This is a genomic window from Rhizobium metallidurans (assembly GCF_014196505.1).
Lineage (GTDB): Bacteria > Pseudomonadota > Alphaproteobacteria > Rhizobiales > Rhizobiaceae > Rhizobium > Rhizobium metallidurans.
On record NZ_JACIDW010000002.1, the window covers coordinates 167,288 to 281,357 of the forward strand.

General features: G+C 63.3%; 106 protein-coding genes, 2 other RNA genes and 1 pseudogene (1 of these 109 only partly in view). 42 read left to right on the plus strand and 67 right to left on the minus strand.

The window, feature by feature from the left end; genetic code table 11:
• Positions 1-581, plus strand: partial view of an NAD(P)-dependent alcohol dehydrogenase gene (locus GGQ67_RS04720; protein WP_183899045.1) — the 3' portion only. The gene continues 466 nt to the left of window position 1, outside the view; 581 of the gene's 1,047 nt are visible here — the last part of the coding sequence; the start codon falls outside the window, past its left edge; its stop codon occupies positions 579-581.
• A gap of 112 nt (positions 582-693) precedes the next feature.
• Here the strand turns inward: GGQ67_RS04720 and GGQ67_RS04725 are convergent, their stop codons facing one another.
• Positions 694-1,956 (minus strand): NAD(P)/FAD-dependent oxidoreductase, encoded by a 1,263-nt coding sequence (locus tag GGQ67_RS04725; protein ID WP_183899046.1) that lies wholly within the window; start codon positions 1,954-1,956, stop codon positions 694-696.
• A gap of 287 nt (positions 1,957-2,243) precedes the next feature.
• Here GGQ67_RS04725 and GGQ67_RS04730 point away from each other — a divergent pair, with 287 nt between their 5' ends.
• The 4 genes from GGQ67_RS04730 to GGQ67_RS04745 all read left to right on the plus strand — a co-directional run bounded on the left by GGQ67_RS04730 (position 2,244) and on the right by GGQ67_RS04745 (position 5,912).
• On the plus strand, positions 2,244-2,960 hold the full coding sequence (locus GGQ67_RS04730) for an aspartate/glutamate racemase family protein (protein WP_183899047.1): 717 nt from the start codon (positions 2,244-2,246) through the stop codon (positions 2,958-2,960).
• A gap of 68 nt (positions 2,961-3,028) precedes the next feature.
• Positions 3,029-3,946 carry a bifunctional helix-turn-helix transcriptional regulator/GNAT family N-acetyltransferase gene (locus GGQ67_RS04735; RefSeq protein ID WP_183899048.1) on the plus strand — a complete coding sequence of 306 codons (918 nt, stop codon included), beginning with the start codon at positions 3,029-3,031 and terminating at the stop codon, positions 3,944-3,946.
• Positions 3,947-4,006: 60 nt separating this feature from the next.
• Entirely contained in the window at positions 4,007-4,624 is a 618-nt protein-coding gene (locus GGQ67_RS04740) for a TetR/AcrR family transcriptional regulator (RefSeq protein ID WP_183899049.1), read from the plus strand.
• A 76-nt stretch (positions 4,625-4,700) separates the two neighbouring features.
• On the plus strand, positions 4,701-5,912 hold the full coding sequence (locus GGQ67_RS04745) for an MFS transporter (protein ID WP_183899050.1): 1,212 nt from the start codon (positions 4,701-4,703) through the stop codon (positions 5,910-5,912).
• Between the two features lie 53 nt (positions 5,913-5,965).
• On the opposite strand, the gene GGQ67_RS04750 is transcribed toward GGQ67_RS04745, so the two are convergent.
• Entirely contained in the window at positions 5,966-6,385 is a 420-nt protein-coding gene (locus GGQ67_RS04750; RefSeq protein WP_183899051.1) for a winged helix-turn-helix transcriptional regulator, read from the minus strand.
• Between the two features lie 123 nt (positions 6,386-6,508).
• Here GGQ67_RS04750 and GGQ67_RS04755 point away from each other — a divergent pair, with 123 nt between their 5' ends.
• Complete coding sequence (locus GGQ67_RS04755; RefSeq protein ID WP_183899052.1) at positions 6,509-7,396, plus strand: SDR family oxidoreductase; 888 nt, start codon at positions 6,509-6,511, stop codon at positions 7,394-7,396.
• 69 nt (positions 7,397-7,465) lie between these two features.
• Here the strand turns inward: GGQ67_RS04755 and GGQ67_RS04760 are convergent, their stop codons facing one another.
• The gene (locus tag GGQ67_RS04760; protein ID WP_183899053.1) at positions 7,466-8,218 is read right to left on the minus strand and encodes a pyridoxine 5'-phosphate synthase; all 753 of its coding nucleotides are present in this window, start codon (positions 8,216-8,218) and stop codon (positions 7,466-7,468) included.
• 430 nt (positions 8,219-8,648) lie between these two features.
• Here GGQ67_RS04760 and GGQ67_RS04765 point away from each other — a divergent pair, with 430 nt between their 5' ends.
• Positions 8,649-9,338 (plus strand): MerR family transcriptional regulator, encoded by a 690-nt coding sequence (locus GGQ67_RS04765; RefSeq protein WP_183899054.1) that lies wholly within the window; start codon positions 8,649-8,651, stop codon positions 9,336-9,338.
• 82 nt (positions 9,339-9,420) lie between these two features.
• Here the strand turns inward: GGQ67_RS04765 and GGQ67_RS04770 are convergent, their stop codons facing one another.
• Positions 9,421-10,548, minus strand: coding sequence for an ATP-dependent DNA helicase (locus GGQ67_RS04770; protein ID WP_112941776.1), 1,128 nt, complete (start codon positions 10,546-10,548; stop codon positions 9,421-9,423).
• Positions 10,549-10,721: 173 nt separating this feature from the next.
• On the opposite strand from GGQ67_RS04770, the gene GGQ67_RS04775 reads away from it, so the two are divergent.
• From GGQ67_RS04775 to GGQ67_RS04785, 3 genes are read left to right on the plus strand one after another with little or no spacing between them, the layout of a single operon-like run.
• Positions 10,722-11,102, plus strand: coding sequence for a COG4315 family predicted lipoprotein (locus tag GGQ67_RS04775; protein WP_183899055.1), 381 nt, complete (start codon positions 10,722-10,724; stop codon positions 11,100-11,102).
• Between the two features lie 21 nt (positions 11,103-11,123).
• Complete coding sequence (locus GGQ67_RS04780) at positions 11,124-11,639, plus strand: RNA polymerase sigma factor (protein WP_183899056.1); 516 nt, start codon at positions 11,124-11,126, stop codon at positions 11,637-11,639.
• The gene (locus GGQ67_RS04785) at positions 11,636-12,430 is read left to right on the plus strand and encodes an anti-sigma factor family protein (protein ID WP_183899057.1); all 795 of its coding nucleotides are present in this window, start codon (positions 11,636-11,638) and stop codon (positions 12,428-12,430) included. Before GGQ67_RS04780 ends, GGQ67_RS04785 begins: the two co-directional genes overlap by 4 nt.
• Before the next feature lie 24 nt (positions 12,431-12,454).
• Here GGQ67_RS04785 and GGQ67_RS04790 read toward each other — a convergent pair whose 3' ends face one another.
• From GGQ67_RS04790 to GGQ67_RS04810, 5 genes are all read right to left on the minus strand, one after another.
• Complete coding sequence (locus tag GGQ67_RS04790; protein ID WP_183899058.1) at positions 12,455-12,826, minus strand: nitrile hydratase accessory protein; 372 nt, start codon at positions 12,824-12,826, stop codon at positions 12,455-12,457.
• A gap of 53 nt (positions 12,827-12,879) precedes the next feature.
• Entirely contained in the window at positions 12,880-13,023 is a 144-nt protein-coding gene (locus tag GGQ67_RS04795) for a hypothetical protein (protein WP_183899059.1), read from the minus strand.
• A gap of 136 nt (positions 13,024-13,159) precedes the next feature.
• Complete coding sequence (gene nthB / locus GGQ67_RS04800; RefSeq protein ID WP_183899060.1) at positions 13,160-13,825, minus strand: nitrile hydratase subunit beta; 666 nt, start codon at positions 13,823-13,825, stop codon at positions 13,160-13,162.
• A complete protein-coding gene (gene nthA, locus GGQ67_RS04805) occupies positions 13,822-14,487 on the minus strand; it encodes a nitrile hydratase subunit alpha (RefSeq protein WP_183899061.1) in 666 nt (221 codons plus the stop codon). The genes nthB and nthA overlap by 4 nt, the downstream gene beginning before the upstream one ends.
• A 78-nt stretch (positions 14,488-14,565) precedes the next feature.
• A complete protein-coding gene (locus GGQ67_RS04810; protein ID WP_183899062.1) occupies positions 14,566-15,159 on the minus strand; it encodes a LysE family translocator in 594 nt (197 codons plus the stop codon).
• A gap of 194 nt (positions 15,160-15,353) precedes the next feature.
• Between GGQ67_RS04810 and GGQ67_RS04815 the strand changes: the two genes are divergently transcribed.
• Positions 15,354-16,202, plus strand: coding sequence for an aldo/keto reductase (locus GGQ67_RS04815; protein ID WP_183899063.1), 849 nt, complete (start codon positions 15,354-15,356; stop codon positions 16,200-16,202).
• 40 nt (positions 16,203-16,242) lie between these two features.
• Here GGQ67_RS04815 and ilvN read toward each other — a convergent pair whose 3' ends face one another.
• Genes ilvN through GGQ67_RS04835 form a run of 4 tightly spaced genes read right to left on the minus strand, consistent with a single transcriptional unit; the run spans position 16,243 to position 19,394 of the window.
• Complete coding sequence (gene ilvN, locus GGQ67_RS04820) at positions 16,243-16,815, minus strand: acetolactate synthase small subunit (protein ID WP_018900306.1); 573 nt, start codon at positions 16,813-16,815, stop codon at positions 16,243-16,245.
• A 26-nt stretch (positions 16,816-16,841) separates the two neighbouring features.
• The gene (locus tag GGQ67_RS04825; protein ID WP_183899064.1) at positions 16,842-17,228 is read right to left on the minus strand and encodes a type II toxin-antitoxin system VapC family toxin; all 387 of its coding nucleotides are present in this window, start codon (positions 17,226-17,228) and stop codon (positions 16,842-16,844) included.
• A complete protein-coding gene (locus GGQ67_RS04830; RefSeq protein ID WP_183899065.1) occupies positions 17,206-17,544 on the minus strand; it encodes an AbrB/MazE/SpoVT family DNA-binding domain-containing protein in 339 nt (112 codons plus the stop codon). Before GGQ67_RS04830 ends, GGQ67_RS04825 begins: the two co-directional genes overlap by 23 nt.
• Positions 17,545-17,600: 56 nt before the next feature.
• Positions 17,601-19,394 (minus strand): acetolactate synthase 3 large subunit, encoded by a 1,794-nt coding sequence (locus GGQ67_RS04835; protein ID WP_183899066.1) that lies wholly within the window; start codon positions 19,392-19,394, stop codon positions 17,601-17,603.
• Positions 19,395-19,734: 340 nt separating this feature from the next.
• On the opposite strand from GGQ67_RS04835, the gene GGQ67_RS04840 reads away from it, so the two are divergent.
• Positions 19,735-21,828, plus strand: a complete 2,094-nt coding sequence (locus tag GGQ67_RS04840) for an ATP-binding protein (protein WP_183899067.1) — start codon at positions 19,735-19,737, stop codon at positions 21,826-21,828.
• A 4-nt stretch (positions 21,829-21,832) separates the two neighbouring features.
• Here the strand turns inward: GGQ67_RS04840 and GGQ67_RS04845 are convergent, their stop codons facing one another.
• Together GGQ67_RS04845 and miaA are read right to left on the minus strand one after the other, a co-directional pair.
• Entirely contained in the window at positions 21,833-22,090 is a 258-nt protein-coding gene (locus tag GGQ67_RS04845) for a hypothetical protein (protein ID WP_183899068.1), read from the minus strand.
• Between the two features lie 73 nt (positions 22,091-22,163).
• Positions 22,164-23,060 (minus strand): tRNA (adenosine(37)-N6)-dimethylallyltransferase MiaA, encoded by an 897-nt coding sequence (gene miaA / locus GGQ67_RS04850; RefSeq protein WP_183899395.1) that lies wholly within the window; start codon positions 23,058-23,060, stop codon positions 22,164-22,166.
• Here miaA and serB point away from each other — a divergent pair.
• The 3 genes from serB to GGQ67_RS04865 all read left to right on the plus strand — a co-directional run bounded on the left by serB (position 23,059) and on the right by GGQ67_RS04865 (position 24,694).
• Entirely contained in the window at positions 23,059-23,949 is an 891-nt protein-coding gene (gene serB / locus GGQ67_RS04855) for a phosphoserine phosphatase SerB (RefSeq protein ID WP_183899069.1), read from the plus strand. The two genes, miaA and serB, sit on opposite strands and share 2 nt — an antisense overlap.
• A 186-nt stretch (positions 23,950-24,135) precedes the next feature.
• Complete coding sequence (locus GGQ67_RS04860; protein ID WP_183899070.1) at positions 24,136-24,429, plus strand: BrnT family toxin; 294 nt, start codon at positions 24,136-24,138, stop codon at positions 24,427-24,429.
• The gene (locus GGQ67_RS04865) at positions 24,392-24,694 is read left to right on the plus strand and encodes a BrnA antitoxin family protein (RefSeq protein ID WP_183899071.1); all 303 of its coding nucleotides are present in this window, start codon (positions 24,392-24,394) and stop codon (positions 24,692-24,694) included. Before GGQ67_RS04860 ends, GGQ67_RS04865 begins: the two co-directional genes overlap by 38 nt.
• 7 nt (positions 24,695-24,701) lie before the next feature.
• Here the strand turns inward: GGQ67_RS04865 and GGQ67_RS04870 are convergent, their stop codons facing one another.
• The 5 genes from GGQ67_RS04870 to GGQ67_RS04890 all read right to left on the minus strand — a co-directional run bounded on the left by GGQ67_RS04870 (position 24,702) and on the right by GGQ67_RS04890 (position 30,005).
• Entirely contained in the window at positions 24,702-26,291 is a 1,590-nt protein-coding gene (locus GGQ67_RS04870) for a DegQ family serine endoprotease (protein ID WP_183899072.1), read from the minus strand.
• Between the two features lie 197 nt (positions 26,292-26,488).
• The gene (hflC, locus tag GGQ67_RS04875; RefSeq protein ID WP_183899073.1) at positions 26,489-27,427 is read right to left on the minus strand and encodes a protease modulator HflC; all 939 of its coding nucleotides are present in this window, start codon (positions 27,425-27,427) and stop codon (positions 26,489-26,491) included.
• A 3-nt stretch (positions 27,428-27,430) separates the two neighbouring features.
• On the minus strand, positions 27,431-28,531 hold the full coding sequence (gene hflK / locus GGQ67_RS04880) for an FtsH protease activity modulator HflK (protein WP_183899074.1): 1,101 nt from the start codon (positions 28,529-28,531) through the stop codon (positions 27,431-27,433).
• Positions 28,532-28,685: 154 nt separating this feature from the next.
• Positions 28,686-29,198, minus strand: a complete 513-nt coding sequence (locus GGQ67_RS04885; RefSeq protein ID WP_183899075.1) for a dihydrofolate reductase — start codon at positions 29,196-29,198, stop codon at positions 28,686-28,688.
• Positions 29,199-29,210: 12 nt separating this feature from the next.
• A complete protein-coding gene (locus tag GGQ67_RS04890) occupies positions 29,211-30,005 on the minus strand; it encodes a thymidylate synthase (protein WP_183899076.1) in 795 nt (264 codons plus the stop codon).
• 116 nt (positions 30,006-30,121) lie between these two features.
• On the opposite strand from GGQ67_RS04890, the gene ssrA reads away from it, so the two are divergent.
• From ssrA to GGQ67_RS04910, 4 genes are all read left to right on the plus strand, one after another.
• Positions 30,122-30,491: a transfer-messenger RNA gene (gene ssrA / locus GGQ67_RS04895) on the plus strand.
• A gap of 127 nt (positions 30,492-30,618) precedes the next feature.
• Positions 30,619-31,137, plus strand: a complete 519-nt coding sequence (locus GGQ67_RS04900) for an SspB family protein (protein ID WP_183899077.1) — start codon at positions 30,619-30,621, stop codon at positions 31,135-31,137.
• A gap of 44 nt (positions 31,138-31,181) precedes the next feature.
• Positions 31,182-31,376 (plus strand): DUF4169 family protein, encoded by a 195-nt coding sequence (locus GGQ67_RS04905; RefSeq protein ID WP_183899078.1) that lies wholly within the window; start codon positions 31,182-31,184, stop codon positions 31,374-31,376.
• Between the two features lie 79 nt (positions 31,377-31,455).
• Entirely contained in the window at positions 31,456-31,728 is a 273-nt protein-coding gene (locus GGQ67_RS04910; RefSeq protein WP_183899079.1) for a ribbon-helix-helix domain-containing protein, read from the plus strand.
• Between the two features lie 29 nt (positions 31,729-31,757).
• On the opposite strand, the gene GGQ67_RS04915 is transcribed toward GGQ67_RS04910, so the two are convergent.
• Together GGQ67_RS04915 and GGQ67_RS04920 are read right to left on the minus strand one after the other, a co-directional pair.
• Positions 31,758-35,513: an AsmA family protein gene (locus GGQ67_RS04915; RefSeq protein WP_183899396.1), complete on the minus strand. Its 3,756-nt coding sequence runs from the start codon at positions 35,511-35,513 to the stop codon at positions 31,758-31,760.
• A gap of 247 nt (positions 35,514-35,760) precedes the next feature.
• Entirely contained in the window at positions 35,761-37,173 is a 1,413-nt protein-coding gene (locus GGQ67_RS04920; protein ID WP_183899080.1) for an FAD-binding oxidoreductase, read from the minus strand.
• Between the two features lie 273 nt (positions 37,174-37,446).
• On the opposite strand from GGQ67_RS04920, the gene GGQ67_RS04925 reads away from it, so the two are divergent.
• Positions 37,447-38,562, plus strand: coding sequence for an AbrB family transcriptional regulator (locus tag GGQ67_RS04925; protein ID WP_246400118.1), 1,116 nt, complete (start codon positions 37,447-37,449; stop codon positions 38,560-38,562).
• On the opposite strand, the gene GGQ67_RS04930 is transcribed toward GGQ67_RS04925, so the two are convergent.
• Positions 38,559-39,473, minus strand: coding sequence for an AraC family transcriptional regulator (locus GGQ67_RS04930; protein ID WP_183899082.1), 915 nt, complete (start codon positions 39,471-39,473; stop codon positions 38,559-38,561). The two genes, GGQ67_RS04925 and GGQ67_RS04930, sit on opposite strands and share 4 nt — an antisense overlap.
• Positions 39,474-39,506: 33 nt before the next feature.
• Here GGQ67_RS04930 and GGQ67_RS04935 point away from each other — a divergent pair, with 33 nt between their 5' ends.
• Positions 39,507-39,914: a DUF2000 family protein gene (locus GGQ67_RS04935; protein WP_183899083.1), complete on the plus strand. Its 408-nt coding sequence runs from the start codon at positions 39,507-39,509 to the stop codon at positions 39,912-39,914.
• A 77-nt stretch (positions 39,915-39,991) separates the two neighbouring features.
• On the opposite strand, the gene GGQ67_RS04940 is transcribed toward GGQ67_RS04935, so the two are convergent.
• The 4 genes from GGQ67_RS04940 to GGQ67_RS04955 all read right to left on the minus strand — a co-directional run bounded on the left by GGQ67_RS04940 (position 39,992) and on the right by GGQ67_RS04955 (position 46,480).
• On the minus strand, positions 39,992-40,657 hold the full coding sequence (locus GGQ67_RS04940; RefSeq protein ID WP_183899084.1) for a YiaD family glycine zipper/OmpA-like lipoprotein: 666 nt from the start codon (positions 40,655-40,657) through the stop codon (positions 39,992-39,994).
• A gap of 193 nt (positions 40,658-40,850) precedes the next feature.
• Positions 40,851-41,846: a flagellin N-terminal helical domain-containing protein gene (locus GGQ67_RS04945; RefSeq protein ID WP_183899085.1), complete on the minus strand. Its 996-nt coding sequence runs from the start codon at positions 41,844-41,846 to the stop codon at positions 40,851-40,853.
• A 279-nt stretch (positions 41,847-42,125) separates the two neighbouring features.
• Entirely contained in the window at positions 42,126-45,281 is a 3,156-nt protein-coding gene (locus GGQ67_RS04950) for an efflux RND transporter permease subunit (RefSeq protein ID WP_183899086.1), read from the minus strand.
• Positions 45,281-46,480, minus strand: coding sequence for an efflux RND transporter periplasmic adaptor subunit (locus tag GGQ67_RS04955; RefSeq protein ID WP_183899087.1), 1,200 nt, complete (start codon positions 46,478-46,480; stop codon positions 45,281-45,283). The genes GGQ67_RS04950 and GGQ67_RS04955 overlap by 1 nt, the downstream gene beginning before the upstream one ends.
• 403 nt (positions 46,481-46,883) lie before the next feature.
• Here GGQ67_RS04955 and GGQ67_RS04960 point away from each other — a divergent pair, with 403 nt between their 5' ends.
• Positions 46,884-47,705, plus strand: a complete 822-nt coding sequence (locus GGQ67_RS04960; protein ID WP_183899088.1) for an alpha/beta fold hydrolase — start codon at positions 46,884-46,886, stop codon at positions 47,703-47,705.
• A gap of 250 nt (positions 47,706-47,955) precedes the next feature.
• On the plus strand, positions 47,956-50,436 hold the full coding sequence (locus GGQ67_RS04965; RefSeq protein ID WP_183899089.1) for an ATP-dependent helicase: 2,481 nt from the start codon (positions 47,956-47,958) through the stop codon (positions 50,434-50,436).
• 272 nt (positions 50,437-50,708) lie between these two features.
• Here GGQ67_RS04965 and GGQ67_RS04970 read toward each other — a convergent pair whose 3' ends face one another.
• Positions 50,709-51,056: a hypothetical protein gene (locus GGQ67_RS04970; RefSeq protein WP_183899397.1), complete on the minus strand. Its 348-nt coding sequence runs from the start codon at positions 51,054-51,056 to the stop codon at positions 50,709-50,711.
• 263 nt (positions 51,057-51,319) lie between these two features.
• Here GGQ67_RS04970 and GGQ67_RS04975 point away from each other — a divergent pair, with 263 nt between their 5' ends.
• From GGQ67_RS04975 to pncA, 6 genes are all read left to right on the plus strand, one after another.
• Positions 51,320-51,775, plus strand: coding sequence for a hypothetical protein (locus GGQ67_RS04975; RefSeq protein WP_183899090.1), 456 nt, complete (start codon positions 51,320-51,322; stop codon positions 51,773-51,775).
• Positions 51,776-51,829: 54 nt separating this feature from the next.
• On the plus strand, positions 51,830-52,006 hold the full coding sequence (locus GGQ67_RS04980; RefSeq protein ID WP_183899091.1) for a hypothetical protein: 177 nt from the start codon (positions 51,830-51,832) through the stop codon (positions 52,004-52,006).
• A gap of 355 nt (positions 52,007-52,361) precedes the next feature.
• On the plus strand, positions 52,362-53,117 hold the full coding sequence (cmoA, locus tag GGQ67_RS04985; RefSeq protein WP_183899092.1) for a carboxy-S-adenosyl-L-methionine synthase CmoA: 756 nt from the start codon (positions 52,362-52,364) through the stop codon (positions 53,115-53,117).
• A gap of 11 nt (positions 53,118-53,128) precedes the next feature.
• Positions 53,129-53,878, plus strand: coding sequence for a methyltransferase family protein (locus GGQ67_RS04990; RefSeq protein ID WP_183899093.1), 750 nt, complete (start codon positions 53,129-53,131; stop codon positions 53,876-53,878).
• Positions 53,879-54,844: 966 nt separating this feature from the next.
• Complete coding sequence (locus tag GGQ67_RS04995) at positions 54,845-56,143, plus strand: glucose/galactose MFS transporter (protein WP_183899094.1); 1,299 nt, start codon at positions 54,845-54,847, stop codon at positions 56,141-56,143.
• Positions 56,144-56,246: 103 nt separating this feature from the next.
• A complete protein-coding gene (gene pncA / locus GGQ67_RS05000) occupies positions 56,247-56,873 on the plus strand; it encodes a bifunctional nicotinamidase/pyrazinamidase (protein WP_183899095.1) in 627 nt (208 codons plus the stop codon).
• A 98-nt stretch (positions 56,874-56,971) separates the two neighbouring features.
• Here pncA and GGQ67_RS05005 read toward each other — a convergent pair whose 3' ends face one another.
• Complete coding sequence (locus GGQ67_RS05005) at positions 56,972-57,220, minus strand: DUF2164 domain-containing protein (RefSeq protein WP_183899096.1); 249 nt, start codon at positions 57,218-57,220, stop codon at positions 56,972-56,974.
• 142 nt (positions 57,221-57,362) lie between these two features.
• On the opposite strand from GGQ67_RS05005, the gene GGQ67_RS05010 reads away from it, so the two are divergent.
• Both GGQ67_RS05010 and GGQ67_RS05015 read left to right on the plus strand, forming a co-directional pair.
• Positions 57,363-58,079 carry an AzlC family ABC transporter permease gene (locus GGQ67_RS05010; protein WP_183899097.1) on the plus strand — a complete coding sequence of 239 codons (717 nt, stop codon included), beginning with the start codon at positions 57,363-57,365 and terminating at the stop codon, positions 58,077-58,079.
• Position 58,080: 1 nt separating this feature from the next.
• Complete coding sequence (locus GGQ67_RS05015; RefSeq protein WP_183899098.1) at positions 58,081-58,389, plus strand: AzlD domain-containing protein; 309 nt, start codon at positions 58,081-58,083, stop codon at positions 58,387-58,389.
• A gap of 47 nt (positions 58,390-58,436) precedes the next feature.
• Here the strand turns inward: GGQ67_RS05015 and GGQ67_RS05020 are convergent, their stop codons facing one another.
• On the minus strand, positions 58,437-60,272 hold the full coding sequence (locus tag GGQ67_RS05020) for an aminopeptidase P family protein (protein WP_183899099.1): 1,836 nt from the start codon (positions 60,270-60,272) through the stop codon (positions 58,437-58,439).
• A 285-nt stretch (positions 60,273-60,557) separates the two neighbouring features.
• Here GGQ67_RS05020 and GGQ67_RS05025 point away from each other — a divergent pair, with 285 nt between their 5' ends.
• The gene (locus GGQ67_RS05025; RefSeq protein ID WP_183899100.1) at positions 60,558-60,707 is read left to right on the plus strand and encodes a hypothetical protein; all 150 of its coding nucleotides are present in this window, start codon (positions 60,558-60,560) and stop codon (positions 60,705-60,707) included.
• Between the two features lie 236 nt (positions 60,708-60,943).
• Here the strand turns inward: GGQ67_RS05025 and GGQ67_RS05030 are convergent, their stop codons facing one another.
• Genes GGQ67_RS05030 through GGQ67_RS05040 form a run of 3 tightly spaced genes read right to left on the minus strand, consistent with a single transcriptional unit; the run spans position 60,944 to position 63,569 of the window.
• Entirely contained in the window at positions 60,944-61,822 is an 879-nt protein-coding gene (locus GGQ67_RS05030; RefSeq protein ID WP_183899101.1) for a 50S ribosomal protein L11 methyltransferase, read from the minus strand.
• A gap of 15 nt (positions 61,823-61,837) precedes the next feature.
• Positions 61,838-62,962 (minus strand): FAD-dependent oxidoreductase, encoded by a 1,125-nt coding sequence (locus tag GGQ67_RS05035; protein ID WP_183899102.1) that lies wholly within the window; start codon positions 62,960-62,962, stop codon positions 61,838-61,840.
• Between the two features lie 4 nt (positions 62,963-62,966).
• Positions 62,967-63,569 carry an SCO family protein gene (locus GGQ67_RS05040; RefSeq protein WP_183899103.1) on the minus strand — a complete coding sequence of 201 codons (603 nt, stop codon included), beginning with the start codon at positions 63,567-63,569 and terminating at the stop codon, positions 62,967-62,969.
• A 466-nt stretch (positions 63,570-64,035) separates the two neighbouring features.
• Between GGQ67_RS05040 and GGQ67_RS05045 the strand changes: the two genes are divergently transcribed.
• Positions 64,036-64,506: a chemotaxis protein CheW gene (locus tag GGQ67_RS05045; protein ID WP_183899104.1), complete on the plus strand. Its 471-nt coding sequence runs from the start codon at positions 64,036-64,038 to the stop codon at positions 64,504-64,506.
• 90 nt (positions 64,507-64,596) lie between these two features.
• Here the strand turns inward: GGQ67_RS05045 and GGQ67_RS05050 are convergent, their stop codons facing one another.
• The 13 genes and pseudogenes from GGQ67_RS05050 to GGQ67_RS05110 form a co-directional block, all read right to left on the minus strand.
• A complete protein-coding gene (locus GGQ67_RS05050; RefSeq protein WP_183899105.1) occupies positions 64,597-65,466 on the minus strand; it encodes an aldose 1-epimerase family protein in 870 nt (289 codons plus the stop codon).
• 116 nt (positions 65,467-65,582) lie between these two features.
• The gene (locus tag GGQ67_RS05055) at positions 65,583-66,077 is read right to left on the minus strand and encodes a CreA family protein (RefSeq protein ID WP_183899106.1); all 495 of its coding nucleotides are present in this window, start codon (positions 66,075-66,077) and stop codon (positions 65,583-65,585) included.
• A 160-nt stretch (positions 66,078-66,237) separates the two neighbouring features.
• Positions 66,238-66,828, minus strand: a complete 591-nt coding sequence (locus tag GGQ67_RS05060; protein ID WP_183899107.1) for a 3'-5' exonuclease — start codon at positions 66,826-66,828, stop codon at positions 66,238-66,240.
• 90 nt (positions 66,829-66,918) lie between these two features.
• Positions 66,919-67,299, minus strand: a complete 381-nt coding sequence (locus GGQ67_RS05065) for a helix-turn-helix domain-containing protein (RefSeq protein ID WP_183899108.1) — start codon at positions 67,297-67,299, stop codon at positions 66,919-66,921.
• Positions 67,296-67,595 carry a type II toxin-antitoxin system HigB family toxin gene (locus GGQ67_RS05070; protein WP_183899398.1) on the minus strand — a complete coding sequence of 100 codons (300 nt, stop codon included), beginning with the start codon at positions 67,593-67,595 and terminating at the stop codon, positions 67,296-67,298. The genes GGQ67_RS05065 and GGQ67_RS05070 overlap by 4 nt, the downstream gene beginning before the upstream one ends.
• A 46-nt stretch (positions 67,596-67,641) precedes the next feature.
• Positions 67,642-69,843, minus strand: a pseudogene (gene ligA / locus GGQ67_RS05075) (NAD-dependent DNA ligase LigA); the annotation flags it as partial.
• Between the two features lie 440 nt (positions 69,844-70,283).
• Positions 70,284-71,957, minus strand: coding sequence for a DNA repair protein RecN (gene recN, locus GGQ67_RS05080; RefSeq protein WP_183899110.1), 1,674 nt, complete (start codon positions 71,955-71,957; stop codon positions 70,284-70,286).
• A gap of 5 nt (positions 71,958-71,962) precedes the next feature.
• The gene (locus GGQ67_RS05085; RefSeq protein WP_183899111.1) at positions 71,963-72,829 is read right to left on the minus strand and encodes an outer membrane protein assembly factor BamD; all 867 of its coding nucleotides are present in this window, start codon (positions 72,827-72,829) and stop codon (positions 71,963-71,965) included.
• 273 nt (positions 72,830-73,102) lie between these two features.
• Positions 73,103-74,059, minus strand: a complete 957-nt coding sequence (gene lpxC, locus GGQ67_RS05090) for a UDP-3-O-acyl-N-acetylglucosamine deacetylase (RefSeq protein ID WP_183899112.1) — start codon at positions 74,057-74,059, stop codon at positions 73,103-73,105.
• Positions 74,060-74,347: 288 nt separating this feature from the next.
• Entirely contained in the window at positions 74,348-76,069 is a 1,722-nt protein-coding gene (gene ftsZ / locus GGQ67_RS05095) for a cell division protein FtsZ (protein WP_183899113.1), read from the minus strand.
• Between the two features lie 57 nt (positions 76,070-76,126).
• Positions 76,127-77,458 (minus strand): cell division protein FtsA, encoded by a 1,332-nt coding sequence (gene ftsA / locus GGQ67_RS05100; RefSeq protein WP_183899114.1) that lies wholly within the window; start codon positions 77,456-77,458, stop codon positions 76,127-76,129.
• Entirely contained in the window at positions 77,455-78,387 is a 933-nt protein-coding gene (locus tag GGQ67_RS05105; protein ID WP_281393535.1) for a cell division protein FtsQ/DivIB, read from the minus strand. Before GGQ67_RS05105 ends, ftsA begins: the two co-directional genes overlap by 4 nt.
• Complete coding sequence (locus tag GGQ67_RS05110; protein ID WP_183899399.1) at positions 78,375-79,301, minus strand: D-alanine--D-alanine ligase; 927 nt, start codon at positions 79,299-79,301, stop codon at positions 78,375-78,377. The genes GGQ67_RS05105 and GGQ67_RS05110 overlap by 13 nt, the downstream gene beginning before the upstream one ends.
• A gap of 496 nt (positions 79,302-79,797) precedes the next feature.
• On the opposite strand from GGQ67_RS05110, the gene GGQ67_RS05115 reads away from it, so the two are divergent.
• Complete coding sequence (locus tag GGQ67_RS05115) at positions 79,798-81,102, plus strand: MFS transporter (protein ID WP_183899116.1); 1,305 nt, start codon at positions 79,798-79,800, stop codon at positions 81,100-81,102.
• Positions 81,103-81,220: 118 nt separating this feature from the next.
• A complete protein-coding gene (locus GGQ67_RS05120) occupies positions 81,221-82,318 on the plus strand; it encodes a metallophosphoesterase (RefSeq protein WP_183899117.1) in 1,098 nt (365 codons plus the stop codon).
• A gap of 42 nt (positions 82,319-82,360) precedes the next feature.
• Here the strand turns inward: GGQ67_RS05120 and murB are convergent, their stop codons facing one another.
• The 18 genes from murB to GGQ67_RS05210 form a co-directional block, all read right to left on the minus strand.
• Positions 82,361-83,335 carry a UDP-N-acetylmuramate dehydrogenase gene (gene murB / locus GGQ67_RS05125; RefSeq protein ID WP_183899118.1) on the minus strand — a complete coding sequence of 325 codons (975 nt, stop codon included), beginning with the start codon at positions 83,333-83,335 and terminating at the stop codon, positions 82,361-82,363.
• A complete protein-coding gene (gene murC, locus GGQ67_RS05130) occupies positions 83,332-84,747 on the minus strand; it encodes a UDP-N-acetylmuramate--L-alanine ligase (protein ID WP_183899119.1) in 1,416 nt (471 codons plus the stop codon). Before murC ends, murB begins: the two co-directional genes overlap by 4 nt.
• Positions 84,744-85,874, minus strand: coding sequence for an undecaprenyldiphospho-muramoylpentapeptide beta-N-acetylglucosaminyltransferase (murG, locus tag GGQ67_RS05135; RefSeq protein ID WP_183899120.1), 1,131 nt, complete (start codon positions 85,872-85,874; stop codon positions 84,744-84,746). Before murG ends, murC begins: the two co-directional genes overlap by 4 nt.
• A gap of 6 nt (positions 85,875-85,880) precedes the next feature.
• Positions 85,881-87,035 carry a putative lipid II flippase FtsW gene (ftsW, locus tag GGQ67_RS05140; protein WP_183899121.1) on the minus strand — a complete coding sequence of 385 codons (1,155 nt, stop codon included), beginning with the start codon at positions 87,033-87,035 and terminating at the stop codon, positions 85,881-85,883.
• A 1-nt stretch (position 87,036) separates the two neighbouring features.
• A complete protein-coding gene (gene murD / locus GGQ67_RS05145; RefSeq protein ID WP_183899122.1) occupies positions 87,037-88,449 on the minus strand; it encodes a UDP-N-acetylmuramoyl-L-alanine--D-glutamate ligase in 1,413 nt (470 codons plus the stop codon).
• 7 nt (positions 88,450-88,456) lie between these two features.
• Positions 88,457-89,557, minus strand: a complete 1,101-nt coding sequence (gene mraY / locus GGQ67_RS05150) for a phospho-N-acetylmuramoyl-pentapeptide-transferase (RefSeq protein ID WP_183899123.1) — start codon at positions 89,555-89,557, stop codon at positions 88,457-88,459.
• Between the two features lie 22 nt (positions 89,558-89,579).
• Positions 89,580-91,013: a UDP-N-acetylmuramoylalanyl-D-glutamyl-2,6-diaminopimelate--D-alanyl-D-alanine ligase gene (locus tag GGQ67_RS05155; protein ID WP_183899124.1), complete on the minus strand. Its 1,434-nt coding sequence runs from the start codon at positions 91,011-91,013 to the stop codon at positions 89,580-89,582.
• Positions 91,010-92,470, minus strand: a complete 1,461-nt coding sequence (locus GGQ67_RS05160) for a UDP-N-acetylmuramoyl-L-alanyl-D-glutamate--2,6-diaminopimelate ligase (RefSeq protein ID WP_183899125.1) — start codon at positions 92,468-92,470, stop codon at positions 91,010-91,012. Before GGQ67_RS05160 ends, GGQ67_RS05155 begins: the two co-directional genes overlap by 4 nt.
• Positions 92,471-92,537: 67 nt before the next feature.
• Positions 92,538-94,289 (minus strand): peptidoglycan D,D-transpeptidase FtsI family protein, encoded by a 1,752-nt coding sequence (locus GGQ67_RS05165; protein ID WP_183899126.1) that lies wholly within the window; start codon positions 94,287-94,289, stop codon positions 92,538-92,540.
• 2 nt (positions 94,290-94,291) lie between these two features.
• On the minus strand, positions 94,292-94,696 hold the full coding sequence (gene ftsL / locus GGQ67_RS05170; RefSeq protein ID WP_183899127.1) for a cell division protein FtsL: 405 nt from the start codon (positions 94,694-94,696) through the stop codon (positions 94,292-94,294).
• A gap of 1 nt (position 94,697) precedes the next feature.
• Positions 94,698-95,723 carry a 16S rRNA (cytosine(1402)-N(4))-methyltransferase RsmH gene (gene rsmH / locus GGQ67_RS05175; RefSeq protein ID WP_183899128.1) on the minus strand — a complete coding sequence of 342 codons (1,026 nt, stop codon included), beginning with the start codon at positions 95,721-95,723 and terminating at the stop codon, positions 94,698-94,700.
• 14 nt (positions 95,724-95,737) lie between these two features.
• Positions 95,738-96,178 carry a division/cell wall cluster transcriptional repressor MraZ gene (mraZ, locus tag GGQ67_RS05180; protein ID WP_246400120.1) on the minus strand — a complete coding sequence of 147 codons (441 nt, stop codon included), beginning with the start codon at positions 96,176-96,178 and terminating at the stop codon, positions 95,738-95,740.
• Positions 96,179-97,001: 823 nt separating this feature from the next.
• An RNA gene (gene rnpB / locus GGQ67_RS05185) (RNase P RNA component class A) lies at positions 97,002-97,397 on the minus strand.
• Between the two features lie 55 nt (positions 97,398-97,452).
• Complete coding sequence (locus GGQ67_RS05190) at positions 97,453-98,643, minus strand: NAD(P)/FAD-dependent oxidoreductase (protein WP_183899130.1); 1,191 nt, start codon at positions 98,641-98,643, stop codon at positions 97,453-97,455.
• A 12-nt stretch (positions 98,644-98,655) separates the two neighbouring features.
• Positions 98,656-99,843 carry an NAD(P)/FAD-dependent oxidoreductase gene (locus GGQ67_RS05195; RefSeq protein WP_183899131.1) on the minus strand — a complete coding sequence of 396 codons (1,188 nt, stop codon included), beginning with the start codon at positions 99,841-99,843 and terminating at the stop codon, positions 98,656-98,658.
• A gap of 118 nt (positions 99,844-99,961) precedes the next feature.
• A complete protein-coding gene (locus tag GGQ67_RS05200) occupies positions 99,962-100,618 on the minus strand; it encodes a lytic transglycosylase domain-containing protein (RefSeq protein WP_183899132.1) in 657 nt (218 codons plus the stop codon).
• A 259-nt stretch (positions 100,619-100,877) separates the two neighbouring features.
• Positions 100,878-101,642, minus strand: a complete 765-nt coding sequence (locus GGQ67_RS05205; RefSeq protein WP_183899133.1) for an N-acetylmuramoyl-L-alanine amidase — start codon at positions 101,640-101,642, stop codon at positions 100,878-100,880.
• Entirely contained in the window at positions 101,639-102,346 is a 708-nt protein-coding gene (locus GGQ67_RS05210; RefSeq protein ID WP_183899134.1) for a J domain-containing protein, read from the minus strand. The genes GGQ67_RS05205 and GGQ67_RS05210 overlap by 4 nt, the downstream gene beginning before the upstream one ends.
• Positions 102,347-102,687: 341 nt before the next feature.
• Here GGQ67_RS05210 and GGQ67_RS05215 point away from each other — a divergent pair, with 341 nt between their 5' ends.
• The 3 genes from GGQ67_RS05215 (at position 102,688) to GGQ67_RS05225 (ending at position 105,655) form a co-directional block, all read left to right on the plus strand.
• Positions 102,688-103,899 (plus strand): pyrophosphate--fructose-6-phosphate 1-phosphotransferase, encoded by a 1,212-nt coding sequence (locus GGQ67_RS05215; protein WP_183899135.1) that lies wholly within the window; start codon positions 102,688-102,690, stop codon positions 103,897-103,899.
• A gap of 59 nt (positions 103,900-103,958) precedes the next feature.
• Complete coding sequence (locus GGQ67_RS05220; RefSeq protein WP_183899136.1) at positions 103,959-104,594, plus strand: LysE family translocator; 636 nt, start codon at positions 103,959-103,961, stop codon at positions 104,592-104,594.
• A gap of 146 nt (positions 104,595-104,740) precedes the next feature.
• Entirely contained in the window at positions 104,741-105,655 is a 915-nt protein-coding gene (locus tag GGQ67_RS05225; RefSeq protein ID WP_183899137.1) for a lytic transglycosylase domain-containing protein, read from the plus strand.
• A gap of 11 nt (positions 105,656-105,666) precedes the next feature.
• Here the strand turns inward: GGQ67_RS05225 and GGQ67_RS05230 are convergent, their stop codons facing one another.
• On the minus strand, positions 105,667-107,058 hold the full coding sequence (locus tag GGQ67_RS05230; protein WP_183899138.1) for a serine hydrolase domain-containing protein: 1,392 nt from the start codon (positions 107,056-107,058) through the stop codon (positions 105,667-105,669).
• Between the two features lie 180 nt (positions 107,059-107,238).
• Between GGQ67_RS05230 and GGQ67_RS05235 the strand changes: the two genes are divergently transcribed.
• The 4 genes from GGQ67_RS05235 (at position 107,239) to GGQ67_RS05250 (ending at position 111,423) form a co-directional block, all read left to right on the plus strand.
• Positions 107,239-108,483: a BtaA family protein gene (locus tag GGQ67_RS05235; RefSeq protein WP_183899139.1), complete on the plus strand. Its 1,245-nt coding sequence runs from the start codon at positions 107,239-107,241 to the stop codon at positions 108,481-108,483.
• A gap of 11 nt (positions 108,484-108,494) precedes the next feature.
• Complete coding sequence (locus GGQ67_RS05240; protein WP_183899140.1) at positions 108,495-109,169, plus strand: class I SAM-dependent methyltransferase; 675 nt, start codon at positions 108,495-108,497, stop codon at positions 109,167-109,169.
• Between the two features lie 129 nt (positions 109,170-109,298).
• Entirely contained in the window at positions 109,299-110,093 is a 795-nt protein-coding gene (locus GGQ67_RS05245) for a glycoside hydrolase family 25 protein (RefSeq protein ID WP_183899141.1), read from the plus strand.
• 82 nt (positions 110,094-110,175) lie between these two features.
• On the plus strand, positions 110,176-111,423 hold the full coding sequence (locus GGQ67_RS05250; protein WP_183899142.1) for a lytic murein transglycosylase: 1,248 nt from the start codon (positions 110,176-110,178) through the stop codon (positions 111,421-111,423).
• A 525-nt stretch (positions 111,424-111,948) separates the two neighbouring features.
• On the opposite strand, the gene metF is transcribed toward GGQ67_RS05250, so the two are convergent.
• Together metF and GGQ67_RS05260 are read right to left on the minus strand one after the other, a co-directional pair.
• Positions 111,949-112,848, minus strand: coding sequence for a methylenetetrahydrofolate reductase [NAD(P)H] (gene metF / locus GGQ67_RS05255; RefSeq protein ID WP_183899143.1), 900 nt, complete (start codon positions 112,846-112,848; stop codon positions 111,949-111,951).
• A gap of 1 nt (position 112,849) precedes the next feature.
• On the minus strand, positions 112,850-113,875 hold the full coding sequence (locus GGQ67_RS05260; RefSeq protein ID WP_183899144.1) for an ArsR/SmtB family transcription factor: 1,026 nt from the start codon (positions 113,873-113,875) through the stop codon (positions 112,850-112,852).
• Positions 113,876-114,070 lie beyond the last annotated feature (195 nt).

The following is a 114,070-nucleotide window of genomic DNA, read 5'->3' on the forward strand; positions in this document are numbered from 1 at the left end:
TGCTCTGCGCCGGCATCACCCTCTATTCGCCGCTCGCGCACTGGAAGGCCGGTCCCGGCAAGAAGGTCGCGATCGTCGGCATGGGCGGCCTCGGCCATATGGGCGTGAAGATCGGTGCGGCCATGGGTGCCGACATCACCGTTCTCAGCCAGACGCTCTCGAAGAAGGAAGACGGCCTGAAGCTCGGCGCCAAGGAATACTACGCGACCTCGGACGCATCGACCTTCGAAAAGCTCGCCGGCACCTTCGACCTGATCATCTGCACCGCGGGTGTCGCCATCGACTGGAATGCCTATCTCAACCTGCTGAAGGTCGACGGCTCGATGGTCATCGTCGGCGCGCCGGAGCACGCCATCCCGGTTCACGCCTTCTCGCTGATCCCGGGCCGCAAGAGCCTGTCCGGCTCGATGATCGGCTCGATCAAGGAAACCCAGGAAATGCTGGATTTCTGCGGCAAGCACAACATCGTCTCGGAAATCGAGAAGATCAACATCCAGCAAGTCAACGAAGCCTACGAGCGCGTTCTGAAGAGCGACGTTCGCTACCGCTTCGTCATCGACATCGCCTCGCTGGCGGCCTGATCGAACCGACGACGCCGCTCCATCGGTCGAAAACCGAAGCCCCCGCCGGTTCATCCGGCGGGGGCTTTTTCGTTGCCGGAAACATGAGGCGCAACGAAAGCCTGACGAGACGTTATTTTTCGTCGGCGATGGTCTCGCGCTGCGTTATCAGACGGGCGCTGTGCTGGCCGCTGAGGTAGATCCACAACCAGCTCCAGGCAACAGCGAAGCGCGACCGCGTGCCGATAAGAAAGTAGATGTGGGCTATCCCCCAGATCCACCACGCAAGGCCACCCTTGAGCTTGATCCTGCCGAAATCGGCGATGGCCGCACTCCGGCCGATCGTCGCCAGGCTTCCCTGGTGCCTGTACTTGAAGACGGGCGGCGTGCCGCCCTTCATTCGGGCGTGAATGACCTTGGCGACGAAGGCGCCCTGCTGCTTGGCGGCGGGCGCCACGCCCGGCACCGGCGCGCCGCTCTCCTGCATCACCGAGGCGGTGTCGCCGATGACGAACACATCGGGCAGGCCAGGCGCCGTCAGATCCTTCTCGACGACCGCGCGGCCCGCGCGGTCGGCCGGGATGCCCAGCCATTTCGCCGCCGGCGACGCCTGAACGCCGGCGGCCCAGCTGATCGTCCGGCTCCCGATGAACTCCTCGCCGATCTGAACGCCTTCGGCCGTGCACTCGGTAACCGGCTTTCCAAGCCGCACCTCGACGCCGAGATCGTTGAGCGCCTTCAACGCATAGTCGGACAACTCGGGCACGAAGGTCGGCAGGACGCGCGGCCCGGCTTCCACAAGGATCACCCTGGCCTTGCGCGTATCGATATTGCGGAACTCCTTCGGCAACGTCTTGTGCGCCAGTTCGGCGATGATGCCCGCAAGCTCCACGCCGGTCGGGCCGGCGCCGATGACGATGAAAGTCAGCAACGCATCGCGCTCGGCCGGGTCGCTTGCCGTCTCGGCCCTCTCGAACGCCAGAAGCACGCGGCGGCGGATGGTCGTCGCATCCTCGAGCGTCTTCAGGCCCGGAGCCACCGGCTCCCAGTCGTCGCGACCGAAATATGCATGGGTCGCGCCCGTGGCCAGAACCAGCGTGTCGTAGCGCAATACGTTTCCATCGCGCAGCAACACCGACTTAGCACCGGTATCGACGCCCGAGACATCGCCGAGCAGCGTCGTTACTTCGGGGCGGTCGCTGTAGAGATGCCGGATCGGCCACGCGATCTCGGATGTCGACAGAATCGTTGTGGCGACCTGATAGAGCAGCGGCTGGAAGAGATGGTGGTTACGCCGATCGACGAGCGTGATGCGGATACCGGCACCTTTGAGGTCGTTTACGAGTTGCAGCCCTCCGAAGCCCCCTCCAACGACGACGACGTGATGATCAGCCATAAGCTACCCTTTTGGTGATTTGCATAAGAATTGATCAATGTCATCTTCCGCATCCCCGTTTCAATCGCCGTTTCGGCATAGCTAACCTGCGCCGATGAGGTTGCCACCAATGACCGCGTGGACGGAGAAGACGGGCATGCGTAGCCCGCCGCCATTCTAAACCGCCCTCGTCGCCGATGCAAAAGAGCTGTATCGGCTGGCTATTTCGCCCGTTATTTGCATGATGTCCCCAAGATCAAAACTCGAAGAAAGCGCGTCGCGGGGACGCCGCGACCAGGGAGCATCGAATGCGGACAATCGGCCTGATCGGTGGCATGAGCTTTGAAAGCTCCGCCGTCTACTACCGCCTGATCAACGAAATGGTGCGCGACCGCCTCGGCGGCTTCGCCTCCGCCGAACTGCTGATGCACTCCGTGAATTTCGAGGAGATCGTCGCGATGCAGAAGGCCGGCGACTGGGCGGCGGCCGGCAAGCGGCTCGGCGATGTCGCCGCGCGCCTGCAATCGGCCGGCGCCGACTGTGTCCTGATCTGCACCAATACCATGCATCTGGTCGCAGGACCCGTCGCGGAACGCATCACCGTGCCGCTGATCCACATCATCGACGAGACCGCGGACGCGCTGAAGCAAGCGGGATGCCGTCGCCCGCTCCTGCTCGCCACGCGCTACACGATGGAGCACGGCTTCTACACCGATCGCGCAAGAAGCCTCGGGCTCGACATCATGGTGCCCGATCAGGAGGACCGCACGACGGTTCACGACATCATCTTCAACGAGCTCTGCGCCGGGCAAATCCTCGATCGCTCGCGCGACAAGCTGTTCGAGATCATCGAGCGCGAACGCGCCAGGGGCGCCGACAGCATCATCCTCGGCTGCACCGAGATCTGCCTGATCCTCGATCCCGACCATCTGCCCCTGCCCGGCTTCGACACCACGAAGATCCACGCCAACGCCGCCGTCGACTTCGCCCTTGGCAATCGAACGCAACGGAAGTCGATCGCCTAGGTCTCCACAATTTAGTTGACTCAGTCAAACAATTATCAGACATAGTCTCTCAACAGGAGGCCATGCCCATGCCCGATTCCGCCCTCATCGATGCAGCGCGCGACTTCAACCGCTTCTACACCAACTTTCTCGGCGTCCTGAACAAGGCCTATCTCGACACGCCCTTCACGCTGACCGATGCCCGCGTGCTCTTCGAGATCGGCTCGCGGGAACAGGTCAGCGCCGTGGCGCTCGCTCGCGATCTTCAGCTTGATCCGGCCTATCTCAGCCGCATCCTGAAGCGCTTCAAGACCGAGGGCCTGATCGAGACGACGCCCGACCCCGACGACCGGCGCAGCCAGCTCATCTCCGTCACCGACCAGGGACATCAGCAATTTCAGGAGCTTGGCAAACGCTCCAATGACCAGATCACCCAGCGTTTCAACAAGCTGGCAGCCGGCGAACCGCGGAGCATCGTCGCCGCCATGAAGACGATCCGATCGCTGCTCGATCCGGGCGCGACGCTGCCGCCACTGGTCATTCGCCCTCACCGCGCCGGCGACATGGGCTGGATCGTGGAGAGCCAGGCAAAGTTCTACACCGAGGAGTATGGCTGGGACATGCGCTTCGAGGGCCTCGTCGCCGAAGTCGCGGGGCGCTTCCTCGGCAATTTCGATCCGGCGATGGACTATTGCTGGATCGCCGAGCGCGGCGGCATCAACATCGGCTCCATCCTGATCACCAACGGCGGCGACGGCATCGCCAAGCTGCGGCTCCTCTATATCGACAGGTCGGCGCGCGGGCTTGGCCTCGGAAAGACGTTGGTCGACGAGCGCATCCGCTTCGCCAAAGCCAAGGGATACCGGCAGATCTCGCTTTGGACCAACGACATCCTGCATGCCGCGCGCGCCATCTATCTCAAGGCGGGCTTCCGCCTCGTCGCGGAGGAAAGGCACCGCATGTTCGGCCCGGAACTGAACGGCCAGACCTGGGTGCTCGATCTCTGATCTGCAGCATCGCAAAAGTTTCGCTTGATTTGGAAACGATCATTTCCTAATTAGGCAGTCATGACGACGACAACGCTCGACCCAAAGCCCCCGACACGCGGCCGCCCACGCGCATTCGACCTCGATGCCGCGCTCGACAGGGCGCTCGAGGTCTTTTCCGAGCGCGGCTACCAGGCGGCCTCGATCAGCGATCTGACCGAGGCCATGGGCCTGACGTCGGGCAGCGTCTACAAGGCCTTCAAGGACAAGCGCGGCGTCTTCCTCGCATCCTTCGAGCGCTACCGCACCGTTCGCCGCGTCTTGCTGGACGCGCGGCTCAAGAACGCCGGCACCGGCCGCGACAAGATCAGGGAGCTGCTGGCGTTCTACGCCGACGCTTCGCATGGACTGTCCGGCAAGCGCGGCTGTCTGGTGGTCAGCAGCGCCAACGATCTCGCCCTCTTCGATGAGGAGGCCGCCAACCAGATCAAGACCGCCGCCGCGATCAATGAGGCACGCATCCTCGACCTCCTGCGCCTCGGCCAGACCGACGGCTCGATCTCGCCATCAGTGGATGCCGAAAGCTGCGCCCGCACGCTGTTCTGCCTCACGCAGGGCATGCGGATCGCCGGCAAGACCGGCCGAGGCCAGGAGGAAATGGCAGCCGTCGTCGACAACGCGATGCAGCTCGTCACCTGATATCCTTCAGCAGAAGGGGCATTCGCCCCGCGTAAATACCAGACCATAATCCGAAAAGCCCCCATCGGAGCCTCGCATGAGCATTTCCGCCACCACTCCCGAGACCGTCGCCCAGCCGGCGATCTCACCCTTGATGACATTCCTTTTCGCCGCCGCCTGCGGGCTCGTGGCCGCCAATCTGTACTACGGCCAGCCGCTCGCCGGGCCGATCAGCGCCTCGCTCGGCTTCAGCCCCGCCGCCACCGGCCTGATCGTCACTTTGACCCAGATCGGCTATGGCCTCGGCCTGCTGCTCCTGGTGCCGCTCGGCGACCTCGTGGAAAACCGCAAGCTGGTGCTGACCCTGGTGCTCATGTCGGCCTTGGCTCTCGTCGGCGCCGCGCTGTCCACCACGCCGACACTGTTTCTCACCGCCTCGCTCTCTATCGGCCTGGGCTCGGTCGCCGTTCAGGTCCTCGTGCCCTTCGCCGCCAACATGGCGCCGGATGCCTCGCGCGGCCGCGTCGTCGGCAATGTCATGAGCGGGCTGCTCTGCGGCATCATGCTCGCCCGTCCCGTCGCGAGTTTCCTGGCCGAGGCCACCTCCTGGCACGTCGTCTATTACGCGTCGGCCGTCGTCATGGTCCTGCTTGCCGCGATCCTGCGTGTCCAGCTGCCGGTCCGCACGCCGCACACCCGGCTGAGCTATGGCGCGCTCCTGGCTTCGATGGCGCATCTCGCCTTGCACTCGCGCGTTCTCCAGCGCCGCGCCCTCTATCAGGCCGGCATGTTCGGCGCCTTCAGCCTGTTCTGGACAACGACGCCGCTCCTGCTCGCAAGCCCCGCCTTCGGCCTGACGCAGAACGGCATCGCGCTGTTCGCGCTCGCCGGGGCCGCGGGCGCCATCGCCTCGCCGATCGCTGGCCGCCTCGCTGACCGCGACCTCGGCAAGATCGCCTCGACGATCGCCATGCTCTGCGGCATCACCGCCTTCCTGATCAGCCAATTCGCGACCGACGGCTCGACGCTGGCGCTGACGCTGCTGACGGCGGCGGCGATCATTCTCGATTTCGGGGTAACGACCAATCTCGTGGTCGGCCAGAGGGCGATCTACGCGATCAGCCCGGAACACCGCAGTCGCCTCAACGGCCTGTTCATGGCGACTTTCTTCGCCGGCGGCGCGCTCGGCTCGGCCGTCGGCGGCTGGGCGTTCGCGACCGGCGGCTGGACGCTTGCCGCCTGGATCGGCCTCTGCTTCCCCAGCCTCGCCTTCCTGCTCTTCCTCACCGAAGGACGGCGCAAGCGCTGACTGGCATCAGTGAAGGCGTGACGCGTCACCCCGCGCCGCGAGGCACGCAAGCGTCACGCACCCGATGCGTCGAACTTGACCCGGGCGGAGCGAACGGCCTCGTGGTTGTTCTCCGCCCAGTTCAACAGCAAAGCCAGCGTCTGGTAGAGCGAGTTTCCGAGGGCCGTCATCCGGTATTCGACGCTCGGCGGCTTTGTCGGAAACACCTCGCGCTCGATATAGCCGTCGCGCTGCAGGTCGCGCAGCGTCTGCGTCAGCATGCGCTGCGAGATATCGGGGATCATCCGGCGCAGTTCGCCGAAGCGGTAAGGCCGCTGCGACAGCGCCTCCAGCATCAGGGTCGACCACTTGCCGCCGATCTGCTGCATCATGTCCCGCACCGGGCAATTGTTGAAATCGAGCTTGGAGAGATCGACCTCGTTCCGCACGCGCGGCTCGGCCTTGCTCTTCAGGTTGACGACGGTGCCGGCCATTCCGCTGGTTCCCTTTTGGTAACTTACGGCGCAAAAACTGCCTTCTTTACAGCTGTCGGTCAATCCCTATTCTAGCCCTGGTCTCTTTTCGAGACCAGCAATCGAACCTAGAGGTTTACAGACATGAGCGAAACGATCCTCATCACCGGTGCCGCCGGGCAGCTCGGCCAGCGCGTCATCCATCACCTGCTCGAGACCTACAAGGTTCCCGCGGCCAATCTGATCGCCGCCAGCCGCGACATCTCCAAGCTGTCGGACCTCGCCGCCAGGGGCGTGCAGACCCGCAAGGCCGATTTCGACGACGCCGCCTCGCTGGAAGCAGCCTTCAAGGGCGCCGACCGCGTGCTGATCATCAGCACCGACGCGCTCGCCGTTCCCGGCCAGCGGCTGAAGCAGCACACGACCGCAGTCGCCGCCGCCGTCAAGGCCGGCGTCAAGCACATCGCCTACACCTCGATGCCTTCGCCCGACAAGTCGCTCGTCACCTTCGCGCCGGATCACCTCGGCACCGAAAACGCCGTCAAGGCGAGCGGCCTGCCCTACACGATCATCCGCAACGCCTGGTATCTCGACAATTACATGCATTCCATGCCGCACAACCTCCAGGGCGGCAGCTGGTACACGGCATCGGGCGACGGCAAGGTTCCGAACATCTCGCGTGACGACTGCGCCCTTGCGGCCGCAGCGGCCCTGGCCTCCGGCACCAAGGACAGCGTCACCTACACGCTGACAGGCGCCCAGTCGCTCTCCGCCGATGAAATCGCCGCCGCCGTCTCGCAAGCCGCCGGCAAGCCGCTCGCCGCCGTGAAGGTGACCGACGACCAGCTGCGCCAGGGCCTGCTCGGCGCCGGCCTGCCCGACTTTGTCGCTGACATGCTGGTCTCGGCCGACGCCAATGTCCGCGCCGGCAATTTCGATCACGTGACAGAGGACTTCAACAAGCTCACCGGCAAGCAGCCGCAGTCGCTGAAGGACTACTTCGTGGCCAACAAGGCAGCGCTCGTCGCCTGACAGCGCTTTGCCCGACGCCACAACCCGCTCCGCGCCACCGGAGCGGGTTTTTGTCTGGCCAAACTGGAATTAGATCTTCTGCCCGCAGGCGCGGCGGAAGCGGCGCACGGTCTCGGCCATGCCGAACTCCAGCGCATCCGCCGTCAGCCCGTGGCCGATCGAGACTTCCGCGAGCTTCGGGATGCGCTTGACCAGCGCCGGCAGGTTGGCGACGGTCAGATCGTGCCCTGCATTGACGCCGAGCCCGATCGCCAGCGCCGCATCCGCCGTCTTGCCGAGCGCTTCGAGGATCGGCCCCACCCGCTCCGGCGCGTCGTAGCAGCCGCCATAGGGGCCGGTGTAGAGTTCGATCCGATCGGCTCCGACCGCCTTGGCGATCGCCACCGCCTCCTCGTCCCCGTCGCCATCGGCAAACAGCGATACGCGGGTGCCCATCTTCTTCAGCCGCGCGATCACATCCGTCAGCAATGCCCGGTCCTTGCGGAAGTCCCAACCGTGATCGGACGTCGCCTGTGAGGGATGATCCGGCACCAGCGTCACCTGCTCGGGCGCGGCCTTGGCGCAGAGCTCGAGGAACTCGTCGGTCGGATAACCCTCGATGTTGAATTCCGCATCCGGAAACTCGTCGTCGATCAGGTTGCGGATGACAGGCAGGTCGGAAAAGCGGATGTGCCGCTCGTCTGGGCGCGGATGCACCGTCAGCCCGCTCGCGCCCGATTTGAGCGCGATGCGCCCCAGCGCCTCGACGCTTGGCCAGGGCAGATCGCGGCGATTGCGCAGCATGGCGATGGCGTTGAGATTGACGGAAAGCGTGGTCGGCATGGCGAGTTTCCATTCAATGAAAGAGGCTGCCCCGCTTTTAAGCCAAGGACGCCGTCACGGCCAACGAGATTCGTGCATGATCGCATGCGAATTTCTGATCGATGGCTCAAAGCCGTCGCCTCGCCACCAACAAGGTCGCGAAGACGGCAAAGTGCCCGGCAGAAACGATTAAGCACGACGGATGAAAAGCCCCGCCGCAACTTCATTCACAAGTCGCGCTTCAATCGCGCGTACATTCGACTATTATTTACAAGTGACTATTTTTAAGACTAACAAATCAGTCATTTAACGCATAGTCTGATTGCAATGGATCACCAGATCGACGATCCGTTGCTTTGCATTCCGACCGGGAATGCATCGTCAAAACCGTTCGACCGCGCCCGTATCCGTGTCATGCGCGCAACTGATCATGCGTAGAACAGGAGGGCTCATGTCCGAACGACATAAGCAGGCTGCATCACCAAACGCTCCGCCTCGGGCGCCTCCCGAATACAGGTTTCTGCCACGCATCGCGCGCCCGCTGAGCCTGCCCGGCGGCAAGGTGGCGATTGCCGATATGGCCAACGCCTTCGGCGTCACCCACCGGACCCTGCATTTCTATGAGGAGAAGGGGCTGATCGCTTCGGGCCGGATCGGGCTCATGCGCGTCTATGAGCACGCCGACATCAGGCGCATGGCCGTCATCAACGTCTGCCGTGAAGCGGGCATGCCGGTGGCCGTCATTCAGGATCTGATGGCCGATCTCTGCCGCTCCACCTCGCAGCAGGAGGCCGACGCGGTCTTCGCCGCCGCCCTGGCATCGCGAAAACGCGAACTGACGGCGGACATGTCGACGCTGCATCGCCAGCTTCAGCAGGTCAACGAACTGCTCGAGAACACCGCCCCCGGCGACGAGCCGCCGCTCAACGACAACCAGCACGAACGCGCGCTCACCGAACAGGAATATCGCTGCCTCGTGCTGATGACCGAGGGGCTGTCGACGCAACGCATCGCCCGCACGATCGATATCGCGGAGGACGACGCAAAATCGATCGAAGCCGCGATCATTCAGAAACTCGATGCCAACAACCGCTTCCAGGCCATCGCCAAGGCGGTCCTCCTCGGCATCGTTCATATTTGAGGCATGTCGCGCAAAAAACTGTCCAGCGGTTTAGCGCCAACGACATGCGACGAAACAAACGCGCGACGCGCTTTGGAGAGTCTCAGCGAACGATCGTCAGCGTTTCCGCCGCGCGCGTGATCGCGGTGTAGAGCCAGCGCTCCCTCGTATCGCGAAACGCCCAGCTTTCGTCGAACAGCACGACATTGTTCCACTGCGAACCCTGCGCCTTGTGCACGGTCAGCGCATAACCGAAATCGAACTCGTCGTAGCGCTTGCGGGTATTCCAGGGAATCTCTTCCTCGACATTTTCGAACACCTGCTTCAGGAGCTTGATCTTCGCCGCGCCGCGATCGATGTCGTCATCCTCGGGCCGGATCAAAAGGTTGATCCCCGGCTTCGTCGTCTCCTTCGACGACGTCATCACCTGCCAGAGCGAGCCGTTGAGCAGCCCCTTGGCGGGATCGTTGCGCAGGCAGACCAGCTTGTCGCCCGTCTGCGGATAATCGGCCGTGAAACCCTTCAGCTCGCGCAGCCGCTGATTATAGCGCCGCCGCGTGCGGTTCGTCCCGACGAGCACCTGATCGGCGTCGAGCACCAGCGACTGGTTGACCTCGTTCTTCGAGATCACCTGCGCCGCCCCGTAATCGCCATACATGATCTCCTTGCCCTCGCGCACCTGCATGGCGAGCCCGATGATCGGGTTGTCGCGCGCCTGCCGGTGGATATCGGTCAGGAGATAGTCGGGTTCCTGGTTGGTGAAAAAGCCACCGCCGGAGACGGGCGGCAGCTGGCCGGGATCGCCGAGAACAAGGATCGGCGTGCCGAAGCTCATCAAATCCTTGCCGAGCGCCTCATCCACCATCGAGCATTCGTCGACGATGATCAGCGCCGCCTTGGCGACGGGGCTCTGGCGGTTGATGGTGAACATCGGCGCGATCGAGGTCTTGCCGGTCTCTTCGTCCTCGACGGCCTCTTCCCCACGCGGCCGGTAAATCAGCGAATGCAGCGTACGCGCATTGCTGGCGCCGCGCGTGCGCAACACCTGCGCCGCCTTGCCCGTGAACGCCGCAAACAGCACCTCGCCATCGACATGCTCGGCGAAATGCCGCGCAAGCGTCGTCTTGCCCGTACCGGCATAGCCGAACAGGCGGAAAATCGGGGCCTTGCCCTCCTTCAGCCATTTGGCAACGGCTTTCAGGGCTTCGTCTTGTTGCGGAGCAAATTGCATGATCCATCGACTTGGCAGGATTCGCGCCGGATAGGCAACCGAAAATGGTGAGCGTCGGCCGGCCTTTCGCGCCCGATCGAAAAAAACGACGACGTCAGGGAATAAAATCGCCCCCCGCTTTGTCTCATGTCAGGCAACGCAGACCGCGTCCGCCCAACCCGAGGAGACACCCGATGAAATCCGCGAAATTCCTGATCGCTCTCACCCTCGCATCCGCGGCCGCCACCGCCGCCTTCGCCACGCCGCCCGTCAAGACGGTCGAATCCGCCAAGGGCAACGTCCTTGCCGGCGAAAACGGCATGTCGCTCTACACCTTCAAGAAGGACACGAAGGGCGTTTCCAATTGCTACGACGATTGCGCCAAGAACTGGCCCCCTCTGATGGCCGATAGCAATGCCAAGCCGGAAGGGGCATACTCGATCGTGGACCGCAAGGACGGCATGAAGCAATGGGCCAAGGATGGCATGCCACTCTATTTCTGGGTCAAGGATAAGAAGATGGGCGACATCACCGGTGACGGCGTCAAGGATGTATGGAATGTCGCCAAGCCGTAAGGAAAGAACGGGCTGGATCGCATGAAGCCACCCGCACCCGAAACCTTCGAGGGCCAGATCCTGGCCCTCCTCCCGTCGCTCAGGCGCTACTCCCGCAGCCTGACCCGCTCCGACAGCGATGGCGAGGACCTGCTGCAGGACTGCGTCGAAAAGGTGCTCGCCCGCCGCGCGCAGTGGCGCGGGCTGAACCTGCGCGGCTGGGTGCTGACGATCATGACCAATCTTTACCGAAACCAGCGCCGCACCGTCGCGCGCCGTGACCTGGTCGATATAGACGGCGCCGTGGACGTGGCCGCGCCCGAGACATCGACCGACCCGCTCGAGCGCTCCCGCCTGGAAGACGCGCTGAACGGCCTGTCGGAAGATCACCGCGCCGTGCTGATGCTCGTCGTCATCGAGGGCTACACCTACCAGGAAGTGGCTGGAATGCTCGACATACCCTCGGGCACCGTCATGTCGCGCCTCTCCCGCGCCCGACAGCAACTGGCCGAACACATGAAATCAGACAACGTCATTACGCTCAGGAGACCGAAATGAGCGCCGCCGACCACCCCGTGACCGAAGCGGACCTCCACGCCTACACCGACGGCCTCCTGCCGGAACCCGACCGCCCGCGCATCGAGGCATGGCTGCGCGACAACCCCGACGATGCCGCGAAAATCGCCGATTGGCAGGCGCAGAACGCCGGCATCAAGGCGATGTTCTCGGGCTACGATAAAGGCAGGCCCGGCGATGCCGACATGATCGGCGATAGGGTCGGCGGATCACCCGCGCTTTCGCCCTGGTCGAGGCGTCTCGGCGCGGTCGCGGCAGCCATCGTCGTCTTCGCGGCCGGCACGCTCGCCGGCCATTACGGCCCCGCTTTGTTCGAACGCCCCCCATTGCAGCTGACGGCCCAGGAAACCTTTCCCAAGGAGGCGCGGAACGCCTTCCTGGTCTATGCCAGCGAAGTCCGCCATCCCGTCGAGGTCTTCGCCAACGAGGAAGCGCACCTCGCCACCTGGCTCGGCAAGCGGCTGGCGATCGAAAACCTCAAGGTGCCCGATCTGAAAAGCCTGAACTACAATCTGGTCGGCGGCCGCCTGCTGCCTGTCGATGGCAAGCCGGGCGCGATGTTCATGTACGAGAACCAGGCCGGCGAACGCCTCACCGTGCTGGTCGGCCGCAACGCCTCCAACAGAACGACGAGCTTCCGCTTCGCCTCGTCAGATAATGTCGAGACCTTCTACTGGATCGACGGCGAACTCGGCTACGCCGTCACCGGCGAGATCTCGCGCGAGGAGTTGAGAAAGGTCGCCGAGGAGTGCTATCGCCAGTTTCCGTCGTGATGTCACCGCAAGGGGACGAAGGCGTCAGCGCTGCGGATCATTATCGAGGGTGATCGGCTTGCCATGCGGCGTCGCCTCCGCCGCCCGCTGCCAACTCCGCTGCAAAGCCGCGATCGTCGCGGCATCGGCAACACCGCGATCGACGAGAATCGAGGACAGCGCCGCCACCCAGCAATCGAAATAATCGCTGCCATCATCCGCCCGGCCGGGCTTGTGCAGCTCACCGGACAATGCCTCGGCCCACTCGGTCCATGAAAACAGCCCGCGCTCGTGCAGATGCACCGTCATCGCAAACGCCTCCGCCGCCCACGGCTCCGGAAACACCGGCTCGCCATCCCGGGAGCGTGGCAGCTGCGGTGACTGGGCAAGCGGCGAGCGCGTATCACACTGGCTCAAGATAGCTCTCCCAGGCATCGGGTGAAGAGATGGTCGCCAGATTAGTGCACCGCTCACTTTGCAAGATGCTCGATAATGACAGCGTCTTCTTCAAGCAGATAATCCATAAACGCGTCGAGATCTAACGGGACAGGCTTAATCTCAACCGTGCACTTGGCCGCATCGTTCCTGCGCGCGGATTTTTCATTAGTATCCATTATGACGCTCTTTTTGGTCATGTTCGCGAGTATAGCGACCGTCTGTCGCTTGTCAAAAAGACGTAAATCACCGCTACAATGGTCGCCAGAGGTTTACCCGTCCCAGCGATTTATCATTGCGCCGAGTTCAACTAACTCAGCCGCCGGCCGGAACCAGATACGATTCCCAGGCATCGATCGACACCGTCAGCGACGTATCCGCCCCCTCGCCCCAGATCTCGCCGCCGTCGAAGACGACGGTATAGACCCATTGCGGATTCTCGCCCTTGCCATGCGCGTTATCGTCGGGGAACACGAAGGAGCCCTGAACCGCCTCGATGACGCCGACCTTGGCGCGCGCGTAACGCGGCAGCCGCGTATGCGTCGTCGGATTGAAGTTCCGCGTTTTGACCCGGTCGCCGATGGCGAACCGCGCCGGTTGATCCAGCGGCCGATCGCAAGGACCGCCCTTGGCAAGAACACCCTCGACCATATCGGCCTTCAGCACCCGCTTAGGCGCGGCGCCGTCGAATTGCCTGTGGCCGCTTTCGATCTCCGCGGCGCTGGTAAAACCGTGTCGCTCAAGCAGCACCTCCAGCGCCCGCGTCCAGATCTCGTAATAGCTGGCGGAGAGATAGCTGGCCGGCGGAATGTTCTCTCGCGCATGCCGGCTCTCGTCGATATTCCACGCGCCGAAGGCGCCGCAGGAGAGCGTCAGGCCCAACGCCCGCTTCTCCCACTCCGCATGAAAATAGGGCTCGTCCTTCTCGGGCGCGACGGCGCCGAAGCCCATCTGTCCGCCGAGATCGTGCGGCCCGTTCATGCCGCTGATCCCGGTGCCGCGGCGAGGCCGGCGCCGATCATCGCGTCGCGGCTGACGAGATCGGCCAGCTGCTCCTCGTTCAAGCCCTCGGTGCCCTCGGGCCGCCGCGGAATGACGAGATAGCGCAGTTCCGCCGTCGAATCCCAGACACGGATCTTCTGCCCCTCGGGCAGGCTCACGCCAAATTCGGCAAGCACCCCGCGCGGATCGATCACCGCCCGCGAGCGATAGGCCGGCGCCTTGTACCAGACGGGCGGCAGTCCCAGCACCGACCACGGATAGCAGGAGCACAGGGTGCAGACGACGAGATTGTGAGTCTCCTCGGTGTTGAACACCGCGCGCATGTGCTCGCCCTGCCGTCCGGTATAGCCGAGGCTGGCGATCGCGGCCGTCGCGTCGCGCTTCAGCCATTCGGCGAAATCGGGATCGCTCCAGGCCCTGGCAACGACCCGGGCGCCATTCCTGGGCCCGACCTTGGTCTGGTAGGTGTCGACGATGGCGTCGATCGCGGCGGGATCGATCAGCCCCTTCTCCGTCAGCACCGTCTCCAGCGCCTTCACGCGGGCCTGCATGTCGGAATAGTGGTTGTCGTGGTGGTGGTCATGCCCATGCCCATGATCATGATCATGGTGGTCGTCGTGATGTTCGTGGTCGTCGTGCAAGAGACTATCCTCCGCCAGTGTCCCGATATCCTTAGGCACTCGCGCGGCGCACGCCAAGCCCCGACCAACGCGTTCTGCCTATTTCAGCATCGGCCACAGGCTGAGCACCAGAAGCACCGCCATGGTGATGTTGAACCACTTCAACCGCACCGGATCAGAGAGCCAGTCACGCAAAGCAGAACCGAAGCCGGCCCAGGTGGACACGCTCGGTACGTTGACGAGGGCAAAGGCCAGACCGACGATCAGCACGCTGACGAAGTAGATATCCTGGATCGTATAGGTCGCCATCGCCGTCACCGCCATGACCCAGGCCTTCGGATTGACCCACTGGAACGCCGCCGCCGAGAGGAAGGACATCGGCTTCACCGCATCCTTGCCTTCGCTGAGCGACCGCGAGGTCGCGATCTTCCAGGCGATCCAGACAAGATAGGCGCCGCCCGCGAATTTCAACGCGATATAAACCGCCGGCACGGTATGCAGCACCGCGCCAAGCCCGAGCCCGACGCCGATCAACAGCGAAAAGAACCCGGCGCCGATACCCATCATGTGCGGGATCGTCCGGCGAAAGCCGAAATTCACGCCCGAGGTGAACAGCATCATGTTGTTCGGCCCCGGCGTGATCGACGTAGTGAAGGCAAACAGAAGCAGTGCCAGAAACGTATCGAGCGGCATGGGGGTAACCTCCGCGGCCCGCGATCATCGCCCAGGCCTTGTTAATTTAGGTCAGCATAATTGACCTAAATTAGAGTTTCCAGCCATCTATTGTCATGGTGACAGGATTGGAGCGGTTGAATTCGGGATGCGTGTCATATGTCATCCATCATCGATGATGTAGACCACACACCGCCAACATAACGAGGCCGACCATGCAAGACGATCCGATCCCAACGCTGACCATGCGCGACGGCAAGGAAGTGCCGGTGCTCGGCCAGGGCACCTGGAACATGGGCGAGAAAGCCTCCGAGGCCAAGCGCGAGATCGAGAGCCTGCGCGCCGGTCTAGATCTTGGCATGACGCTGATCGACACCGCCGAGATGTATGCCGAAGGCGGCGCCGAGACGATCGTCGGCGAGGCGATCCGTGGACGCCGCGACGAGGTCTATCTGGTCAGCAAGGTCTATCCCTGGAATGCCAGCCGCAAGGGCACGATCGAGGCCTGCGAAAACAGCCTGTCGCGCATGGGCACCGACCGCATCGAACTCTACCTCCTGCACTGGCGCGGCAGCCATCCGCTGGCGGAAACCGTCGAGGCTTTCGAGACGCTGAAGGCTCAGGGCAAGATCGGCCAATGGGGCGTCTCCAACTTCGATACTGACGACATGGAGGAACTGCTCAGCGTTCCCGCGGGCAACAATGTCGCCGCCAACCAGGTGCTCTACAATCTCGGAAGGCGCGGCATCGAGTTCGATCTCCTGCCGTGGTGCCAGGAGCGCAACATTCCCGTCATGGCCTACTCGCCGATCGAGCAGGGCCGCATCATCCACCACCCCGAGATCATACGCATCGCCAAGGCCAACCAGGCGACGCCGGCGCAGCTGGCGCTGGCCTTCCTCTTGGAGCGTGACGGCGTGATCGCCATCCCCAAGACGTCGAATGCCGCCCGCGTCACTGAGAACCGCGACGCCGTCTCCCTCGACCTCAGCGACGAGGACCTGGCCGCCCTCGACGCCGCCTTCCCGCCTCCGTCCAGAAAAAAGCCGCTGGAGATGCTCTGACCTCCAGCGGCTTCCTATCCAACGGACTGTGTGTCGGACCTTACATCCCCTGCGGTCCACGGTTCATCGCCGCGATTCCGGTGCGGCAGACCTCGATCAAGCCAAGCGGCTTCACGATGGCCACGAACTGGTCGATCTTCGAGGACTTGCCGGTGAGTTCGAGGATGAAGTGCTCGACGGTCGCATCGACGACCTTGGCGTGAAAGGCATCGGCCAGACGCAGCGTCTCGGCGCGCGTTTCGCCATCGCCGGCCACCTTGATCAGCGCCACCTCGCGCTCGATCGGCCGCTCCTGCCCAAGCTCGCGCGCGCGCACCGTCAGATCGACAACGCGGTGCACGGGAATGATGCGCTCCAGCTGCGCCTTGATCTGCTCCAGCACCTGCGGCGTCCCGCGCGTCACGATGGTGATGCGCGACAGATGCGCCTGGTGTTCGGTCTCCGACACCGTCAGGCTCTCGATGTTATAGCCGCGGCCGGAAAACAGACCGATGACGCGGGCAAGCACGCCCGGCTCGTTGTCGACGAGAACCGAAAGCGTGTGGTTCTCGATGGCAGCCGTTTCCGGCGAAATGAAGTAGGCGGAGCCCGTCGGCTGTAAGTGTGCGTTCATGTCTTGGTCCGTTTCCTCAGATTATGTCAGGACGCCAGCTCGACGCTGACGGAATTCATGTGTTTTTGAGCAAGCTTGACGAGGTTGCGATCGAAGGTGATGAAGGTGGAAATGTGAAAAGCATCGGCAAAATCGATGCCGTTCGAAAATGCTTCCAGCGTCCGTATGACCCTTTCCCGCTCGGCAAAGATGAAGTTTTCGGAAAGAAGCATCGCCTGGAACAGTGCGATGATCCTTGGACGGCCGAAGCTGTAGCGGCTACGCAGCACCCACTCCGTCTCCAGAAGAACGGTCGACAACACCACAAGTCGATATCTGGTGATGATATCGGATGCAGTTGCCCACTGCTCGTCATCGTCCTGGGCAAAGAGTCGAACGAGGATGTTGGTATCAACCGTCCTTGTCGTCTTCATCCTTGTCCTCACCTGCCCATTGTCGCACGAGCCGCTCCCAGTCCTCGATTGCGGCCTGATTAATCGCCTCGTGCATCATCTCATCCGTGATCGGTGGACCTTCGTATTTCGGAAAGCTTCTAATAAACGCCAGAAACTCGTCTGCGCTGAGCTTGTGGTCCTCATCTGTTGGATGAAGCGGCGCTACCAGTTCCAGAAATATCCTCTGGCCGTCATCAATGACCTCGAATTCGGCACCGGCCTTGAAGCCATGCGCATCTCGCATCGCCTTCGGCAACTCTACAGTACCGGCATCCGACATCTTCACTCTGGCCATGGCACCTGCTCCTCAAGGAAGGGACGCGATCAATCTAGCGCGTCCCCTCGCTTCGATCAAACCAGCTGGCGGCCCTTGGCGTCGATGGCGTTGGCGACGGCCTCGTCGGTGGCCTCATCCGGCAAAAGCATCTCGTTATGTGCCTTGCCCGATGGGATCATCGGGAAGCAGTTGGCGAGATTGGCGACGCGGCAATCGAAGATGACGGGCTTCTTGACGTCGATCATCTCCTGGATGGTTGCGTCGAGATCGCCGGGCTTTTCGCAGCGCAGGCCGACGGCGCCGTAGGCTTCGGCCAGCTTGACGAAATCGGGCATCGCCTCGGTATAGGAGTTCGACAGGCGGTTGCCGTGCAACAGCTGCTGCCACTGGCGCACCATGCCCATGTACTGGTTGTTCATGATGAAGATCTTGATCGGCGCCTCGTACTGGATCGCCGCCGACATTTCCTGGATGCACATCTGGATCGAGGCATCGCCGGCGATGTCGATGACGAGGCTCTCCGGATGCGCGATCTGCACGCCGAGTGCCGCCGGCAGGCCGTAGCCCATCGTTCCCAGGCCACCCGATGTCATCCAGCGGTTCGGCTTCTCGAAGCCGTAGAACTGCGCCGCCCACATCTGGTGCTGGCCGACTTCGGTCGTGATGAAGGTGTCGCGATCCTTGGTCAGCGCATAGAGGCGCTCCAGCGCGTATTGCGGCATGATCACATCGTTGCTGTGCGTATAGGCAAACGAGTTGCGCGCGCGCCAGCGGGTGATATCGGCCCACCAGTCGGCGATCTGGCTCTTCTCCGGCTTCTTCGGCAGGGCACGCCACAGGCGAACCATGTCTTCCAGGATATTGCCGACATCGCCACGGATGGGAACATCGACGCGGACGTTCTTGTTGATCGACGACGGATCGATGTCGATGTGGATCTTCTTCGAGTTCGGCGAGAACGCGTTGAGACGGCCGGTAATACGGTCGTCGAAGCGGGCGCCGATGCAGACCATGACGTCGCAATCATGCATCGCCATGTTCGCCTCGTAGGAACCGTGCATGCCGAGCATCTTCAGCCAGTTCTTGCCGGATGCCGGATAGGCGCCGAGGCCCATCAGCGTCGAGGTGATCGGGAAATCGGTGAGCTCGACCAGATCGCGCAGCAGCTTGGAAGCTTCCGGCCCGGAGTTGATGACGCCGCCGCCGGAATAGATGATCGGACGACGCGCCTTCGACATCAATTCGATCGCCGCATGGATCTGGTTGAGATCGCCCTGGACCTTGGGCTGGTAGCTCTTCTGGATCGCATGCGCCGCCGGCGGCGTGTAGGTGCCGGTGGCGAACTGGACGTCCTTCGGAATATCGACCAGAACCGGACCCGGACGGCCCGACTGCGCGATGCGGAAGGCCTCATGGATGATCGCCGCCAGATCGTTGACGTCCTTGACCAGCCAGTTGTGCTTGGTGCAGGGGCGCGTGATGCCGACCGTGTCGGCCTCCTGGAAGGCATCGGAGCCGATCAGCGAGGTCGGAACCTGGCCGGAAAGGCAGACGAGCGGGATCGAATCCATCAGCGCGTCCTGCAGCGGCGTGACCGCATTGGTGGCGCCGGGGCCTGACGTGACGAGCATGACGCCGACCTTGCCGGTGGAGCGGGCATAGCCTTCGGCCGCGTGACCGGCGCCCTGCTCGTGGCGAACGAGGATGTGCTTGATCTCGTCCTGCTGGAAGATTTCGTCGTAGATCGGAAGCACGGCGCCGCCGGGATAGCCGAACAGGTGTTCGACACCATTGTCCTTGAGCGCGCGGATTACGATTTCCGCGCCTGTCATCCTGTTATCGTCCGTCTGAGTGTCCGTGCCCGTCATGTTTTTGTTCCATTTTGACTGCTGGGATTTGAAGGTCTTGGCGGCGAGCCTGAATTTCAGGCATAAAAAAAGGCCCCTTGGGGAGCCTCTTGTCTAGCGCATGGGTGGCTGTCGCCGGATGGTTACACCATCCTGCCCATGCGCTGTCCCACCACAATAAGAATTGCTGCTATCTTCATGGCGGGAAGTGATAGACAGAAAATTTCGCAGCGTCAACGCTTAAAGCAATAAAAAGCCGACCCTTCAAATTTATGGGCATCCGGCGTCGCCGCAGCGCCATGGCAAAGGGTTTATTAAACGTTAGCTTATATCCTCCCCTGCAATCTCGGGGAGTAGCCCTTTGCAGAACAACGACTTGCAGACGTCAGGCAGCGCGGGCGAGCATGACCGCCGCGACGCCCTTGCGCCGGGAAACCGTTTCCTCGGCCGTGTCGTCGCGTGCAGCGGGTCGCGCGCCACCATCGCCGCCGTCGCCGAAGCCGGCGCCACCGACCTCACCGAACTCTGGTCCGTCGGACGCCTGATCTCGATAACCGTCGGCCGCAACCGCGTCGTCGCGCTCGTCTATTCCATGAACACGGGCACGCATGCCTGGGGCGAAGGCGAGGACAACTATTTCAAGATCGAGACCGAGCTGCTCGGCGAGGTCCGCGTCGACGAGGACGGCACGGAGCAATTCTCCACCGGCATCTCGCGCTATCCCTATCTCGGCGCCGTCGCGCACCGCATCCGCTCCTCCGACCTGATGCGGATCTACGATGCCGGCACGGGAACCACCGCCGTCATCGGAAAGCTGACGCAGGACGAAAGCATCGATGCGTCGATCCACGTCCCCTCCATGCTGTCGAAACACTTCGCCATCGTCGGCTCGACAGGCGTCGGCAAGTCGACCGCCGTGTCGCTGCTGCTTCACAAGGCGATCGAGGCCGACCCGAAGCTGCGCGTCCTGATCCTCGACCCGCACAACGAATTCGCCGCCGCCTTTCCCAGGCATTCCGTCGTCGTCGATACCGACACGCTCGACCTGCCCTTCTGGCTGATGCGCCTGGAGGAATTCGCCGAAGTCGTCTTCCGTGGCCGCACGCCGGTGCCGGAGGAGCTCGACATGCTGCGCGACATCCTGCCGGAGGCCAAGCGCGCCTTCCGCGGCAGCGACAATTCGCTGGTCCGCCGCACCACCGAGAAAAGCTCGATCACAGCCGACACCCCGGTCCCCTACCGCATGGCTGATCTGCTGGCGTTGATCGACGAGCGCATCGGCCGCCTGGAAGGGCGTGGCGAAAAGCCGTTCCTGCGGTCGCTGAAGATGCGCATCATCGCCGCGATCAACGACCCGCGCTACCACTTCATGTTCTCCAACAACACGATCTCCGATACGATCATGGAGACGGTGGCCGAGATCTTCCGTGTGCCCGGCGACAACAAGCCGATCTGCACCTTCCAGCTCTCGGGCATTCCATCCGAAGTCGTGAATTCCGTGGCCTCGGTGCTGTGCCGCATGGCGTTCGAAATCGCGCTGTGGAGCGATGGCGCCATCCACATGCTCGTCGTCTGCGAAGAAGCGCACCGCTATATTCCGTCCGACCCCACGCTCGGCTTTTTCCCGACGCGCCAGGCAATCGCCCGTATCGCCAAGGAAGGCCGCAAATACGGCGTGTCGCTCGGCATCATCACCCAGCGCCCCGGCGAACTCGACCAGACCATCCTGTCGCAGTGCTCGACGCTGTTTGCCATGCGCCTTGCCAATGATCGCGACCAGGAAATCATCCGCTCGGCCATCCCGAATTCCTCGATCTCGACGACGAGCTTCATCTCCTCGATCGGCAACGGCGAAGCGATTGCCTTCGGCGAGGCGATCAGCGTGCCGATGCGCATGCGCTTCTCGCGAGTCAGCGAAGAATTGCTGCCGAAGGCCAATGGCGCGACGCCGAAGTTGACCGAGGAAGATCCAGATAACGTCGATCTGCGCAAGATCGTTACCCGCATGCGCGCGGTGAGCGGCCCCGACATCACGGCCTTCCAACAGAGCGTCAAGAGCGCCGGTCTCGGCCTGCCAGACGAAGAAGAAGCGGCGGATTACGACCAGGTCTTCACGGCCGACGTCTATCCGCCGATCATCCCTGCCCCGATCTCGACCACGCCGCCGCTCGCTCCGATCGAGCCCTATCGTCGCGACATGCTGCCGACAACGCCGATAGCGCGCGAACCGGCAACACCGCAAAGATCATCGCGTGAATCCTTCGGCGTCGCCGCCGACACCTCGATCGACAGCCGCCTGGAGGCGCTTCGACGCGAAATGCGCGGCGAACAAAATCCGGCCCCACGCCCCGCCGACCCACAAGCGCAGCCGACAAGCATTCGTCGCGAACCCGGCGTGTCGCTGCGCGAAAGCATCCTGAAGAAGCCGCTGAGCAGCCTCTACGACAAGGATTGAGGGCTTACGCGTTGCCCGATTTGGCAGCGGCGGCAAGCACGCTGAGATGCCGCTCGACCAGCGTCAGAAAAGCAATCGTTCCGCAGACCAGCGATGCAGCCACGATCCCGCCGATCGCGCCGAACAGCGCACCGATGACAAACATCCCGGGCCCGCCCTGAGCTGCCGCCGCCGCACCGGCGGACAATGTCGAACCGGCAAGGATGATGACCGCCAGAATCGCGTTGATCGACGCAAGCGCCTTGAAGAGAAAGTTGTTCATGAGGTCCCCCCGGTTTGATCCTCATGACGGCTTAGACAGCAACCCTGGCGCGAAGCTTGCGCCAGTCATTCCATCAAGGTGCAAGCCGCTCCCAGCTCTCGTCCATCTGGTTGCGAAACCATGTCATCTGCCGCTTGGCATATTGCCGCGTCGCCGCAGCGCCCTTTTCCAGCACATCCGCGCGCGACATCGTGCCGTCGAGCATGGCGGCGACCTGCGGCACGCCGATCGCCTTCATGACCGGCATCTCCGGTGGAAGCGACAAGGCCAGAAGCGCCCTCACCTCGTCGGCCGCACCCTCAGCCAGCATCAGCTCGAAACGCCGGTTGATGCGGTCGTGCAGCACGCCGCGCTCCGGCAGAACCACGATCTTCCGCGCTCTATCGGGATCGATCACCATGGGACCAGACCGCCCCTGCAGCTCCGCGATCGACCGTCCCGTCACCTCCAGCACCTCCAGCGCCCGGACGATCCGCTGTCCATCCTGCGGATTGAGCGCCGCCGCCACATCGGCATCACGCGCCGCAAGCTCCGCGTGCAGCACCGCGCCACCTTCCTCGATCAGCCGGGTCCGCAGCCGCGCGCGGATATCGTCCGGGATCACCGGCATGTCGGAAAGGCCACCGGTCAGCGCCTTGAAATAGAGCCCCGTCCCGCCGACGAAGACAGGCACACGCCCATCCGCGCGCAACCGTGGCAGAAGCGCTGAGACATCGCGCAGCCAGGCGCCGGTCGAGTAGGCTGTCGCGGCAGGCACATGGCCGTAGAGATGATGCGGCACGCCCTGCATCTCCTCGTCCGACGGCCGCGCGGTGAGCACCCGCAGCGTGTCGTAGACCTGCATGCTGTCGGCATTGATCACGACGCCATCGTGACGTTTCGCGAGCTCGACGGCCAGCGCGGACTTGCCGCTGGCCGTCGGCCCGGTTATCAGGATCGCGTCCATTGCGTTCAGAAGGTTTTCCATCATGGCTCTCGTTGCCACGCTTGTTGCCAATCCGTCAAATCCTGTTCTGACAGCCGCCATCGCCGAGAAGGCCGCGGACGCCGCCAGGGCATCGGGTCTCTACTGGCTGGCCGACGGAGTAGCCTGCGACATCGCGCTGCGCGATGGCACCGATGCGACGGCCGCCCACGCCGCGATAGCAGCCGTCATCGGCAGCACGCCGATCGATCTCGTCATTCAGGACCAGGACACGCGCCGCAAGAAGCTTTTGATCGCCGACATGGATTCGACCATGATCGGCCAGGAGTGCATCGACGAACTGGCGGCCGAGGTCGGCCTCAAGGACAAGGTGGCGGCGATCACCGCCCGCGCCATGAACGGCGAGATCGCCTTCGAGCCGGCCCTGCGCGAACGCGTGGCGCTCTTGAAGGGCCTGCCGATCTCGGTCGTCGACGAGGTGATCGCCAAGCGCATCACGCTGACACCGGGTGGAATGGAGCTGATCGCGACGATGAAGGCGAAGGGCTATTACACGGCGCTCGTCTCCGGCGGCTTCACCGTCTTCACCAGCCGCATCGCGGCCACCCTCGGCTTCGACGAAGACCGCGCCAACATCCTGCTCGAGGAAAACGGCCATCTCACCGGCTTCGTCGCCGAGCCGATCCTCGGCAAGCAGGCTAAAGTCGATGCGCTCGAGGATATCTCGAAGAAACTCGGCATCTCCCCCGAGGAGGCGATGGCCGTCGGCGACGGCGCCAACGATCTCGGCATGCTGCACATCGCCGGATCGGGCGTCGCTCTCCACGCCAAGCCGGCCGTCGCCGCCGAAGCGAAGATCGAGATCAACCACGCCGACCTCACAGCCCTTCTCTACATCCAGGGCTACCGCAAGACGGATTTCGTGACGGCGTGACGTCGGAATGGTCACCACTTAGGCCACTCCAATCCTACTTGGCATATCCTACGTGCCAACCGACCATCGGCCAATGCAATCAAAGCTGGCGGTGAATACTTCCAGGCGATTGCAACCTGCGCTATCCTGCACGCATAGAACATTGCACTTTACAAATTTGTACGTACAATATTGTGAGGCATTCGCATGCCGCAATTTATATGGAACGGGCAAAAGAGCCGTGGCAACAAGCTGAAGCACGGCATTTCATTTGAAACGGCTGCACTCATCTGGAGCGATCCAAATTATCTGCTTGTTCCGGATGCGGTTTATGATGGCGAAGAGAGATGGCTGGCGATCGGCAGGACTGGCATAACAACCGTCTTGGTCGCAGTGCATACGTCGTATGATGATGACGGCGAGGAAACCATTCGCATTATCAGCGCCAGAAAGGCGACGGCACATGAAAGAAAGCAATACGAAAAGTCGATCGCTCACTGAGTTGCAGCAGGCGGAACTCGACGCACTCGACGCTCTTGCCGATGAGGCAATCGACACGAGCGATATCCCTGAGATTACCGACGACCGTTGGACGCTTGCGCGCAAGGGTCAACTCTATCGTCCGGTCAAGCAATCCGTAACGATCCGCCTGGATGCGGATATTCTTGAATGGTTTAAAAGCCACGCCCAAGGGCGCGGCTATCAGACCGAGATCAACAACGCCTTGCGCCGCTATATCGCCGAGCAACTCAAACGCAGCGGCTGACGCCGCCCTACTCCATCGGCACCGCGACGAAGCGCAGGTCGCCATTCGCCGATGCGATCATCATCTGTGCGTTGCGCCGGCCTTCCTGCTTCAGCGACTGCACCTTGGCAACGACGGTCTCCGGCGAGCGCATGAACTCCTGCGCCACCTCGACGATCACGTCGCCGGCCTTCAGGCCCTTTTCGTCCGCAAGAGAGCCCGGCTTGACCTCGGAGACGAGAACGCCGTCGACGCTCTCGGCGATACCGAAGCTCTTGCGGTTATCCGCATTGAGCGCCGATAGCGACAGGCCGAGAATGTTCTTCGCATCGCCCACCTCGGGCGCCGGCTGCGCGGGTTTATCCTTGTTGTCGGGCGTCGGGTGCGCCTGATCGTCGTTCTGGTCGTCCATATCCTGATTTTCGTTGGGATCGGGATTGATCACGCCGCCATCGTTTTCCGAACTGTCCGCCGCCGCCTGATCGCTGTCTTCGAGACGGCCGAGCGTGACCTTGACCGTCTGCTCCTTGCCGTCGCGCAGCACCACGACATCGACCGCCTTGCCAACGGGGCTTTCCGCCACGACGCGCGGCAGGTCTCGCATCTCGTTGACGGGCTTGCCGTCGAATTTCAGGATGACGTCGCCGGCCTTGATCGAGCCGTCGTCGACAGGCCCGCCCTTGATCACGCCCGCGACCAGCGCGCCTCTGGCGCTGGAAAGGCCGAGGCTGTCGGCAATATCGTCGGTCACCGGCTGGATGCGAACGCCGAGCCAGCCGCGACGCGTCTCGCCGAATTCACGCAACTGCTGCACCACGCCCGCCGCCAGCTCCGCCGGCACCGAGAAGCCGATGCCGATCGAGCCGCCGCTCGGCGAGATGATCGCCGTGTTGATGCCGATCACCTCTCCCTTCATGTTGAAGAGCGGGCCGCCGGAATTGCCCTTGTTGATCGCCGCGTCGGTCTGGATGAAATTGTCGTAGGGACCCGCATTGATATTGCGCCCGCGTCCCGAGATGATGCCGACGGTGACAGAACCGCCGAAGCCGAACGGGTTGCCGATCGCCATGACCCAGTCGCCGATGCGCATGACGCTGGAATCGCCGAACTGCACCGCCTTCAGCGGCTTCTTCGGCTCCACCTTCAAGACGGCGAGGTCGGTCTTGGTATCGGTGCCGATCAGCTTGGCCTTGAGCTTGGTGCCGTCGGCGAAGTTGATCTCGATGTCGTCGGCGCCGTCGATCACGTGGTTGTTGGTGACGATCAGCCCCTGCGGGTCGATGACGAAGCCGGAGCCCAGCGAACTGACATTGTGGTTGCTGCCGGGCTTGCCCTTCTGCTTGTTGAAGAAGTCGTTGAAGAACTCCTGGAAAGGCGATCCGTCGGGCGCGCGCGGCGCGGGACCGGCGCCTTCGTCGTCCTTGACGTTCTGCGATGTCGAGATGTTCACGACCGCGTCGAGCAATCCTTCGGCGAGATCGGCAACCGAAGCCGGACCATTGGTCGGCGGTGTGCTCTGTGCCTGAGAAACCCCGGCAAAGCCGACATTGGCCAGCAGTGCCGCCCCGGCCAGAAGCGCGAGCGATCGTCTGAAGGTCGGGCGGGTCGTGGGGGCCATCAAGCATCCTCATGTGTGTCAAAAGCGCACTCTGATCATGAGCATAAGGCGTAATCATGGAGGGTGAAATCACCTTTTCGCGAAATCCCGTGCAATCTGCTCGGGGTATCCGCGAAGTCCGGGAGAGCGGGCGCAATACCCTAAAAATAAAGGGGCCGGCAAGATGCCGGCCCCAAGAAGTCTTCGGATGATGGCGATCAGTTCGCCGGTGCGGCCGGAACCGCGGGCAGGCTGGGCTCCGCCGACGAACCCGGCTGACCGCTCGGGCTGTTGAAGTAGCGGAAGAAATCCGAGTTCGGCGACAGAACCAGCGTCGTGTCCTGCGAGGACATGGCCGTGGTATAGGCCGCCATCGAGCGGTAGAACTCGAAGAAGCCGGGGTTCTTGTTGAAGGCATCGGCGAACAGCCGGCTGCGTTCCGCTTCGCCCTCACCGCGCAGGATTTCGGAATCACGCTGCGCGGCGGCGGTGATCTCGACAACCTGTCGGTCCGCGATGGCCCGGCGGCGCTGGCCTTCTTCGGTACCCTGCGCGCGCAGGAGTTCCGCTTCGGCAAGACGCTCGGCGCGCATGCGGTCATAGGTCTTCGGCGCGACTTCGCGCGTCAGATCCGTACGACGGATGCGAACGTCCTGGATGTTGAGGCCGAGTGCCTCGGCATCCCCACGCAGGTCGTCGCGCACTTCGAGCATCATCGCCACGCGCTCTTCGGAAAGAGCGGCATCGAAATCACGCAGACCGTAGACACGGCGCAGCGATGAATCGAGCTGCGTGCGAAGACGCGCCTCGGCCGATTCGCGGTCGCCCGAAACCGTCTCGCGGAAGCGGCGGACATCCTTGATGTCGTAGATCACGAAGGCATCGACATCGAAGGTCGCGCCGCCGCGCACCTGGACGCGGATGTTGTCGAGGTCGAGACGAAGCGCCTGCTTTTCGACGATCTGGACACGGTCGGCATCCATGAAGGTGAAGGGCAGCTTGAAGTAGATGCCCGGCTCGGTCTTCACCGACTGGATCTGACCGAAGCGGACGACGATCGCCTGCTCGCGCGCATTGACCACGAAGATCGAGGAGTAGAGCGCCATGAGCACCACGGCGAACACCACGAGGAAAATGGGAAGTTTATTCGACGTCATGGATCAACCTCCCTGCTGCGCCGGTTTACCGATTTCGTTGAGCGGCAGATAGGGCACGACCCCCTGCTTCTCGTCGATGATGACCTTCTTGGAGTTCTTCAGCACCTGCTCCATGGTTTCGAGGAACAGTCGCTTGCGGGTCACTTCGGGAGCCTTGCTGTATTGGTCACTGACGGAACTGAAGCGCTGCGCCTCACCTTCCGCTTCCTTCACGACGCGATCCTTGTATGCGGCGGCCGCTTCCCGGATCTGCGCCGCGTCACCGCGGGCCTGGCCGAGCTTCTGGTTGGCATACTGGTTCGCTTCCTCGACGAGGCGCTGCTTGTCCTGGTCGGCACGCTGCACTTCTTCGAAGGCGTCGGCGACTTCACGCGGCGGCGCGACGTCCTGGATGGTGATCCCATTGATCGAGATGCCGCTTCTGTAGCGATCCATGGTGCCCTGCACGATGGCGGCCACTTCGGTTTCGATCGGCTGACGGTTGTCGCGGAACGCGTCCTGAGCCGGACGGCGGCCGACGACTTCGCGCATGGCGCTTTCGGCGACCTGCTGCAGCGTCTCGGCCGGATTTTCGACGTTGAAGAGATAGGCCTTCGGGTCCGTCACGGTGAAGAACACCGAGAACTGGACGTTGAGGATGTTCTGGTCGCCCGACAGCATCAGGCCGTTCGACGAAGACGAAGACGTCGCGCCGACATTCTGCTGCTGGACCGTGACCTTGACGATTTCCACCGTCTCCATCGGCCATACGATGAAGTGCAGGCCGGGGGCGGAGACTTCCTGCTTCGGGCTACCGAAACGCAGTTCCACGCCGCGCTCGTCCGGCTGGACGATATAGATGCTCTGGAAAAGCCAGAACACCAGGATGACAGCTGCGACGATCAGAAGGACGCCGGTGTTGAACCCGCCGGGCACAGCGCCGCGCAGCCGGTCCTGACCACGACGGATCATCTCTTCCAGATCGGGTGGGCCGCCTTTTCCGCCGCCACCACCGCCACCGCCGCGAGGACGATTCGGCCCCTGCCCCCATGGTCCCTGATTATTTCCACCACCGCCGCCGCCGCCCCAAGGGCCGCCGCCGCCATTCTGATTGCTCCAGGGCATCAAAACCTCGTTGTTCGTTACACTTTGCGATCGCTTAACCCACGGGGGCGACGGATATTCGCGCTCGAGACCGTTATAGGTATCGCTGCATCGGCTTTCAACGCAGCATGAGGAAGTTGGGGATGTTTATTGGAAAATAGTTTCTTTTCGCCGCTCAACGCCTGTCATAAACGACATAACGCGTGGCGTAGCTGTCTTTCTCGCCCTCGGGAACGCCGATGCTTTCGTCGACGCGCCAGATCGCCGGGTCGATCGCGGGAAAGGCCGTATCCCCGTCCACGTCCGTTTCCACATGCGTCACGCAAAGACGATCGGCGATCGCCATCGCCTGATCGTAGATCTGCCCGCCACCGACGATGCAGATCTCGTCTTCACCCCTTTCGACCGCCAGCCGCTCGGCCAGCGCCACCGCCTCGTCGAGCGAACCGACGGTGCTGACGTCGGGATGGTCGATCGTGACGGACCGCGAGATCACCACGTTCGGCCGCCCTGGAAGAGGCTTGCCGATCGAATCATAGGTCTTGCGCCCCATGATGACGGGCTTTCCTGTTGTCAGCGCCTTGAACCGCTTCAGATCGGTCGAGAGCCGCCACGGCATGTCGCCGTCGCGGCCGATGATGCCGTTGCGCGCTGCCGCGACCACGATCGTCTTGCGGATATCGGACATGTAACCTCTCGATCAGACCGCGATCGGCGCCTTGATGCTGGCGTCGGCCTCGTAGCCGACCAGTTCGAAATCCTCGAAGGTGAAGCCGAAGATGTCCTTCACCTCGGGATTGATGCGCATGAACGGCAGCGGCTTCGGCTTGCGCGTCAGCTGCAGCTTCGCCTGCTCGAAATGATTATGATAGATGTGCGTGTCGCCGAGCGTATGCACGAAGTCGCCGAGCTTCAGACCGGCCACCTGCGCGATCATCATCGTCAGCAGCGCGTAGGAGGCGATGTTGAAGGGCACGCCAAGGAACACGTCCGCCGAGCGTTGATAGAGCTGGCACGAGAGCTTGCCGTCGGCGACATAGAACTGGAACAGGCAGTGGCACGGCGGCAGCGCCATGTTGTCGACTTCGGCTGGGTTCCAGGCCGAAACGATGTGGCGGCGCGAATTCGGGTTCTTGATCAGGCCGGAAACGAGATTTTCGATCTGGTCGATATGCCCGCCGTCCGGCGCCGGCCAGGAGCGCCACTGCGCGCCGTAAACGGGGCCGAGATCGCCGTTCTCGTCGGCCCACTCGTCCCAGATCGAGACGCCATGCTCCTTGAGATAGGCGATATTGGTGTCGCCCTTCAGGAACCACAGGAGCTCATGGATGATCGAGCGCAGGTGCAGCTTCTTGGTCGTGAGGACAGGAAAGCCCTCCTGCAGATCGAAGCGCATCTGGTAGCCGAACACCGAACGCGTGCCGGTTCCGGTCCGGTCGCCGCGGTCGGTTCCGGTTTCCATCACGTGGTTCAAGAGATCGAGATATTGCTTCATCGCCCGCCGCCGATTCCATTTTTCCCATATTTAAGCCCATCGGCAGCCAAAACCAATCACGCCCCCGTGTTTTTCCCGGTGATTCCTTGAAAGACCACGATGCTTTTGTGACGATGGCTCTTCCCATGCGATCAGGAAAACACTATATCACCCGTGCCAGTCCTCGGATTGGCTATGGCGATAAATGAGCGGTGTAATAAACCTATTGGACCCGGGGGCGGTACCCGGCGCCTCCACCAAAAACCGGCGGCCTTACAAAGAGATGGCCGGCTTTTGATGGGGGCGAAACAGGATCGACAAGGGTGTAAAGATCGTCTTTTTGCTCGGCATTGTACCGCCGTTATCGGGCTAAAATTGTAGTTGCAAACGACAACTATGCGGAAGCTCGTCTCGCTGCTTAATCGCGGTGTGACACTTCAACTAAAGCCCTAGTGGTTCGCACCTCTAGGCGGGGTCCGAAGGCACCTGGCAACAGAAGCCTTCACCTTCTCCCCCAAGCTCAAATCATGTATGATTTGCTAAAGCATGACTCGGCTGCGGGCTTTTCCAAGCTGCTTGAGCATGGCATATAGGCTTGGAACAGACGTACGGACGAAAGAAAGACAGGAAAAGCATGGGGCAGGATCACATCCGCTACGACATTCTGGCACAGGACGCGCTTCGCGGCGTCATCCGCAAGGTATTGTCGGAAGTCGCGGCGACCGGCCGCCTGCCGGGCGAGCATCATTTCTTCATCACCTTTCTGACCGGCGCCCCCGGCGTTCGCATCTCGCAGGCCCTGAAGTCCAAGTATCCCGAGCAGATGACCATCGTCATCCAGCACCAGTTCTGGGAAATGAAGGTCACCGAATCGAGCTTCGAGATCGGCCTCTCCTTCTCCGACGTTCCGGAAAAGCTCTTCATCCCGTTCAACGCCATCCGCGGCTTCTACGATCCGTCGGTCAATTTCGAACTCGAGTTCGACGTGCCGCTCGCCGATAGCGACGAACTGCCGGAAGCCGAGATCACCGCCTACCCGGTGACCGCCGAGAAAATGGAAAAGACCGAGGACGCGGCCGGCAAGCCGGCCGAAGGCGACGAGAAGAAAGCCGGATCGGTCGTCTCTCTCGATGCCTTCCGCAAGAAGCAGTAAGACCAAGGGGAAGCAATTGCTTCCCTTTTTCATATGGGTGTCCCGTGAGCGCCGAAATCGTCAATCTCCGTCAGTTCAAGAAGAAGCAGGCCCGCTCCGACAAGGACAGGCAGGCCGAGCAGAACCGCATCTCCTTTGGCCGCACCAAAAACGAGAAGCAGCTCACCAGGGCGTTGAATGACAAGGCCGAGCGCGCGCACGACCAGGGCCGGATCGACAAGAACGACGACGCCGAATGATTGCGCGCACCGGCGAAAATGACGCGAATGTCAGTCATTTGCACCCGTTTGCGGATTCGTTTTCCGAACATTCCGCGCAATGATCCGCAAGCACTCGATCACGCTGCACGGCCATCGCACCAGCCTGTCGCTGGAAGATGAGTTCTGGACCGAACTCAACGCCATCTCCACCGCCCGCGCCATCCCGCTCGCCGGCCTGATTTCCGAGATCGACGATATCAGGGACGCCGACAGCAACCTGTCCTCGGCGCTGCGCCTCTACGTTCTCGCCTGGCTGAAGACGCAGAGTGTCGCGACGCCGGCGCAAAGCCGACACGAAGACGGAGAAACGGCGGATGCCGGAGCGCGTTGAGATCGTGCCCGGCGCCTGGCGCAAAAGCGCTATTGCGGAAGCTGCACGCCTGGCAATCCGGGCACCGTGTTGAAGTTCAGCGAGTTCTGCGGCGGCGTTATCTGCTGTTCCTGCGCCTTGCGCGCCGCCTCGGCCGCGGCCCTGGCATCCTCTTCCGCCTTGGCCTTCGCGGCGGCTTCCGCCTGCGCCTTGGCTTGCGCCTGCGCCCGCGCATCCGCGGCCGCCTTGTCGCGCTCGGCCTGTTGTGCCGCCAGCAGCCTCAGCCGCTCCTCTTCCGCCTTGCGTTGTTCCTCGATGACGGCGGCCTTCTCGCGCTGCTGCTCGTTGAACTTGGCGAGCGACACTTCTCGGCGCAGCCGCTGCTGCTCGAGAACGTTCGACTGCAGCTTCTCGACCCGCCGGCGCTCGCGCTCGAAGGCGCGCAGCGAGAGGTAGCCGGTAATGTCTGTGACATCCACCACCCGGCCCGGCGATCCGAGAACGCCGGAAAAGTCGATCCGTATCGACGGATCCGCGCCGGTGAGCGCCTCGCTCAGCGGATTGAGGCCGATACCGAGCGACGCGTTGATCCGCTCCTGCGGCAGATCGATCTGCGCGTTCCCCGTCAGCTTCGCCTGGTCCGTCGCGACCGTCACGTTCTGGACCCTCAGCACCCCGTCCGTCACATTGAACGGCACCGTCGTCGGCGGCAGCTTCGCCTCGCCGTTGTTGAGCAGCGTCTCGACGATCGGGTGCACCTTGCCGGCATTCAATTGATCGCGCATCGGATCGGTGGCCGAGAGAAGCGGCGCCAGCATGCCGAGATTGAGCCCACGCACACTGGTATCGCCGAGACGCATCTCGCCGGAGCCGGTGAGCGAGCTGGCGATATCCTTCATCGACTTGCCGGATGCCTCCATCGACAGCGCCAGCCCGAACCTGCCCGAGGCAACCGGCGAACCGCCGTCCCGCTGCCACACGACACCGCCGAGATCGGCATCGGCAAGCGCAAGCTTGGTCTGCAGGAAGCCGGTTCCATCCGCGTTGGTGAAGGTCACATTGCCATCGACGGTGCCGCCGTCCCACCCGCCCTTCATGTCGTTCAGGCGCAACTCGTCACCCTTGTAGGCGACGTTGGAGGTGAAGTCGGTGATCGGGTTCGGCCAGCCGAGCCAGAGCTGCTTGGCCGCGAGTTTCAGGTTGACGTCGATGTCCTTGAACACGGGAATGCCGAGCGGCGCCGACGAAAGATTGCCGCTCGCGGCATCCGTCATCGGCCCGTAGACCGCGTCCCCGAGCCAGGTGGCGTCGGCCTTCGTCAATGAGAGGTCGCCCGACGCCGTCGTCCGTTCCGCCTTGCGATCAAGCGTCATGGCGCCGGTGAAATCGTTGTCCGCCGCGCGGCCCGCGATGTTGCCGAAGGCGACCTTGTCGCCATCGATCGTCGCCGTCGTCGTCAGCTTGAACGGCAGACCGGCCCCCGTTTGCGGCACGCCGACGCCGTTCATGACCAGATAGGGGTCGAGATCGGCGCTCTCCAGCGACAGCGCCAGCTGGCCGTTCATGAAGCTCTGCGGCCGGATATCGACCTTGCCGCCGGCGGTAAACGAGGTGCGGTCGGTCGCGAACGTCAGGACGGCATCGGCCGGATCGGTCCCCTCCGCCTGCACCTTCAGCGTCATGCGGCCATTCGCATCCGCGTCGACGGGCAACGGATCGAGCCCCGCCTGGCCGAACAGCACCGACGTCACATTGTTCTCGAGCGTCGCCTCGAGGCTCGTCGTGCCCTTGCCGGTCAGCGCCAGCAGGTCGGACATGCGATAGTCGAGGTTCACGCGGCTGCCGTTGGTGACACCCGCGAGCGTCACCGAGAGGCCGTCGCCCTGTTCGCCGCCGAGCGTCACGGCGCCGCGCAGCGCCGTGTTGGTGTACCAGGCCGCGTTGCGCACCAGCCGGTCCATGACGGGATGCTGCGGCAGCTTCTGCTTCAGCATCGTGAAGAACGGACCGGGATCGGCGGCCTTGAGCGTGATCTCGCCCGAGCCCTTGTAGTCGAGCAGCGAACCTTCGGCGCGCCCCGTCGCCGTCAGTTCCGCGCCCGCCAGGTTCTTCACGGCGAGCTTCTCCACGCCGAGCGCGCCGTCGGCGATCGTGAAGCTCGTCTCGACATTGCCGGCATCGACGCCGAATGCCGTGAACTTGTCGGCCTTGAGCTGCGCCCGGATCCTGTGGTCGAGAACGTTGTTGCCCGCGTCCTGCCCGGTAAACAGGCCCGTCAGCGCGCGCAGCGCATCGAGATCGAGCGCATCGCCGGCAAGCGCGACGTCGAGCGTCGGCGCCTGGTTCGCGACGACCTGACGGTCGAGCCTGCCCTTCAGCGTCGCCGGACCGACCGCGATCTCGAGATCGTCGAACGTCTGCCGTTCATGCGTCAGGTTGACGTTGGCCGAGAAACCGGCCTGCTGCAGCTGCCGGATGGCCGGATCGACCTCACCCGACAGCCACGAGGCAAGCCCGGTCGGCTGCTTGGAGGCGACGGTGATCGCGCCCTTGAAGGAGGGCTGCCCCTGCAGGGCCAGCTGACCGTTGCCCTCGACGAGGGTGCGCCCCGGCAGCGTGCCGAACGCGTTGTCGATCGTCCAGCCGCTGCCGGCCGGTTCGAGATCGAGCTGCACGTCGCGAATGGTGGTATCGCCGGCAACGATCGCGGGCAGCCGCACGCTCGCCTTGCCCGGCACCTGCGGCACCGGGATCTGCGAGACGATCTGGATCAGCGCATTCAGCCGCTGCTTGGCCGACAGGCTCGGATCGCGAGACGTCTTGCCGTTGGAGCCCTGGTTGCCGATACGGTTGACGTCGATCTGCTGGCCGTCCGCCTTGAGCAGGAATTGCGGCTTCACGCCGGTATCGAGCGTTGCCTCGCCGGTGATCACGTAAGGATCGTCGAGCGCGCCGATCTCCAGGCGGTAGTCGGGAATGCGGATGCTCTCGTTCGTCAGCTCGAACTTGCCCTTCAGGCGCGGCGGCGGCTGGCTCTTGTCGCTGCCCTTGGGCTTGTTGGTGCTGGCGCGTTCGATCTGCGCCGACATCGTGCCCTGGTAGTTGGGCTTGCGGTCGACGAGCTTCAGTTCGCCGTCGAGATCGACCGTCACCGGCTGTTTGTCGGGCTGCAGGCGCGTGCGCATGCGGATGATGCCGTTGTCGTCCAACTGGTTGCTGGATATCAGGAACTTGCCGGTTTCGCCGTCGAGCGCCGCATCGCCTTCGATCCGCCATGGCCCGGCGAGCGATTTCGCCGACATCTCGGCGTTCAGTCCCGTCAGAAGGCGCGTGCGCCCCGATTGATCGTCGATGAACTGGATATCGCCGCCGGTCACCCTGACATTCTCGAGGATGACGGTCTTCGCCGGAATTTCCGGCTGGCTGCCGCGCGTCCAGTCGAGCGTGCCGTCCTTGAGCAGGCGGAGCTTGACCTTGGGATTGACCACGCGCATGTCGAAGATCAGCGCCTCGCCGGAGAGGAACGGCGCCAGTTCCGCGTCCATGGAAAACTGCTCGACCCGCACGATCGGCGAGCCGTCCTGTTCCTGGCCGACGCGCACGTCGTGCATCGTCACCGACGGGAACGGCAGCAGGCGCGCATTGACGGCGCCGTAGACGACCACCTTCTTGCCGATGATACGGCTGGCCTGATCCTCGAAATTCTTGCGGAAGCCGGTCCAATCGATGAACATCGGCGCGAACAGCGCCACGAACAGCGCCACCACAACCACACCACCCAGTACGACGAGAAACCGGCCTACCAAGTCAATCATTCTCCATTCGGGCTACACCGCGGACACCAGGATAAAAACGCAATCGGGATAGGGATGCCGATTGCGTTTTGACCCTAGATCATCAACCCGAAGCGTGTGAAGCCGCTTTCAGGCAACAGACCGCGCAATTCCTTGTTACGCCCGCGCTTTCCCGGCGGCGCTCCGATTCGCTACGCTGTTCCTAATCCCTATCGGCATTCATGCCGCAAGCAAGCCAAGATCAACAGATTGTTGATTTTCAGGCAGAATGGAAAATCTTGCCCGGATTGAAGATGTTGTCGGGGTCGAGCGCATGCTTGACCTGGCGCATGAGATCGACCGCGCCGCCAAGCTCTTCCTCGAGAAACGCCATCTTGCCCTGGCCGATGCCGTGCTCGCCCGTGCAGGTGCCGTCCATCGAAAGCGCACGCTTGTTGAGCCGCGCCACGAAACCCTCGGCAACGGCGATCCCCTCCTCCGTCTTGTCGTCGAACAGGAGCAGCACGTGGAAGTTCCCGTCGCCGGCATGACCGACGATCATCGCCAGCAGGCCATGCGCCTCGATATCGGCCTGCGTCTCGCCGATGCAGTCGGCCAGGCGCGAGATCGGCACGCAGACGTCGGTCGACAGCGCCGCCATCTCCGGCGCCAGCGCCCGCGATGCCCAGTAGGCGTCGTGGCGGGCTTTCCAGAGCTTGTTGCGCTCCTCGGCGTTGACAGTCCAGGCGAACGCGCCGCCGCCGCACTCGGCCGCGATCTCGCCGAACTGCGCCGATTGCAGCGCGACCGTCTCGTCGGTGCCGTGGAACTCGACGAACAGCGTCGGCTTCTCGTCGTAGTTCAGTTTCGAATAGGCGTTGCAGGCGCGGATCTGCAGGGCGTCCAGAAGCTCGATGCGCGCGACGGGCACGCCCATCTGGATCGTCATGATCACGGCGTCGCAGGCCGCGCGCACCGTCGGAAACGCACAGACGCCGCCGCCGATCTTCTGCGGAATACCCTGCAGGCGCAGCGTCACCGAGGTGAGGATGCCGAGCGTGCCCTCGGAGCCGACGAACAGCCGCGTCAGGTCATATCCCGCCGAGGACTTGCGGGCGCGCCGTGCCGTTCGGATTTCCTCGCCATTGGCGGTGACGGCGGTCACCGAAAGCACGTTGTCCTTCATCGTGCCGTAGCGCACCGCGTTGGTGCCCGACGCACGCGTCGCCGTCATCCCGCCGATCGAGGCGTTGGCGCCGGGATCGATCGGGAAAAACAGGCCGGTATCGCGCAGATGGGTGTTGAGATCCTCGCGGGTGACGCCCGGCTCCACCGTGCAGTCGAGGTCCTCCATGTTGACCTCGATCACCCGGTTCATCCGGCTGAAATCGATCGAGATGCCGCCGTTCGGCGCATTGACCTGCCCTTCCAGCGACGAGCCGGTGCCGAAGCCGATGACAGGAACCTTGTGCTCCGCGCAGACCTTGACGGCAGCCTTCACGTCGTCGGCGCTCTCGGCGAAGAGGACGCCATCAGGCAGTTGCGAGGGAATATAGGTCGTCGTGTGCGCATGCTGCTCGCGAAACGACTGGCCGGTCTGGAAGCGCTCGCCGAAGCTCTGCTTCAGGATGCCGAGGACGCTGGCGATGCCCGCCTCGTTGCGTCTGCCGGCCTTCGCGTCTTTGAGCGCCATCTCTTTGATCTCCTTACCATCGCTGCCTGGAGGCAGGTTGGTATGGGACAAGAGATGACGCCTGTCTAGATGCGGGCCTTCGCGACGCCGTCTTTCGCGGCGGATTTGGGACGACGCACTCATTTCGCCGCCAACCCAGGATACAGGACGCCAACAATTCGCAATTGACCCGCGCCCCCGCCCGCGCCTATATCCACCCACACCATCGGCGCCCGCCGATTTTCCACTACAGCCTCTGCCGCCTCCCCAGACATCGCATAGCCGGCACCAGCATTGGCAAGACATGCATCGGACAAGCCGTTGAAGAACGCCAGCCGCAGCCTCCGAAACGCCAGCCTTCCTCGCTGGGCATTGCTGCTGACAGTCTCGACCGTTCTCGTCGTCGGCCTGGAATTGCTCGGCCTGCCCGCCTCGCTCCTGATCGGCCCGATGGTCGCGGCGATCGTACTCGCCGTCTCGATCGGCCAGGGATCGCTGCGCGTCCCGCGCTGGCCGCTGCTTTTCGGCCAGGCGCTGGTCGGTTTCATGATGGCCCGCTCGATCACCGTCGACATCCTTCAGACGATGGCGACCGACGCGCCGCTCTTCCTTGCCATGATCCTCGCCGTCATCGCCGCCGCCGGCCTGCTCGGCTGGCTGCTCACCCGCTGGCAGGTGCTGCCGGGCACGACCGCGGTCTGGGGCTCGTCGCCGGGCGCGGCATCGGCCATGGTCATCATGTCGGAGGCCTATGGCGCCGACGCGCGCCTCGTCGCCTTCATGCAATATCTGCGCGTCGTCTTCGTCGCCGTCGCCGCCTCCGTCGTCTCCCGCCTGTGGGTAGCCGCCGATGGCGGCGAGCCGCCGCCACTGATCCTCTTTCCGCCGATCGACTGGCCGGCCCTTGCCGCGACCGTCGCGCTCACCTGCCTGTCGGCCTATTGCGCCACGCGCTTCCGCATTCCCGGCGGCACCATCATCGTCTCGCTGTTCACGGGCTCGCTGCTGCAGGGCCTCGGCCTGTTGAAGATCGAGCTGCCCATGTGGCTTCTGGCGATCAGCTATGCCTTGATCGGCTGGAGCATCGGCCTGCGCTTCACCCGGGGGATCATCGCCCACGCGGCCCGCGCCCTGCCGCGCGTGGCCGGATCGATCCTGATCCTGATGTCCCTCTGTGGCTTGATGGCCTATGCGCTGCATGTCTTCGCCGGCGTCGATCCGCTGACCGCCTATCTCGCCACCAGCCCCGGCGGCGCCGATTCCGTCGCCATCATCGCCGCATCCAGCAATGTCGACGTCCCCTTCGTGATGGCCATGCAGACCGGCCGCCTGCTCATCATCCTGCTGACCGGCCCGATGCTCGCGCGCTTCATCGCCCGGCGCTCCGGCCTAGCCGAAAATCCTGTCTAGCGGTGAGCCCGCCCCAGCCCCGCCCATTGCCCCGGCGTCATGCCATAGGCCTTCTTGAAATGCCGATTGAGATGGCTCTGGTCGGCAAAGCCGGTGGCAAGCGCCGCCTCCGCAAGCGCCTCCCCGGCGCCGATCATCGCGCGCGCCTGCTGTAGTCGCCGCATCAACAGATAGCGGTGCGGACTGGTCGCGAAGGCGGCCCTGAAATGCCGCGCCAGCTGAAACCGGTCGAGCCCCGTCACGGCCTCGAGCTCGCCCGATGCCACCGGCCTTGTCGCATGCGCCTCGAGATAATCCCGCGCCAGTCGCGCGCGCCGCCAGGCAATGCTTCCAAGCGGTCGAGGCGGGGTGCCCGCATGCCGCGCCAGACCACCGGCCACGCGTGACACGAAATCGTCGACGAAGAGTTCATCGAGCTCCCGATCCAGTTCGCCGAGCGCCGCCAGAAGCGTGCCGGCGAGACTGGGATCGTTGACCACGGGCTGATCGACGAACGGCAGGCCGATCCGCGCCGCTTCGAGACAATCGAAAAGCAGCGCCGGCTCCAGATAGAGCATGCGATACTGCAGCCCGTGATCGGTCCCCGCCCCGCCGTCATGCTCTTCGTCGGGATGCAGGACGATCACCTGCCCCGGCAGGCTGAAACGCCGCTCGCCACGATAGGAAAAGGTCTGCACGCCCTTGATCGTCACCCCAAGCGCATAGGTATCGTGGCGATGCGGCTCGAAGGCATTGCCGGCGAACTGCGCCTCGATGCGCTCTATGCCGGGAAAGGCCGGCGCGGTGACGATCCCTGGTGCAATCGTACCAGCTGCGATCGCGCCGGGTGCGATCGCGCGCCCGGCGTCACCCGGCCCGGTGCACAAACGTTCAAGACCCTCGAGGGCGTGATGGCTTAGATCCTCGTCCAACCGACGTCGAAACCCGCATGAAAAGAGACTGGAATGTTTGATACCAAAATTGCGATCGTGCTGCGAAACAATCTTGCCTCCTGGCAGACGCTGAACGTCACGGCCTTCCTGATGAGCGGGATCACCGGCAGGAACCCCGAAATCATCGGCGACGCCTACAGGGACCGATCGGGCAATCTCTACAACCCGCTGTCGATCCAGCCGATCATCGTCCTCGCCGCCCCGCCGGAGACCATGTCCGCCATCCACCGCCGCACGCTCGATCGCGGCGTCCCCGCCTCGCTGTTCATCGAGGAGATGTTTTCGACCGGCCACGACGCCGCCAATCGCGCCGTCTTCGCCGAATATGCGCCCGACGACGCCAGGGTGGTCGGCATCGCCATTCGCGCCGACAGGAAGATCGTCGACAAGATCACCAAGGGCGCGGTCATGCACCCGTAACGCAAAACGGCCGGGCGTCTGGCCCGGCCGTCCAATGGCGAGAGAATGGCTCGATCAGCCCCGGGTGATCGACCTGATCAGCCCTGGGTGATCGGCGCGATCTGGATTTCGACGCGGCGGTTCTGCGAACGCCCGGCTTCCGAAGCGTTCGAGGCCACCGGCTGCGACGGGCCGAAGCCGACCGCCGACATGCGGCGCTGGTCGATGCCCTGGCCGCCGAGATAACCGGCGACGGACTCGGCGCGGCGCTGCGACAGATCCTGGTTGTACTGCAGGCCGCCGGTTGAATCGGTATGGCCGTTGACGTCGACGAGCGTGCGGTTGAACTTGCGCAGCACGACCGCGACCGAGTTCAGCGTCTGGTAGAAGCCCGGCTTCACGGCATACTGGTCGACGTCGAAGGTGATGTTCGACGGCATGTTCAGGATGATGTTGTCGCCGTTGCGGGTCACGGAGATGCCGGTGCCCTGGAGCTGCGCGCGCAGTTCCGATTCCTGCTGGTCCATGTAGTTGCCGATCGCGCCGCCGGCGAGAGCGCCGACACCGGCGCCGATCAGCGCCGCGTTACGCCGGCCGACCGGCGAACCGCCGACCGCGAGACCCGCCAGAGCGCCGACGCCGGCCCCGAGCAGCGCGCCGCCCGATGTGTTCGACATCTTTTGCTGGCCCGTATACGGATCTGTCGTCGTGCAGCCGCTGAGGTAGGTCGCGGCAACGGCCAGGAGAATGAATTTCTTGATCATGGACAGGCGTATCTCCAATTCGATGGTGATGCGAGCAGTATTAAGGAATGCGGCAAGAAGATGAAGCGCACGCCCTGCATATTGAAAAATCGATGCATTGCACAGCCTTAGAGACGAAATTCCCGAAAGTGGCCGACGCCGGCCAGGCCGGCGCTGGTGTTCGGGACACGCTTCGGGCGCTTGCGGCGACGCGTCAGAAATTCTGGAACAGCTGCCGCACCGTATCGTAGGTGGCGTTCGCGATGTTCAGCGATTGCAGGCCGAGTTGCTGCTGCGTCTGCAGCGCGGCGAGCCGGCTCGATTGCTCTTCCATGTTGGCATCGATCAGCTTGCTCATGCCGCGCGCGAAGGCATCGCCCATCGATTGCGCGAAATCGCTCTGCAGGCTGATGCGCTTCTCCAGCGCGCCGAACGAAGACCCGATCGTCGCCATCTGCCCGAGCATCTTGTCGACCACGGTCACCATCTCGCGCACCTCCGCGGTCGTCGTCGCCGAGGATATGCCGATCTCGACCTGCCCGGCCGTATTGCCGGCGCCCGCCAGCATCACATAGTTCTTCGAGGCGCCCGCTTCGGTGGCGAAATACTGCGATGTGAGCGCCCCGTATTCGCCGGACCCCGTGCTCCGGTCGTCGATCAGGTAGCGCGCATCCTTGGACGACGTGGATCCCACGGGCGCGATATCGACCTCGTAGCTCAGCGTCCCGATTTCCACGCTTCCGTCGGCGAGGCGCGTGAACGACGCCGGTATCTCTCGCGGCCTTGCCGGATCGTCACCGTCGTCGATGGCGACCCAATTGTCGTTGTTGAAGCTCGCGGCGCCGGAAACGGCCCTGAGCTGCTGCTTCAGATGGCTGATATCGAGATTGATCTTGTCCTTATCGACGCCGGTCTCGGTGGCGGCGACGAGCTTGGCCTTGATCTGGCTGACGAGATCGATCGATTCGCCGACGGCGGTATAGGCCGTGTCCATCGTCGCGGCCGCCAGCCCCAGCGCGTCGCGGATCGCCGATTGCGCTCTCTGGTCGCTTTTCAGTGTCGAGCTGATCGCCCAATAGGCGCCGTTGTCGGAAGCGCGCTCGACCCGAAGGCCGGTCGAGACCTGCCTTTGGGTCTGCACCAGGTTGTTCCCGGTGTCGCGCAATACATAAAGCGCGGCATCCACCGCGGTGCGCCGATAAATACTCACGGATACTGAACTCCGAACACAACAATACGCAACTGGTACAAATGAACCGGTGCCGCGAACGCTCATGTCCGGGAGCGCCCGAAAGGGGCGCCGCTCGGCCTTCCGAAACGCTGGAAGACCATCGGTATCGACAGCAATGATTACGGCTTATGCTTAAGAAACAGCTAAAAGTCGCAATTAATTTAGCGTGTTATGCAACCATTCCGAAAGGATGCCGGAGCGCCGCCGACGACCGCGCCGAAGCGCGATCGTCAAGCCGCGATCATTAAACCGCGGCGGTCATTCCGCGGCTTCCAGCTGGTTCCGAGCGGCGACGATTTTCGGCCGCTCCGCATGTTCCATCTCCTGATGCAACCGCGCTTCCTCATGCGCATGCGGCTTGGCGAAGCGGGCGATCAGCAGATAGGCGACGGGCGTGATGAACAGCGTCACCAGCGTCGCGAAGCCGAGCCCGCCGACGATCACCCAGCCGAGTGCGACGCGCGCCTCGGCACCCGCTCCCTGCGCGAACACCAGCGGCACGCCGCCGAGGATGGTGGCGATCATCGTCATCATGACGGGACGCAGGCGCAGCGCGCAGGCCTTCTCGATCGACGCCCTCACACCTTCGCCCTGATCGCGCAGCTGGTTGGCGAACTCGACGATCAGGATGCCGTTCTTGGCCATGACGCCGACCAGCAGCACGAGGCCGATCTGGCTGTAGATGTTGAGGCTCGATCCGGTGATGGCAAGCGCGAAGACCGCGCAGGCGAGCCCGAGCGGCACCGTCGACATGATGATCACGGACGAGAGCATGCTCTCGAACTGCGCCGCCAGCACCAGGAAGATGATAATGATGGCGAAGCCGAAGGTGAGCGCCATGCCGTTGGCGTTTTCCTCCAGCGTCGCCGCTTCCGCGAGCGGCATCAACCGCGCGCCTGAGGGCAGCAGCGGGCCGGCGAGCGTCACGGCTTCTTTCACCGCATCGCCGAGCGAGACGCCATCCTTCAGGCCCGCGGTAATCGCCACCGACGCCAGCTGCTGCTCGCGATTGAGCTGTGGCGCCACGGCGCCCTCTTCCAGCGAGGCGATGACCGACATCGGCACGATCTTGCCGTCGCCTGTCTTCAGGAACACGTTCTCCAGATCGGTCGGATCGTCGAGCGGCCGCGTGTTCGAGGTCAGGAGCACCGGATAGGCATCGCCCTTGACGAACACGTCGACCACCGAGCGGCCTTCCAGCAGCGACTGGATGGCGGTGGACAGGCCGGTGATGTTGATGCCGAGATCCGACGCCCGCTCGCGATCGATCGAGATCGATACCTGCGCCTGGGTCGGCTCGTTGGCCAGACGCGGCGTGTCGTATCGGCCGGTCGCGTCAAGCGCCTGCACCAGCTTCAGCGCCGACGCCGTCAGCGACTCGTAGTCGCTGCCGATCAGCGCCATCTGCAGGCCGTTGCCGGCGCCGCGAATACGCAGGCTGTTTGACTGGAAGGCGTTGCCGCGCAACGCCGGCACCTTCAGCGCCGCGCGATTGACATCGGCGACGATCTGGCTCTGCGTGCGCTCGCGCTCGCCCCAGGGGGCCAGTGTCAGCACCATGAAGCCGCTATTGGCCTCCCCGTTCTGTCCGGAGACGGAAAAGACGTTGCGGATGTCGCCGCTATCGACCAGTGGCTGCAGATACTCCTCGACCAGCTGCAGCTTGTCGCGCGTATACTCGAGGCTCGATCCCTGCGGCGTCGTCAGCCGCATCATCACCATCGCCCGGTCCTCGTTGGGCGTCAGCTCGCTCTTCACGCCGGTAAAGGCGACGACGGCCGCGCCGGCGAAGATCACCGAGAACACGATGACCATGAGCGGCGCGTTCAGGCAGCGCTGCAGGCACCACTCATAGGCGCTGGAGAACCGGTCGCCGAAGCGGCCGAGCATGCCGTGATCCTCTTTCATCTCCCTAGTCAGCATCCGTGACGCCATCATCGGGCAGAGCGTCAGCGCCACCAGCGACGACAGGCCGACCGAGAAGGCGAGCACGAAGCCGAATTCGCGGAACAGGCCGCCGACCTGGCCCGGCAGGAACGACAGCGGAATGAACACCGCCGCCAGCGTCGCCGTCGTCGCGATGACCGCGAAGAACACCTCGCGCGTCCCGAGCACGGCGGCCGCGCGCGGCCCCATGCCCTGGGCGCGCCGGCGCACGATGTTTTCGAGCACCACGATCGCATCGTCGACCACCAGACCGGTCGCCAGCACGATCGCCAGCAGCGTCAGGATATTGATCGAGAAGCCGACCATGTAGATCGCCGCCAGCGTGCCGATCAGCGCCACCGGCATGCTCACCGCCGGAATGATCGTCGCCCGCCAGTCGCGCAGGAAGAGATAGATGACGGCGGTGACGATGACCGCGGCCAGCACAAGCGCGAGCACCACTTCCTGGATGGCGCCCTGGATGAACACCGCGTCGTCGCTGGTAATGGCGATCTTGGTGCCCTCGGGCAGCGTCTTGGACAGCTGCGCCACCGCGGCCTTGACGCCGTTGGAAATATTCAGCGTATTGGATTGCGCCTGGCGGATGACGCCGAGACCGATGCCGGGAACGCCGTTCGAGCGCAGCGCCGTCTGGCCGTCGCGCGGTCCGAGTGTCACGGTCGCCACATCCCCCAGCCGCACCCGGTCCTGCAGGATGACGTTGGCGAAATCCTCCGGTGTCTGCAGGGTGGCGGTCGCGCGCACCACGATGTTCTGCGTCGAGCTCTTCAGCGAACCGGCCGGAACATCGAGCGCCGCGTTCGACAGCGCGTTGGTCAGGTCGCCGATCGTCAGCCCGCGGCTGGCAAGCTCTGACTGATCCACGTCGACGCGGAACACCTTCTCCTGGTCGCCGTAGCTCTGCACATCGGCGACGCCGTCGACGGAGGCCAGACGGTCGATCACCTCGTTGGTCACGAGCAGCGTCAGGTCGTCCATGTTGAGCTTGGTCGAGGTCACGGCAAGACGCATGACCGGCTGCGAATCCGAATCCGCCTTGACGATCTGCGGCGCGTCGGCGTCATCAGGCAACTGGTCGGTGATCCGTCCGATCGCGTCGCGCACGTCGTTGGCGGCGACCGCCAGATCGACCGTGTCGGAAAACTCCAGCGTCACGCGGCTCTGGCCGAACTGCGAGCTCGACGAGATCGACTTCAGCCCGCTCACCCGCGCGGCCGCACCCTCGATGACCTTGGTCACCTCCTGGTCGATCGTCTGCGGCGACGCGCCGTCGAAGGTCGTGCGCACGGTCACCACCGGCCGGTCGACGTCGGGAAGCTCGCGCACCTCGATGCCGACATAGGCCGCCAGGCCCGCGACGATCATCAATGTGTTGAACACCAGCGCCAGTATAGGCCGGCGCACGAAGAGCGCCGTGAAGGTCTGCTTGCCCGAAGGCGCGTTATTGTGGTTGCCGCTCTCGCTCATCAGCTGACGGGCTCCTTGGCGGCAAGCTCGCCACCTTCGGACCGCACCGGCCCACCCTCGCGCACCCGCTGCAGGCCCTGGGTGACGATCAGGTCGCCATCGGCGAGATTGCCTTTCACCAGAACGTAATCGGGATTGCGCTGGACGATGCTGACGCGCACCTTGGACGACTTCTGCTCGACCACCCGCCACACGAAGGAGCCTTGCGAATCCCACTGCACCGACTGCGGATCGACCGCCGGATACTGATTGCCCTCGAACCGCATGCCGACGCTGAACGACATCCCGGCCCGCAGCTCGTCGGAAGCATTGTTGATCCGCGCCCGCATCCTGAGCGTTCGGCTGGCGCGGTCGACGCGGTTGTCGATCGCCTCGACGGCGCCCGAAAACACCTGCCCCGGCCGCGCGACCGACGTCGCCTCGACCGCCTGGCCGACCTTGACCGTATTGGCGAAACGCTCGGGCACCCAATAGTCGACGAGGATCTCGGTGCGGTCGTCGAGCGTCACGATTGGCGTCGTCGTCGAGACGTTGTCGCCGATATTGATCGGCATGATGCCGACGATGCCGTCGATCGGCGCCAGGATGTTGCGACGGTCGAGACTGAGCTGCGCCGCCTGCAATTGCAGCCGCGCGTTCTGCTCGGCGATCTCCTGATCGAACACGTCCATGCGCGAGACGCTGGACTTGATATTGTTATAGAGGCTGGACTTCTCGACCGCCGCTTTCAGCGCCACGTCGGCCTGCCCCTTGACGATCACCTGCTCTTCGCTGTCGAGCTTGGCGATGACCTGCCCCTGCTTGACCCGGTCGCCCGACTTGACGAGGATTTCGCGGATGAGGCCGCTCGCCTGCGGCGTCACCACCACCGAGCGGATCGCGTCGCCGGTGCCGATCGCGCTCAGGCGGTCGTTGACGGTGCCGGGCACGACAGCCTGCGTGACGACAAGCACCGCGGCGTTGCGTCCGCCGCCACCGCCGCCGCCGTTGCCGCCGGAGCGACGATTGCCGGCCTGTTCGCCCGATGCGGCGGGCGCCGCCCGGCCGGAATTGTCAGGATCGATCGCCTTGCCGACAAGCGCTTCGGGAACGCCGGCATTGCGCAGCGTGTCGCGCGCGCCGGGCACAAAGAAAGCCCATGCGCTAACGCCGGCGGCGATGACGATGAGACAGATGGTAAACTGCTTCCAAAATGACATTCACGTCTCCAGAGGGACTCGAGGCTAGTCCAGGGTCGATCGAAAGAGGCGCGTACGAAGCAACCGCCGCGTAACGGCGCGAATTATCGTCTGTTTGCCGGTCAGCGGCAAGAGAATTGGCGCCCCATTACAGCATTGTAATGTCAACTGTCGATGACCGGAGAAGGCCTGTCGTCGCACGTTGATTTGGCCCGCCTGGCAGGCAGCCGCGCCGGACAACGCGCCGGCCGCGGCGCGCGCCAGAGGCCCCACCAAAGACCACGCCAGAGACCCCGCCAGACACAATGTCGGCCGCACCGGGAAATAGTGCTTTCGTTTCGCGCCATTCCGATGTTCTCTTCGGTGCCATGGGCCGAGGATGCGCCCGCGCTCCATTCATTCAACCGCAAAGAGGATGACGAGCATGCCGAAGATCGCCACCAGGGACGGAACGAAGATTTTCTACAAGGATTGGGGCACCGGCCAGCCGATCCTCTTCTCGCATGGCTGGCCTCTCTCGGGCGACGCCTGGGAAGCGCAGATGCTGTTTTTCGGCCAGAACGGCTACCGCGTCATCGCCCATGACCGCCGCGGCCACGGCAAGTCCTCCCAGAGCTGGGACGGCAACAACATGGACCAGTACGCCGACGATCTGGCAGAAATTATCGAGCATCTCGACCTCAAGAACCTGATCATGATCGGCCACTCCACCGGCGGCGGCGAGGTCGCCCATTATCTCGGCCGCCACGGCACCAAGCGCGTCGCCAAGGTGGTGCTGGTCGGCGCCGTTCCGCCGCTGATGCTGAAGACATCGGACAATCCCGAGGGCCTGCCCCGCGACGTCTTCGACGGCATTCGCAAGGGCACGGCGCTCGACCGCTCGCAGTTCTTCCGCGATCTCTCCATGCCCTTCTACGGCTTCAACCGCGACGGCGCCAAGCTCAACGAGGGCCTGCGCGAGACCTTCTGGCTGATGGGCATGGCCGGCGGCATCAAGGGCGAATACGACTGCATCCACGAATTCTCCGAGGTCGACTACACCGACGACCTGCGCAAGATCGACAAGCCGACATTGTTCATCCACGGCGACGACGACCAGATCGTCCCTATCGCCGCCGCCGCGCTCAAGGCCGCCAAGATCGTCCAGGGCTCGGTGCTCAAGGTCTACCAAGGCAGCGCCCACGGCCTCGCCCAGCTCGAACCGGAACGCTTCAACGCCGATGTGCTGGCGTTCATCAAGGGGTGAGACGTCGCCGCGCAGCCGGGTGTTGGACGCTTGAGCTTCATCCGCACCGTTGAACTCGCGGAGACGTGCTTAGATCCTCGGCACTCGTCCCGAGCATCTGCCAAGCCCTCGCTTTACTCGACGCCGATGGACACTGGCCGCCAACGAGCACCACCCGCTCCCCACCATCCTACGCAACATCCCGTGGACCGGGAATGAAAGCAGAACATCTTTTCTGGTCTTTCCGATCCGAATCACTACATTACGCGCCATGAGCAATAGTTTCGACGATATGCCCTTCTTCGACGAGGAGCCGGGCGAAGCGCCGCGCAAGCAGCAGGCCCCCGCGGCTCCCGCAAGAGGAGCCCCGGCATCAGGAGGTCTCGCCGCCCGCGCCATGGCTGCCCGTGGCGGCGCACAGCGACCGGATTATCTCGATGGCCTCAATCCCGAGCAGACCGAAGCCGTCGAGACGCTTGAGGGTCCGGTCCTCGTGCTCGCCGGCGCCGGCACCGGCAAGACCCGCGTGCTGACCACCCGCATCGCCCATATCCTGAACACCAACCGCGCCTTCCCCTCGCAGATCCTGGCGGTGACCTTCACCAACAAGGCCGCCCGCGAGATGAAGGAACGCATCGCGCATCTGGTCGGCGGCGCGGTCGAGGGCATGCCCTGGCTCGGCACCTTCCACTCGATCGGCGTCAAGCTGCTCCGCCGCCACGCCGAGCTCGTCAACCTGCGCTCCGATTTCACCATTCTCGACACCGACGACGTCGTGCGCCTCGTCAAGCAGCTAATCCAGGCCGAAGGCCTCGACGACAAGCGCTGGCCGGCCAAGCAGTTCGCCGGCATGATCGACACCTGGAAGAACAAGGGGCTGGGCCCGGCCGACATTCCGGAAGGCGACGCCCGCGCCTTCGCAAACGGCAAGGGCCGCGAACTCTACTTCGCCTACCAGCAGCGCCTTTCGACGCTGAACGCTTGCGATTTCGGCGACCTCCTGATGCATCCGATCGCGATCTTCCGGAAGACACCGGATCTGCTCAAGGAATACCACCAGCGCTTCCGCTATATCCTCGTCGACGAGTATCAGGACACCAACACCGCGCAATATATGTGGCTGCGCCTGCTCGCCCAGCGCCCCAAGGGCGAGCCGCAGAACGTCTGCTGCGTCGGCGACGACGACCAGTCGATCTACGGCTGGCGCGGCGCCGAGGTCGACAACATCCTGCGCTTCGAGAAGGATTTCCCCGGCGCCAAGGTGATCAAGCTCGAGCGCAATTATCGCTCCACCGCCCATATCCTCGGTGCCGCCGCGCACCTGATCACCCACAATGAAGGCCGCCTCGGCAAGACTCTCTTCACCGACCGCCGCGATCCCGATGATATCAAGGTGCAGGTCCACGCCTCCTGGGATTCGGAGGAGGAAGCCCGCGCCATCGGCGACGAGATCGAGCAGCTGCAGCGCAATCAGCACAAGCTGAACGACATGGCCATCCTCGTGCGCGCCTCCTTCCAGATGCGCGAGTTCGAAGACCGCTTCGTGACACTCGGCCTCAACTACCGCGTCATCGGCGGCCCGCGCTTCTACGAGCGCCTCGAAATCCGCGATGCCATGGCCTACTTCCGCCTCGTCGCCCAGCCGGCCGACGACCTCGCCTTCGAGCGCATCATCAACACCCCCAAGCGCGGTCTCGGCGACACCACCGTGCGCGCATTGCACGATTATGCCCGCGCCCGCGACATACCGATGCTGGCGGCAGCGGCCGACATGATCGAGACGGACGAGCTGAAGCCGAAGGCCCGCAAGGCGCTGTTCGACGTGATTCAATCTTTCCGCAGATGGCAGGAAAGGCTTGAAAACACGTCACATACCGAACTCGCCGAGCAGATCCTCGAGGAGTCCGGCTATACCGACATGTGGAAGGCCGACAAGACCGCCGACGCCCCCGCCCGCCTCGACAACCTGAAGGAACTCATCCGCTCGATGGAGAGCTTCGAGTCCATGCGAGGGTTCCTCGAGCACGTCTCGCTGGTCATGGACGCCGAGCAGAACGAGAATCTCGACGCCGTCTCGATCATGACGCTGCACTCCGCCAAGGGGCTCGAATTCGAGACCGTCTTCCTGCCCGGCTGGGAAGAAGGCCTCTTCCCGCACCAGCGCTCGCTCGACGAGACAGGCCGCGCCGGGCTGGAAGAAGAGCGCCGCCTCGCCTATGTGGGCTTGACCCGCGCCAAGCGCCGCTGCCACATCTGGTTCGTCTCCAACCGCCGCATCCACGGCCTGTGGCAATCGACCATCCCCTCGCGCTTCCTCGACGAACTGCCCGACACCCATGTCGAGGTCGCCGAGGTCGAGCAGAGCTACGGCGGTTACGGCCGCGGCGGCTACGGCCAGTCGCGCTTCGACAAGGCCGAGCCCTTCGCCAACAGCTATTCCACCCCCGGCTGGAAGCGCGCCCAGCAAAACCGCAACGACGCCACCCGCGACAACTGGGGCTCCCGCTCCGGCCATTCCGTCGAGCGCATCGGCTATGGCGAAAGCGGCCCGAAGACCCGCACCATCGACGGCGAACTCGTCGCCAAATCGACAGCGACCCAGCCCTCGAAATTCACCGTCGGCGACCGTGTCTTCCACATGAAGTTCGGCAACGGCAACATCAAGATGATCGAGGGCAACAAGCTGACGATCGAATTCGACAAGGCCGGCGAAAAGCGGGTGCTGGACGGGTTTGTCGAGGCGGTCGGCTAACGAAACGCGGCGGCGGCGATCCGCCGTCACCCATTCGTGACTTCGCATATGAGCCCGCCTCCCGCATACTCCCCACGCCCGCACCACGAACCGCGGGCCCAAATAGGAGGATGCCATGAAACGCTACTCGCTATCCCTGATCGCAATGTCCCTTGTACTGGCCGTCGTCGGCAATCCGGCGATCGCGCTCGCTTGCAACAAGATCGTCGGGACGTGATCGGCTCAAGGAATGGGTGAGCGGGTGAAAGCCCGCTCACCCCCTCGACGCCCCCTCACCCCAGTATCGGCATCGACCCCAATCCCAATATATCGTTGAACAGCGCCAGCCCGATCCCCGCCGCCACGATCACCAATCCGATCAAAAACAGCCGCCGCGAGCGGTCGTATTTCGCCGCGATCAGGGAGTCCCTTGCAAGCAGGTCGGCGAAGACCTTCACCTGCAGGCCGATGCCGACGACGAGGAGCAGCATCGGCAGGATGTCGATCCGACTCCAGTCGTTCGGATTGGAGACCCAGCGGCTGATGAAGGTGAGACAGAAGCCCAGGATGATGCCGGCGGCGGTCAGCGAGCCGTTGCGGAATGTGGCGTCGATTTTTTCCTCTGGATCCGGCTCGGGCATGGCCATGGCTTTCGGCTGATCTTCTCCCGAAAGAAACGCAGAAATCCCCGAAGACGGCAAGAGCGACCAAGATCGCCAGGGCCGACATCGCCACGTCGGCGAATCAGCGATACATAGCGCAAGCACAATCTTAATCCGCACCGCCGACAGCGGTCAATCGCGCGAAATTCATCACAACATTCGCCTTTTGACGGCGACCGCAAATCACCTTAGCCCGTCTGCATCCGCCCGAGAAGGACGGCGGGTTCGCAAGGGAGATTCAGGTGACCAGCGTATCGTCTTTGGGTGGCGGCAGCGCCTCTTATATTTCCAGCCTTGACAAGAACGGCGACGGCGTCGTTTCGGCCGACGAACTGGCCGCCGCCAACACCACGAACAATTCAGGCACGACGGCGACCAAGGCATCGACGGCAAACAGCACCGCCGACAGCGCCAGCGTCACCCAGAAGATCGCCGCCGATATTCTCTCGCTGATGCTGCAGCTGCAGCAATCGAGCGATGCGAGCGACACCTCCGGCAACGACGGCGCCGTGAGCGGCAACAGCCCGAAGGGCATCCTCGCCCTGATGGATAGCAACGCGGATCGCAGACCGACCGCGAGCGAGCTCTTTGCCGATCCGTCGACCGTCGCACAGCAGGCCGGCACCGGCAGCGACCCTGCTGCCGCTCCGGTTCTCGCCGACATGCAGACCGTCGTTCGCGCCTATCAGAACACCTAGGGCTCCGCGCCCGCCGCTGGCGGCAACGTGCAAAACGGCTGACCGGCTGGCGATTTGGCGCCGCCGGCTAAGCCCAAACAGCCTCGATCGAACGCAAGCTCCGACTCGCCGGCGTCAAGGCCGAGTGCCGGGTTCTTCCGTCTGGCGAAGAACCGCAAGCTCTCCGAGGAGCGGATGAAGACGCTGGTGCGCGAGGCGGATCTCGCCGAAGCGCGTTTCGCGATCCCGTAAGGGCGGCCGCGCGTCGGTAAATGACCTCGGCCTTGAAGAGATCGCCGGTCGTTTCGGCGAACACGTTGTCGTGAGCGTCACCGACACTTCCCGCGAAGGCGCGTCTCCCGCCTCCTTGATAATCCCCGACCATCGGCACCCGTCCATTTTCCGGGAAGGCGGAGTTTCCGGCCATTCCGGAGGGTTCCGGCGCTAACCCGCTGGCTGCGTTGAGGCTGGCTTGCCTTGAGGCTGCTTCTTGCTCCATCGGCGCGGGCCTTGGAGCTTTCAGGTTGGAGTAAGGGTTCTGTGGCTACGTCGCCCGCCGGGTGCATTGGGGAAGGTGGACTTATTATCATTACTTATAGGAGCGGATATGACAGATAACCGTCTTGTCCTTCATACCAATTTGCGTGACCAGGTGTTCGCCGACGAACACGACGCGGTCGCGGACTTTTCCTTCAACTCGACCGTGGCAAGCGTGTTCGACGACATGGTCAGCCGATCCGTCCCGTTCTACGGAGAGATGCAGCGCATGGTTTGCGAACTGGCGCGGGACTTCGCCCAGCCGCAGTCGAAGCTCTATGACATCGGTTGCTCGACGGCCACGACACTCCTGACCCTTGATCACATTGTCGACAATCATGTCGATTTCGTCGGTATCGACAATGCCCCGGAGATGCTCAAGAAGGCCGCGGAGAAAATCGAGGAATCCGGCACGAACCGTTCGATCGACCTCGTCACCGCCGACGTTCACCGCGGCTTCACCATCGACAACGCCAGTGTCGTGACGATGCTGCTGACGCTCCAGTTCGTCCGCCCGCTTTTTCGCGAACGCGTGATGAAGACGATCTACGACGGGCTCAACGACGACGGCTGCCTGCTGCTGATCGAGAAGCTGACCAGCGAGGACACGACGTTCAACCGCCTCTTCATCGACCACTATTATGAATTCAAGCGGCGCAACGGCTACTCTTCCATCGAGATATCGAAAAAGCGCGAAGCGCTGGAAAATGTCCTCATTCCCTACCGCCTCGAGGAAAACATCCAGCTGCTGCGCGAAGCGGGCTTCAAGAGCACGGAGGTGTTCTTCCGCTGGTATAATTTCTGCGGCATTGTCGCGATCAAGTGAGACGGAATGACATGAAGAATCTGATGCTGAAGGTGGGAACCTTCTTTTTCAAGTATCGAAACCAGGCTTTCCCGCTGATCATCGTCGCCCTGTTCGTCGCCGCGCCACCGACGGTGTCGATATTCGGGAGTACGGAACTCGAGCGGTGGAAGGACGTCGTGGCGCTGGTCGTCATATTGTCGGGCCTCGTCCTTCGCGCGACCGTCATCGGCTATGCCTACATCAAGCGCGGCGGTCTGAACAAACGCGTCTATGCCAAGGACCTTGTCACGGAAGGCATGTTCGGGGTCTGCCGCAATCCGCTCTACGTCGGCAACATGCTCGTCTACTCGGGACTTTTCCTGTTCCACGGAAATCCGCTGGTCGTCGTCGTCGGGTGCCTGGTGTTCGCCTTCATCTACCAGTCCATCATCTACGCCGAAGAGGAATTCCTCGCAGACAAGTTCGGCCAGGGCTACCGCGACTATTGCCGGAATGTCCCGAGGTGGGGCCTCAAGCTCAGCGCGTTCGCTTCCTCGACGGAGGGAATGGCATTCAACTGGAAAAGGGTGATCGCCAAGGACTATTCGACGATGTCGTCGACGCTGATCGCGGTCGTGGCAACGGAGTTCTACAGGCTTGCCGCCGACTCGATCACCGAGCAGGAGATCTCCTACGCCGTTGTGTTAGGGGCGCTTCTTGTCGCCGTTCTTGCCTTCACCGGACTGACCAGCTCGCTGAAGAAGCTCGGCGTGTTCGATGACATGACAACGGCGCACTGAGGCCGGCGACGACGCCAAGCGGGCGCGCCGCAGCTTGTCTCTGGCAAGATTTCGCCGCGCCACGCCCCTCTGCGCTCCCGGACATCTCCCCCTTGTGGGGCGCGGGCCGAGACACCTGGCTCGGCCCCATACCACCACCCGACCCCACGGGCACGATCATCCACCCCACGAAACAAATCCCTCAACCCGCTCAACACCCTATCACCAGCGCCACACATTTCTCATCCCCGCCCCGCGCCGCCACGCCATACTCCTCCTCGTCACCGCACTGGGAGCCGGGTCGCGAACCGGATGCTCAGCCGCTTGAAATCCGGCGTGTGGTGATGGTTGCCAAGGGGATCGAACGCCGTCAGGGCCGATGATCCACCGGCAAGACCGATCCGAGAGACGCTCCTGTCGGGTCGGGCGAACCGGAAACCGAGGTGATCGGGCAGGCGGACAGCCTGACATCCATACCACCGACAACAAACCGCCTGCCCTTCCCGTTTCATGACGCCGACCGTCGCGAGGCTTTGCTTCGCGCGCGGTTTTGGCGTGCGTGGTGTTGGCTAAGTTTGGCGTTCTGCCGTGTAACGCCCTCTCTGGCCTGCCGACCATCTCCCCCCACAAGGGGGGAGAAAACTCGTGGCTAGCGCTCGCCCAGACAGCAAATGTGGAGCGAGCGGCCGCCCCCAGCGTTCTCCCCCCTTGTGGGGGAGATGCCGGCAGGCAGAGAGGGTCTTTCGCGCCGCACCCACCCCAAGAAAACCCCCTCTCCCCACCTCGCATCTCGCAAGCGCGAAACAATTTACCGCAAAGCACAACAAAATACTTTGAATGCTATCGAAATCTCCGGATTGAGCATATATGAGACCTTGCGGCTTGCTGCACGCTTCCCCCCAAGCGCCCCGCCGAGCCGCCGCCGGCCCGTTTTGACAACGGCTTTCAAAGGAAAATACCCGGCGTCCACAACAGGAGATTCATACCGTGGCCAGTATCACAACTAGCAATGCCGCGACGACGACGTCGTCGTCCCCGGCAGCCAATTATAAATTCGCGCTCATCGCCCTGACATCGCTGTTCTTCATGTGGGGTTTCATCACCTGCCTGAACGACATTCTCGTCCCGCATCTGAAGAACGTCTTCCAGCTGAACTACACGCAGTCGATGCTCATACAGCTGTGCTTCTTCGGTGCCTATTTCATCGCCTCCCTGCCATCGGGCGCGATCGTCAGGCGCATCGGCTACAAGTGGGGCATCGTGCTCGGCCTGGTCGTCGCCGCCATCGGCTGCGCGCTCTTCGTTCCGGCCGCCAGCTACCGCGTCTACGGCCTGTTCCTGGGCGCACTCTTCGTGCTCGCGAGCGGCGTCACGCTGCTTCAGGTCGCCGCCAACCCCTATGTCACCGTGCTAGGCCCGCCGGATACCGCCGCCAGCCGCCTGACCATGACCCAGGCGTTTAACGCGCTCGGCACGACGCTCGCCCCGATGTTCGGCGCCCTCCTGATCCTGTCGGCGACGACGGCGGCTGTGGCCGGCGCCACACCGGAGCAGCTCGATGCGATCAAGATCGCCGAAGCCGGTGCCGTGAAGTTCCCCTACATGCTGCTTGCAGCCGCCTTCCTGGTGCTCGCCGCCGTCTTCGCGGCCCTCAAGCTGCCGCAGGTCGAGGGCGATGAGGAGATCGAGCCGATCGTCGGCGGTGGCTCGGCCTGGCAGTTCCGCCACCTCGTCCTCGGCGCGGTCGGCATCTTCGTCTATGTCGGCGCCGAGGTCAGCATCGGCAGCTTCCTCGTCAACTTCATGAGCCAGCCCGAGATCGCCGGCTTCTCCGAGGCCGACGCCGCTCATTACGTCTCCTATTTCTGGGGCGGCGCCATGGTCGGCCGCTTCATCGGCGCCGTCGCCATGCGCTATGTCGACGACGGCAAGGCGCTGGCCTTCAACGCGGCGGCCGTCATCGCCCTGCTGCTGGTCACCGTGTTTACCACCGGTCACGTCGCCATGTGGTCGATCCTCGCCATCGGCCTGTTCAACTCGATCATGTTCCCGACGATCTTCTCGCTCGGTCTCTACGGCCTCGGCAGGTTCACCAGCCAGGGCTCCGGCATCCTGTGCCTGGCCATCGTCGGCGGCGCCATTCTTCCCGTCATCCAGGGTGTTCTGGCCGATACGATCGGCATCCATCTCGCCTTCCTGATGCCGATCATATGTTACACATATATCGTCTTCTACGGCCTGAAGGGTCATCGCCCGATGGCGCATCAGATCGCCCGTCACGCCTGACCGATAAAATCGCACCCCGCCTTGACGGCGGGGTGCTTCCACCCTTGCGTCGGCCGATCCGGCTTGGCATGTTGCTGTGCAACAATAGGTGGAGAAACTGCCGATGAAGGCCTTGTTACTGATCGACATCCAGAACGGGTTCTGCCCCGGCGGAAACCTTGCCGTTCCCGATGGCGACAAGGTGGTGCCGGTCGCCAACCGGCTGATCGCGAGCGGCCGATATGATCTGATCGTCGCCTCGCAGGACTGGCACCCGGAAGGCCACGGCAGCTTCGCCTCCGCCCATCCCGGCAAACAGCCCTTCGAACTGCACGAACTGTCAGGCAAGCCGCAGATGATGTGGCCGGACCATTGCGTCCAGGGCACGAGGGACGCCGAGCTGCATCCCGAGCTCAGGGTGCCCGAGATCGACGTGATCTTCCAGAAGGGCGAGAAACATCACGTCGACAGCTACTCCGCCTTCCGCGACAACGATCAGGACGCCATCACCGGCCTTGCCGATTACCTCAGGGAACAGGGCGTCACCGAACTCGACCTATGCGGGTTGGCGACCGACTACTGCGTCAAGTTCTCGGCGCTCGATGCGCTCGAAATGCTCCCCGGCGTCAAGCTGCGCTTCATCGAGGACGCCAGCCGCGGCATCACGCCGGACGGCGTGGCCGCCGCGATCAAAGAGATGCGCGAAAGCGGCATCGACATCGTCACCAGCGAGCAGCTGATCGGCGGCTAAAGCAATTCCAGCAAAAGTGTAGCGCGGTTTTGCGTCCGGAATTGCGTAATAACAAATAGATAGAGCATTTTTGCGTTTCGAGGAAACGCGGAAAGGCTTTAGTCACCGGCATCGCGCTGCAACTGATAGACATCGTCCGAAAAGTCGTCGATGCGCCGCGCCAGCGCCGCCTGCGCGTCGTCGATGCCTTGCCGGTAATAGGCGGCCCCCACTTCCTTGGCGAAGAAATCAAGCACCAGCTCGGCCTTCAGTAGACCGATCGGCTGGTCGAGCTCGCGGTCGAAATGGTGCTGGATGCGGCCAATCAGCGCCGCCTTCTCGTCCTTGGAAAATTCGATCGGCTTCATCGTCCCCTCATTGGCTTCACATCGCCACGTCGCGGCTACCCCGCACCGTTCAGCGAAATCGATCGATCAATCAAGGAAATTCGCTTGCAGCCGCAGCCGCCTCCCCTTAGAGCGGTTCCAAATTCCAGGAGGATGATCGCCGATGTCACGCGCGAGTTTTACCGACGGCCTGCGCGGCGGCTTCCCCATCGCGCTGGCGTCCGCCCCGTTTGGCGCGCTGTTCGGCGCGCTTGCCGCCGACAAGGGCATGTCGCTGTTCGAGCTCACCTTCATGAGCGCGACGGTCTATGCCGGCGCCAGCCAGATGGTTGGCCTCGAGCTTTTTGGCAACGACGTCCAGGCCTGGCTGATCGTCGCCTCCATCCTCGCCGTCAACTTCCGCCACGTGCTCTATTCGGCGGCGATCGCGCCCTACATCAAGCATTTCACCAAGCTGCAGAAATTCTTCACCTTCTTCCTGCTTGTCGATCCGCAATTCGCCGAAACGGTCAAGCGCGGCGAGGCTGGCAAGCCGGTGACCTTCGCCTGGTATCTCGGTTTCGGCCTCATCATCTATATTCCCTGGACGATCGTCAGCCTGATCGGCGGCACGCTCGGCCGCTATATCGGCGATCCGAAGTCGATCGGCCTCGATATCCTGCTGCCGGCCTATTTCCTCGGCATCGTGCTGGATTTCCGCCACCGCAACAACTTCCTCCCCGTGGCCGCGGTCAGCGCCGTCGCATCGGTCGTCGCCTATCGCTATGTCGGCTCGCCCTGGCATGTGAGCCTCGGCGCCGCCGCCGGCATCCTGCTCGCCGCCCTGTTCCCGCCGCCGCCGACCGCGCAGGAACTCGAATCCGATCTGCACGAGGTGTGACGTGACCATCGATTCCCACATGCTGCTGGTCATCCTGGCGGCCGCCGTCGCCACCTATGCGACGCGCATCGGCGGCTATATCCTGATCACCACGATGAAGCGCATCCCGCCGCGCATGGAGGCGGCCCTCGCCGCCGTGCCGGCAGCGGTCTTGACCACGCTCGTCGCCCCCGCCTTTTTCACCGGCGGCTGGGACACCAAGCTGGCGCTGGTCATCGCCCTTGTGGTCGGCCTGCGCGTCTCGCATACATGGATGCTGGTCGCCGCCTGGGCGGTCGTCATGGCCTGGCGCCACACGATCGCCGGCTGACGCGGCGGCCGATCATACGGCCGCCGGCCTTACCCGTTCGATACGGCTCAATATTCCAGCGGCAGCGTCGCATTCTCCAGCCACGCCTTGACCTCGTGGTCATGGATCAGCGGCATCAGCGCCTCACGCGTTTTGGCGTGATAGTCGTTGAACCAATGCAGTTCGTCATGTGTCAGAAGCTCGGCGATGACGAGGCTGCGGTCGATCGGGCAGAAGGTCAGCGTCTCGAAGCTCAGCACCGGCATGTCGCCGCCCTCGACGGGCTCGGCATCGCGCACGTAGATCAGGTTCTCGATGCGGATCCCGAACGCGCCCGGCCGGTAGTAGCCCGGCTCGTTGGAAAGGATCATCCCCGGCAGAAGCTCCTGCGTCGACATCCTGGAGATCCGCTGCGGCCCCTCGTGCACCGAGAGATAGGAACCGACGCCGTGACCCGTGCCATGGCCGAAATCGGCCCCTGCCCGCCACAGCGCGATGCGCGCCAGCGGATCGAGATCGCAGCCGCGCGTACCCCTAGGGAACCGCGCCGTGCTGATCTGGATCATCCCCTTCAGGACCAGCGTGAAGAACCGCTTCTGCTCTTCCGAGACCGTGCCGACACCGACCGTGCGGGTGATGTCGGTGGTGCCGTTGATATATTGCGCGCCGGAATCGATCAGGAACAGCTCGCCCGCCTCAAGCTTTCGGTTGCTCTCGGTCGTCACCCGGTAGTGCATGATCGCCGCGTGCGGTCCTGCACCGGAGATCGTGTCGAAGGAAATGTCCTTCAGCGGGTTCTGCATGCTCTGCCCGACCTTGGCGCGCGCCGCCTCGAGCTTCTCGGCGACCTCGATCTCGGTCACCGTGCCGGGCTTGGTCCGCGCCAGCCAGCACAGGAACTCGACCATCGCCGCGCCATCCTGCAGATGCGCTGCCGCCGACCCGTTGATCTCGACGCTGTTCTTCACCGCACGCGGCAGCTTCGCCGGATCATTGCCCTCGACCACGACACCGCCTGCCGCGCGGATGATGCTGGCGAGCCCGTGAGACGTGAGATCGGGATCGACGAGCACCCGGCCGCCATCCCTGGAGACCGCCGAAAGCGTCTCCTCGAGCGCCGATGGCGGCAGCTGCGCGCACATCTGCGCCAGATAGGCCTCCTGCTCGATCCCGGTCTTGCGCTTGTCGAGAAACAGGTCGGCCTTGCCGTCCGCATGGATGATGGCGCGCGCCAGCGGATGCGGCGTGTGCGGCACGTCGGCGCCGCGAATGTTGAAGATCCAGGCGACCGACGACGGATCGGCGATCAGAACCGCCTTGATATCCTTGGCTTTAAGATCGGCCGCGATCTTGGCGATCTTCTCGTCGGCCAGAACACCCGCTTGCGCCACGTTCTGGATCGAAACGGCGCCCAGCGGCTCCTGCGGCCGGTCGGCCCAGAGCCGGTCGAGCGGATTGTGGGGAAGGATGACCAGCGAACCGCCGATCGCGTCGAGCGCCTTCTCGAGCCGCTTGACCTCGGCGCCCGAATGCAGCCACGGATCGATCCCGAGCCGCACGCCCTTGGCGCCATGATTGCCGAGCCACAGATGCGGCGGCTCGTTAACGAGATCGCCGCCCGTAAACACCGAACCGTCCACCTGCTCGGCGAGCTGCGTCACGTAGCGGCCGTCAACGAACACGATCGCCTGCGTGCGCGTCACCAGCGCCATGCCGGCCGAGCCGGTAAAGCCCGTCAGCCACGCCAGACGCTCGGAACAGGCCGGCACATATTCGCCGTTGAACGCGTCCGCCCTGGGGACAAGAAAGGCGTCAATATCGAGATCGTCAAAACTTGCACGCAGCGCGGAGGTGCGATCGCGGCCGAATTGTGGCGTGGAGGTGACTTCGAAAGACTGGTACATGCTCAAAAACCTGATGTTTGGTCCGCCATTCAATACGAATCCGGCAGGCGGAATGCCGCTATGTTATCGGAATTTCACGCGAACGGGAGAAAAACCGCGTCTCGCCGATGATCGAAAGCCGCGTAATATTTGGGCGGAAATGAGGCGCAATTCACCGGATTGGCACGCTTTATGCATTGGCTGCATGGCTCCCATGAAACAAACCCTCTGCCTCAATTTTTTCAATCGGTTATAAGGCGCCCATCGAATGGTTCGAAGCGAACCGCAAACAAAAGGATTTTTGAAATGACTGCCTCTCTGTCGCGCTCCGCTTACAGCAGCCCGTTGCAGGCTGGCGAGCGCCAGACCGTCCGTCATGTCATCGGCGCTCGTCGCCCGCTGAACGAAGGCCCGCGCACCATTCTGGGCGGCGCCGCAAGAAGCTACGCATTCTGAGCAACGCGCCGCTCCGCTCTCCTCCTCCCTCACCGGAACGGCGATCAGAATAAGTAGACGTCTGCTGGAGCACTCCTCCTCATCAAGCTCGCGGACATGATCGGGAAACCGGTCGCAAGGCGGTGCCATTGGCGCCGCCTTTTCTTTTTGTCGCGACGAGACGCGCCAGGAACGCGAAAGCCCCGAGGCCAATGAGGCGCTCGGGGCTTTTTTGATTGTGGGCCTGGATTCAGACCTCAGGGCCGATCGAGATGGATCGTTACCCAGCCGTTGCGCCAGATGGTGCACACATGCCTGAGATGCGCGCCATTATAGGCCGCCAGCACCTTCCAGCGCTGCGATGCCAGAATGCCCGACAGGATCACCGATCCGCCCGGCGCCAGATGCGTGACGAGCTGCGGCGCCATCTTGATCAGCGGCCGCGCCAGGATGTTGGCGATGATGAGGTCGAAAGGACCGTGGTTCGAAAACGCCGTCGAATGGAAGCCCGGCGCCGTTTCCGTGACGATCCCCGACGCGATGCCGTTGCGGCGCACGTTCTCGGCCGCGACACGGGTGGCGATCGGATCGATATCGGTGGCCAGAACCGGAATGTTCTTCAGCTTGCGCACCGCGATCGCCAGAACGCCGCTTCCCGTGCCGAGATCGAGCGCGTTGCGGACCCGCCGCGAACGAACGACGCGGTCGATGACCTCCAGGCAACCCGCCGTCGTGCCATGGTGACCGGTCCCGAAGGCCTGCCCCGCATCGATCTCGATGGCGATATCGCCGGAGCGCACCTTGTCGCGGTCGTGCGAACCATGAACGAGAAAGCGCCCTGCCCGCACCGGCTTCAGCCCCTCGAGCGATTTCGCCACCCAATCGACATCGGGAATGACCTCGCGCTCGACGGTCATCTCGGGGAACGCTTCGGAAAGCGCCGCCTCGACGCGCACGCGGACGTCATCCTCGTCGACCTGCATCATGTAGACGGATGCTTCCCAGATGTCCTTCTTCTCGTCGATTTCGGTGGTGGCGATGGCGAAGTCTTCTTCGCCGAACACCTCGGACAAAAGGTCGAGCACTTCCCCGGCCAGCACTTCTGTCGTCGTCACATAGAGGCGGATTTCACTCAAGGTCGGTCTTTCCCGTTACAACGCACCGTCGATCCACGGCGGCGGCGGCGTGTCGTATCCCGCCACGCCGTTCAGCAATCTTCGTTGGAATGCAGGTAGTCTAAAAAGCACCGGCACCGCAAGGTTCCGGATCGAAATAGCCAGCCGATTGCGCATCGCGATCAGCATCGTCAGCTGCCGCGTCTGCTTCAGCACGGTCTTGACCGCCGGCAGCCGCAGCCGGCTGTACTCGCTCTCGCGCCCCTCGGAAATCAGATAGGCGAGCCAGCAGGCATCCTCGATCCCCAGATTCATGCCGCGCGCGCCGGCCGGCGAATGGATATGCGCGGCATCGCCGGCAAGGAAGACATTGCCCTTGGCCATCTCCTCGACATGGCGGAAGTGAATGCGAAACTCCGAGGCCCAGAGGCGCTCCGCCACCGGCCCGGGATGCACGATCCTCGTCTCGAAATCCGGCAGCGTCGATATGAACCGCAGCACATCGCGCTCGACCGGGATCCGGCCGATCATGCCGGGATCGACCAGTTGCATCTCGATGAAATGCGGATCGATTTCCTTCTTGTAGCGAAAGTCGGCGAGATAGAAGCTGCTCTCCAGCGCCTCGCCCGGAAAGCCGATGCCGACAGCCTTGCGCACCACCGAATGCGCGCCATCCGCCCCGATGACGATATCGAACGTGGCGGTCTCGACGGTCCCGTCAGGCTTGCGCAGCGTGACGACGGGCTTGGCATCGCCGGATACCTTCTCTATCGCGGTCTGCCACTCGGGATCGACCTCGTAATCGTCGAGCTTGCTCAGGAGCAGCCGCTCGGTGTGGCCCTGCGCCAGCGCATAAATGGCGCTGAAGCGCCCCGGCACCTTGGTCGTGTCGACCGTCGCCAGCCGACGCCCCTCGGACGTCGCGCGAAACTGCGCGATCTGCTGCGCCTCCTGCAGGATGGCATCCGTCACCCGCGACGGACCGAGCAGCGTCAGCGTCCGCGCGTTGACGCCGAGCGCCCGGCTTTCGGCAAGCGGAACGGGACCGACGTCGTTGTCGACGACGCGTGGTCGAAAGCCGCGTCTGGCGAGTTCGAGGGCCACGGTGAGACCGGTGGTGCCGGCGCCTGCAATCAGAATGCTGCGATGCCCCGGCGCCATGACGTCATCCCTTTTTGGCGAGGTTCTCCAGCTTTTTTACCGCCGTATCGGAATTTTCGCCATAGGCGATCGTGCCGGCGAAGCGGCCCGTGGAATCGAGCAGGAACACCGACGCCGTGTGATCCATCGTGTAGTCGCCGTTCGGATTGTTTTCGTCGACGGGCACCTTCTTGGCGTAGACGCGGTACCCCTTGACCATCTCGGCCACCTTGTCGGGCGCGCCCGAAATGCCGACGATCCGCTTGGAGACATTCGACACGTACTGGTTCATCACCTCGGGCGTATCGCGCTCCGGATCGACGCTGACGAAATAGGCCTGCAGCTTGTCGCCGTTGGGATCGACCTTGCTCATCCAGCCATCGAGTTCGTAAAGGGTCGTCGGGCAGACCTCGGGGCAGCTGGTGAAGCCGAAGAATATGGCGGACGGCTTGCCGCGAAACGCCTGTTCGGTGATCGGCTTTCCATCCTGCGCCACAAGCGTGAACGGCACGCCGAACGGTCCGTCGGGGGCGGCCTCGTTGGTCTTCGTCACGTTCAATGTAAGCCATCCCAGAATGCCGGCCATCAGGAACACGGCAACCCAGACCGCGATACGCACTGTTTTCATCGATAGAATCCTCGCCCCGAAAATGATCCCTTTTTTCGCCTGATATCGCGTCGCATCCAACCGCGCAATTCAACAACCGCTGTTCGAGCCGTGATGAATTGCCTCACCCCTGCCGCGCAAAGACGTCAATCGGCGAAACCTCGGCCAATATTGCCGCGATCTCGCGCCATGTTAAATCAATCGTAACCTCTCCACGCGAACAATCGAAACAACTGAACGAGATCGATACAGCGACGACTCACCCGGACCTATGGGTGCAGGGCGCGGCGGGATCGACGCGACGAGACGTTCAAGATCGGCGAGGGCATGAATGCCCGTCACACGCCGCGGGAAGCATCAGCAGCCTCGCATCCGACATCATTTTCCGCATGCGGCTTCACCGCCACGTCGCGGGCGCATTCAGCGGCGGCAGCGTCGCACGAGCCATGGCCGCTCCGGCCGGAGACAACTGGGAAGAATTTTGATCATGAATAGCACTGTCATCAATCAGGCCGGTTCTCATCTGGAGATCGTGTCCTTCCATCTCGGCGAGCAGGAATTCTGCATCGACATCATGGCGATCCGCGAAATCCGCGGCTGGGCGCCGGTGACGCCGATGCCGCACACGCCGCCCTACGTCCTCGGCCTGATCAACCTGCGCGGCGCCGTCATCCCCGTCATCGACATGGCCTGCCGCCTCGGCATGAAGATGACCGAGCCCTCCGAGCGCTCCGCCATCATCGTCACCGACATCGCCGGCAAGCTGGTCGGCCTGCTGGTCGAGCAGGTTTCCGACATGATGACCATCAAGAGCGAAGACCTGCAGCCGGCGCCGGAGATCATTCCGGAAGAGCAGCGCGCCTTCTGCCGCGGCATCGTGGCACTGGAAAAGACCATGGTCTGCTTCCTTAACCTCGACACCGTCATCGCCGACGAACTGGCCCGCGAAGCCGCCTGAGCCAGATCGAACGCTTCAATGCAAAACAGCCCGCGACGGCATCCGTCGCGGGCTGTTTTCATTCGAAGCAAGCAATGCCGCTCGCAAAGCCTAACCCGTGACCTCGACGGAAAACGCGAAGCGAGCCATCTTGCCCGCTTCGAGCGTCTGGCTGTAGGGACGCTCGGCAAGTTCCTTCGAGCCGCCGTTCTCGGCCGCCATGCCATGCCAGGGCTCGATGCAGATGAAGGGTGCGCCGGGCTTCTGCCAGAGCGCCAGATTGGGCAGGTTGTCGAAGGTGAAGTGCAGGGTCGGTCCACCCTCGGCACGATAGCGCAGCCCCTCGCCCGCTCCCTCCGGAAAGATCATCGCGTCCTCATCGAACATCGCATGATCGAGCACCAGCCGCCCGCCTTCGAACGGCGACGGATGCCTTTCAAGGGACAGCAGCCCGCCGGACAGGCGGATGAGCGCGGGCTCGGCCTTGTTATCGAGCGTGATCACATGATCGCTCCCCTCGGCCCCCGGCAGCGGCCACACGAAAGCCGGGTGGAAGCCGAGCCCGAAGGGCATCGGCCGCCGGTCGCGATTGCGCACCTCGGCGGCCACCGTCAAAGTCCGACCCTCGATACGGTGCTCCACATCAAGCACGAAATCGAACGGATAGACCGCCTTCGTCGCCTCGGACGCCGAAAGTTCGTAGCGGCACATCGTATCGCTGGACGCGGCAAGCGCGAACTCGGTGCGGCGGGCAAAGCCGTGCTGGTTCATCGGATAGCTATTGCCCTCGATCTCGACCGCATCGTCGGGCGCCTTGCCGACGATCGGAAACAGGATCGGCGACCGCCCGCCCCAGAAGGCCGCGTCGCCATTCCACAGCAGCGAACGGCCGTCGCTTGTACGAAGCGCCTGCATCTCGGCACCCAGCGACGATACGTCGACGCTCAGAAATTCGTTTGCTATCCGCGTGCTGCTCGCCATCGTCGGTCCTCTTGCACTTGATCTCCGGCGCGGACCTTACCCGCGCCGTCGGGCGATTGCCATATGGCGTGTAAAGACGAAGGCGGCATCGCCGAAAATCGCGCGCTGAGCCCGCCTTACTGCGGCTTGCCGTTCTTCCAGCTCACCGTCTGCCCGTAGAGCGACACGGTGGAGATCGCCATCTTCGCCGATCCGTTGGTGAGTTCGCGCGAATGCGCCAGATAGATCAGCGTGTCGTTCTGCTTGTCGTAGATGCGGGTGACGACGAGCTTCTTCCAGACCAGCGAGAGGCCCGACTTGAACACCTCGTCACCGCCCTTCGACAGGTCGATATCACCGATCTCGATCGGCCCCGTCTGCAGGCAGGAAATCGCGCTGTTCGAGGGGTCCTCGAACCAGTTGCCGTTCTTGACGCGATCGATGACGCTGCGATCGAAATAGCTCACATGGCAGGTGACGCCCTTCACCTCGGGATCGGCCACCGCATCGACGAGGATATCGTTGCCGATCCAGTCGACACCCACCTTGCCGACCGTCTCCGCCGACGCCGTGCCGGCGCAGACGCCTGCGAGAACGGCTGCGGAGAACACGAGATTGCGATATCTGGACATGGCGGTAATCCCCCTGCGGCGTTTCGATGTAGCGCGAGCTAAGATAGGCGGGGCTTGCCGCATGGCAAGAAACCCCATGCCCATGAATTGACCCAATGAATTGAGCCCATGAAGCGGAGCGCCACATGCCGGCGCACCACCAAGCAGGACGCCCGCGCCGCTAGCCCTTGCGGCAGGTGCAGGGCTCGTAGCCGCGCGATGTCAGCCGTCCCGGCTTCATGCCGATAAATTGAGGGATCGCATGCACGGCCGTCGCCCCCACATGCCGCGCCATGGCGATCGCCGCCTGCGCGCACACGGCGGCATCCTCGGCGGCATTGTGGTGCGCGAAGCGCAGGCCGAGATGCTCGGCCAGGATATTCAGCCGGTGCGAGAGGAAATGCGGCCAGATCCGCTGCGACATCTTCAGGCTGCAGAGATAGGTGAGCTCCGGATAGGCCTGTCGGTAGCCATCCAGGCAAGCGCGCCAGACGCTGAAGTCGAAGGAAGCATTGTGCGCGATCATCGTCGCGCCACGGAAGTCGTCGACGAACTCGTCCATCACTTCGGGGAATTCCGGCGCGTCCTCGACATGCTCCGGCCGGATGCCGTGGATGGCGATGTTCATGCCCGAAAACCGCATCTCCCGAGGACGGATCAACCGCTCCTCCACCCTTGTCACCACGCCATCCTCGATCCAGGCAAGCCCGACCGAACAGGCGCTGCCGCGCTGCTCGTTGGCGGTTTCGAAATCAATGGCGATGGTCTTCAAGGGGATGTCCGATTCTTTAATGTCGCAAAGACATACCGACGAGCGGCCGATGAGGCAAATGATGCCACTTATCCGCCGTCCACGCTCCGATCAGGCAACGGCGAGAGCATACGGGCGCGCAAGGTTCTCCGACGGCACGCCCCATGACTGGTTCAGCTTGAAGATCATCTCGACGGTCAGCGCGCGCTTGCGATTGAGGATTTCCGACGCCCGGGAACGAGAGCCGAGAACTTCGGCGAGATCAGCCTGATCGCGCCCCGTCATCTCCATGAAAGCCTGCAGAAAATCGATCGGCGGAATATCCAGCATCGGAAAATTCCGGTTCTCATAGGCTTCAATGAGATCAGCCAGAATGTCGAAACGATCCGCTTCCGGCGTTCCTGCGGCGGGTGGATTGGCGAAATAAGGTTCGATCTCGGCCGTTGCCCAGGCGAGATCGGCCTCGTTTCTAATGGGTCTGATAGCGCTCATCGTATCGTCTCCGGATCGATCCTGTCGTACTCGGCGTGCGTGCCGACGAATTTCACCAGCACCCGCTTGCGGCCATAGGCAACATGGACGACCAGCCGATACTTGTTGCCACCGATATCGAAGATCACCCTGTTGTCGCCAACAAAATCGACATTGGCTCCGAACATCGTCTTGATATCGGCCGGTCCCGACCACTGCGCCTTGATGACGGTCGCGTGCCATACGCCCAGCGGTATTCTCGCCTGCGGGTGGCGCTCCCAAAAGATACGAAGCGTGGACTTGGTGATCACCTGCACATGAAGACGATATTCCCAATTCGGGAACACGTCAACATTCCCATTCTCACCCGCCAATCAACGCCAGCCACTCGTCCTCGTCCATCGTCTGGACGCCGAGTTCCCTTGCCTTGTCGAGCTTCGATCCGGCGCCGGGGCCGGCGACCAGGATGTCGGTCTTCTTGGAGACCGAGCCGGCCACCTTGGCGCCGAGGCTTTCGGCGCGCGCCTTGGCCTCGTCGCGGGTGAATTTTTCCAGACTGCCGGTAAAGACGACGGTCTTGCCGGCGACGGGGCTGTCGGAGGCCGCGATCTGCTCGGCGGCCTGTGGCGTCACCTCGTCCAGCAGGCGGCCGACGACGTCGAGATTGCGCGGCTCCTTGTAGAACTCGACGATGGCGCGGGCGACGATCTCGCCGATGCCCTCGACATTGTTCAAATCCTGCCACGCATCACCGGCCAGTGACGACGCCTCTTTCATCGCGGCCTCGAAAGCCTCGTAGGTGCCATAGTGGCGGGCGAGCAGCTTGGCGGTGGTCTCGCCGACATGGCGGATTCCGAGCGCATAGATGAAGCGGTTGAGCGCGATCGAGCGGCGTTCGTCGATGGCGTCGAACAGCTTCTTGACGCTCACCTTGCCGAAGCCGTCGATATTCTCGAGCTTGGTCAGCGTCGACGCCTCCTGCCGCTTTTTCAGCGTGAAGATATCGGGCGCCGTGCGGATCTTCAGCGCATCGTCCTCGCTCTCGAAGAAGAAATCGACCTGCTTGGTGCCAAAACCCTCGATGTCGAAGGCATTGCGCGAGACGAAGTGCTTCAGATGCTCGGTCGCCTGCGCGCGGCAGACGAAGCCGCCAGTGCAGCGGGTGACGGAATCGAGCTTGCCGGTCTTCTCGTTGCGCTCCCGCACCGCATGCGACCCGCACACCGGACACGTCCTGGGAAACACATAGGCCTCCACCCCCGCCGGCCGCTTCTCCATCACCACGTCGAGCACCTGCGGAATGACATCCCCCGCCCGCTGCACGATGACGGTGTCGCCGATGCGGATATCGTGATCGTCCTCGCGGATGCGTTCGCCGGAATTGCCGATGCCCTTGATGTAATCCTCGTTGTGCAGCGTCGCATTGGTGACGACGACGCCGCCGACGGTGACGGGCGTCAGTCGCGCCACCGGCGTCAGCGCGCCGGTGCGGCCGACCTGGATGTCGATGTTCTCAACCGTCGTGAACGCCTGCTCGGCCGGGAACTTGTGTGCGGTCGCCCAGCGCGGGCTGCGCGAACGGAAGCCCAGGCGCTGCTGCAGGTCGAGCCGATCGACCTTGTAGACGACGCCGTCGATATCGTAGTCGAGGTCGGGGCGCTTCAGGCCGATCTCGCGGTAGTGGCCGAGGATATCCTCGATATTGCAAAGCCGCTTCATCAGCGGATTGACGGGAAAACCCCATTTGCCGAAGGTCTCGACCATGCCCATCTGCGTATCGGAGGGCATCTCGGAGATCTCGCCCCAGGCATAGGCGAAGAAGCGCAGCTTGCGGCTCTCCGTCACCTTGGCGTCGAGCTGGCGCAGCGACCCCGCCGCCGTGTTGCGCGGGTTGACGTAAGTCTGCTTGCCCTCGGCCTCCATCTGCGCGTTGAGGTCAAGGAAGTCGCTCTTGGCCATGTAGACCTCGCCGCGCACCTCGACGATATCGGGCGCATCCGCGGGCAGCGTCTTCGGGATCTGCTTGATGGTCCTGACATTGGCGGTGACGTTCTCGCCCGTCGTGCCGTCGCCGCGGGTCGCGGCGCTCACCAGCTTGCGGTTTTCGTAGCGGATCGACATCGACAGGCCATCGATCTTCGGCTCGGCTGTGAACGCGATGGAGCCGTCGGGCAACTGGCCGAGGAAGCGATAGACCGAGCCGATGAAATCCTGCACGTCCTCGTCGGAAAACGTGTTGTCGAGCGACAGCATCGGCCGCGAATGGGTGATCGGCGCGAAGGTGGGCAGCGGCGCCGCGCCGACGTCGTTCTCAAGACCGTCCTCTAGATCAGTGGACTCCTCGCCTGCGATAAAAATATCTTTGTAAAAGCGCTTCAGAAGATCAAACGTAGAATCAGCAACAATTGGCCTATCGTAGCGATGATACATCTGATCGGAGAATTTTAGGTACTTGCTAAAATTTTCTATAACCCCTTGTAAATTAGGGCGATTTCTCCGAAAAAAATCACTAGAAATCACATTCTTATTATTGGCCACATCATGAAGCGACGAGCTTGCTAGCGAGTACATGGTTTCAATCGCACACCGCCCACCAGAAAAATACATTTGGCGGAGAGCGTCTTGAAAAGACGGCTTATTAAGCTCAGGCGCAATTACTAGATAAAAATCAGAGATGTCATTTATCTTGTTAAAGATACTGGAAAATCCATTTGTTTTCCCTGCTTCGTACTCCGATTTCAATATGACGCTGTAAGGGAGAAATTTGTCTCTCTCGAATTCGACAGTTTCTGCCGGGAATTTTCCAAGAATCTCCGCAATGCCTCGTTTACGCTCGTCATATTCGACGTCCGGAGAGGCTTCATCATTCGATAACTCAGCGACGAGGTGTTTGACTGCGCTGAGCGCTTGTTGACCATTCAGATTTTCAACGTCAAGAGCTGCCGACATCACTCGCTCCAATAAGCCATTATATCGATATACGCTATTTCAGTCAGGCCCGCGACCTACTCGCCCGCCGTCAACAACCGCTTGGCGGCCGCCCTCGCCTCTTCCGTCACCGAAGCGCCGGCCAGCATGCGGGCGATCTCTTCGGTGCGGTCGTGCGGCTCCATCGTCGCCACGCGGGTGGCGATCTTTTCGGATCCCTCCGAAGCCGGTCCCTTGGAGATCAGGAGATGCGTCGCCGCCCGTGCCGCCACCTGCGGCGCGTGGGTGACGGACAGCACCTGCACCTTGGCCGACAGCCGCTTCAGCCGCTGGCCGATCGCATCGGCGACGGCACCGCCGACGCCGGTGTCGATTTCGTCGAAGACAAGCGTCGGCGCCGAGCCGCGATCGGCAAGCGCCACCTTGAGCGCCAGAAGAAAGCGCGACAGCTCGCCGCCCGACGCCACCTTCATGATCGAGCCCGGGCGCGTGCCCGGATTGGTCTGGACGTGGAATTCGACGACGTCGATCCCCTCGGCCGCAGCTTCCTCGGGATTGGAGGCGATCTCCACCATGAAGCGGGCGCGCTCGAGCTTCAGCGCCGGCAGTTCCGCCATCACGGCTTCGGCGAGCGCTTCGCCGGCCTGGTGACGCTTGGCCGAAACCACCTGCGCCGCCGCATCGTAAGCGATTTTCGCGACGCCGACCTCGGCCTCGAGCCTGGCAAGCTTCTCCTCGCCGGCATCGAGATCGGCAAGGTCGTTGCTCATGCGGATCGCCAGCGCCGGCAGCTCGGTCACCGGCACCGAATATTTGCGCGAGGCGCCGCGCAGCGCGAAAAGCCGCTCCTCGACGCGCTCCAGTTCCTTGGGATCGTATTCCGTCTTGCGCAGTGCGGCTTCGACTTCCATCTGCGCGTTGGACAGCTGGTCCAGTGCCGCGTCGAGCAGCGCCACGGTATCCTCCAGCAGCCCCGGCGCCTCATGGCTCTTGCGCTCCAGACGGCGCACCAGCGAGGCGATATGGGGCACGGGAGAGGCATTGCCGTTGAGGAATTCGGAGGCCTCGGCGATATCGCCGGCGATCCGCTCCGCCTTCATCATCTTCTGGCGGCGTTCGGCGAGTTCGTCCTCCTCGCCGTCCTGCGGCGCGAGCTTGTCGAGTTCCTCCACCGACGAGCGGATGTAATCCGCCTCGCGCGCGGCCGCCTCGACCTTCTCGCGGTGCTTCTTCAGCGTCCGCTCGCTGTCGCGCCAGACGCGATAGAGCTGCGAAACGCCGGCCACCTCGTCGGCGATGCCGGCGAATGCGTCGAGCAGGATACGGTGGGCGTGGGTGTCGACCAGCGCGCGGTCGTCGTGCTGTCCGTGGATCTCGACCAGCATCTGTCCGGCCTGGCGCATCAGCTGCACGCTGAGCGGCTGGTCGTTGACATAGGCCTTGGTGCGGCCGTCGGCGCTCTGCACGCGGCGGAAGATCAGGTCGCCATCGTCGTCGATGCCGTTGTCGCGCAGCAGCGCGCGCGCCCGGTGGTCGGGGCCGACGTCGAAGACGGCGGTCACCTGCCCCTTGTCCTCGCCGTGGCGGACAAGGCCGCCGTCGCCGCGCCCGCCAAGGGCGAGCGACAGGCTGTCGAGCAGGATGGATTTGCCGGCGCCCGTCTCACCCGTCAGAACGGAAAGACCGGCCTCGAAGGCAAGATCCAGCCGCTCGATCAGGACGATATCGCGGATCGAAAGCTGGATCAGCATCGGCTTTAGGTACCGAGGAGTTTCTTGCTGGCTTGCGAAATCCACGAGCCCTGATTCTCACGCGGCTCCGCGCCGTTGCTCTTCAGCAGCTTGTAGGAATCCGCGTACCACTGGCTGTCGGGATAGTTGCGGCCGAGAACGGCAGCGGCCGTCTGGGCCTCTTCCACGATACCCATCGCGTAATAGGCTTCGACCAGGCGGGCGAGCGCTTCCTCGATCTGGTTCGTGTTCGGATACTTCTCGACGACAATGCGGAAGCGCGAAATGGCGGCAAGGTATTCCTTGCGCTCCATGTAGTAGCGGCCGATCTGCATTTCCTTGCCGGCCAGCTGGTCGCGCGCGAAGCGGATCTTCGCCTGCGCGTCGTCGACATATTCGGAATCGGGATAGTTGTCGATCACGGCCTGCATGGCGTCGATGGTTCGCGACGCGGCGCGCTGGTCCTGGGTCACGTCGACGATCTGCTTGGAATAGCTGAGGCCGATCAGGTACTGCACGTAGGCGGCGTCCTTCGACTTCGGATACTGCGCCATGTAGCGGTTGCCCGAAGCCAGCGCCTCGTCGAGGCGGCCCTGCCGATACTTCACGAAGGTGCTCATCACCAGACCCTTGCGGGCCCATTCCGAGAACGGGTTGTCGCGGTCGATCGAATCGAACTTGCGCGCGGCTTCCGCCATGTTGCCGGCCTTCATGTTGGCCAGACCCTGACTGTAGAGAACATCAGGCGGATCGCTCTGCAGGCCGAGCTTGGTGATATCGATATCGGGGTCCGACTGGCATCCGGAAATCAAGGCACTTGCGCTCAGCACCAGGAGCGATGCGAACAAAGCACGCGCTGTCTTCATCATACTTTCAGACCCTGCATAACCCATCGGAACATCCCAAAAGCCGCCATCCCTCAACGGCAGCCACGCCTCGCAGGCGTTTCTAGCCACAAATGCATGGCCAGAGCAACGCATTGATGATGCATTAACGCATTTTTGTGGCGGCCCTGCCCATAATCGTCTGTTTTCTCCGGATAATCCCCGACTTTGCACGGCTAAATACCTGCCGCGAAAGCTCAATCGGGAATCACGGCTGCCTGCTGCACATAAAGAAACCGCCTCCCGAAGGAGGCGGCCCTGGCCTAAGGAATGCGACGGAGGTCAAGCCGACCAGGGAGCAAATTCAGGAGCGTTGACGCGGATGAAATCGCGCGGCGCGACGCGCTGGCGCGGTGCCGAGGTCTCGACGACTTCATAAGCGCTGGAATCGCTGAGCAGCGCCTTCAGCGCGTTGGCGTTCATCTTGTGGCCGCCGCGATAGGAGCGGTAGCAGCCGATGAAGGGAGCACCGGCAAGCGCCAGGTCGCCGACAGCGTCGAGCGTCTTGTGACGCACGAACTCGTCCTTGGCGTAGCGCAGGCCCTCGACGTTGATGACCGTGTGGTCGTCGGAGATGACGACCGAGTTTTCCAGCGACGAACCGAGCGCGTGGCCCGAAGCCCACAGACGCTCGACGTCACGCATGAAGCCGAAGGTGCGGGCGCGCGACAGTTCCGACTTGAAGGTGGCGGCGGTCATGTCGCCTTCCCACTTCTGGCGGCCGATCAGCGGCGTGTCGAAATCGATCTCGACCTCGAAGCGCATGCCGTCATAGGGGCGAAACTCGCTCCACGAACCGCCGTGCTCGATACGAACCGGCTTGGTGATGCGAATGTAGCGGCGCTTGACGCCGAGGGATACCAGACCCACCTGCTCGATCGCCTCGATGAACGGCATCGAGCTGCCGTCCATGATCGGCATTTCGGCGCCGTCGACTTCGATGACGACGTTGTCGAGGCCAAGCGCGTAGACCGCGGCCATCACATGTTCGACCGTCGCGACGGAGCGCGCCGGGGAAAAGCCGAGAACGGTGCACAGGTCGGTATTGCCAACCTGGGAGGAAACAGCGCGAAGCTCGGTGACTTCGCCGTTGTCATGCATGCGATTGAATACGACACCAGTGTCGGCTTCTGCTGGGTTGAAGGTAATCGAAACGTCGGCACCCGAATGAACGCCGATCCCCGAAAGGGTGACCGGGCGCGATACCGTCGTTTGAAAACCCAACATGCCAATAACCATTAATCTTGCCTTTATTATCCCTGACGATCCGCCGCGACCCGTATGTCGAAACTCATTCGCCAAGTCTTATTTCCTCCGTCGCGATGCTGCGTCAAGGCGCGGTCGGACGGTTTTCCAGCCCATACATACGTGTGCCCGCGCCGCAATCCAAATCACTGTTTCTTTCGCATTGTTACGAAAGCATGCATTTGAAATCACAAGGCAATCAGGCGCAAATCGGAGTGCCCGATACAACAATGCCCGGGAGCGAACTCCCGGGCTGATTCGTGGCGATTCCAGGCGTCCTTATCAGTTCGACTGGCGGCGAAGGAAGGCCGGAATTTCGAGCTGGTCGTCTTCCTGCATCATGCGGGCCTGCGGTACGGCACGGCCCTGATCGTCCAGGTTTCCGCGACGCGGGGCGTAGAGGCTTGCTTCCGGAGACAGCGGGCGGCGCTGCTGCGAGGACGCTGCCGGAGCCGACGTCATCTCGGGCGCGACTTCCTCTTCGCGGCGACCGAGCGAGTTGGTGATCCGCTTCAGGAGGCCCATCGGGCCGCGCTCTTCATGCGCATGCGACACCGGTGCCGGCTGCGAACGATGATCGATCTCGGCCTGAACGACCGGCGGGAAATCCTCGACCTTCGGCATGCGGACCGGCTGCTGCTGCATGACAGGAGCAGGCTGCTGCATGACAGGCGCCGGCTGATGCATCACGGGCTGCGGAGCCGGCTGGTGCATCACGGGTGCCTGCTGCTGGATCGGAGCCTGGCGGATGACCGGTGCGGCTTCAGGAGCTGCGAAGATCTTGCTCTGCGGGCGGAAGGCTTCCTGCGGAGCAGGCTGCTGGTGAACCGGGGCAGCCGCGCGCGGAGCGTGGATGTCGAGTTCGCGTTCCATTTCGGCTTCGGCCATGCGGATGGTCTGCGCGATCTGGTCGGCCTTCGGTGCCTGCTGCATGACAGGGGCAGGCTGGACTGCGGCCGGAGCCGGAGCAACGGCCGCCGAAGGACGGATAATCTGCTTCTGGACCGGCTGGAAGCCCTTGCCGGCGTCCTGGTTCATCGCGCGGTCGATGCCGGTGGCGACGACGGAAACGCGGATGATGCCTTCAAGCGATTCGTCGAAGGTCGCGCCGAGGATGATGTTCGCATCCGGATCGACTTCCTCGCGGATACGGGTCGCGGCTTCGTCGACTTCGAACAGCGTCAGGTCGCGACCACCAGTGATGGAGATCAGCAGGCCCTGTGCGCCCTTCATCGAGGTTTCGTCGAGCAGCGGGTTGGCGATCGCGGCTTCCGCAGCCTGCATCGCGCGGCCCTGGCCCGAAGCCTCGCCGGTACCCATCATCGCGCGGCCCATTTCGCGCATGACCGAACGGACGTCGGCGAAGTCGAGGTTGATGAGACCTTCCTTCACCATCAGGTCGGTGATGCAGGCAACGCCCGAGTAGAGAACCTGGTCGGCCATCGCGAAGGCGTCGGCGAAGGTCGTCTTGTCGTTCGCGATACGGAACAGGTTCTGGTTCGGGATGACGATCAGCGTGTCGACCGACTTCTGCAGTTCCTGGATACCCGCTTCGGCCAGACGCATGCGGCGACCGCCTTCGAAGTGGAACGGCTTGGTCACGACGCCGACCGTCAGGATGCCCTTGTTGCGGGCAGCCTGGGCAACGACGGGAGCCGCACCGGTGCCGGTGCCGCCGCCCATGCCGGCGGTGACGAAGCACATGTGGGTGCCGTTCAGGTGATCGACGATTTCGTCGATGCATTCTTCAGCGGCTGCACGACCGACTTCCGGCTGCGAACCCGCGCCGAGACCTTCGGTGACGCTGGCGCCGAGCTGGATGATGCGCTCCGCCTTGGTCATCGTCAGTGCCTGGGCATCCGTGTTGGCGACGACGAAGTCGACGCCCTGGAGGCCGGCGGAGATCATGTTGTTGACAGCGTTGCCACCGCCACCGCCGACGCCGAACACGGTGATGCGCGGCTTCAGCTCAGTGATATCTGGCGTATGCAGCTTGATAGTCATGGTACCCGTTCCTTCTCTTTATGGCCGCATCGCCACGCCGGCCAATTCACTCAATTTCTAGAAGCTTTCCTTCAGCCACTGGCCCATCCGGGCGAAGCGGCTGCTATTTCCGCCAAGCGACATGAGCAGACCGCTCTGTGACGCATGTGTTTCCTGATCCGCGACCTGCGGATAGATCATCAGGCCGACCGCCGTCGAAAACGCCGGCCCCTTGGCTGCCGTCGGCAGCCCAGAGACGCCCATCGGGCGGCCGATACGGACGTTGCGGGCAAGGATCTTGCGGGCAACGTCGGCAAGGCCGGTCAGCTGGCTTGCGCCGCCTGTCAGCACGACGCGCTTGCCGACGATCGGGCTGAAGCCCGAGCGCTGGATGCGGTCGCGAATGAGTTCCATCGTCTCCTCGATGCGGGCGCTGACGATCCGCGACACCAGTGCGCGCGGCACCTGCGTCGGCAGATCGCGGTCGTCCTCGCCGATCGGCGGGATCGAGATCAGCTCGCGTTCGTCGGAGGAATTCGGCATGGCCGAGGCATGAACCACCTTCAGACGCTCGGCGTCCTCGATGCGGGTCGACAGGCCACGCGCCAGATCGGTGGTGACATGATGACCGCCGAGACCGACGGCATCCGTGTGCACCAGCTTGCCCTCGGCGAAAACCGAGATCGTCGTCGTGCCGCCGCCCATGTCGATCGCGGCACATCCGAGTTCGACTTCGTCGTCGACCAGGGCGGCAAGACCGGACGCGTATGGCGTCGCCACGATGCCCTCGACGGACAGATGCGCGCGGTTGACGCTGAGTTCGAGGTTCTTGAGAGCCGTGCGCTCGGCGGTCACGACATGCATGTCGACGCCGAGAACGTCACCGTACATCGACAGCGGATCGCGGATGCCGCGTTCGCCATCGAGCGAGAAACCGGTGGCCAGCGAATGCAGCACGGCGCGATCCTGGCGCAGCGACTGCTGGCAGGCCGCCGCCAGAACCTTCTTCAGATCGTTGAGTTCGACTTCCTGGCCGCCGAGATCGATGGTGGCGGTGTAGATGTCGCTGGTGAGGCGTCCGGCCGTCAGGTTGACGATCAGGCTCTCGACGGTGAGGCCAGCCATGCGCTCGGCGGCGTCGACCGCCAGGCGGATGACGCTCTCGAGCGCATCGAGATCCGAGATCGCGCCGGTCTTGATACCGCGCGAACGCTGATGGCCGATGCCGATGATTTCGATGTTGTGCGTGCGACCGGGGAGAATCTGGCTCTCCTCGCGCGGCGTCAGCCGGCCGATCATGCAGACGACTTTCGTCGAACCGATGTCGAGGACGGAGACGACATGCGACCGCTTCGAAGAAAGCGGCTTCAGGCGCGGCAATCCAAAATGGGACGAACCGAACAAGCTCATATATTCTGCCCCGCCTTCTTCAAATCCTTGGTGCGCTGATCAAGAACAAGCTGACGGCGCTCCATGGCTTCGGGCGTCAGTTGAATGGCAGTACGATCGGCAAGACGCAGATCGACAGCCGCGATATCGCGATCGAGAAGAGCCTGATCGCTGTTGAATTTCGAAAGGCGCGCCAGCGCCTGATCGACATCGTCCTCAGGCAACTTGACGACGACGCCATTGTCCATGTGCAGATCCCAGCGACGGCCGGAGACCCAGACATAGGCCTTCACGCGCGACTTGATGTCGGGCCACTTGGAAAACGCATCGTCGAGCGAGGCGGCAGCCACCTCGGCGCCGCGACCGACGACCAGAGGAAGCTGCGAAAACTTGTTGTCGCGAAGCGGCGCGATGACCGCCCCGCCCTTTTCGATCAGCGAAAGCTCGGTGCCATGCTGCCAGATGGCAAAGGCCTTGCGCTCCTTGAGCTTCACTTCGATGGTTTTCGGATAGACCTTGCGGACCTCGACGCTTTCGACCCAGGGAAGCTTCGCGATCTTCTGGCGCGCCGCATCCACGTCGAGCGCCACGAGCGACGTCGTGCCGTCGAGACCGATCAGCTGCAGGATGTCGATTTCGGAAGTCTCGGAATTGCCGGACACCTTCACATCCTCGACGGCGAAGCCTGCCGCGGCCGTCGTCGCCTGCGCGACCACCTCGGTGTGACCGCCGAGAGACATGCCGTAAAAGCCCGTCGCCGCGAAGAAAACCAGCGCCGACACCGTACCCGTATGAGAAGGAATGTAGATGCGGCCGCTGCCGAGGCTGACCAGGAAGCGGACGACGCGGCGCAGCGGCCGCGGCAGCACGATCCGCCCGTCGCCTTCCGCATAGGAAGTCTCGGCTTGATGGCTTGGGCGCCCCATCCTTTTGACCGTTACCGAGAACAAGAAGCGTCCTCCACCATCCAACGAAGAAATTCACCAAACGAGTAGCCGGCATGACCGGCCATTTCGGGCACAAGCGATGTTGGAGTCATGCCTGGCTGGGTATTGATTTCCAGCCAGATGATTTCGCCGTCTTCGGAGAAGCGATCGTCATACCGAAAATCCGACCGACTCACTCCACGGCAACCAATTGCTTGATGCGCCCTTAATGACAATGATTGTATTTTTTGGTAAATATTCGGTGAAATTTTCGCCGGAATGACGTGTTTCGAGCCACCCGCCACATACTTGGAATCATAGTCGTAGAAGCTGTGACCCTGCGGAACGATCTCGGTAACACCCAGCACAGCGTCGCCCATGACGCCGCAGGTCAGCTCGCGTCCGTGGATGTAACGCTCGACGAGAACCTCCTCGCCATACCGCCATTCGGACGAGCCGATGATCTGCGGCGGACGCGACTGATCCTCCTGAACGATGACGACACCGAAGCTCGACCCCTCGCGCACCGGCTTCACCACATAGGGCGGCTTCATCGGATGCTCGGCGGGGAAAGAAAAGCGGTTGATCACCTGCGACGCGGCGACCGGAATGCCGGCCGCGGCCGCGACGCTCTTCGCCTTGCTCTTGTCCATGGCAAGCGCGGAGGCCAGAACGCCGGAATGGGTGTAGGGAATTTCGAGATATTCGAGGATGCCCTGGATCAGCCCGTCCTCGCCGAACGGCCCATGCAGGGCGTTGAACGCCACGTCGGGCCTGAGCGCCGAGAGCTTGGCGGACACGTCGCGATCGACGTCGATACGGGTAACCTGAAAGCCTTCGGCCTCGAGAGCATCCGCGCACGCCGCCCCGGACGAAAGGCTGACAGGCCTCTCCGAGGAAAATCCGCCCATAAGGACAGCGACATGCTTGCGACTCATAGATACCCCCAAAATAATCCGTACTCTGCATTCCAAGACTTGCACCAAGCTGGCTTTCTTCCGAATCTGGCTTGCCCGGCGCACATGTATTAGAGCGCCATTATGGTTAACGAAGCGTTTACTTTCGTTAACTTCCTGGCCGGCCGGTCATGAATTGGGACGGTCGGAAACCGTTGGCGGAAGGCGAAAACCCCGCAACGCCAAGCGTTACCGCCGAAATGTCAAAGCGAAACAAAAAGTTTAAGCCCCGGCGCCAAACCGGGATCGGCCGCCGGTCGCCACCGGACCGGAGCGGCGCGCATTCGTCCTTCCATCGCGTCCGCCGAAGGCACAAAGGCGGGCTTCGGCGCGATCGGCCGCCAGGCTTTCCGCCCAGGAAAGGAAGCGCACTAGTTTTTGTCGGTTTGTTGCGCGATTGGCATTTGCGCCGACTTAAAATTGCGTTATGAGCCCGTGGCCTCGAAGAGGCGAATACCTGATCCCGATTGGAATAAAAATGTCAGACGCGATATCAAAAGTATCGCCGACCTCCGCTTCATCGAACAATGCGCAGCTCAACTCGCCGGCGCGCGTTCTGATCGCAAGCGTCGTCGGCACCACCATCGAATTCTTCGACTTCTACGTATACGCGACGGCCGCCGTGCTGGTCTTCCCGACGCTGTTCTTCCCGAACAGCGATCCGACCACCGCGCTGCTCGCCTCCTTCGCGACCTTCTCGATCGCCTTCTTCGCCCGCCCGCTCGGCGCCGTGGTCTTCGGCCACTTCGGCGACAGGGTCGGCCGCAAGACGACGCTGGTCGCGGCACTGCTGACGATGGGTATCTCCACCGTCATCATCGGCCTGCTGCCCTCCTATGAAACGATCGGCGTTCTGGCACCCCTGCTGCTGGCGATCTGCCGTTTCGGCCAGGGCTTCGGCCTCGGCGGCGAATGGGGCGGCGCGGTGCTGCTGGCGACCGAAAACGCGCCCGAGGGCAAGCGCAGCTGGTATGGCATGTTCCCGCAGCTCGGCGCACCGCTCGGTCTCTTCCTGTCCTCGGGCATTTTCTGGCTGCTGCTGCAGTTCATGCCGCAGGAACAGTTGCTGGCCTGGGGCTGGCGCGTTCCCTTCATCGCCTCGATCGTCCTGATCGTCATCGGCCTTTGGGTTCGCCTGTCGATCACCGAAACGCCGGCTTTCCAGAAGGCCATCGACAAGCAGGAACGCGTCGCCGTTCCGGTTGCCGAACTCTTCCGCAAGCACAAGCGCAGCCTGTTCCTCGGCACCTTCGTGGCGCTCGCGACCTTCGTGCTGTTCTACATCGGCTCGGCCTATCTGCTCTCCTACAACGTCAAGGTCCTGAAGATCCCGTTCCTCGACGCGCTCGAGATCCAGATCGTCGGCTCCATCTCCTTCGGCATCTTCATCCCGATCGTCGGCAAGCTCGCCGAGCGTTTCGGCCGCCGCGAGATGCTGATCCTGACCACCGTGCTGATCGGCCTTTTCTCCTTCCTCCTGCCCGGCCTGATGTCTGGCGGCGAAGGCAGCATCCTGGTCTTCGCGATCGTCGCCATGGCGCTGATGGGCATGACCTACGGCCTGATCGGAACGGCGCTCGCCGCCCCCTTCCCGACCGCCGTGCGCTACACCGGCTCGTCGATCACCTTTAACCTCGCCGGCATCTTCGGCGCGTCTCTCGCGCCCTACATCGCCACCTGGCTGCAGGCGAACTACGGCATGCTCTATGTCGGCTTCTATCTCGGCCTTTCGGCCGTCATCACGCTGATCTGCATCCTGGCCTCGGGCCGCGACGAAGTCTGATCGAGGCGTTCATCGCCAATCGAGGGCCGCGATGGGAAACCGTCGCGGCCTTTTTCGTTCTTGTCTGTTAACGCCCCGCCTCTATTCTCGACACGGGCAACGGGCCGGGGAGAGACGCGTGCTGACAAGACGATCGCTGCTGACGCATGGCCTTGGCGCCGGCCTGTCGCTGGGCCTGCCGCCGCTCGCCCGCGCCGCCGGCATCCCCGATATCGACGTCACCTTCCTCGTCATCAACGACATACATGCCTGCCGCATCGGCGACGGCCTCAGCCCGAACTGCCAGGACGAGGGCAAGACCGACACCAACCTCCTGCGCCACATCAGGGCGCTCAACAACATCCACCGCCAGACCTGGCCCGGGGAGATCGACGGCAAGCCCACCGGCTTCGCGCTGTCGGGCGAGCGCATCGCCAGACCGCAGGGCGTCATCGTCTGCGGCGATGTCACCGATGACGGCGGCGGCCAGATGGCGGAGGTCGCGGAAGGCTCGCAGCTCCTGCAGTTCTCGCATCGCTACCAGCAGGGCCCGGGCCCGGACCGTATCCACTTCCCCGTCTATGTCGGCCTCGGCAATCACGATCTCGACCAGGACGGACGTCCCCCGCAGGTGGACTGGTACCGCGACGAACTGCGCGACTACGTGCAGATGAACCACAAGCCGAGCGTCTTCTTCAAGCCGGTCGTGCCCGTCGACAATTACGACGAGGCCTCCGACAACTACTCCTGGAACTGGGGCGGGCTGCACCTCATCCAGGCGCAGCGCTATGGCGGCGACAGCACCCGGGGAACGGCAAGCAGCCTCGACTGGATGAAGCGCGACCTCGCCGCCTACGCCAAGGACGGCCGCCCGGTCGTGATCTTCCAGCACTATGGATGGGACAGCTTCTCGCGCGAGCGCTGGGACCCCGAAAAGAGCACCTTCACCATCGAGGGCAGCGGCGCGCCGCACTGGTGGGGTGAATCAGAACGTCAGCAATTGCTCGCAACCCTTCAGGGTTACAACGTAATCGGCATTTTCCACGGCCATGAGCACGATACGCCCGCGGCCTACAAGGCCGGCGGCATCGACGTCTTCAAGGCGCGCGCCGCCTTCATGGGCGGCTTCGGCCTCGTGCGCATCAAGGGGAATACGATGGATGTGGCGATCGGCGACGCCACCGACGGTGTCGGCGGGGTGACCTTCACCACCGCCTTCACCAAACGTTTCGGCTAGGGCATGTCGGCCGAGATACCGACATGCGACGGGTTCTAGCGCTTACTCGCTGGTCACGCCCTGGAACGGACGCACTTCGCGGCCCGGCATGAACAGGCCCAGGCGCTTGATCTCCCATTCCAGCTTGATGCCGGAATTCTCGAACACCTCGCGGCGAACCTGCTCGCCCAGATATTCGAGGTCGTAGCCGGTCGCCTGGCCGTTGTTGATCATGAAGTTGCAATGCAGCGACGACATCTGCGCGCCGCCGATGACGAGCCCGCGGCATCCCGCTTCGTCGATCAGCTTCCAGGCGGAGTGGCCCTCGGGGTTCTTGAAGGTCGAGCCGCCGGTCTTCTCGCGGATCGGCTGCACCGTCTCGCGGTGGCTGCGCACCGCATCCATGTCGGCGCGGATCTTGGCGCGATCCTCGGCATAGCCCTCGAACAGCACCGAGGTGAAGATCAGGTCGCTCGACGCCGACGAATGGCGGTATGCGTAGCCCATGTCGGCATTCGACAGCACGTGCTTGTTGCCCTTGCGGTCGATCGCGGTCACCTCGACGACGCGGTCGCGCGTCTCGCCGCCATTGGCGCCGGCGTTCATGCGCGCGGCGCCGCCGATGCTGCCGGGAATGCCGTAATAGAAGTGGAAGCCGCCGATGCCGTTATCCATCGCCATAGCCGCGACATGCTTGTCCGGGCAGATGGCGCCGGCGCGCACGCGGTTCTCGCCCGCGAGTTCGGCCGAGCCGAAGCCCTTGGCGGAGAGGCGCAGCACCACGCCGGGGATGCCGCCGTCGCGCACCAGGATGTTGGAGCCGACGCCGACCACGGTCATCGGCACGTCCTCGGGAAGAATCGACAGGAAGGCGATCAGATCCTCTTCGTCGTGCGGCTGGAACATCAGTTCCGCGAGACCGCCGGCATGGAACCAGGTGACGCGATCCATCGGCGCATCCGGTGTAATCCTCCCGCGGATGTCCTTTACACCGTCGCCCAGCGACGCAAGAAGCTTTTGCCCATTCACCTGTTTCATGCGGATCTACCCGAAAGGCCTTCCAGTTGCTTGGGCAGCGCCGCCGCCCAGTAAGTGATACTCCCAGCCCCCAACAGAACCACGAAATCGCCTGGCTTTGCAATCTCTGCGACCATTTCAGGCAAAAGCTCGGGAGAAGCGAGGAAGCGCGCATCTCGATGCCCGCCCGATTTGATCAGCGACACCAGCGCTTCGGCGTTGGCCCCTTCGATCGGCTCTTCGCCCGCAGCATAGACCGGCGCCAGGAAAATGCTGTCCGCGTCGTTGAAGCAGGCGGCGAACTCCTCGAACAGGCTCGCCAGGCGCGAATAGCGGTGCGGCTGGTGCACGGCGATGACGCGGCCCTTGCAGGCCTCGCGCGCCGCCCTCAGCACCGCCTTGATCTCGACGGGGTGGTGACCGTAATCGTCGAAGATCTGCACGCCGTTCCATTCGCCCGTCAGCGTGAAGCGGCGCTTGACGCCGCCGAAGGAGGCGAGCCCCTTGGCGATATCCTCGCTCGACATGCCGAGACGGTTGGCAACCGCGATCGCCGCGGTCGCGTTGGAGATGTTGTGGCGGCCGGGCATCGGCATGACGAGATTGTCGAGCTTGATGACCTGGCCGGTGCGGCGGCGACGGATTTCGACGTCGAAGATCGAGCGCGCGCCGTCGATGCGCACATTCATGAAGCGCACGTCGGCCTGCGGATTTTCGCCATAGGTCACGACCTTGCGGTCCTCGATGCGGCCGACCAGCGCCTGCACTTCGGGGTGATCGAGGCACATGACGCCGAAGCCGTAGAACGGCACGTTCTCGACGAATTGGCGGAAGGCGGCGCGCACGGCGTCGAAATTGCCGTAATGGTCGAGATGCTCGGGGTCGATATTGGTGACGACGGCGACGTCGGCCGGAAGCTTCAGGAAGGTGCCGTCGGATTCGTCGGCCTCGACCACCATCCACTCGCCCTCGCCCATGCGGGCATTGGTGCCGTAGGCGTTGATGATGCCGCCGTTGATGACGGTCGGGTCGAGCCCGCCGGCTTCGAGCAGCGTCGCGACCAGCGAAGTGGTCGTCGTCTTGCCGTGCGTGCCGCCGATGGCGATCGCATTGCGGAAACGCATCAGTTCGGCCAGCATTTCGGCGCGACGCACGACCGGCAGCAGCTTCTCGCGGGCGGCGATGAGTTCCGGGTTGTCCTTCTTGATCGCCGTCGAGACGACGACGACCTCGGCATCGCCGAGATTCTCGGCCTTGTGACCGACGAAGACCTCGATGCCCTTGTCGCGCAGGCGCTGGACGTTGGCGCTATCGGCCTGATCGGATCCCTGGACGCGATGGCCGAGATTGTGCAGCACCTCCGCGATCCCGCTCATGCCGATACCGCCGATGCCGATGAAATGGACGAGGCCGATGGCCTTCGGCATTTTCATGCGCTTTTCCCCTTGAACTCTGCAATTGTACGTCCCGCCGCAATAGCCTCTACCATGTCGGCAAGCAAGTTCGCGGCATCAGGTTTACCCGCCTGCTTGGCGGCGGCCGCCATTCGGGCGAGTTTTTCCGGGTCGTTCATCGTGTGCGTCAGGATCGAGGCGATCTTTTCGGACGAGAGTTCGGCCTGTGCGATCACCTTGGCGCCGCCGGTCGCCGCCAGCGAAGCGGCATTCGCCGCCTGGTCGTGGTCGAGCGCATGCGGATAAGGCACCAGGATCGCCGGACGGCCGATCACCGAGATCTCCGACACCGTCGAAGCGCCGGAGCGGCAGATCACCAGATGCGCCCTGGCCAGCCGTTCGGCCATGTCGGTGAAGAAGGGAGCGATCTCGGAGGAGGCGCCCATGTCGAGCTTGGCGACGCAATCGCCGACCATGCCCATGTCCTCCGGGCGGACCTGCTGGGTGATCCTGAGACGCGCGCGCAGATCGTCGTCGAGCAGGCTGATCGCCGTCGGCATCGCCTTGGAGAAATACTGGGCGCCCTGGCTGCCGCCGAAGACGACGAGATTGAAAGGCTCTCCCGCGCGCGACGGCGTATAGGGCGTCCTGGCGGCCTCGATGACAGCCGGGCGCACCGGATTGCCGGTCGTCACCGTCTTCTCCGCAAAGGCACCGCCATTCTCGGGCAGGAAGCCGCCTGCGATCGCCTTGACGCGACTGGCCAGCGCCTTGTTGGCGCGGCCCATCACGGCGTTCTGCTCGTGGACCATCGTCGGCACGCCAAGCCGCGAGGCGGCAAGCAGCGGCGGCACCGTCGGATAGCCGCCGAAGCCGACGACCACGACGGGCTTCAGCCGCCCGATCAGCCGCTTGGCCGCCCGCATGCCGCTCCACAGCGTCCACAGCGACCGCGCGACCGCGACCGGGTTCTTCGAGGCGATCGTGGCCGACGGCACGACATGGATCTCGTCGGCCGGAAACTTGCCGGCGTAGCGCTCCGCCCGGCTGTCCGTGACCAGATGCACGGAATAGCCGCGTTCCTTCAGCTTGTAGGCCAGGGCCTCCGCCGGAAACACGTGGCCGCCGGTTCCCCCGGCGGCAAGCAGAACGATGCCTTTGCTCATGAACCCTTACTCCGCCGGAATGCCGTGCCCGACGCGGAACAGGCTCCGCTCCTGCGCACGCTTTTCCGGTCTGTGGCGCGTCAGCGCGAGAATGAACCCGGCCGTGACGCAGATGGCGACCATCGACGAACCGCCGTAGGAAATCAGCGGCAGGGTCATGCCCTTCGCCGGCAGCAGCTCGAGATTGACGCCCACGTTGATGATCGATTGTATGCCGATCTGCAGCACGAGGCCAGCGACGGCGAAGCGGCTGAAATCGTTGCGCTCCTTGTAGGCATGCGACAGGCCGCGCAGGACGAGCGCCGAAAACAGCAAGACCAGCGCGATACAGAAGATGATTCCGAACTCCTCGGCCGCGACCGAAAAGATGAAGTCGGTATGCGCGTCCGGGATGATGCGCTTGACGAGACCTTCGCCCGGCCCCTGGCCGAACCAGTCGCCACGGATGATCGCTTCGCGGGCGGTATCGATCTGGAACGTATCGCCTTCGCCGGTCATGAACTTGTCGAAACGCAGCGCCACGTGCGGGAAGACGTAGTAGGCGCTGACGAGACCGCCGACGCCGAGCGCCCCGAGCACGATGATCCACAGCCACGGCATTCCGGCCATGAAGAACATGCCGCCCCAGACGGCGGTGGTCAGGATCGTCTGCCCGAGGTCGGGCTGCGCAACCAGCAGTGCGGCGACAATCCCGAAAAGGATGATGGCGAAGAGATTGCCGGGGATCTCGGGCTGCCGCGCATGCTCGGCGAAGAGCCAGGCGCAGACGACCACGAAGGCCGGCTTCATGAATTCGGACGGCTGGATCGAAATGCCGGCCAGCGTGACCCAGCGGCGCGAACCCTTGACCTCGACGCCGAAGAACAGCGCCATCAGCATCAGGATGAGTGCGGCGATCAGAAGAATGATCGCCGTTCTGCGGACCTGACGCGGCGTCAGGAACGAAAGCCCGATCATGACCGCCAGCGACGGGATCATGAAGGCAGCCTGGCGCTTGACGAAGTGGAACGGCTCCAGCCCGATGCGCTCGGCCACCGCCGGCGACGCCGCGAAGGAGAGCATCAGGCCGATCCCCATCAGGAAGATGAACATCGCCAGGAAGAACCGGTCGATGGTCCAGAACCAATCGGCCAATGCCCCGCGTTCCGCACGACTTACCATGTCACTTCTCTCCTGTTGCCGAACCGATCAGCATGGTTATCCCGTCGAGCGCTGCCACATGGCTGACGAATGCATCGCCCCTGACTTCGAAGTTCTTGTACTGGTCGAAGCTTGCGCAAGCCGGTGCTAACATGACCGCCGACGGCCCGCTTTCGTCCTTGCCGGCATCCTCGGCCGCGTGGGCGACCGCCTGGTCCAGCGTTCCGGAAATCTCGTAGGGCACGGCGTCGCCGAGCGTGGCGGCGAATTCAGCGGCCGCCTCGCCGATCAGGTAGGCCTTGGCGATGCGCGGAAAGAACGGCGCGAGCGTCGTGATCCCGCCCGCCTTCGGCAGGCCGCCGGCGATCCAGTAGATACGGTCGTAGCTCGACAGCGCGGGCGCCGCTGCATCGGCATTGGTCGCCTTGGAATCGTTGACGAACACCACATTGCCGCGCCGGCCGACCGGCTGCATGCGATGCTTCAGGCCCGGGAAGGACGCAAGACCCGCGCGGATATCCTCGACCGAGACGCCGGCCGCGAGGCACGCGGCGACGGCGGCCGCCGCGTTCTGGGCGTTGTGGCTGCCGCGCAGCGTCGGAATGCCGTCGAGATCGGCGATCGGCAGGGCGGCGCCGGAATGCGCCTGGATGAGCCGCGTGCCCTCGGCATAGATGCCGTCGGCAAGCGCGTGGCGGCGGGAGATGCGCGTCACCTTGCCGCCCGCCCGCTCGATCCGGTCGGCGATCCTCTCGCAATGGCTGTCGTCGACGCCGACGATGGCGACGTCGCTGCCGGCGACCAGCCGTTCCTTGACATCGGCATAATGTTGCATCGTGCCGTGGCGGTCGAGATGGTCGGGCGTGAGGTTGAGCAGGATGCCGGCCGACGGGTTGAGCGTCGGCGCGAGATCGATCTGGTAGGACGAGCACTCGACGACATAGAACCGTCCTGATTTCGGCGGCTCGAGCGTCAGCACCGCCGTGCCGATATTGCCGCCGAGCTGCGTATCGCGGCCGCTCGACTTCAGGATATGGGCGATCAGCGCCGTGGTGGTCGACTTCCCATTGGTGCCGGTGATGGCGATGAACGGCGCGTCGGGGGCGTGCGCCCGGCGCTCGCGCACGAAGAGCTCGACATCGCCGACGATATCGACGCCGGCGGCGCGCGCCAGATCGACCGTCCAGTGCGGCTTCGGATGCGTGAGCGGCACGCCCGGCGACAGCACGAACAGCGACTGCGCGTTCCAGTCGATCGTTCTCAGATCGGCGGTGTGTATCCCTTCGGCCGCGGCCTTGGTCACGCTGTCGGGATTGTCGTCCCACGCGGTCACCTCGGCGCCCCCCAGGATCAGGGCGCGCGCCGTGGCGAAGCCGGAACCGCCGAGCCCGAAGAGCGCGACCTTTTTTCCTGAGAGCGTGGTGACCGGGATCATGATCGTCCTACCGCAGCTTCAGCGTCGACAGGCCGAGCATGGCGAGGCCGACGGCGATGATCCAGAAGCGGATGACGACCTGGCTTTCGGTCCAGCCCTTCTTCTCGAAATGGTGGTGGATCGGCGCCATCAGGAACACCCGTCGCCCGGTCATCTTGAAGAAGCCGACCTGGATGATGACGGACAGCGTTTCCATGACGAACAGGCCGCCGATGATCGCCATGACGATCTCGTGCTTGGTGGCGACGGCAACCGTGCCGATCGTGCCGCCGAGCGCCAGCGACCCGGTGTCGCCCATGAAGATGGCGGCGGGCGGGGCGTTGAACCACAGGAAGCCGAGGCCGGCGCCGATGACGGCGCCGAGAACTACGGACAACTCGCCGGTGCCGGGCACGAAGTTGATCTGCAGGTAGTTCGCGAACACCGCGTTACCGGCGAGATAGGCAATGACGCCGAAGGAGGCGGCCGCGATCATGACCGGCACGATGGCGAGACCGTCGAGACCATCCGTCAGGTTCACCGCATTGCCGGCGCCGACGATGACGAAGCCGCCGAAGACCACGAACATGATGCCGAGGTTGATCAGGAAGTCCTTGAAGAACGGAAAGGCGACTGAAGACCCGAAGGTCGAACCGGCAGGACCCGAGGCGAGCGACGCCCGCATCATGAAATAGACGGCGATGCCGGCGATGACGAATTCGATGCCGAGGCGCGCCTTGCCCGAGAAGCCCTTGTGGCTCTGCTTGCTGACCTTGAGATAATCGTCATAAAAGCCGATCGCGCCGAAGCCGAGCGTGACCAGCAGCGTCGCCACGACATAGATGTTCGACAGATCCGCCCACAAAAGCGACGAGCCGACGATACCGGCCAGGATCATCAGGCCACCCATGGTCGGCGTACCCGCCTTCTTGAAGTGCGTCTGCGGACCGTCGGCGCGGATCGGCTGCCCCTTGCCCTGGCGCACGCGCAGCGAATTGATGATCATCGGTCCGAACAGGAAAACGATCAGCGCGGAGGTGAAGAGAGAGGCGCCCGTGCGGAACGTAATATACCTGAACAGGTTCAGGAATTTCAGGTGTTCCGACAGTTCGACTAGCCAAATCAGCATTCAGGGCCCCTTGTTTACCCGCTCAAAATTCGCGTTGCGTGTCGGCAAATGGCGGGAACTTGTCAAGGAGCGCGGCAATAATCTTGCCGAAACCGAGGCCCAATGACGATTTTACCATCAGCACGTCGCCTACCGCGACCGAGTTCAGTACGTGGTCGATGAGTTCGTCGGTCTGGGCGCGATGCACGACCGAAACGCTCTCGGGAAGTGATTCTTTCAGCGCCAGCATCTCCGGGCCAGCGAGCCAGACATGTTCGATACCGGCGGCCAGCAGCGGTCCCGCGAGATCGGTGTGAACCTTCTGCGAATAGTCGCCCATCTCGAGCATGTCGCCGAGAACGGCGATCCGCCGTCCCGATCCCGTGGGTACGGAGCTGGCGAGCAGCGCGATCGCCGCGCGCATCGATGTCGGATTGGCGTTGTAGCTTTCGTCGATGACGGTCAGGCTGCCGTGGCCGATCGACAGCTTGTGGCGTCGCCCCCTGCCCTTCTCGGCCTGCAGCGTCGCGAGAGCCGCGATCGCCGACCGCATGTCGGCGCCGACGATCCTGGCGACGCCGAGCGCTGCCAGCGCGTTCTCGGCGATGTGCCGCCCGGGCGCGCCGATCGCCACCTCGTGCGTCTCGCCGTCGATGGTGATCCACAGTGTCGAGCTCTGGTCGCCGCCGTTGAACTCCGCCATGCGGAAATCTGCCTTGGCGTGCTGCCCGAACGAATGAATATGCTGGATGCCGCAGGCCTGCGCCGTGCGGTCGAGGAAATTGAACTGGTCGTTGTCGCGATTGAGCACGGCATGACCGCCCGGCACGACGCCCTCGAAGATCTCGGCCTTGGCGGTCGCGATTTCCTTGATGCTCTTGAAGTTGCCGAGATGCGCCGGCGCGATCGTGGTGATGACGGCGACATGCGGCTCGATCATCTTCACCAGCGGACGGATTTCGTCCGGGTGGTTCATACCCACCTCGAAGACGCCGAAATAGGTGTCGAGCGGCATGCGCGCCAAGGTCAGCGGCACGCCCCAGTGATTGTTGAAGGACGCGACCGACGCATGCACCTTGCCCGACGGCGCGAGCACGCGGCGCAGCATCTCCTTGGTCGTCGTCTTGCCGACCGACCCGGTGACGGCGATGATCTGGGCACGCGAGCGGGCGCGCGCCGCGAGCCCGAGCTTGCCCAGCGCCACCAGCACGTCCTCGACGACGATCATCGGCACCGTCAGGCGGCCGAGCGCCGGCAGGCGCGCCTCGCTGACCACGAGCAAAGCCGCGCCATTGGCCATCGCCATCGACGCATAGTCATGACCATCGACCCGGTCGCCCTTGATCGCGAAGAAGGCCTCGCCCGGCTGGATCGTCCGGCTGTCGATCGCGATCCCGGTAATTCCCTCCGGCAAGCTGCCGAACGGGCGCCCGGCCATGGCCGTGATCATGTCCTGCGTCGTCCAAAGCCAGCTCACGATTTCAGCTCCTCCAAAGCCTTGCGCAACTCGGCGTGATCCGAAAACGGCAGCGTGACGCCACCGATCGTCTGCCCCTCCTCATGCCCCTTGCCGGCGACGATCAGCGTGTCGCCCGACGTCAGCATGGCGACCGCCTCGCGGATGGCCTGGGCGCGATCGGCGATCTCCGTGGCGCAGGGAGCCGCCGCCATGATCTCTGCGCGGATCGATGCCGGCTCTTCCGAGCGCGGATTGTCGTCGGTGACGACAACGACATCGGCCAGCCGGCAGGCGATCTCGCCCATGATCGGCCGCTTGCCGCGGTCGCGGTCTCCACCGCAGCCGAAGACGACGATGACACGGCCGGTCGTGAACGGACGCACGGATTCCAGCACATTCGAAAGCGCATCGGGCTTGTGGGCGTAATCGACATAAGCGAGCGCGCCGTCCTTGGTGTGGCCGACCAGTTCGAGGCGGCCGGACGCGCCCTGCAGCTTTTCGAGCGCCGCCATGGCGACCTTGGCCGGAACGCCGGTGGACATGGCAAGGCCGGCGGCGACAAGCGCATTGGCCACCTGGAAATCGCCCGCGAGCGGAATGTCGACCTCGAAGATCTGTCCCTCGGCGTGGATTTCGGCCACCTGCTTGTGGCGGAAATGCTCGACGCGCTTCAGCGTCAGATACTCGCCCTTGCGGCCGACCGTGCGCACGATATGCCCGGCATCGATCGCCGCCTTGATCGCCTGCTCCGACCACGCGTCGTCGGAAAAGATCACGGCGGGCGCGCCCTTCGGCAGCAGCGTATCGAACAGCCGCATCTTGGCGGCCATGTAGTCCTCGATCGTCGGATGGTAATCCATGTGATCGCGGCCGAGATTGGTGAAGGCGGCCGCGGCGAGCGTCACGCCGTCGAGACGCGACTGGTCGAGGCCGTGGCTCGACGCCTCCATCGAGGCATGCGTCACGCCCTCGTCGGTCAGTTCGGCCAGCAGCGCATGCAGCGACACCGGATCGGGTGTGGTCAGCGAGCCGTAATCGTTGCGGGTCGGCGAAACGACGCCCGTCGTGCCGATCATCGCGGCCGGATGACCGGCATAGGCCCAGATCTGTCGCGTAAAGGAGGCGACCGACGTCTTGCCGGCGGTTCCTGTGACCGCGACCATGGTTTCGGGCTGCTTGCCGTAGAAATTGGCGGCGGCGAGCGACAGGAAGCGGCGCGGTTCGTTGACGACGAGGACGGGAATGGAGGCTTCGGTCGCATGCGAGGCGATCGCCACGACGGCACCGCGCGCGGCGGCATCGGCGATGAAGCCCGCGCCGTCGGCCTTGATGCCGGAGACGGCGACGAAAGCCATGCCGGGCGCGATCTTGCGGCTGTCGGCGGAAAGGCCGGAAATCTCCAGCGCGCCCACCGGCCCGTTCAGTTGTTCCTTCAGTTCCGGAAACGCATTTCCGGCGATGTCCCGCAGTTTCATCGAACGCACACTTCTCTTTCGAGCCGTCTAGCCCCAATGGCGAATCGGCCGCGACATTCATCCAGACTCAATAAGACACCAACATGGCCGATCCGTCGTCACCGAACTTCGGTTCCACACCGAGGATTGGCGCCGCCCGGGAGATGATGTTCTTGACCATCGGAGCGGCGGTGAACGCCGCGATGTTCTGGCCTTTCTCACCATTATGCGGCTCGTCGCAGAAGGTCAGCACCACATATTTCGGATCGTCGATCGGGAAGGCCGCGAGAAAGGCATTGAAGTTGAGGTTGCTGGCATAGCGGCCGTTGACCACCTTGTCGGCGGTCCCGGTCTTGCCGCCGACATTGAAGCCGGGAACGTCGGCATTGCGGCCGGAGCCCTTGATGCCGTTGAGCTTGAAGAGATAGCGCACGTCGTCGCTGGTGGTCTTCTTGACCACGACTTCGGCGACATCGTCGGCCTGCTGGCGCGTGCGCGGCAGGAACGTCGGCTCGATCAGCCTGCCGCCGTTGACGAGCGCGGCGCCGGCCACCGCCGTCTGCAGCGGCGTCGTCGAGACACCGTGGCCGAACGAGATCGTCACCGAATTGATCTTCTTCCAGACCTTGGGCTGGCTCGGCATCTTCACTTCCGGCAGCTCGGTCCGCATCTTGGTGAGAAGGCCGAGCTTCGTCAGATAGTCCTTCTGCGCATCGATACCGACGATGTCGATGATGCGGGCGGTACCGACGTTGGAGGAATACTGGAACACCTCGGGCAGCGTCAGCCAGCGCTGCTGGCCATGGAAATCGTGAATGGTGAAGCCGCCGATGCGCAGCGATTGCCTGGCGTCGAAGCTGTCCGTCAGCTTGACCTTGCCGGTGTCGAGCGCCATGGCGAGCGAGAACGTCTTGAACGTTGACCCCATCTCGAACGTGCCGTTCGACATGCGGTTCAGCCAGCCCTCCTTGGCGCCCTCGAGCGGGTTGTTCGGATCGAAATCCGGAGCGGACGCCATGGCCAGCACTTCCCCGGTATTGATGTCGAGGATGACGGCGCCGGCGCCCTTGGCTTCGTAGTTGGTCACGGCATTGGCGACCACGTCGCGCACGATGTTCTGGACGCGCACGTCGATCGACAGCTTGATCGGCTCGAGCGGCTGGTCGCTGGTCATGCCGACGGAGGCGAGATCGGCGAGCCCCTGGTCGTCGATATATTTTTCCATGCCGGCGACGCCGCGGTTGTCGATATTGACGTAGCCGAGGATATGCGCGGCGGTCGGACCACCGGGATAGAAGCGGCGCTTTTCCGGCCGGAAGCCGATGCCGGGAATGCCGAGCGCCAGGATCTGGCTCTGCTGCTTCGGCGAAAGCTGGCGGCGCAGCCACGCGAAGTGCGAATTGCGGTTGGCGAGCTTCTTGTAGGTGCCCTTCATGTCGAGATCGGGCAGCACGGTCGTCAGCTTCTCGACGGCCTCGTCGGCATCGACGATCTTGTTCGGCTCGGCGAACAGCGAGACCGTGCGGATGTCGGTGGCCAGCACCTCGCCGTTACGGTCGAGAATGTCGGGGCGCGACGCCAACAGGCGGTCGGGCGGCAGGATGCTGGAGACGGTATCGGGGTCACGCACGGCATATTCGACCAGACGCCCGCCGATGACGAGATAGCCACAGACGAAGGCGAAAGCCAGCAGGCCCACCCGGCTCTTCGCCTGACCGCTGCGCTTCTTGCGCCAGCCCGGGATCGGCGCGTTGCCGGCCGATCCGCCGAACCGGCTGTAGACGCCGGATGAGAAGTGCGCCTGGCTCTTGGCGACCATGATGCGTGAAAGAAAGGACATCTCTACTCCACCGATCCGGTTACCAGGTCGTCTTCGGCCTCGGCGCGTTTTGCCGCCATGATCTTCGGCTTCGGCTTCGCGCCGGCCTTGGCATCGGCCACCTGCGGCACCGGAACCTGCGACTTCAGCATCGGCAGCTCCTGCGGGCGGACCAGCGACGTCGAGAGGGTGGGTTGCAGCTGCAGCTCGCCATTGTAGTTGGCTACCAGCCGTTCCAGCCGGTTCGGCTGCGACTGCAGGGCCCAGTCGGCCTTCAACAGGTCGATCGTATCCTTCTCGAGCTTGATCTCGGTTTCGAGGCGGCGAACCTCCTCCAGCTTCAGCTCGGCGCGATGCTTGATCGTGTAGGTCACCGCGGCAGCCGCCGTCATGACGCCGATCAGGATGAGGTCGAAGGTTCTCAGCATATCAGGCTCCGAGCTTTCCGAGGCTTGCGAGGTTGGGCAGTCCGAAGATCGACATGTCGGCGGCTTCCGCCGGCGCCGTGGTCCTGAGACCGGCGCGCAGCTTGGCGGAGCGGGCGCGCGGATTGAGCTCGGCCTCGGCGTCGCTCGCCGACACCATTGGCTTGCCGATCCGGTCGAAGGTCGCGGCGCGTTCGTGGGCGATCGGCATATGGCGCGAGCCGGAGGCCTTGCCGGCGCGATCGGAGAAGAAGGTCTTGACGATGCGGTCTTCCAGCGAGTGGAAGGTGACGACCACGAGGCGACCGCCCGGCTTCAACGCCTGCTCGGCCGCGAACAGCGCCTGCGCCAGTTCGCCGAGTTCGTCGTTGACGAAGATGCGCAACGCCTGGAACACCCGCGTCGCCGGATGGATCTTGTCCTTCATCTTGCGTGGCGTGACGATCTCGATCAGGCCAGCCAGATCGCGCGTCGTCTCGAACGGCTTTTCGGCGCGGCGCTTCTCGATCGCATGCGCGATGCGCGGCGACTGGCTCTCCTCGCCGAGAAAATGGAAGATGCGGATGAGTTCGGCGACCTTGGCGCGATTGACCACGTCGGCGGCGGAAACGCCCGATGCCGACATGCGCATGTCGAGCGGCCCGTTCTTCTGGAACGAGAAGCCGCGATCGGCCTCGTCGATCTGCATCGACGATACGCCGATATCGAGCACGACGCCGTCAAGGCCAGCGGCCGGCGCATGATCGGCCAGCAGTGAAAACTGCGAATGAATGAGCTTCAGACGACCACCATGCGCGGCAACCATCGCCTGCCCGCCGGAGATCGCCGTCGGATCGCGGTCGAGCGCGATCACCTCGGCGCCACCAGACAAAATGGCCGACGTATAGCCGCCCGCGCCGAAGGTACCGTCGAGAATGACCTTGCCGGCCGCGGGCTCGAGCGCCGTCAGGACCTCATTGAGAAGAACCGGAATGTGGCGAACCGGTCCGCCACCGGCATCAGTTGAACCTTCGCCAGGATTCGCCGCCATTCCGTTCCCTCGTGTTACGAGGAACGCTTGCCCGCCAGCCTGCGCTCCTCTCGTGCTCGTTGCTGCACCGCCTGAAATTCCTTCGGCTGCCACAGCTGAAAATGATCCGCCCGACCGACGAAGGTCACTTCGTCCGAGATACCGGTGAAGTCGCGAATGAAGTCCGTGACCGTCAACCGCCCCTCGGCGTCGAGCTTCATGAAGACCCCGCCCCCGTGAATGAGCAGCGACATCTCGTTCGCTTCCGGCGAAAACGGATCTTCCGCAGCGATCTGCCGCTCGAACCTTTCGAGAAGGTCCGAACCGCCGACGCTGATCGCCGGAAACACAAAATCCTGGAAGCAGTACAAATCCTGGATGTTGCCTTGCGCCATCACCGATCGAAACGCCGCGGGCACGGAGACCCTGCCCTTGGAATCGATCCTGTTGGTCGCATGTGAAAGGAAGCGGCCCATGACACGAAACATCCGTTCCCGAAAGAGCCCGGACAGCAATTAGGCGCCCCGAACCCCATTTCTCAGACACAGCTTCGCCAGCCGGATGAACAACACTCCATCCAGCGCCTCCGGTGGGGAGTACGCCTCTACTTTGCGATTGATGGGCACTTGATTGCCCTTGCGCAGTGCAGGAATGGGATAGCATGGGACCATATGGGCGTCAATGGGAAACGCCCGTCTCACGATGAGCGCAGTATCGAAAATTTATAAGCTGTTAAGTTTAACAAAGGGTTATGAACGGCCGATTTCCCGACCTTCGAGACACCCCTGAAGAGCGTCGCGAACGACGTCCCAGACATCCCCGGTTGCGGAAAGCAAATTCGGGCACGCCGCGCAGGTGAAAACTCGAAAACGCAACTTTAAATGCACATTTTGCTCCCGGCTTATACGGCAACCTCACCGTCCGGCCACCTGTGTTATTGCGGCCCTTCTTTCCTACTATGGCGTTAACGTAAAATAATGTATTTTAGACATCATGCATACACAAAGACAAAAACATATCCATTTGCAGAACAAACAAAGAAAACACGGAGAAACTCCATGGCGAGTTTTAGCTTCAAGGGAATGTTAATCGGAATGAAAACGCCGAATACTCAGCTTCCACTGAAGAAAGTCGGAATGACTTCTGAAATTCAGTGCGCAAACTGTGGAAAACTACTGAAGCGATGGTCGGCGCTTTCGCTCAGCACCACGGTCTGCGAGGAATGTCTTCGGCAGCCGCCCACGTCTCACTGAGCCCTGTAAGGGTCAGTGAAATCGTATGGACGCGGATAAAAAAGCAATCGCCAGTTGGCCTGTAAGCCGGGTTCTGTATGGCTCCGGCCGAAACCGGAACGTGGCAGCCATTCCTCTGGGACAACGTTTGCACGTTGCCTCTCGCAACCCACCCGGATGACTGGCCTGGAAACCAGCCGGACGGCTTGCGCCGTCCGCGTCATCCCTATTCGGTCTTGCTCCCGGTGGGGTTTACCTTGCCATCGCCGTTGCCGGAGACGCGGTGGGCTCTTACCCCACCCTTTCACCCTTACCTGCCGAGGCAGGCGGTTTGCTTTCTGTGGCACTTTCCCTGAGGTCGCCCTCGCCGGACGTTATCCGGCACCGTGTTTCCGTGGAGCCCGGACTTTCCTCACCCTACCGTCTTTCGACATTGGTAAAGCGCGGCTGCCCGGCCAACTGGTCCGGCTCCCTTAACCGAGACGGCCGACGAATGCCAACAAAATATCGCTCGAGCCTTATCGGAAATACGGTTTGAAATCCGTCGCGTAGCCCTGTCCGTTGATTCGACCTTCGAGCAGGAGCGTTGCGCCGAGCCGGCCGATCTCGTCCGAGCTCTTGGCCGCCGTGCCGCAACCGCCCGTCAGCACGCCGATGCGCGGCGACGACGTATAGCCGATCATCGGATGGCCGCTCGGCGTGAACGACACGACGCAGGAGCCGCTCGATGTCGAGAGCGGACGAAGCTCCGGCACCGCCCGCTGGATCAGCCGCGTCAGATGCGACTGGACGCTCGCACGCCCATCGGTCTTGAACCACGAGCGCAGCTCCGGCTCGCGCTCCAGCCTGACATCGTCGGGATCGCCGCCGATCTTCATGTAGACCTTGCCGTCGGGATAGCGGATCGGCGGCAGCATGTAGAAGTCGTCCAGACCACCGGCGCCGTGCGAGATCAGCGACGGCATGCCGGCGAACCGCGCGGCGGCCGCCTCGTCGATCTCGTAGAAGGCGATGGTGCGCGCGTAGACCTTCAGATCGACAGGCCGCGGCAAGAGATTGTCGGCAATGGAAAAGCCGCCGGCGGCGAGCAGCACCTTTTCGGCCCGGTAGCTTCTCCCGTCGGACGTCTCGACGTCAACCAGACCGCCCTCGTCGCGGATCGCCACGGCGACCTCGCGAATGACCGAGGCCCCGGCCTTCTCCGCGGCGATCGACTGCGCCCTGACGAGATTGCGCGGGCTGATATGCCCGGCGCCCGTCGGCTCGTGGACACCCTCGCTACCGGCGGCAAAGGCGAAGAACGGAAAGCGGTCCTTCAAGCCGTCACCGTCGAGCAGCGCCGTCTCGACGCCGAGCGACCGGGCGGCGGCCGATGTGCGCTCCACATAGGTATCCGCGCCGCCGCGCTCGGGACCGACCACCAGGCAGCCGGCGGGCGTATGGAAGGAAACGCCGCTCTCCCGCTCGATCTCGGCGTAGCGCCCGATCGAGCGATTGGCGAGCAAGGCCCAATCGCGGTCGGGATCGATGGTGCGGGTTATGCGCCCCTCGTCGTAATGGCTGGCGAAAACGCCGTCATGCCGCTTGCGATCGTGCGGCTCGTCCGGGCCGATGACGGCAACGCCATCAGTCGACTTGGCGAGATGCCGGGCGGCGGCGGCACCCATCATGCCCCGGCCGACGATGATGTATCTGAAATCCGCGCTCATCACCGTCCCGATCTATCGAAAGCAGGGCGTCAGCTGCCGGCCGAAATCGGCATCGCCAAGCCGCCCTTCCGAAAGCAGAACGGCACCAAGCCTTCCGAGCTCGTCCGACGACTTCGCGGCGACGAAATTGCCGCCCGTCAGCACCGCGATGCGCGGCGAGGAGGTGAAACCGGCATAGGGATAGGCGGTCGGCGTGAACGTCGCGACGCAGGGCGCCGATGTCACCGGGCATCCGGCAAGGTCGGGCATCAGCTCCAGAGCCGTGGCGACCAGCAGATCGCGCTCGGCGGGATCTCCGTCCGAGCGGAACCAGGCACCGGCATCCTCGAGCGTGTCGAAGCTGCGCGCCTCGGTATCGCCGCCGAGCTTCAGATAGGTCTTGCCGTCGGGATAGCGGACCGGTGGGAGAATATAGACATGATCCTCGTCGCGATCGCCGAACACGATGCTCGACGGCATGTCGCCGAAGATCGCCTTTTCGCACTCGCCGAGCTCGTAGAAGACGACCGTTCGGGCCGCGACGCGGATATCGACGGGCGCCGGGAGAAGCTGATTGAAGTTGCTGAAACCGCCGGCCGCGACGAGGACGCGATCGGCCGTATAAATCCGGCCGCCGACGCTCACCTCGACATGGGAACCGGCATCCCTGACACCGGTCGCGGTCGCATCGATGATGGTGACGCCGCCCGCTTCGGCAAGCGCCGTCTGCGCGCGCACCAGCGCCCGCGGATTGACGTGGCCGGCGCGGCTCTTCTCGTAATAGCCGCTGAAGCTGTCTCGGAGAGTGAACTCGGGAAAGCGCTGGCGCAGGGCCGCCGCATCCAGCACCTCGTACTGGACGCCGAGCCCGTCGGAAACCTCGATCGCGCGCCCGAGATAGCCCTGCCCCGGTTGCGGCACGGGCCCCGCGAACAGGCATCCCGCCTCCGTGAAGAAGGAGATGCCGCTCTTCGCCTCGATCTCGGCGTAGCGATCGAGCGAGCGGGCGGCAAGCGTCGCCCAGACGATGTCGTCGTCGAAGGTACGGGTAATGCGCGCCTCGTCGTAATGGCTCGCGAACACGCCGTGGTGGCTCCTTCGCTCGACCGGTTCCCCCGGCCCGATCAGCGCCACCCCTTCGCTCATTGCGCTCAGATGGCGGGCCGCGGCCGCGCCCATCATTCCGCGCCCGATCACGATTGCCTTGAAATCACATGCCATGTCTCACCTCTTTTCAAGGTCAGATAGCACGATCTCCAAGTTGAATCATATTCTTAAGTCATTCACCCAGGTGATTCAGCCACAAGCCGTTTCCGCTCGTGGCCATCTCATCCGGCGATCAGTTGATCATCGCCAGCACCTTGCCGCAATAGGCCTTGGACACCGGGTTCATGCGCGTCGCCGCGTGGCCGGCATTGTACTTGAGAATGGTATCGCAGGTCTCGCCGCCACCGAGCGTCTGCGCCGCGGCCAGATACTTCATGCCGTATTTGAGGTTGGTATCGGGATCGAAAAGCCCCTTGCTCGAACCCGAATAGCCCATCATCCGAGCCGTCGCCGGCTTGATCTGCATGAGGCCGATTTCGCCGGCGCTGCCGCGGGCATTCGGATTGTAGTTGCTTTCGATACGAACAACTGCCTGCGCGAGTTCGACCGGAACATTGTACTCCCGGGCGTACTTGACGATGATCGCCGCGTACTTGCTGCCGGGCATGTCGGGCATCGCGAAACCGGATGTCCGGTCGGCGGTCTTCAGCGCCACGGTCTTCTGCGGCTTCTCCGCCTTGACGACCTTCTGAACCCTCTTGGTCTTTTGAACTTTGGGAGCCTTGGCCGGGGTGTTTTGAGCCGTCCGGGCTTTCTCCGTCTTTTGCGTCTTGAGTGTCTGCGTCTTCTCTGTCGTTTGCGCTCTATTGCCCCACTCGCCTGCGAACGCGCAATTGAATCCCATCAGCAGCGTGCTGGCGCACACCACAGCAGAAATAATCTTTCTCATGTAGTCCAGATACTCCAAGCAAAAGAAAAGCTGCGTATTAACGAAATCCTAACGCAGCATAAATTCGCATAAATACTGACTGTATCAGCGACATTTCTTTTCTGTTTCAATTGACGACGGTCGACAACACACGACAAAACAACCGGCGCCGTTTAGCGACTGGGGTTAGACCATCGCATTGAGGAGATAATAGGGAAAACATGTGGCAGCGCAGCAAACCGTAAAATCTAGGGGTATATGCCGGCAAATCGGCGCGGTCTCAGGCGCCGTAGCGCGGCAGGGCCGATAGCAGGCGATGCAGCGTGTCGATCGTCGAGAAATCGGCGATCCCGTCGACCCTCTCCGGCCTGAAATGGCGCTGGAAGGCTTCGATCTCGCCGGCCATCTTCTCGGAGAATTCGCCTGTGATCTCAGTGCCGTAACCGTAGAGCGACAGCATCGACTGCAGGGCCTCCACCGGCTGCCCCTGGTCGCCGCGCTGGAAGAACCGTCCGCCGGTGATCGAAGCCGGCGCGACCCAGTGGCCGACCCCCTTGGCGTGCAGCATTTCCCAGGGGAAGTTTTCACCCGGATCGAGCTTGCGCCGAGGGGCGACATCGGAGTGTCCGAGCACTCTTTCCGGCGCGATTGACCAACGTTCGCCGCAGTCGCGACACAATTCGATCACCGCGTCCATCTGCGCCTGCGGATATGCGGGCAGCCCGCCCGGATGTCCCGCGTTGGCGATCTCGATGCCGATCGACGACGAGTTGATATCGGTCTCGCCCTGCCAGACGCTCTTGCCGGCATGCCACGCACGCCGCGCCTCGGCGACGAGCTGCACGACCTCGCCGTTCTCGTGCACGAAGTAATGGCACGAGACCTGGCTCTCCTCGCGACAGAGCCAGTCGAGCGCTCCGTCCGCGGTCGGCATGCCGGTGTAATGGAGAATGATCATGTCGGGCTTGCGCCCGTCGACACGCTCGCCATGGTTCGGCGACGGCCGTACGCCGGCTTTGGCGTAATCTGCCGTAAAGGCGGTCATGCGGCGCGGCGTTCCTTCTCGATCGCCTCGTAGGCGGCATTGAGCGCCGCCATCCGTTCATTGGCAATCGCATGGAACTCGGCCGGCACGCCCCGCGAGATCAGCCGGTCGGGATGATGCTCGCTGACGAGGCCGTGGTAACGGCGGCGGATGGTGGTGAAATCGTCGGACGGCGAAACGCCGAGCACCTTGTAGGGATCACGTCCGGTCGACACATGCCGTGCGGCGATCTGCTCGAAGCGCTCCTCGCTCATGTGGAAGATCTCGGCCACATGCGCCAGAAACGCCATTTCCCTCTCATGGATGAGACCGTCGGCCTTGGCGATGTGAAACAGGCCGTCGAGCACCTCTTCCAGAACCGGGCAATTGGCCGCGCAGGTCACGCACAGTACGGAAAGTCGCTCCGCATAGGCATCGTAGCCCGCTACGTCCTGGCGCGCGAGGTTGTAGAGACGCGCGACGTTGGCAGCCTGGTCGTCGGGAAATTCGAAAATCTCGCGGAAGGCCTGGACCTCCTTCTCGCTGACGATCCCGTCGGCCTTCGCCATCTTCGCCGACAGCGCGATGATCGCGACCGAGAAGGCCACCTTGCGCCGCGTCTCGGGATCGCCTTCAAAAACCGTGCGAACAGCCTCGACCACGGCGGAAAGCGCACTTCCCGCGGCGTTGCCTATGGCGTTCAGCAGTTTTTCCCAGAAGGACATCGGTTTTCTCGTGCAATAAAAGGAAAAACACCTTGAACAAATAAAGGTTGCCTTTGCAAGACGGGGATTGGCCGCAGGGTTGAAAACACCTTTCACAATTCGGTAACGGTCGGCTGCCGGCGAAACATCCGCACCCTCGGACGGACAGCCGGACGATTTCCACAACCGCATGCGAACGGCGGTCGCGGCCTGAAACGATTAGATCAACGCTTCACGACGACTTGTCCGTTTGGCCGAGCCGAAACACGCATTTTTCACAGAAACAACACTTTACACACCTCGCTCTCTGCCGCATCCATGCAGGACCGAACCAGGCTTAGACACGGATAGCGGAGGCACCAATGGCCAAGAAAAAAGTCGCAATGCTCACGGCGGGAGGCCTCGCGCCTTGCCTTTCTTCGGCCGTCGGCGGACTGATCGAACGCTACACCGATATCGCTCCCGAGCTTGAACTGATCGCCTACCGCTCCGGCTACCAGGGCGTGCTTCTCGGCGACAGCATCGGCATCACGCCTGATATGCGCGAGAAGGCGCATCTCTTGCATCGCTACGGCGGTTCGCCGATCGGCAACAGCCGCGTCAAGCTCACCAACGCCGCAGACTGCGTCAAGCGCGGCCTCGTCAAGGAAGGCGACAACCCGCTGAGGGTCGCGGCCGAACGCCTGGCCAATGACGGCATCAGCATTCTCCACACGATCGGCGGCGACGACACCAACACGACCGCGGCCGACCTCGCGGCCTATCTTGCCGCCAATGGCTATGATCTCACGGTGGTGGGCCTGCCGAAGACGGTCGACAACGACGTCGTTCCGATCCGCCAGTCGCTCGGCGCCTGGACGGCCGCCGAAGTCGGCGCGCATTTCTTCGACAATGTCAGCAACGAGCAGACCGCCGCGCCGCGCACCCTGATCATCCACGAGGTGATGGGCCGCCACTGCGGCTGGCTGACGGCGGCCACCGCCCGCGCCTATCTGACGCGCACCAGGAACAACGAGTATGTCGACGGCATGATGACCAATGCCGGCATGAAGAGCATCGACGCCGTCTATCTCCCCGAAACACGCTTCGACCTCGACGCGGAATCGGCGCGGTTGAAGGAGATCATGGACCGCACCGGCCACGCGACCGTCTTCGTCTCGGAAGGCGCCTGCTTGGACGCCATCGTCGCCGAGCGTGAGGCGGCGGGCGAGACGATCAAGCGCGACGCCTTCGGCCATGTGAAGATCGACACGATCAATGTCGGCGGCTGGTTCCAGAAGCAGTTCGCGAGCCTGTTGAACGCCGAGCGCTCGCTGGTGCAGAAATCCGGCTACTTCGCCCGCTCCGCCCCCGCCAACGGCGACGACCTGCGCCTGATCCAGAGCATGACGGATCTCGCCGTCGAGAGCGCCCTCAACAAGGTGTCGGGTGTCACCGGCCATGACGAAGGCCAGAACGGCAAGCTGCGCACCATCGAATTCCCTCGCATCAAGGGCGGCAAGGCTTTCGACACGTCGGTCAAGTGGTTCGGCGAAGTCATGGACGAGATTGGCCAGAAATACGAAGACGCATGATTGACGCAGGCAAGATATGATGTCTTTGCTTGTTCTCTAATGAATGAGGAGGAGATTCCATGTCGCTCGAAGCTTGGCTGGCATTTGCTGCAGCATCGGCAATCATGCTGGCTATCCCAGGGCCGACGATTCTCCTCGTCGTATCTTACGCGCTCGGCCACGGCCGCAAGACGGCGTTTGCGACCGTCAGCGGCGTGGCGCTCGGCGACTTCACCGCGATGACGGCGTCGCTCTTCGGCCTCGGCGCGCTTCTGGCGACGTCGGCGACACTGTTCACGATCCTGAAGTTCATCGGCGGCGCCTATCTGATCTGGCTCGGCATCAAGCTCTGGCGGGCGCCGATCATTGCGGGACCGATGGCCGACAACGACAACCTGCCCGAGGAAAGATCGCTGAAGATCTTCCTCCACGCCTATGTGGTGACCGCGCTCAACCCGAAGAGCATCGTGTTCTTCGTGGCCTTCGTGCCGCAGTTCCTCGATCCGGCGCGCCCGTTCCTCGAACAGATGCTGATCATGGAGGCGACCTTCCTCGTTTTGGCGACCATCAACGCCTCCACCTACGCCCTTGCCGCGCACGCCGCGCGCGGCCTGATTCGCAAGGCCGCCGTGCAGCGCGCGGTCAATCGCACGGGCGGCACCCTGCTGATCGCAGCCGGCGCCGTGACCGCCGGATACCGCCGTATCGCTGCCTGAAGTCATCGATCACCGCGGGCGTTGAACCGAAGAAATTTTCCATGGGTTGCCGCAAAGCAACGAATAGGTTAATTGGCAATTCAGGGCTTAAGGTTTTTGGTAACTTTTAACGCTGCCGGGGCGGCGCGTTTCACGAAAGTGAGAGTATGGCAGCGGTCGCTTTTTCCGGGTTGAAGCGCAATCTCATCGTGTCCACGATGCTGTGTTTCGTTGTCGCCGGGTGCACGAGCGTCGAATACACGTCCCAGGCGGATCTGATGGCCGAACAAGTCGTCGTTCCCACCCCCAAGCCCGGTGAGGACGCGATGTTCGCGGCCATTCCCGCGGGCGAAGGCATGCCGCAGACGCAGATGATCGCCGGTGCCGACCAGACCGCTCCGTCACTCGCCACCGCGGCCATGCCGACAGCCGACACGATGCAGCAGGCCGCGCAGTTGCAGGCCGTCGCCTACGGCCAGATTCCGCTGACCCCCGAGATGACCGCCATCCAGTCCGTGGTGCCGACGCCACGGCCGGGAACCGCACCGACGGAGCTTGCCTTCGCGGCCAGCCCGCAGAACAACGCCGTCGCGGCGCTTTCGGCGATCGACGCCCGGCCGCAGTCGATGATGGATTATGGTTTCGACACGTCGGGCCCGATGGACCCGCCGACCGCACCGCCGATGTACAGCGACAGCGATGACGACGGCGCGCCCACCGTCCAGAAAAGCGAAATCACCAAGATCATCGAAAAATACTCGCAGATCTACAAGGTTCCGGCCTCGCTGCTTCACCGCGTCGTCCGCCGCGAAAGCCGCTACGATCCCAAGGCCTACAACAAGCGCGGCTATTTCGGCCTGATGCAGATCAAGTACAACACGGCGAGATCGATGGGTTACGACGGCGCGCCCGAAGGCCTCTTCGACGCCGAAACCAACGTCAAGTACGCCGCGAAATACCTGCAGGGCGCATGGCTCGTGTCGGACAGCAGCGAAGACGACGCCGTCAAGCTCTATGCCCGGGGCTACTATTACGATGCCAAGCGCAAGGGCATGGATGACATCGCCCAGGGCAATTACTAAGCCTCGCGACCCTATGGAGCGGGGTCGGCGGATGCCGATCTCGTCGGCGGCGGCAGCCTCTCCAATATATCCTTCAACAGCATTTCCGGCCGGTAGCGCAGCCAGCTTGGCGTCAGGCCGAGCCTGACCATGACGAGATTGGCCGACGGCACGATCGCCATGCTCTGGCCGTCATGCCCCTCCAGCCAGAAGGCGTCGGCCGGAATGCCGGTCTCCTCGCTGCTGCCGTTGCCCGGCGGGCGAAGCCACGCCTGACCGCGTGAATAGGCGCCGCCCGAGGATGCCGTCGGCGTGCGCATCATGCTCATGAAGCTTTCCGGCAGCAGCCGCTCGCCGTTCCAGACCCCATCCTGCAACAGGAACTGCCCGAAGCGGACCCAGTCGCGCGCCGTCGCGTAGAGATAGGAACTGCCGGCGAAGGTGCCGCGCGCATCCACCTCGAAAACCGCGCTCGACATGCCGAGCGGATCGAACAGCGCCGTTCTCGGATAGTCGATCGCCTGTTTCTCGTCGTCGAGGCGGTCCATCCAGATGCGCGAGATCAGCACCGAGGTGCCGCTGGAATAGTTGAACTGCGTTCCCGGATCGTCGTCCAGATCAAGGCTTGCCGGCAGCGCCGTCTGGTCGGCGTCCAGGTAGAGCATGCGCGTGACGTCGGCCACCGTGCCATAGTCCTCGTTGAACCGCAGGCCGCTCTCCATGCCGAGCAACTGCCCGACGGTGATCTGGGAACGCCTGTCGTCGCGCCATTGCGGAAAGAGCCCGGCATCGTCGGCGCCGATCTTGCCTTCAAGCATCAGCCGTCCGGCGATCGCCGCATTGACCGTCTTCGTCATCGACCAGCCGATCAGGGGCGTTTGCGGGCCGAACCCTTTTCCATAGCGCTCGGCGACGATCTTGCCATCGTGCACGACCACGACGGCGCGCATGTTCTCACCGGTCAATCCCGGGTCCGAAAGCAGCGCCGCGATACCGGCGTCGTTTTCGATCGGCAGCACCGCCCCCTCCCGTGGCGGCTTGGTGGCGATGGGCTCGGGCACCGACTGCCGCGCGGCGGCGAAATCGCCATCCGGTACGGCCGTGCAACCGAGACCATCGCGGTAGATCGCATAGTTGGCGGCAAACAGACCGAGCATACGCGCCGTCACCTGCTTCTGGGCCTTATCGACACGAACCCGGATAAGCCTGAGCAGCGGATTGCCCGGCGCCTGCACGTCTTCGGCCAGCACGGTGTTGGCATCGCGCCCCGCCAGAAAGACATTCGAGCACACGATTTTCGCCGCATAGCCATCGCCGATCCGCAGCAGCTCCGGCGGCCTGACGTACAACCAGCCCGCGCCGGCGACGACGATCACGGCAATCCCGGCCGCCAACGGCTTCACGATGCGCAGAACGCGTCCCATGAGCACCCCTCCCAACCTTTCACAGAAGGAAGAAAATTGCCGCCGGAAAAGCCGCGTCAAGTCCTCGGCCCATCCAATTCCTGTGGGCGGCTACCGCCGTGTCCGCCCACAGGCGACGTCATCAAACTGTATTGGCGCCGCGTTAAACGCCCTGAACGCCAAATGTTGAGAGACTCACTTATGACGGAATTTGCACCGGATGCCGGCTTCCGCAAGAACCGGAAACTCAAGGCAGCTCTTCTCCGCCACAAGGCCTTTTCCAAGGACGGACTGTCCGAGCGCCTTTTCGGACTGCTCTTTTCCGGCCTCGTCTATCCGCAGATCTGGGAAGATCCCGATCTCGACATGCAGGCGATGGAACTTCAGCCCCATCACCGCATCGTCACGATCGGTTCCGGCGGCTGCAACATGCTGGCCTATCTCTCGCAGGGCCCGGCTTCGATCGACGTCGTCGATCTCAACCCGCACCACATCGCGCTCAACAGGCTGAAGCTCGCCGCCTTCAGGCACCTTCCCGCCCATGCCGATCTCGTGCGCTTCCTGGCAAGGCCGAACCAGACGACCAACAGCCAGGCCTTCGACCGCTTCCTGTCGGCCAATCTGGACGAGGCGACGGGCAGTTACTGGAACGGCCGCAAGTTCGGCCGCCGCCGCGTCACCGTCTTCGACCGCAACATCTACAAGACCGGCCTGCTCGGCCGCTTCATCGGCGCGGCCCATCTTCTCGCCCGCGTCCACGGCATCGACCTCACGGATATCGCCAGGGCGAAGACGCTCGAAGAGCAGCGCCGGCTCTTCGACACAAGGATCGCCCCCCTGTTCGAAAAGCCGGTGGTGCGCTGGATCACCGGCCGCAAGAGCTCGCTCTTCGGCCTCGGCATCCCGCCGCAGCAATATGACGAGCTCGCCAGCCTCGCCCCCGACAACTCGATCGCGCCGGTCCTGCGCCATCGCCTGGAAAAGCTCACCTGCCATTTCCCGATGCAGGAAAACTACTTCGCCTGGCAGGCCTTCGCCCGCCGCTATGCCGATGAAGGCGAAGGTCCGCTGCCGACCTACCTGAAGGCCGAACACTATGAGGCGATCCGCGCCAATGTCGACCGCGTCAGCGTCCATCACGCAAGCTTCACCGAGCTGCTTGCCGGTGAACCGGCCGCCTCGCGCGACCGCTACATCCTCCTCGACGCGCAGGACTGGATGACCGACCAGCAGCTGAACGACGTCTGGTCGGAAATAACGCGCACCGCCCGCGACGGCGCCCGCGTCATCTTCCGCACCGCGGCCGAAAAGAGCATCATCGAAGGTCGCCTGTCGTCGGCCATCCGCGACCAGTGGACCTATCTCGAGGATCGCTCGCTCGAATTGACCGCGCTCGACCGCTCGGCGATCTACGGCGGCTTCCACATCTATGTGAAAAAGCCTTGAGGCCGACGGACATGAGCCCAATGGATATGAACCAGTCGACCGCCCCCTCGCATGACCATGCCGAGCTCATGGACGGCATGTATCGTTACCAGCGGCATATCTACGACCTGACGCGCAAATACTATCTCCTCGGCCGCGACCAGACGATCCGCAATCTCGACATCGGCAAGGGCGCCACGCTGCTCGAAGTCGGCTGCGGCACCGGTCGCAACCTGGCCCTTGCCCACCGGCACTACCCGCAGGCAAGGCTCTACGGCCTCGACATCTCCCAGGAAATGCTGATCTCCGCCCGCAAGACCTTCGCCGGTCTGAAGACATCGGCCGATTTCCGTGTCGCCGACGCCACCGCCTTCGACGCCCGCGATTTCGGCGTCGACGGTTTCGACCGCGTGATGATCTCCTATGCGCTGTCGATGATCCCCGATTGGGAGCGCGCGATCGATGCCTCGCTCGCGGCACTTGCCCCCGGCGGCCAGCTGCATATCGTCGATTTCGGCCAGCAGGAAGGGCTTCCGGCCTGGTTTCGGTCGCTCCTCCGCTCCTGGCTCGCGAAGTTCCACGTCACGCCGCGGGCGACGCTGCGCGACGTCCTGCAGGCCCGGGCGGACCGCCAAAACGCCCGGCTGATCTTCAAGACGATCGGCCGCGGCTATGCCTGGCGCGCGGTAATAATTAAGGCCAGCTAATATTTGGCTTGAAACTAACCGATTTTTTACGTTGATATGGTAAACGGAGAGCGCATCTAACCGCTGGCACGTCAATTCGAAGGTCACGCTGTGGGGCAAGAAGATCATTCGGTTCACGACGGAACACCTATGCGCCGGCTCCTGCTTTGCCTATTGCCCCTGGCCCTCATGCTCGCCGGCTGCACCTCGTCCTACGACTATCTCACCACCGCCTCCATAAACCCGAAGATGCGTTTCCAGGACACCGATCCGCAGGATTTCGGTCCGAAGAAGCCGCAGATGAACGCCATCCACGGCATCGACATCTCCAAGTGGCAGGGCGACATCGATTGGCAGGCGGTGCGCAAGTCCGGCGTCGCCTTCGCCTTCATCAAGGCGACCGAGGGCAAGGACCGCATCGATCCGCGCTTCAACGAATACTGGCAGCAGGCCCGCCAGGTCGGCATCCCCTACGCTCCCTATCATTTCTACTATTTCTGCTCGTCGGCCGACGAACAGGCGGACTGGTTCATCAACAACGTGCCGAAGGAAGCCAGCCGGCTTCCGCCTGTCATCGACGTCGAGTGGAACGGTGAATCGAAGACCTGCCGTACCCGGCCCGATGCGCAGACCGTGCGCTCGGAGATGAAGCGCTTCATGGACAGGATCGAGGCCTATTACGGCAAGCGGCCGATCATCTACACCTCGGTCGATTTCCACCGCGAAAATCTCGACGGCTATTTCCAGGACTATAATTTCTGGGTCCGTTCCACGGCGAAGCACCCGGAAGTCACCTACGCCAACCGTCGCTGGACCTTCTGGCAGTACACCTCGACCGGCGTCATCCCCGGCATCAAGGGGCCCGCTGACATTAACGTGTTCTCCGGTTCGGAGAAGAACTGGAATAACTGGGTCGCGTCTGTATCCAAGGATAGGAATTCTTAGTAACGTCCCGTTTTCTTTCTTGCTTCTGTCACAATCATTTGGGACATCGACAGCAATTCAAGCACTGACGAGGATACACTCCATGCACCGCACGCCTGCAAGCCGTTCTGCGCTCGCTCTCCTCCTTGCCGCCGGCCTGGCGACCGGCGCGGCAGCGCAAACACCGGCCCCGGCCGCACCGGCGGCGCAGGCCCCGGCGACAGCAGCAGCGCCCGCCGCCTGTGACGGCGATCTCTCGACCTTCCTCGCCGGCGTCAAGGCCGAGGCGATCGCCGCCGGCGCCACCGCCGAGGCCGCCGACCAGGCGCTCGCGGGTGCCGAGATCGACCCCAAGGTGCTGAGCCGCGACCGCGCCCAGGGCGTCTTCAGGCAGACCTTCCTCGAATTCTCGCAGCGCACCGTCAGCCAGGCGCGCCTCGACATCGGCCGCCAGAAGATGAAGGATCTGGCCGACGTCTTCGCCCGCGCCGAGCAGGAGTTCGGCGTACCCGCGGGCGTCATCACCGCCTTCTGGGCGATGGAGACCGATTTCGGCGCCGTGCAGGGCGATTTCAACACCCGCAACGCGCTCGTCACGCTCGCCCGCGATTGCCGCCGTCCGGAGCTTTTCCGGCCGCAGCTGATCGCGCTGATCGAGATGGTCCAGCGCGGCGACCTCGACCCGCAGACCAACACCGGCGCATGGGCCGGCGAAATCGGCCAGGTGCAGATGCTGCCGCGCGACATCATCGCCTACGGCATGGACGGCGATGGCGACGGCCATGTGCGCCTGAAGCAGAGCGGCCCCGACGCCATCCTGACCGCCGCCAAGTTCATCCAGAAACTCGGCTTCCAGAAGGGCCAGCCCTGGCTGCAGGAAGTCACCATCCCGCAGGACCTGCCCTTCGAGAAGTCGGGCCTCGGCGGCACGATGACCGCGGGCGACTGGTTCGCGCTCGGCGTCAAGCCGCGCAACGGTGACACGAGCTTCGGCACGCTGCGCGGCGATCTCGTCCTGCCGCAGGGGCGCCTCGGACCGGCCTTCATCGCCTACCCGAACTTCGCCATCTATCTCGAGTGGAACAAGTCCTTCATCTACACGACCTCGGCCGCCTATTTCGCGACCCGCCTTTCCGGCGCCGAGCCCTATCTGAAGGGCACGCCGGAACAGGGCCTCACCAACGACCAGATGAAGGAACTGCAGACCAAGCTCGACACGATGGGCCACGACGTCGGCGCCATCGACGGCATTCTCGGCTCCGGCACCCGCGTCGCCATCCAGAAGCAGCAGCAGCGGCTCGGCATGCCGGCCGACGGCTGGGCGACGCCGGCCCTCCTGAACGCGCTCTGAGCGCTGGCGAGAGAGCCAAACACCACGACACGAGCCGGGCCAAGCGCCCGGCTTTTTCGTTTCGCGATTTCGCAAGCGTTTTCAGTGGTCTGCGCGACGCCAGCAAACCGCCACAGGCGTAAACGGGCAGTCGCCCTATTTTACGTTCCGTTAAAATGTGTGAATATTTTTCCGACCGATTTTCTCGTTGCGATTCAGCGAAGTAGCTTTTGTCACCGGCAGGAGATGTGACATTTTCGCCGCATCGCAGCAAAAAAATCGCTTTCCAACCGCCACAGTCCCGACATATTATCACCCTGTTAACGCGAGGAGACAGACATGGGACTGACACGATCCTTGAATGTCCTTTTGATCGGTGCGGCGTTTCTTTTCGTGCTGTCGATGCTTTTCATCTGACACAGGATGCCGCTTCAAACGGACTATGCCGATACTCCTAGATAGCGCAGAGTTCATGAAACAGAAAAAGCGCATGCCAACCACGGCATGCGCTTTTTCAGTTCTATTACCTGCGACGATCGCCCTTGATCAGGCGGCAGCACCGGCGCTTTGGGCTGCGTTGCGCTTGAAGCCGAGGTTCGTCAGGACCGCCGAGACCAGCGGCGAGCGGTTCATCGTGTAGAGATGGAAATCCGAAATGCCGCGGCGGGCCAGATCCTCGATCTGTGCCGCGGCGACATCGGCCGCCACCTTGGCGCGCTCTTCCGGCTTGTCGTCGTAACCCTCGAACCGCTCATCGAGAAACGCCGGAATGACCGTGCCGCAGGCGCCGGCGAAGCGCTTCAGCTGCGTGAGGTTCATGATCGGCATGATGCCGGGAACGACGGGGATGGTGATCCCGGCCGCCCTGACCTTTTCCAGGTAGCGCTCGAAATTGTCGTTGTCGAAGAAGAACTGCGTCAGCGCCCGGTCGGCGCCGTTGTCGGCCTTGCGCTTCAGCATGTCGATATCGGCCGCCACGTCACGGCTTTCAGGATGCTTTTCCGGATAGGCCGAAACCGAGATCTCGAAATCGCCGAGTTCGCGCAGCCCGGCGACCAGCTCCGAAGCGTTGGCGTACCCGCCAGGATGCGGCGTATAGGGCGCGCCGACGCCGTCAGGCGTATCGCCGCGCAGCGCCACGAAGTGCTTCACGCCGGCCTTGCGGAAGCTCTCGACGACGCTGTGCGTCTCTTCCTTGGTGGCGCCCACGCAGGTGAGGTGCGAGGCGGTGGCAAGCGGCGTGGAGCTGATGAAGCGCGACACGGTCGCCAGCGTCGGCGCCTTGGTCGTACCGCCGGCGCCGTAGGTCACCGACACGAAGTCGGGGTTCCAGTCCTGCAGCTCGCTGACCGCCTTCCAGAGCTGGCCCTCGGCCTCTTCCGACTTGGGCGGAAAGAACTCGAACGAGATGCCGATCCTGTTGCGCGCGTCCTGGTTCAAAGCCATGTCAGTCTCTCCCGGCAAATGTGGGTACGGCGTGATCGCTCTCGGCGGAGGCCATCAGGCGCCTGGGGTCGCGCGCGAGCCAGATGGTGACCGTAAGCCCCTGCCCGCTCCCGTGCCCCGGATGAAGATCGACGACCTGCTCGATATCGAGCCCCGCCTTGCGCAGCCAGTCGGTCATCGACTGGTGCGAGAAGCCGAGGCGCACATGCGCGTGGTCGTCACGAAGATATTCCAGCGTGTGAGGCGCCAGATCGATGATGACGAGCCGTCCGCCCGGGCGCAGCATGCGTGCCGCTTCCCCAATGGCGATTTCCGGCTGGTCGAAGAAGTGCAGGACCTGATGGATCGTCACCAGATCGAAATCCTGCGCCTCGAAAGGCAGGTTCAGGATATCGGCATGGCGCACCGAGGCCTTGGTGATGCCCGTACGGTCGAGATTTGCGCGCGCCACGCTCAGCATGTCGCGGCTGGCATCGACGCCGATCGCGCGGCGGTAGAGCCCCGACAGAAGCTCGAGGATGCGGCCGGTGCCGGTTCCAAGATCGAGCAGCGAATCGATCGGCTGGTTGCCGAGCAGCCGGATCACGGCGGCATCGACTTCCTCGTCGGCCGCATGCAGACGGCGAAGCTCGTCCCACTCGGCGGCGTTGCGGCTGAAATAGTCCTGCGCCCGCTCCGAGCGCTGCCGCTTGACGGCATCGAGCCGCTCGCCGTCGCGCAGGATGACAGGATCGTTCTCGGAAGCATGCGCGAGAAGATTGCGCACGAAGCTCGCCGCCTTCCCCTCCTGCCGCAGCCGGAAATAGGCCCAGGCGCCCTCCTGGTAGCGGTCGATGAGATCGGCTTCGCCAAGCAGCTTGAGATGGCGCGAGATACGCGGTTGGGATTGTCCGAGAATTTCGGTAAGATCGGTCACCGTCACGTCGCCGGCGGCCAGCAGCGCCAGAAGACGCAGGCGCGTCGGCTCGCCCGCCGCCCGCAGCACGTCCACCAACGCATCCAAACCTAGCCTGACGGGTTCACCCATATCCGATCCAATCAACATATAAAGATATCTTTATGTGAAATGATTTGGTCGTGCAAGCGCGATTTCGATCGGTTCACGAAATTCACTAGGCAAATCGCGACATGATCGACCATGGAAGAAACCCACCTCCGCCGCCCTCATTGCCGTGCCCAGGCTCTCGCCCGGGCGATGTCACAGCAATCCAGCGCCCAAGTC

Excerpts from the sequence above, each read along its gene's own strand:
- GGQ67_RS04725 (WP_183899046.1), bottom strand. The coding sequence starts at position 1,956 with ATGGCTGATCATCACGTCGTCGTCGTTGGAGGGGGCTTCGGAGGGCTG.
- GGQ67_RS04730 (WP_183899047.1), top strand. The coding sequence starts at position 2,244 with ATGCGGACAATCGGCCTGATCGGTGGCATGAGCTTTGAAAGCTCCGCC.
- GGQ67_RS04735 (WP_183899048.1), top strand. The coding sequence starts at position 3,029 with ATGCCCGATTCCGCCCTCATCGATGCAGCGCGCGACTTCAACCGCTTC.
- GGQ67_RS04740 (WP_183899049.1), top strand. The coding sequence starts at position 4,007 with ATGACGACGACAACGCTCGACCCAAAGCCCCCGACACGCGGCCGCCCA.
- GGQ67_RS04745 (WP_183899050.1), top strand. The coding sequence starts at position 4,701 with ATGAGCATTTCCGCCACCACTCCCGAGACCGTCGCCCAGCCGGCGATC.
- GGQ67_RS04750 (WP_183899051.1), bottom strand. The coding sequence starts at position 6,385 with ATGGCCGGCACCGTCGTCAACCTGAAGAGCAAGGCCGAGCCGCGCGTG.
- GGQ67_RS04755 (WP_183899052.1), top strand. The coding sequence starts at position 6,509 with ATGAGCGAAACGATCCTCATCACCGGTGCCGCCGGGCAGCTCGGCCAG.
- GGQ67_RS04760 (WP_183899053.1), bottom strand. The coding sequence starts at position 8,218 with ATGCCGACCACGCTTTCCGTCAATCTCAACGCCATCGCCATGCTGCGC.
- GGQ67_RS04765 (WP_183899054.1), top strand. The coding sequence starts at position 8,649 with ATGTCCGAACGACATAAGCAGGCTGCATCACCAAACGCTCCGCCTCGG.
- GGQ67_RS04770 (WP_112941776.1), bottom strand. The coding sequence starts at position 10,548 with ATGCAATTTGCTCCGCAACAAGACGAAGCCCTGAAAGCCGTTGCCAAA.
- GGQ67_RS04775 (WP_183899055.1), top strand. The coding sequence starts at position 10,722 with ATGAAATCCGCGAAATTCCTGATCGCTCTCACCCTCGCATCCGCGGCC.
- GGQ67_RS04780 (WP_183899056.1), top strand. The coding sequence starts at position 11,124 with ATGAAGCCACCCGCACCCGAAACCTTCGAGGGCCAGATCCTGGCCCTC.
- GGQ67_RS04785 (WP_183899057.1), top strand. The coding sequence starts at position 11,636 with ATGAGCGCCGCCGACCACCCCGTGACCGAAGCGGACCTCCACGCCTAC.
- GGQ67_RS04795 (WP_183899059.1), bottom strand. The coding sequence starts at position 13,023 with ATGGATACTAATGAAAAATCCGCGCGCAGGAACGATGCGGCCAAGTGC.
- nthB (WP_183899060.1), bottom strand. The coding sequence starts at position 13,825 with ATGAACGGGCCGCACGATCTCGGCGGACAGATGGGCTTCGGCGCCGTC.
- GGQ67_RS04810 (WP_183899062.1), bottom strand. The coding sequence starts at position 15,159 with ATGCCGCTCGATACGTTTCTGGCACTGCTTCTGTTTGCCTTCACTACG.
- GGQ67_RS04815 (WP_183899063.1), top strand. The coding sequence starts at position 15,354 with ATGCAAGACGATCCGATCCCAACGCTGACCATGCGCGACGGCAAGGAA.
- ilvN (WP_018900306.1), bottom strand. The coding sequence starts at position 16,815 with ATGAACGCACACTTACAGCCGACGGGCTCCGCCTACTTCATTTCGCCG.
- GGQ67_RS04825 (WP_183899064.1), bottom strand. The coding sequence starts at position 17,228 with ATGAAGACGACAAGGACGGTTGATACCAACATCCTCGTTCGACTCTTT.
- GGQ67_RS04830 (WP_183899065.1), bottom strand. The coding sequence starts at position 17,544 with ATGGCCAGAGTGAAGATGTCGGATGCCGGTACTGTAGAGTTGCCGAAG.
- GGQ67_RS04835 (WP_183899066.1), bottom strand. The coding sequence starts at position 19,394 with ATGACGGGCACGGACACTCAGACGGACGATAACAGGATGACAGGCGCG.
- GGQ67_RS04845 (WP_183899068.1), bottom strand. The coding sequence starts at position 22,090 with ATGAACAACTTTCTCTTCAAGGCGCTTGCGTCGATCAACGCGATTCTG.
- serB (WP_183899069.1), top strand. The coding sequence starts at position 23,059 with ATGGCTCTCGTTGCCACGCTTGTTGCCAATCCGTCAAATCCTGTTCTG.
- miaA (WP_183899395.1), bottom strand. The coding sequence starts at position 23,060 with ATGATGGAAAACCTTCTGAACGCAATGGACGCGATCCTGATAACCGGG.
- GGQ67_RS04860 (WP_183899070.1), top strand. The coding sequence starts at position 24,136 with ATGCCGCAATTTATATGGAACGGGCAAAAGAGCCGTGGCAACAAGCTG.
- GGQ67_RS04865 (WP_183899071.1), top strand. The coding sequence starts at position 24,392 with ATGAAAGAAAGCAATACGAAAAGTCGATCGCTCACTGAGTTGCAGCAG.
- GGQ67_RS04870 (WP_183899072.1), bottom strand. The coding sequence starts at position 26,291 with ATGGCCCCCACGACCCGCCCGACCTTCAGACGATCGCTCGCGCTTCTG.
- hflC (WP_183899073.1), bottom strand. The coding sequence starts at position 27,427 with ATGACGTCGAATAAACTTCCCATTTTCCTCGTGGTGTTCGCCGTGGTG.
- hflK (WP_183899074.1), bottom strand. The coding sequence starts at position 28,531 with ATGCCCTGGAGCAATCAGAATGGCGGCGGCGGCCCTTGGGGCGGCGGC.
- GGQ67_RS04885 (WP_183899075.1), bottom strand. The coding sequence starts at position 29,198 with ATGTCCGATATCCGCAAGACGATCGTGGTCGCGGCAGCGCGCAACGGC.
- GGQ67_RS04890 (WP_183899076.1), bottom strand. The coding sequence starts at position 30,005 with ATGAAGCAATATCTCGATCTCTTGAACCACGTGATGGAAACCGGAACC.
- GGQ67_RS04900 (WP_183899077.1), top strand. The coding sequence starts at position 30,619 with ATGGGGCAGGATCACATCCGCTACGACATTCTGGCACAGGACGCGCTT.
- GGQ67_RS04910 (WP_183899079.1), top strand. The coding sequence starts at position 31,456 with ATGATCCGCAAGCACTCGATCACGCTGCACGGCCATCGCACCAGCCTG.
- GGQ67_RS04920 (WP_183899080.1), bottom strand. The coding sequence starts at position 37,173 with ATGGCGCTCAAAGACGCGAAGGCCGGCAGACGCAACGAGGCGGGCATC.
- GGQ67_RS04935 (WP_183899083.1), top strand. The coding sequence starts at position 39,507 with ATGTTTGATACCAAAATTGCGATCGTGCTGCGAAACAATCTTGCCTCC.
- GGQ67_RS04940 (WP_183899084.1), bottom strand. The coding sequence starts at position 40,657 with ATGATCAAGAAATTCATTCTCCTGGCCGTTGCCGCGACCTACCTCAGC.
- GGQ67_RS04950 (WP_183899086.1), bottom strand. The coding sequence starts at position 45,281 with ATGAGCGAGAGCGGCAACCACAATAACGCGCCTTCGGGCAAGCAGACC.
- GGQ67_RS04955 (WP_183899087.1), bottom strand. The coding sequence starts at position 46,480 with ATGTCATTTTGGAAGCAGTTTACCATCTGTCTCATCGTCATCGCCGCC.
- GGQ67_RS04960 (WP_183899088.1), top strand. The coding sequence starts at position 46,884 with ATGCCGAAGATCGCCACCAGGGACGGAACGAAGATTTTCTACAAGGAT.
- GGQ67_RS04965 (WP_183899089.1), top strand. The coding sequence starts at position 47,956 with ATGAGCAATAGTTTCGACGATATGCCCTTCTTCGACGAGGAGCCGGGC.
- GGQ67_RS04970 (WP_183899397.1), bottom strand. The coding sequence starts at position 51,056 with ATGCCCGAGCCGGATCCAGAGGAAAAAATCGACGCCACATTCCGCAAC.
- cmoA (WP_183899092.1), top strand. The coding sequence starts at position 52,362 with ATGACAGATAACCGTCTTGTCCTTCATACCAATTTGCGTGACCAGGTG.
- GGQ67_RS04990 (WP_183899093.1), top strand. The coding sequence starts at position 53,129 with ATGAAGAATCTGATGCTGAAGGTGGGAACCTTCTTTTTCAAGTATCGA.
- pncA (WP_183899095.1), top strand. The coding sequence starts at position 56,247 with ATGAAGGCCTTGTTACTGATCGACATCCAGAACGGGTTCTGCCCCGGC.
- GGQ67_RS05005 (WP_183899096.1), bottom strand. The coding sequence starts at position 57,220 with ATGAAGCCGATCGAATTTTCCAAGGACGAGAAGGCGGCGCTGATTGGC.
- GGQ67_RS05010 (WP_183899097.1), top strand. The coding sequence starts at position 57,363 with ATGTCACGCGCGAGTTTTACCGACGGCCTGCGCGGCGGCTTCCCCATC.
- GGQ67_RS05020 (WP_183899099.1), bottom strand. The coding sequence starts at position 60,272 with ATGTACCAGTCTTTCGAAGTCACCTCCACGCCACAATTCGGCCGCGAT.
- GGQ67_RS05025 (WP_183899100.1), top strand. The coding sequence starts at position 60,558 with ATGACTGCCTCTCTGTCGCGCTCCGCTTACAGCAGCCCGTTGCAGGCT.
- GGQ67_RS05035 (WP_183899102.1), bottom strand. The coding sequence starts at position 62,962 with ATGGCGCCGGGGCATCGCAGCATTCTGATTGCAGGCGCCGGCACCACC.
- GGQ67_RS05040 (WP_183899103.1), bottom strand. The coding sequence starts at position 63,569 with ATGAAAACAGTGCGTATCGCGGTCTGGGTTGCCGTGTTCCTGATGGCC.
- GGQ67_RS05045 (WP_183899104.1), top strand. The coding sequence starts at position 64,036 with ATGAATAGCACTGTCATCAATCAGGCCGGTTCTCATCTGGAGATCGTG.
- GGQ67_RS05050 (WP_183899105.1), bottom strand. The coding sequence starts at position 65,466 with ATGGCGAGCAGCACGCGGATAGCAAACGAATTTCTGAGCGTCGACGTA.
- GGQ67_RS05055 (WP_183899106.1), bottom strand. The coding sequence starts at position 66,077 with ATGTCCAGATATCGCAATCTCGTGTTCTCCGCAGCCGTTCTCGCAGGC.
- GGQ67_RS05065 (WP_183899108.1), bottom strand. The coding sequence starts at position 67,299 with ATGAGCGCTATCAGACCCATTAGAAACGAGGCCGATCTCGCCTGGGCA.
- recN (WP_183899110.1), bottom strand. The coding sequence starts at position 71,957 with ATGCTGATCCAGCTTTCGATCCGCGATATCGTCCTGATCGAGCGGCTG.
- GGQ67_RS05085 (WP_183899111.1), bottom strand. The coding sequence starts at position 72,829 with ATGGGTTATGCAGGGTCTGAAAGTATGATGAAGACAGCGCGTGCTTTG.
- lpxC (WP_183899112.1), bottom strand. The coding sequence starts at position 74,059 with ATGGTTATTGGCATGTTGGGTTTTCAAACGACGGTATCGCGCCCGGTC.
- ftsZ (WP_183899113.1), bottom strand. The coding sequence starts at position 76,069 with ATGACTATCAAGCTGCATACGCCAGATATCACTGAGCTGAAGCCGCGC.
- ftsA (WP_183899114.1), bottom strand. The coding sequence starts at position 77,458 with ATGAGCTTGTTCGGTTCGTCCCATTTTGGATTGCCGCGCCTGAAGCCG.
- GGQ67_RS05110 (WP_183899399.1), bottom strand. The coding sequence starts at position 79,301 with ATGAGTCGCAAGCATGTCGCTGTCCTTATGGGCGGATTTTCCTCGGAG.
- GGQ67_RS05115 (WP_183899116.1), top strand. The coding sequence starts at position 79,798 with ATGTCAGACGCGATATCAAAAGTATCGCCGACCTCCGCTTCATCGAAC.
- murB (WP_183899118.1), bottom strand. The coding sequence starts at position 83,335 with ATGAAACAGGTGAATGGGCAAAAGCTTCTTGCGTCGCTGGGCGACGGT.
- murC (WP_183899119.1), bottom strand. The coding sequence starts at position 84,747 with ATGAAAATGCCGAAGGCCATCGGCCTCGTCCATTTCATCGGCATCGGC.
- murG (WP_183899120.1), bottom strand. The coding sequence starts at position 85,874 with ATGAGCAAAGGCATCGTTCTGCTTGCCGCCGGGGGAACCGGCGGCCAC.
- ftsW (WP_183899121.1), bottom strand. The coding sequence starts at position 87,035 with ATGGTAAGTCGTGCGGAACGCGGGGCATTGGCCGATTGGTTCTGGACC.
- murD (WP_183899122.1), bottom strand. The coding sequence starts at position 88,449 with ATGATCCCGGTCACCACGCTCTCAGGAAAAAAGGTCGCGCTCTTCGGG.
- mraY (WP_183899123.1), bottom strand. The coding sequence starts at position 89,557 with ATGCTGATTTGGCTAGTCGAACTGTCGGAACACCTGAAATTCCTGAAC.
- GGQ67_RS05160 (WP_183899125.1), bottom strand. The coding sequence starts at position 92,470 with ATGAAACTGCGGGACATCGCCGGAAATGCGTTTCCGGAACTGAAGGAA.
- GGQ67_RS05165 (WP_183899126.1), bottom strand. The coding sequence starts at position 94,289 with ATGTCCTTTCTTTCACGCATCATGGTCGCCAAGAGCCAGGCGCACTTC.
- ftsL (WP_183899127.1), bottom strand. The coding sequence starts at position 94,696 with ATGCTGAGAACCTTCGACCTCATCCTGATCGGCGTCATGACGGCGGCT.
- rsmH (WP_183899128.1), bottom strand. The coding sequence starts at position 95,723 with ATGGCGGCGAATCCTGGCGAAGGTTCAACTGATGCCGGTGGCGGACCG.
- mraZ (WP_246400120.1), bottom strand. The coding sequence starts at position 96,178 with ATGGGCCGCTTCCTTTCACATGCGACCAACAGGATCGATTCCAAGGGC.
- GGQ67_RS05190 (WP_183899130.1), bottom strand. The coding sequence starts at position 98,643 with ATGAGCGCGGATTTCAGATACATCATCGTCGGCCGGGGCATGATGGGT.
- GGQ67_RS05195 (WP_183899131.1), bottom strand. The coding sequence starts at position 99,843 with ATGGCATGTGATTTCAAGGCAATCGTGATCGGGCGCGGAATGATGGGC.
- GGQ67_RS05200 (WP_183899132.1), bottom strand. The coding sequence starts at position 100,618 with ATGAGAAAGATTATTTCTGCTGTGGTGTGCGCCAGCACGCTGCTGATG.
- GGQ67_RS05205 (WP_183899133.1), bottom strand. The coding sequence starts at position 101,642 with ATGACCGCCTTTACGGCAGATTACGCCAAAGCCGGCGTACGGCCGTCG.
- GGQ67_RS05210 (WP_183899134.1), bottom strand. The coding sequence starts at position 102,346 with ATGTCCTTCTGGGAAAAACTGCTGAACGCCATAGGCAACGCCGCGGGA.
- GGQ67_RS05215 (WP_183899135.1), top strand. The coding sequence starts at position 102,688 with ATGGCCAAGAAAAAAGTCGCAATGCTCACGGCGGGAGGCCTCGCGCCT.
- GGQ67_RS05220 (WP_183899136.1), top strand. The coding sequence starts at position 103,959 with ATGTCGCTCGAAGCTTGGCTGGCATTTGCTGCAGCATCGGCAATCATG.
- GGQ67_RS05225 (WP_183899137.1), top strand. The coding sequence starts at position 104,741 with ATGGCAGCGGTCGCTTTTTCCGGGTTGAAGCGCAATCTCATCGTGTCC.
- GGQ67_RS05230 (WP_183899138.1), bottom strand. The coding sequence starts at position 107,058 with ATGGGACGCGTTCTGCGCATCGTGAAGCCGTTGGCGGCCGGGATTGCC.
- GGQ67_RS05235 (WP_183899139.1), top strand. The coding sequence starts at position 107,239 with ATGACGGAATTTGCACCGGATGCCGGCTTCCGCAAGAACCGGAAACTC.
- GGQ67_RS05240 (WP_183899140.1), top strand. The coding sequence starts at position 108,495 with ATGAGCCCAATGGATATGAACCAGTCGACCGCCCCCTCGCATGACCAT.
- GGQ67_RS05245 (WP_183899141.1), top strand. The coding sequence starts at position 109,299 with ATGCGCCGGCTCCTGCTTTGCCTATTGCCCCTGGCCCTCATGCTCGCC.
- GGQ67_RS05250 (WP_183899142.1), top strand. The coding sequence starts at position 110,176 with ATGCACCGCACGCCTGCAAGCCGTTCTGCGCTCGCTCTCCTCCTTGCC.
- metF (WP_183899143.1), bottom strand. The coding sequence starts at position 112,848 with ATGGCTTTGAACCAGGACGCGCGCAACAGGATCGGCATCTCGTTCGAG.
- GGQ67_RS05260 (WP_183899144.1), bottom strand. The coding sequence starts at position 113,875 with ATGGGTGAACCCGTCAGGCTAGGTTTGGATGCGTTGGTGGACGTGCTG.